Genomic DNA, 115343 nt, shown 5'->3' with positions numbered 1-115343 from the left:
CCAAGGCCGCCTGAACGCACGGCGCGCAGTCACGCTGCCGACCAGTCCCCGAAACCGAGCTGGTGGTAATCCCTGCCATAGGCCGCGCGCCCTGCCGCCTCGACCTGCGCATCATAGATATCGCCCAGCGCGACCGGATGGTCCTGCGCTCTGGCGTGAAACGGCGGCAGGTCGCGCCCCAGATAGCGCCCCAGACGCGGCAGATCCTCGGCCAGATGCTCGATGCGAAGCAGGTGATGCAAGGGACACTGGCTGGTAATGCCTTCGATCAGACGGGCTTGACTGGCCCAGACCGGACGTGTCGGCAGGGCCGTCTGGCCGTTGAGATTGGCCTGCACGAATTGCAGGAAGCCCAGAAAAGCGCTGCGATGAGACTCGCGATCCATGGCGCGCAGACCTTCGGTATCGCCCGGCAGGGCAATACCATGCACGCGCTCGATGAAGCCGCGCACATGCTCGCGCCTGCCAAGCACCACTTGCCCCACAAAGATCTCATGCGCGCGCGCAAGCGGGTGGCGCAGAACCGTGAAACTCAGACGCTGCGGGTTGCTGCGCTGCCAGTCGCGCCAGCTCTGGGCGCTGAAATCCGACAGCAGATCGCGCGGCCCTGCCCCGTCGATACGCGCCATCCAACTCAGCACCGCGCGTTCGGAGCAGCCCGGCAGCGGCGCATAGACCAGCGGCAGGCTGCGGCAGGCATGATAGGCCCAGATAAGCGCAGGCTGGCGCGGCTCGAAACTGGGACTGCGCGACAGGTGGAACCGGTCCAGCCGCGCCAGCCCCAGCGGGATGGCTTCGGGATTGACCAGCTTCTCTTCCAGCGGTTCCGGATTCTGGCGCTTCAGCTTCTTCGGCAAGGCCTCGATCCGCTCGGTGAGTCCCAGCCATTGCGCGAGCCCATTGAGTACATCGAGCGACTGGATATCCTCGTAATCGACATAGAAGGCCGTCTGCCCGCTGGTCTGCAGGGCGGATTGCACCTTCAACTGAAACTCCTGCAGCTCACGGACATGGGTTTCGAACTCGATCGGATCGAACACGACCTTTTCGACCTTGCGGTTCTTCACATCGCCCAGCCGCCATTGCTGCGTCGCCCGCGCGATCTGGAGCGAGACATAGCTGTCCAGCGGATTGCGCGTCAGCACGATCTTGGCGCAGGCGGGATCGTTCAGAATCGGGTCAATCACGCGCTGGTCGTGGTCATGGAAATACCGGAAGCCCGCCAGCCCCGGCTGCGTGCCAAAAGCCGCAAGCAGCGCCAGCGGATCGGCGTCGCGTGCCGCGCGGTCAAACCCATAGAGGGTTTCCGTCCTGGGATAGCCCAGGAAGACCGGGTTGAACGCCTCGCCCATGCAGGACAGGCCCGGAAATTCGTTCAGGCAGGCTTCGAGCAGGTTCGAGCCCGTGCGCATCTCGGCCAGAACGACGAAATAGCGGAAACGGGGGGGCTGGGACATCTGGGAATCCTGTAAAATCAGAACTGACACTCTTTGAGAACCTGCGCGGGCAGGCCCTGATTGCGCAGCCTTGCAAGGAAGGGTTCAAAACCATCGGCGGCGCGCAAGGGCGGCACACCATGCGCCGCCAGCGCCGCCTCGCCCGCAATCTCGCGGACGATCTCTGACAGGCGCGCGCTCGGATCTTGCATGAATTCCGCCAGCGACCAGATCCGCACCCGTGCCAGCGTATGGCGCGAGTTCAGGTTTTCAACCCAGTCCTGTTCCTGACGGTGCAACAGCCCGGCGCGGGCGATCTTCTCGGCATCAGACCCCGGCGCATCCTGCAAACCCAGAAGCCAGGCCCCGCGAATGACAGAGATCTGCGCATTGGTGTCGGTCGCCATGAACCAGCTTAGCGTGCCGTCCATCACATCCCCCGGCCCATGCAGGAAACACTGCCGTTCCGGCCGCGTAGCCCAGAGCAGATTGGTCAGGAACATGCGCGGGTTATAGTCGCGAATCGCGGCGGAATTGCTGATCGCGCCATGCCAGACCCGCGCGCCACCGTGGAAATGGACAGCATCGGGCGCGAAAAGATGGCCATGCACCCGCGCGCCCGTCACCTGCCCCAGCCAGTAGTCGAAATTCTGAAACACATGCTCGAAGCCGGTAAACACGGAATAGGGTGCTGCAGATTTCGTCGTGGCGCTGTCCGCATGGGGAAAGCGGCTTTGCATATAGAGCCCGGCCCGCCCCTCGACGCGCTGTTTTTCGGCCAGTTCGAAATAGCGGTCGATCTTGGCAGGTTCGGGCGTCACCGGGTCAAGCCCCTTGGCCTGATCACTCAGGAAGAAACTGTAAAGCCGCTCGGCCTCTGGCCAGATCTTGCGGGCGAGGAAACAGTCCGACCGGCGCAGCAGTTGCAGATGGTCGTCATAGAACAGGTTGGGCCGCCCGTGCCGGTCGAATTTGACCAACGTCAGCGAGCGGCTCTCGATCTCGCGCGCATGCAGCCGTGCAAGCGTCTGGAAATAGGATTCGTCCGGGATCCAGTTCTGCCGGAAATAACGCTCATAGCGGGTGCGGTTCGGATCGGTCAGGATCGCGTCCAGCGTTGCCCGCGTCAGGCACCACCATTGTGAGCCCATATGCGGGCGCAGGGGCGCAGGAATCCGGCGGCGCAGCTCCAGCTTGCGCTGCAGATCGACGCAGCGGTCAAACAGCCAGCGCTGCCTGCGCCAGTTGAACGGAAAATAGAGCGTGAACCGTTCTTCCGACAGCCCGCCGGTGATCCAGTCGGCATGGGTGATCGAGACGGATTCGATGAAATCGGTCTCGGGGTGCGCATCGAGATGCGCCAGCAAGGCGGCGGCAGGGCGCAATGGCAGACAAGAGCCAGAACTGAGCAGCACATGCCCGACCGACGGAAAATCCTTCAAAAGCAGCGCGCTGGCCTCTTGCGAGGCCAGAACCAGCCGCCATGAGCCCCAGTCGCAGCGATGCCGCGGGCTGAAGCGCAAGAGCGGATGCGCGCCCAGATCGCTCTTGAGCGCCTGCAGATCGGCCTCTGACACAGAGCGGTCGACATGCAGCACGACCGGGCAATCCGCCTGCAGCCAGAAACGCGCCAGCTGTGCGGCCCGGCGCAGCGCCGTGTGGCACAGGATCACGACACCCAAGCGAGCGGTCTGCGCGCTCATGCCCAGTCTCCTTTCGACATCAGGCCAAGGATCTCCAACTGCCGCCAGTTGATATACTCGGTCGACCATTCACACCACAGATCCTGATTGCGCGCGAGCGTATCCTCATAAGCGCGGTATTCGCGGCTGCGCGCGTAATGCTGGCCGCGCTGCAATTCTTCCTGCGCCTTGGCGACAATGGTGTCGAGGAATTTTGCGTGCAAAAGCACGCCAGACGCCAGTTCCCCCCCGCCCTGATCATAGACCCGGTTCAACCCACGCGGCAGGATCATATGGGTGGAACTCTTGAAAGCGTATTTGCGGGTCCAGAGCACCAGCGGGATTTTGTTGAGCGCGGGCGCCTTGCCGGGGTCATGGGCCATGACGACGCGCTGGCGCACACCACCCTGAATCCAGAGATTGTGATACTCGGGATTCCGCCGGATGGTGTAATTTCCCGCATCGAACCAGCGCGCGATCTCGAACGGGTTCTGACCAGAGACATAGGGCTGCGCGGTCACAGGCCCTTTGGGATACATGTCCAGCAGCATGGCGCCGAAAGACCGCCGACCCTGACTTTCCAGCCAATCGGTCAGCGCCTGCAAGGGGCGTGTGTCGCAGAAGGGATAGACGAAGAACTCATCCACATCGACCACCAGCACCCAATGCCCGGCCCCATAGAGCCAGAGCAGATGGTTCAGCCAGTCCACCCCATAGCCCGCCGCCTTGTAACTGGCCGAGGTCGTCCAGAGCGAGACATCGCGCTGCTGCGCCAGATATTCCGCCGAACCATCGGTCGAGCCATTATCGACGATCAGGAACTGGCGCACGCCCTGCGCGCGGTAATAGTCGAGGAAATAGGGCAGCCGCACCAACTCGTTGCGCAGGGTGGTGAAAACCAGCGCATCGCGGGGCCGAATCAGATCGGTGCGGTTCTGGATCGTGCGCAGCGACGCGCTTTTGCGCAGGCATCGCAGCAGCTTTGCCTGTCGCTCTGCGCGTAAACGTAGCTGGCGTAACACACCCATAAAACTACCTGCCCATGGCGCGCTTCCCAGACCGGGGCGCACCCTTCTTGCCCGCGGCAATCCTGCCGACGGAACATTTGGGATCAGCTTTGCCCAAGGCTGTGCAGGATTGCAACAATCTTCGCTGGATCAGGTTATTGTCGCGTTATCAGAACAGCTTGGCGTTGCCTTTCGGACTCAGGCACCAGCAATTTCAGACCCAGCCCCCGCGCGAGATCAGCCCGAGCGCTTCAAGCTGCTGCCAGCCTTCAAACCGGGTCGATGTCTCGCACCACAGATCGGGCGCGCGCGCGACGTGATCGTAATAGGCATCAAACACCTGCGCATTGCCGAAATGCTCGCCACGCGCTTTCTCGATGCGGGCTTTCTCGACCACAGTCGCCAGGAATTTCGTGTGCAACAGCGCGCCGGAGATCTGCTCGCCGCCATCCGTAGCAAAGACACGGTTCAGCGCGCGCGGCAGGATCGAATGGGTCGAATTGACCCAAGTGTTGTGAAAGGACCATTTGATCAGCGGCAATTTCGTCAGCGTCGGCGCGCGGTTGGGACTAGAGGCGAAGAAATGCCGCGCGCGTGGCCCGCCCTGTATCAGCAGGCAATCCAGAAGCGGTTTATGCGTGATCGTGTAATTGCCCGCATCGAACCAGTTCAGCACTTTGGTCGGGTCGGTGCCGGGCTGGCAGGGGGCGGCATCGAGCGGGCCTTTGGGGTAAAGCTCCAGCATCATCGCGGGCAGGACGGGCTGGTGCTGCTGGTCCAGCCAGTCGGTCAGGGCCGGAAGCGGCCGGGTTTCCCAATGCGGATAGACCAGCAACTCATCCGCATCGGCCACCACGCACCAGGCCCCATGCGCATGGCGCAGCATCAGGAAATTGATCCAGTCCATGCCGAAACGTGACGCGCGGTAACTGGCCTTGGTGCCGTAAACGGTGGTATCGGGCTCGGCCATCAGCCGCGCGCGCGTGCCATCGGTGCTGTCATTGTCGATGAAGATAAAATGCTGCACGCCAAGGCGGCGGTAATGCTGCAGGAACCAGTCGACGCGCTCGATCTCGTTGCGGATGGTGCAGAAGAGCAGGATATCCGCCCTGCCCCTTCGCCCGGCTTTGAGCAGATGCAGCTCGCGCGCTTTCGCAATCGCGCGCGCACGCAGCCGCCGCCGTTTCCACTGCATGCGGAAGTCGAACCATCGCTCTTGCCCTGCGGGCAGCGGAGAGAACATGCGCACCCCGTTCTGGCCTGTCGCGTGCCCCGAGCAAACCGCAGACGCGGGAAAACCACAAGGGCGCATGCGAAAAGGGGCGCCCCTCTACGCGCGCCCCGGTTTCTTTTCTGGTGGTGCTTATTCGGCCGCTTGCCGCTGCGCCATCATGTCGAACAGGAAACGCTCCAGTTCCGGGCCAAGCTCTGCACGGGCCAGACCAAAGGCAACCGTGGCCTGCAGAAAACCCGCTTTCGACCCGCAATCATAGCGCTGCCCCTCGAACCGGTAGCCATAGACGTTGCGTTTTTCGGCAATCTCGCGGGCAATCGCATCGGTCAACTGGATTTCACCACCTACACCGGGTTTGACCTCGCCCAGATGGCGCATCACATCCGGCGACAGGATATAGCGGCCAATCGCGGCCAGATTCGAGGGCTGCGTGCCCGGCGCGGGCTTTTCGACCATGCCCTGCATCGGCAATACACGCCCGATCGAGGGGGGCACATCCATGATCCCGTAGCTGGAGGCCATGCTCGGCGCGACTTCCATCGCCGCGATCATGTTACCACCGGTTTCGGCATAGGCGTCGACCATCTGCGCAAGGCAGGGCTTGTCGGCGGCGATCACATCATCCGGCAGCAGAACGGCGAAAGGCTCGTTACCGATCAGATGGCGGGCACACCAGACGGCATGGCCCAGACCCAATGCCTGATTCTGGCGCACATAGGCAATCGCGCCGCTGTCCATATTGGTCGCCTGCACCAGATCCAGCAGGTCGGTCTTTCCCTTGGCCTTCAGCGTGGCTTCCAGATCGGGGGCGCGGTCGAAATAGTCTTCCAGCGCGCCCTTGCCGCGCGAGGTCACGAAAATGAACTCGGTGATGCCCGCAGCGCGCGCTTCGTCAATCGCGTATTGAATCAGCGGCCGGTCGACCAGCGTCATGATTTCTTTCGGCACCGACTTGGTAGCAGGCAGAAAACGAGTACCCATTCCTGCGACGGGAAATACGGCCTTGGTAACTTTGCGTTGCATCTTCAACTCCAGTGACTGATTGTCTGTTCATATCGATCACCGGTTAAAAACACCTGAAATGTGGCGGGTTTGGGGTCGCGAACCCCTATGATATCGGCAATTTCAAGGTCTTTTGCAGAATGCAACACGCATAGGTAGAAAAAACCGAGATCGCGCTCAGTTCAGCGCGATTTCGGGATGGCGGGCAATGAAGAACGGGTTTTCATAGCCGGGCTTGCCATAGCGCAAGGGCGCATGCGTGTCGAAATCCAGCACCTCACCGCCTGCGGCCTGCAACACGGCATGACCCGCCGCCGTGTCCCATTCCATGGTCCGGCCCAGACGCGGGTAGAAATCGGCCTCGCCCGCCGCCAGCAGGCAGAATTTGAGCGATGACCCGGCACTGCGCATATCCGCGACCGGGTAGCGCGCGATATAGTCATCCGTCGCCTGATCGCGATGCGATTTCGAGGCCACGACGACCAGCCCCGCCGGATCGGGCGCACGCATGCGCAGCACCTGACAGGTGCCGGGCGTGTCATCGGCGAAAGGCCCGCATTCCTCAACAGCCTGACCCGCGGCATTGGTGTAGAACATGCGCCCCTTGGCCGGGGCATAGACCACGCCCTGCACCGGCACGCCATTCTCGACCAGCGCGATATTGACGGTGAAATCTCCGCGCCGCTGCACGAATTCCTTGGTTCCGTCCAGCGGATCGACGATGAAAAACCGCTCGGCGCGCAGATCATGCGTCTCGGCCTGTTCTTCCGTGACCAGCGCCACATCGGGAAAACCCGCGCGCAGACCGGCGCTGATCAGCCGGTCGGCGGCTTCATCCGCCTCGGTCAGCGGGCTTTCGTCGCCTTTCAGCCGCACATTGAAGTCGGGGCGCTCATAAACCTCTAGGATCGCGCGTCCCGCCTGCAGGGCAAGGCGGCGCAGAACGGTTTCAACCTGGCGAGCGTCAAGCAATGTCATTGCAAATTCCTGTCACGTCATGTCATGGCCGGATCGCGTCACGGCAAGGGCTTCATTGAACCTTCACGCCATTCAGCCTATTCTTCTTCGGCACGGGACTTAGCGCAGGGCCCCGCAGGTCACAAGGTGAAAGGCTGGAGATGCTCACTCCTACCAGAGGCGGATCGGGCCTGTATATGGTCCTGCAGACACTGGAGCTGATCTACCATCAGGCGGTGCGCCATATCCGCAAGACCCATGGCAATGCCATCATTGGGCTGATGCTGAATATCGCCCAGACCATGATGCTGGTGGCGGTGTTCATGCTGATCTTCGTCTTTGCGGGCATGCGCTCTGCCGCCATCCGGGGCGATACGCTGATCTATCTGATGAGCGGCGTGTTCCTGTTCATGGCGCATGTCAAGGTGATCGGAGTGGTCGCAGGGGCCGAAGGGCCGACCTCGCATATGATGAAACACCGGCCGATGAATGCCATCGTGGCCATCGGCGGGGCGGCGCTGGGTGAACTATATATCCAGATCCTGTCGGTTCTGGTGATCCTGTTTCTCTATCACGCGATCTGGACCCCGGTCGAGATTTACAATCCGGTGGCGGCGATGGGCATGCTGCTCGCGGTCTGGTTCGCGGGGCTGGCCATCGGCGTTGTGCTCTATGCGCTAAAGCCCTGGATGCCCGGACTGAGCAAATTGCTGACCACACTGATCACGCGGATGAACATGGTCGCGTCAGGCAAGTTCTTCCTGGCCAATATGCTGCCCGAATCCTATCTGCATTACTTCATGTGGAACCCACTGTTCCACAGCATCGATCAGGCGCGTGGATTTGCCTTCATCAATTACAACCCGATGCATACATCGGCGATGTATCCGGTGTATTTCGGCATGGCCTGTCTGGTGCTCGGCATGCTGGGCGAGTTCTTCACCCGCAAGCGCGCCTCGCTGAGCTGGTCGTCAAAACACTGACCGTTCAGACTGTCGCCAGATCCTGCAGCACGGCCAGCGCCGCCTGACGCGGGTCTGGGGCGGCCCAGATCGGGCGACCGACGACGATGTGATCGGCGCCCGCGCGCAGCGCATCAGCAGGCGTCGCGATGCGTTTCTGATCGCCTGCCGCAGCCCCGGCCGGACGCACGCCCGGCGTGACGATCAGCTTGCCCGCCGCCTCGGGCAGCGCACGGATGGCGGCGGCTTCCTGCGGGCTGGCGATCACCCCGTCCGCCCCTGCCGCAAGCGCGCGCGCCGCGCGTTCCAGCGTGACCTCGGCCAGATCACCGGGACGGATCATCGCCTCGTCCAGATCCCCCCGGTCAAGCGAGGTCAGGACCGTCACCGCCAGAATTTTCAGGCCCGAGGCCCCGGCCCCCTCGCGCGCGGCCCGCACCACATGCGGATCGCCCTGCACGGTCAGAAAATCCAGATCATATTGCGCAATCCCGCGCACCGCAGCTTCGACGGTCGCACTGATGTCAAAGAATTTCATGTCCAGAAAGATACGCTTGCCATGTTCCTGTTTCAGTTCATTGGCCAGCGCCAGCCCGCCCCCGGTCAGCATGCCAAGGCCGATCTTGTAGAAGGATACAGCGTCGCCCAGCTTCGCGGCAAGTTCCAGCCCTGCCAGCGCATTGGGCACATCCAGCGCAACAATCAGGCGGTCATCGGCTTTGGTCATGGCAGGCGCTCCTTATTGGCAAACGGCCTGCCTTTATGCCCGTCGCGCAGAGGGCGCAAGCCCTCAGTTGAAGAACTCGCGGAACAGATTGCTGACCATCATGGTCAGGAAATCCTGATCGACATAGCCCGTGGGCACCAGATCGAAGCGCGTCTGGGCCTGCCGGATGGCGATGCGGGTCTGATCGTCAAACACGCCGTCAATCGGGCCGGGATCAAGCCCCAGCCGTTCCAGCCTGCGTTCGATCAGCAGCCTTGTGGGCTGGGGCAGGCCCAGCGCGGCCTCTGCGGCACGCGCCCGCGCAACTGCCGGAGTTTCGGGCGCAGGCGCAGGATCGGGATCAGCTTCGGCGACCGGGGGCTCCGGCGCGGGGCGGCGCTGGTCGATCCGGGCGCGGGCATTCTCGACAAACTCGCCCTCTGGCCAATCCTGCAGGTAGGACTCATAGCCTGCCACAGTGTCGAGCGCGCGTGCACGCCGCCATGCGGCCAGATCCCGGTTGCGCTGCTCGGTCTGCTGGGCGCGCGCGATATCGTCGAGCCGCTCGCGTGCCAGCCCGGCAAATATCCCCTGCGGGTAGCGCTCCAGATAGCTGCGCAGCCCCGGTTCATCCCCCGCAGCCCCGGTCAGCGCCCAGAATTCACGATCCGCGCGTTCCTCGACCTCGCGGCGGGCGCGCTCTTCGGCCTCGATCTCGGCCGCGCGGTCAGCGGCCTGTGCCCCCAACCTGAAAATCTGGTCGCGGTCGAGATAACCGGTTTCCGCAAGCGTGTTCCGCGCCTGCCAGCCGGAAATCGCCCCGCGCGTGCCCGGACCGAAGATCCCGTCAATGCCGCGCGTGTCGAAGCCCAGCACGGTCAGGTCGCGCTGGATCGCGCGGCGTTCATCACGGGTCAGGAACAGCGCCGCCTCGATCCGGTCGGGCGCGTTGCGGATACGGTCCAGTTCACTGCGCGCGGCCTGCGCATTCTGCCCATTGGGAAAGGCGTCAAGATAGGCCCGGTAGCCCGCTTCGGTGTCGGTCTCCTGCGCCAGCACCCAGGCGCGCGCATCCGCCCGCGCGCCGGGGGTGAACCCGTCGGGCAGGAAAGGCGAGGTCTCGGGCAAGGCCCCCTCGCCCGTCAGCGCGCGGTTGGCGCGGGCGATGCTGGCCAGCGTGGTGCCGGGGCGCAGGCTGGCGCGCAGCCCCTGCACGACCTGCGCCGCTGGCCCGCGCAGCGCGGCGACCCCCTCGGGCAGATCGAGGTTTTCGGGCAATTCCGCCTGCAATCCGGGGCCAAGGTCAGGATCTGCGGCAGCAGGCGCAAGCCAGAGCACAGCGCTTTCGCTGGCAAGTGCCGCGATCTCGGCGACCAGTTCCAGCCGCAGCCCCTGCCCGTCCGCCAGCGCCAGTCCCGCATTGCTGCTGTCGCTGCCCATCAGCCAGACGCCGCTCTCGGAGCTTGCGAAATGCCCCGAAAGCACGATCACCACACGCTCGGATTCCTCGCGCCGGATCTGCTCGAAACTACCGGCAAGCTGGGCGCGCATTTCCTCGGCGCTCAGCCCTTCACCGGCAAGCACCAGAAAGCCCATCTCCTCCAATGCGGAAACGGTCTGCATGATCTGACTGGACTCAGCAGCCTCGGGCAGTGCGTCATAGGCCTGATTGCCAAGGACCAGCGCAACCCCGCCCGCCTGCACCGGCAGTCCAAAACAGGCCATGACCAAGCCCGCAAACACTTTCCGCATTCCCCGTCCCTCCGCCATCCCGCGCGATCGGAGGTCAGTCGTAGCGGCGCAGATCCTCGATCACCAGCCCGTCATTAGGCAGTGACCCCGGCGGCACAAGTTCGACCTGACCTCTGAGTTTCAGAGTAGACAGGACAGTTTCTTCATACAATGCCGGATTCGCCGCGCGCGTCTCGATGCGGACAGTCATCACGTCCTTTTCACCGGACCGGGTGGCAATAACACGCGCACGGTGGATTTCGTCATGCCGCGCCACCAATGCCGCGACCTGTTCAGGGCGCACGAACATGCCCTTGATCTTTGTGGTCTGATCGGCGCGGCCCATCCAGCCCCGGATACGCATATTGGTGCGCCCGCAAGGGCTTACGCCGGGCAGGACCGCGCTCAGGTCCCCCGTGGCAAAGCGGATCAGCGGATAATCCGGGTTCAGGCTGGTCACGACCACCTCGCCGACCTCGCCCTCGGGCACCGGATCTCCGGTGCCTGGGCGGACGATCTCGACGATCACGCCTTCATCAACGACCATGCCCTCCAGCGCATCGGTCTCATAGGCGACATTGCCCAGATCCGCCGTGGCATAGCATTGACGGCAGGTGATCCCGCGCTCGGCATAAAAGGCGCGCAGGCTGGGGAAGAGCGCGCCGCCGCCCATAACCGCCTTGGTGATAGCAAGTGCTACCCCCAGCTCTTCAGCTTTCTCAAGGATGATCTTCAGGAAATCGGGCGTGCCTGCATAGGCCGTGCAGCCGATATCGCGGGCGGCTGTCACCTGCAACTCGGTCTGCCCGGTGCCAGCGGGCAGGACTGTCGCGCCCACAGCGCGCGCGGCATTTTCGAACATCATGCCTGCGGGCACCAGATGATAGGAAAAGCAGTTCTGCACGATATCACCCCGCCCGATGCCCGAGGCATGCAGGAAGCGCCCCAGCCGCCACCAGTCCGGGCTGGCGCGCCCCGGCTCGTAGATCGGTCCTGGGGACTGGAATACATGCTCGAAATCGGCCAGCGCGGTCGCGTTCAGCCCGCCGAAGGGGGGCTGCGCGCCCTGTGCGGTCACAAGCGCGGATTTGCGCAGCACGGGCAGCGCGGCGAGAGCCTCGCGCGAGGTGATCTGATCCGGCGTCACAGCGCCCAGATGCGCGGCCAGCCCCGGCGCATTCAGCGCCGCTGAAATGGCGCGCGGCAGGGCCTGCGCCAGATCAGCCTCGCGCGCGTCCGAACTGCGTGTCTCTAGCGAGTCGAAAGGCGTCATATTGCGGCCCTCTGATCTGCGGGGGGTATGTCCATCGGCCATGTCAGGCCAGCCAGCGTTTGCGGCGGCGGTAAGAGCGCACTTCGCGGAAGCTCTTGCGGCCCTTATCGGACATGCCGAGATAGAATTCCTTCACATCCGGATTCTCGCGCAGACCATCGGCGCTGCCCTCCATCACGATGCGCCCGTTCTCCATGATGAACCCGGTATGCGCATAGCGCAGCGCGACATTGGTATTCTGTTCCGCCAGCAAGAAGGTCACGCCCTGTTCGCTGTTGAGCCGCGACACGATCTCGAAAATCTGCTCGACAAGCTGCGGCGCCAGCCCCATCGAGGGCTCATCGAGCAGGATCATGCGCGGCTTCGACATCAGCGCGCGCCCGATGGCGGTCATCTGCTGCTCGCCGCCCGAAGTGTAGCCGGCCTGAGATTTGCGGCGCTCCTTCAGGCGCGGGAAATATTCATAAACCATGTCCAGATCCGCAGTCACAGCACCGCGCCCGTCCGCGCGGGTATAGGCACCGGTCAGCAGGTTTTCCTCGACGGTCAGATGTTCGAAGCAGTGGCGCCCTTCCATGACCTGTACCACCCCGGCCTTGACCAGATCGGCCGGATCCAGCCCCACCATGTTGCGCCCTTCATAGAGGATCGTGCCCTTGGTGACTTCGCCGCGCTCGGAATGGATCAGGTTCGAGATTGCCTTGAGCGTCGTGGATTTACCCGCCCCGTTTCCGCCCAGAAGCGCCGTGATCCCGCCCTTGGGCACGCTCAGGCTGACGCCTTTCAGCGCCAGAATGACGTGATTGTAGAGCACTTCGATATTGTTCACTTCCAGAAGCGTGGTCTGGCTGGGGCTGGCATCAAGCATGGCTTTGGGCCTTCTCAAGGTCGGGTTTGGGTGGCCCGGCACGCAAGCGCCCCGGACCACCGGTCAGCATCAGTTCAGGCAGGAAGGCTCGATATTGTTCTCTGCCGCAAAGGCCGCACTGTCCTCCATGACCATTTCCATGATCATGTCGCGATCCGACTCGATCCAGTCAGTGATCAGGTTCCACTCACCCGCATTGGCATCCCATTGCTGGATCATGGCCGCGCCAGAGCCGCCGTGGTTCTGGCACGAGACCGAGAAGGCCGGGCCGAAATTCGGCAGTCCCAGTTCGGCCATCAGCTCTTCGGTGATTTCCAGATTGGCCATCCCGTCGCGCATCATCGCAGGCGTGATCGCCGCGACGCCGTGGATTTCCTGCGCTTTCTTCGCCGCCTCAACCGCCAGCATGGCGGCATACATGCCACGCGAGTACAGCACAGTGCCGACTTCCTCGCCGGTCCCGGCATATTTGCCCGGCTCGATGACATAGCGCTGCATATCCTCGTAGATCGGATAATTCGTGCCGGTTCCGTGCATGGCGAGGGCCTTGTATCCATGCGCGCCCTGCCCGACGGGCCGGACATCCTGCTGCGAGCCGGACCACCAGACACCGATGAAATTCTCCATCGGGAAGCGGATATTCGCAGCTTCCTGAATCGCGGTCGGGTTCATCACGCCCCAGCCCCACATCAGCACATAATCAGGGCGTTCGCGCCGGATCTGGAGCCACTGGCTGCCTTGCTCCTGACCGGGGCTGTCGACGCCAATGCTGAGGAACTGGTAGCCGTGACGCTCCGCCAGACGCTCCAGCGTCGGGATCGGTTCACGTCCGTAAGCCGAGTTGTGATACAGAAGCGCGATCTTCTTGCCTTCGAGCGAGCCGTCATTCTCGCCCAGCAGATAGTTGATGATCACGCTCGCCCCGTCCCAATAGGTGCCGGGATAGTTGAAGGTCCAGTTGAAGACCTCGCCATTCACCGCCGAGGTGCGCCCGTAGCCCATCGTATGCATGGGAATGCCGTCTTCCATGGTGCGCGGGATCAGCTGATAGGTGATGCCGGTGGACAGGGGCTGGATCACCAGCGGGTTGTCCCCACGGATCGACTGGTAGCATTCCACGCCGCGCTCGGTGTTATAGGCGGTCTCGCATTCGGTCTGCCGGATCGGCACACCGCCGATGCCGCCGTCACGCTCGTTGATCAGGGTCAGATAGTCGGAATACCCATCCGCAAAGGGGATACCGCCAGCGGCGAAAGGCCCGGTCCGGTAGCTGAGCGAGGGGAAGTGCAGCGTCTCGGCCAGAGTGGGGCCCGCCGCCAGCATGGTTGCCGTGAAAGCGACGGCAAGTTTGGTCATCTTCATTTGGTTTCTCCTCCCAGTGATGACAAGTTCCTGCATGGCCCCTCAATAGGGGAAGGGCCACAGTCTCAGTTTTTCCTTGATGGTGCGCCACAAGGCGGCGATCCCATGCGGCTCGACGATCAGGAAGACGAGGATCAGCGCCCCGATGATCATGATTTCCAGATGCGCTGCCAGATCGGTCGGCCAGCCCAGTGTATTGACCAGCAGCAGTTTCAGCATCACCGGCCCCACGATGAGAAAGGCCGCGCCTGCAAAAGCCCCGAAGATCGAGCCCAACCCCCCGATGATCACCATGAAGAGGACAAGGAAGGATTTGTCGATGCCGAAAGCCTCGCCTGCTTCTGCCGCGCCCAGATAGACGGTGAAGAGCAGCGCGCCGGAAATCCCGATCAGGAAGCTTGACACTGCAAAGGCCGTCAGCTTCGCCATCAGCGGATTCACCCCGATGATTTCCGCCGCGATATCCATATCGCGAATGGCCATCCATTGCCGCCCGAGCGTGCCGCGCGTCAGGTTGCGCGCCAGCCAGGCCGAGGCCACGAGGAAACACAGGCAGATCATGTACATCGACACGGCAGAGGCGCGTGGGCCCGTGACCGGAAAGCCGAACACTTCACGCGTGGGGGCCGAGATCATGCCCGTGGGCGAATAATTGTAGAACCAGGCCTGCCGGGTGAAGAGCCAGATCAGGAAGAACTGCGCGGCCAGCGTCGCCACCGCCAGATAGAAGCCCTTGATCCGCAGACTGGGCAGGCCAAAGAGCACGCCCACGCCTGCGGTGATGACCCCCGCGGCAATGATCACGAAGATGATGTTCAACTCGGGGAAGGCGGTCATCAGCTTGTAGCTGCCATAGGCGCCGACCGCCATGAAGGCGCCGGTCCCGAGGCTGAGCTGCCCGCAATAGCCGATCAGGATATTCAGCCCGAGTGCCGCAATAGTATAGATCAGGAAAGGCACCACGATGGAATTGGCCCAATAGTCATTGATCACCAGCGGGATGCCCAGAAAGGCAATGGCGAGGATCGCGTAATAGCCGAACCGGTCGAACTTGATCGGAAAGGTCTGGCTGTCGGCGACATAGCTTGTCTTGAAATCGCCTGCTTCACGATACAGCATGAATCACACCCTCTCGATGATACGTTCGCCGAACAGCCCTTGCGGTCGGAACAGCAGGAAAACGAGCGCGAGCATATAGGCGAACCAGTTCTCCGTGGCCCCGCCGATGATCGGCTGCATGTAGAAATCGAACAGTTTCTCGCCCACACCGATGATCAGCCCGCCGACAATCGCACCGGGGATCGAGGTGAAGCCGCCAAGGATCAGCACTGGCAGGGCTTTCAGTGCGATCAGCGAGAGCGAGAATTGCACCCCCGATTTCGACCCCCACATGATGCCCGCGACCAGCGCCACAATCCCCGCAATCGACCAGGTGAGCACCCAGATGAAGCGCAGCGAGATGCCCACGGACAGTGCGGCCTGATGGTCATCGGCCACAGCGCGCAGCGCGCGGCCCTGCTTCGTGTATTGCGAGAAGATCGTCAGAGAAGCCACGAGAATTGCAGCAATTCCTGCCGCCCAGAGTTCCAGCCGGTCGATGTAAAATCCATAACCGAACCAGCCAAAGGTCAGATCATCCACAGCGCCCGACATGCCCTTGGGCAGACCGACATCCAGCGCCTTGACCTCGGCCCCCCACATGATGTCGCCGACACCTTCGAGCAGATAGGCCAGACCGATGGTCGCCATGAACAGGATGATCGGTTCCTGATTGACCAGATGTTTCAGGATGAACCGCTCGACCAGTATGGCAAGCCCAATCATCACCAGCACCGTGGCCGGGATGGCCAGCAGCGTGGGCATGTTCCAGCCGAAATGGTGGATACGTGTGCCGAAAATCGCATTGATCAGATGCGCGAAGGGCACCTGCCCCGATTGCAGCCCCACAAGCGTCAGCGCAGCAAAGAGCGCCATCACCCCTTGCGCGAAATTGAAGATGCCGCTGGCCTTGAAGATCAGCACGAAGCCCAATGCCACAAGCGCATACATCACGCCCGCGGTCAGGCCATTCAGCGTGGCCTCCATCGCGAAAAGCAGGTTATCCGGCATGGCGCGCGCCCCCTTTGAATGTCAGATCAGTCATGCGAGACCCCCAGATAAGCGCGGATCACATCTTCATTGCCCCGCACCTCGTCAGGGGTGCCGTCGCCGATCTTCTTGCCGTAATCCATGACCACCACGCGGTCGGACAGGTCCATGACCACGCCCATATCGTGCTCGATCAGCACAGTGGTCGTGCCAAATTCGTCATTCACATCCAGAATGAAGCGGCACATGTCCTCTTTTTCTTCGACATTCATGCCCGCCATCGGCTCGTCCAGCAGCAGGATCGAGGGTTCGGCCGCCAGCGCACGCGCCAGTTCCACGCGTTTTTTCAACCCGTAAGGCAGCCGCGCGACGGGCGTCTTGCGGATATGCTGGATTTCCAGAAAGTCGATGATCTTCTCGACCTGTTCGCGGTTCTCGTCTTCCTCGCGGCTCGCCCGGCCCCACCAAAGCGCCTGTTGCAGCATATTGGCCTTCATGTGATGCATGCGGCCCGTCATGATATTGTCGAGCACCGACATGCCTTCAAACAGCGCGATATTCTGAAAGGTGCGCGCAATCCCTTGCCGCGCGACCTGATAGGGCTTCATCTTCGGACGCTTGTAGCCCTTGTAGATCACCTCGCCCTCTTGCGGGTGATAGAAGCCCGAGATCACGTTCAGCATCGACGATTTGCCCGCGCCATTCGGCCCGATGATCGCGCGGATCTCGCCCCAGCGGATATCGAAGCTGATATCCTTGATCGCGACCACACCGCCGAAACGCAGGGTGATGTTGCGCATCTCCATGGCCACACCGCCGATCTTGCGACCGTCCGCCGTGATGTAGCCCTCGTCTGACTGTGTATCGAGCATGTCCCCTCCCTTCCCGCTCATTCCGCCGCCATCCGGGCAGCGGGTTGGCCGAAGACCCTGGCATCGCGCAATTCCAGCGTCGCTTTCAGCTTGCCCTTGCGCCCGTCCTCATAGGTGACTTCGGTCTCGGTATAGATGCTGTCCTTGCCCGCATAGAGCGCGTCGATCAGATCGGCGAATTTCTCCTCGACGATCCGGCGACGCACCTTGCGGGTGCGGGTCATCTCGCCGTCATCGGCGTCCAGCTCCTTATGCAGCACCAGAAAACGGTGGATCTGGCAGCCCGAGAGCATCTTGTCCTGCGCCACGCTTTGATTGACCTGCTCGACATGCTCTTGGATCGTATCCAGCACGCGCTTGAGGCCCGCCAGTTCCTGATAGCTGGAATAGGCGATATTGTTGCGCTCGGCCCATGAGCCCACCGCCGTCAGGTCGATATTGATGAAGGCCACGCAGCGGTCGCGATCATTGCCAAAGACCACGGCTTCCAGAATATTGGGGAAGAATTTCAGCTTGTTCTCGACATATTTCGGCGCGAATAGGCTGCCATCGGCCATCTTGCCCACATCCTTGGCGCGGTCGATGATGCGCAGATGGCCGGACCCTTCCTCGAAAAATCCGGCATCGCCCGTCGCGACCCAGCCTTCGGCATCTTTGGTGGACGCCGTGCTTTCGGGGTTCTTGTAATAGCTCTCGAAAGTGCCGGGCGAGCGGTAGAACACTTCGCCACTCTCGGCGATGCGCACTTCAACCCCCGGCGAGGGCACGCCCACAGTATCCGAGCGTACCTCGCCATCGGGTTGCTGGGTGATGAACACGCTTGCTTCGGTCTGGCCGTAAAGCTGTTTCAGGTTAATCCCCAGCGAGCGGTAGAAATCGAAAATCTCGGGGCCAATCGCTTCGCCCGCCGTATAGGCCACGCGGATGCGGCGCAGGCCGAGCGTGTCTTTCAACGGGCCATAGACCAGCAGATTGCCAAGCGCATATTTCAGCTTCGCGCCGGGCCCGACAGGCTTGCCGTCCAGCAGCTTTGGACCAACTTCGCGCGCGAAGCTCATGAAATGGTTGAAGATCCTGCGCTTGAGGGGGGATGCGTCCTCCATCCGGATCATGACCGTGGTCAGCATGTTCTCGAACACGCGCGGCGGGGCGAAATAGTAGGTCGGCCCGATTTCGCGCAGGTCGGTCAGCATGGTCTGCGCCGATTCCGGGCAGTTCACGCAAAAGCCGGTCCAATAGGCCTGCCCGATCGCAAAGATGAAGTCCCCCACCCAAGCCATTGGCAGATATGCCAGAATCTCGTCACCGGCGCGCAGATTGTCGAACTCGGAAGAATTCTTCGAGGTCACGATGATATTGCGGTTCGACAGCACCACGCCCTTGGGCTTGCCGGTCGTCCCCGAAGTGTAGAGCATGACGCAGGTATGATCGAGCGTGAGCGCGGCGATGCGCTGGTCCAGGTCCGCCCCCAGCCGGGTTTCTGCCGCGCGCCCCTCGCGCATCACATCCTGCAGCCAGTTCATGTGGCTGTGGTCGTATTTGCGCATACCGCGCTTGTCGAGATAGGCGATTTCCTCAATGCAGGTGACTTTTTCCTGCACTTCCAGCACCTTGTCGACCTGTTCCTGATCGCCGCAGATGACAAACCGGGCGCCGCAATGGTCCAGAACATAGGCCATCTCTTCGGCCACAGCGTCCTGATAGAGCGGCACCGGAATCGCCCCCACCGATTGCGCCGCGACCATGGCCCAGTAGAGCGCGGGCCGGTTGCGTCCGATGATGGCGACGTAATCGCCCTCGCGCATCCCCAGAACCAGAAACCCCAGCGCCATGGCGCGCACCTCGGCCTGCGTCTCGGCCCAGGTCCAGGCCTGCCAGATGCCGAATTCCTTTTCGCGATAGGCCGCCTGCATGCCATAGCGTTTCGCATTGCGCGCAAGCAGCGCCGGTATGGAACACAAGTCTCCCAGCGTCTCCGTGGTGCTCACGGGGCTCCTCCTCTTGGTGTATGGGGCAGATACGCCTCCTCGCGTCCTGCCCGTCTCCCTGCGCCTATCTGCGGGCGCGATTCTTGCCCTAGTTTTACCCAATCCTTACAAATTGTAACGGCGCGTTCTCAGAGCTTTTCCTGCGCCCCGGTCCCCGCTAGCATCTGGGCACAAGGGAGAGAGTAATGGCAGTGCAGGAAGAAACCCGCATCAAGCTGATGGGCGCGGGGCTCAACATGATCCAGCAGGCGCTGTCGATCTTCGACAGCGATTTGCGGCTCTCGGTCAGCAACCGTCGTTATCAGACCATGTTCGACCTGCCCGATGCTCTCGCCCAACCCGGTGCGGCCTTCGAGGACACGATCCGCTATCTGGTGACACGCGGCGAATATGGCGCGGTCGAGGATATCGAGGATGCTGTACGCATCCGCGTCGAGGCCGCGCGCGCTTTCGTGCCGCATTACATGGAACGCGAACGCGCCAATGGCCGCTGGATCAGCGTCGAAGGCGCGCCCCTGCCGCAGGGTGGCTGGGTCACGGTCTATACCGACATCACCGAAGTGAAACTGCAGGAACGGCTGTTGCAGGCCCATTCCGAGGAACTGACCAGCGAGGTTCTGGCCCATGCCGAGCGGCTCGCCCAGACCAACCGGGCGCTGGCCGCCTCCAATGCCGCGCTGGAACAGGCCAAGCGCGAATTGACCGAGATGGAGGCCCGCACCCGCCTGACCACCGAGATGATGCCCGCCCATATCGCGCATCTGGACCGCGAATTGCGCTACACATTCTCGAACCGGCGGCTGTCATCGGTCTTTCCGGGCCTGCCGCAGAATATCGTGGGGCTGAGCGCGCGCGAGGCGCTCGGGGCCGTCTTCGACCAGATCAACCCTTGGCTGGAGCGTGTTCTGGAGGGCGAGAATCTGGTGCAGGAATTCACCCATGAAGAGAGCGGCCGCCGCATCCGGCTGGCGCTGACACCTGACCGGTTGGGGACTGGTCCGATCAACGGCATCTACGTCATGTCGATGGATGTCACCGAGGAAGCACAGGCCCGCGCCGCGCTTGCGCAGACGCGCAAGCGGGAGCTGGCGGCGCAGCTGTCCTCGGGACTGGCGCATGATTTCGGCAATCTGCTGACCATCATTCTGGGGCTGCAGGGCCAGTTGGCCCGCCGCACGGATCTGCCCGAACAGATCCTGCAGGCGGTTCAGTCCACGATTGCCGCAGCCCGGCGCGGCGGCGTGTTACTGGAACGCATCGCCACCATGTCCGGCGCGCGCGAGATGCGCCTGCAGCCGACCGATCTTGCAGCCCTGCTGGGGGATCTGCAGCTCATGGCAGGCCCCGCCCTGCCGCCGGATATCGCTGTGCATGTCAGCATCGACGATCTGCCGTCGCTGATGCTGGATCAGGGCGTGCTGCAGGACAGCCTGCTGAACCTGATCCTGAACGCCCGCGACGCGCTGGCAGGGCGCGGCGGCGAGATTTCTGTCAGCGCCCGCAAGCTGGGGGATACATGGCTGGAACTGACTGTGACCGATACCGGCACCGGGTTCAGCGAGGCCGCGCTCAACCGTGCCATGGACCCGTTTTTCACGACCAAGGGTAGCGCAGGCACCGGGCTGGGGCTGGCGATGGTCTATGACCAGATCACGCTTTCCGGCGGAACCGTCCGGCTGGGCAATCGCGCGCAGGGCGGCGCAGAAGTGACGCTGCGCCTGCCCTATAAGCCTGCCGCCCCCCGCAGCGAAAGCGCGGGCGGTATGGTGCTGCTGGTCGAGGACACCGATGCGATCCGCGAATCCGTCCGCCAGATGCTGCGCGATCTGGGCCATTCGGTGATCGAGGCCGCAAGCCATGACGAGGCGCTTTCGCTTCTCGACCTGCCCGGCCTTGATCTGGTGCTGTCGGATATCAATCTGGGCAATGGCGCCTCGGGGCTTGATCTGTTGCGGGCCTGCCGCGCGCGTGGCATGACACGGCTGCATCTGATGACCGCCCTGCCCGCCACGGATTCGCTGCATGCCGATGCCCGCGCCGAATTCCCGGTCCTGCCGAAGCCCTTTACCCTGAACGATCTGCGCATCGCGCTGGAGACCATGCCATGAGCCAGCCCCATATCGCCATTCTGGACGATGAGCCGGAAATCCGTCAGGTGCTCTCGACCGCGCTGCAGGAGGCGGGGTTTCAGACCTCAAGCTTCGGGCGCGCGACCGAGTTCGAGGCAGCTTTGCGCCGCATGACACCGGATGTCTGTCTGGTCGATCTGGGCCTGCCGGATCGCGACGGGCTGGCGCTGGTGCATCGCCTGGCACTGGAATCGGGGGCGACGATCATCATCATTTCGGGGCGCGCGCAGGTGCAGGACCGGGTAACAGGGCTGGAACTGGGGGCGGATGACTATATCATCAAGCCCTTCGATCCGGCCGAGGTCGTGGCGCGGATCCGCGCGCGCCTGCGCAAACCTGCGCCCCAGCCCGAAGCGCGCACCAGCCGCGCGCGGTTCAACGGCTGGGTGGCGGAATTCGACCGCTACGCGCTGATCCCAGACGAGGGCCCGGAAATCCCCTTCAGCCATGCCGAGGGCGAAGTGCTGCGGCTGTTTCTGGAAAGCCCCAAGCGACTGATCTCGCGCACGCAGATGCTCGATGCGCTGGGGGGTGCTGCGGGCGAGAGTTTTGACCGCGCGATGGATGTACGGATCTCGCGGCTGCGCACCAAACTGGGGGAAGACCCGCGCAATCCACGCCTGATCAAGACCATCTACGGCGCGGGCTATATCTTTCTGGGCGATGTGAGCTGGGGCTGAAACAGTTTACAGTCCTGCAGGCTTGCGCCAATATGGCGCGATTGAGCCGGTTCAAGGGGCAATGATGCGCAAGTTTCTGGTGATCCTCGACGACAGCCGCGAATGTCTGAATGCGATGCGTTTCGCCGCCTTGCGGGCCGCGCGCACGGGCGAACAGGTACAGATCCTGTCCATCGTCTCGCCCGAGGAATTTCAGGGCTGGGCCGGGGTCGCGGATCTGATGCGGGCCGAAGCACGCGAGCGGATCGAGGCGCATTTCGAGGTCTTCGCCAAATGGATGCGCGACCGGCAAGGCATCAACCCCGAACTGGTGATCCGCGAAGGCGAGCCCGTGGATGAAATCCTCGCCCAGATCGCGGAAGACCCGGAAATCGGAATTCTGGTGCTGGGGGCCGGGACCGAGGGCAATTCGCCGGGACCGCTGGTCACGCAGCTTGCGCGCAGTTCGGGCAGCCTGCCGATCCCGATCACCATCGTGCCCGGAGAATTGTCGCGTGACCGTCTGGAAGAGATTTCCAGAGGCTGAAACCGGCGCACAAGCAATGCGCCTGCTCGCGCCTGAGACGATGACTCAGATCTGCGGCTCGCAGGGGTTCATCCGGCCTGTGGGGCAAGGAAACCTCCTTGTTTTCAATATGCCCCCATCGCTTGATCGCACACAGCCCCGGGCTCAACGGTCGCCGTCAGAATCGCTATCCGTCTGATCCAGAACCTCGTCGCGCACCATCTCGGTCCGGGCCTCGGCATCGCGCGGGTCGCGGGGTTCCTCGGGCTCCGGCGCGGGCGTTTCTCCGCGCAGGGCCTCGGGATTGCGCAGCCAGATATCGCGCTGCGCAAAGGGAATCTCGATGCCTTCTTCCTTGAACCGCTCGACGATCTGATGGCGCAATTCGGTGCGCACGGCCATGGCAAAACCCACATCACTCAGCACCATCCGCAACTCGAAATTCAGCGAGTCCGCGCCGAAATCCATAAAATGGACCTGCGGCGCCGGATCAATCAACGCCAGTGGCTCATTCTCGCCGATCTCCTTGAGAATGCGCGCCACCTTGCGCGTATCCGCCCCATAGGCCACACCAACCGGGATCGAGATCCGCCCCAGCGAGTTGTAGCGCGTCCAGTTCGTTACCGTTCCCTGAATCAGATCGGCATTGGGCACGATGACATCGGTACGATCAAAGGTCTCGATCACGGTCGAGCGCACCGAAATCGAGCGCACGGTCCCCATTGTGCCGCCCACCTCGATCCAGTCCCCTTCGGCCACGGGGCGTTCAATCAGCAGGATCACACCAGAGATGAAGTTCGACACGATATTCTGCAGGCCAAAGCCGATACCCACCGAAAGCGCACCCGCGACGATCGCCAGCCCCGACAGATCGATCCCGGCAGTCGAAATCGCCACCAGCGCCGCAATGAAGATACCGACATAGCCGGTACCCGAAATGATGGCTTTCTGTCCGCCCTTGTCGATCTTGGTCTTGGGCAGGACCGAGCTTTCAAGCGCGCCTTGCAGGATGCGTGTGACCAGAAACCCGATCGAGAATACAATGACGAAGCTCAGGATATTTGTCGGCGAGATCCGCGTGTCCCCGATGCGGAACCCTTCACGCAACACTTGCAGGAATTCCAACAACTCGGTGGGGCGCATCCCCCAGATCAGCGCGAAAACCGGCAGCGACAGGATCACCAGAACAAAGTTGAACAGTGACGGGATCAGCGCCGAATCCGGGTCTTCCTCGGATTTGGTGACAACGCAGTAAATGTCATCGTCAAGCTGCATCAGGAAGAGCAGTACAACAATCAACCCAAGCGAGGTGACCGTGGAATAGAGCAACGCCTCTGCCGCCTGCACATAGCCGATCGCAGCAAAGACCGGAGCTCCTACACCGACGATCATCAGCACCTTGCCAAGTACCGCGATCATCCGGTCCAGGAAGCGGGGCACGCGCGTCTCATCTTCCCGGATCGCCTGATTGTGCTGACCCAGCAACATGCCGAGCCGGAAGAGCACCAATCCGATGAAGACAAGTACCGGGAAGGCCAGCACGGCATTGGCCGCATCGGAATTGGTGTCGACGGGAAAGAGTTCGTCGAACAGGCTGGCAACGGCCAAGGCCAGCCCGATCATATTGGCCCAGAAACGCCCTTCCCGGCGGCGGTTCGCGGGCAGATGCAAGGGCGCCGACGCGCCGTCCTCAACCGGGAACATCTGCCGCCCCGCCCAGCGCGCGGTGAAATAGGCCATTCCTGCAACAACCATCCCGGTTGTGACAGGCTCACTGGTGGTTCCCAGAAGCGAACTCAGCTCCAGCGCGAAGCTGATGGCAATGACCGCCGTCACAGGAACAAGGATCTGAGTCAAGGACAGCAGACGCGCCAGAATGCGTTTGCCGCGACGCGTCTTGCCATCACTCAGCCAGCGCGCGACAATCTGCTCGATCCAGAACCGTCCCCGCAACAACACGAAGCCTGAGACCAGCAACAGAAGCAGCGACACGGGCAGGTTCGAGCGCAATTCGCGCATGCGGGCCGGGTCATCGACCACCCCGAGCACCTGCGTTCCGAGAACGAAACTGGTCCCCCAGACCGCATCCACTGCTGCAACCCAGTTGACCGGATTGACCGGCGAGGGCCAGAGCGTCAGCAGCGCTTCGGCGTCGCGCTCGCGCAGGGTCGTGTCGATCTGGCGGATCAGCCCGTCCGCGCGGCGAAACGCCTCTTGCGCCGCGATCCCCGGCGCCTGCAGCGCGGTCAGTTGTTCTGCCAACTCAGCCCGGCGTTCGGCGATTTCCGGCGCCTCGGTCGCGCCCTCTTCGGGGGCGGGCCCCAGCGCGGCGATCTGGTCGCGCAGGCTGGCGATACGGGTCTGATTGGCATCCTGCGCTGCCAGAAACCGGGTCCGGTACGCGACGAGTTGGGCCCGCAGTTCTGCAAGCTGCTCGCTGGTGACCGGCCGCCCGTCGAGTTGGCTCTCCGCCTGCTGCGCAAAACTGCGCCACGCCTCATAGTCGGGCGCTGTGGGCTGTGCCGGTGCGGAAGCGGACCCATTGGGCGCAGTAGGGTCTTGCGCTTGCACGGGTGTTGCAAGGCCCGAAAGCGCACAGATCAGTGCCAGCGCAAGGATGCGGATCAGAGGCATTGCGGTCCCTTATGCATCCTCGAAAACGGGTGGCAGGGACCGGGCGGAGCGTGCCAGCCATTCCGGCACGGGCAAGCCCTTGCCGCGCAGGAACTCGGGGTTGAACAGTTTCGACTGGTAGCGCGTGCCATAGTCGCACAGCACCGTCACGATGGTATGCCCCGGCCCCATCTCGCGCGCCATGCGGATCGCGCCGGCCACATTCACCCCGGACGACCCCCCAAGGCACAACCCCTCCTCGGCCAGCAAATCAAAGACAATCGGCAGCGCTTCTTCGTCGGGAATCTGCGCGCAGAAATCCGGCTGCATGCCTTCGAGATTGGCCGTGATCCGCCCCTGCCCGATGCCTTCGGTGATGGATGTGCCCTCGGATACCATCTCGCCGGTCGTGTAGAAGCTGTAAAGCGCCGCGCCCATGGGATCGGCCAGCCCGATCTTCACGCCCTTGGGCTGAAGCGCCTGAGCAACCCCCGCGAGCGTGCCGCCAGAGCCCACAGCACAGATGAAGCCATCGACCTTGCCACCGGTCTGTTCCCAGATCTCGGGGCCGGTGGTTTCCAGATGCGCCTGCCGGTTGGCCACATTGTCGAACTGATTGGCCCAGATTGCCCCTTTGGGTTCCGTCTTGGCAAGCGCGGCCGCAAGACGCCCGGAATAGCGCACATAATTGTTCGGGTTACGATAGGGCGCGGCAGGCACTTCGACCAGTTCTGCGCCAGCGAGGCGCAGCATGTCCTTCTTTTCCTGACTCTGGGTTTCGGGAATGACGATGACAGTGCGAAATCCCATCGAGGCCCCCACCAGCGCCAGACCGATCCCGGTATTGCCTGCAGTCCCTTCGACAATCGTGCCGCCGGGCTTGAGCTCGCCGCGCGCCACAGCGTCACGGATGATATAGAGCGCGGCGCGATCCTTGACCGACTGGCCGGGATTGAGGAACTCGGCCTTGCCGAGGATCTCGCAACCCGTGGCGGCGCTGGCCTTGTTCAGGCGGATCAGCGGGGTGTTCCCTATCGCAGCGGACAGGTTTGCATGAAGGGTCATGTCAGACTCCAATGACAATGTTGCGCACCGTCCATGAAGCGGCGCGCGATCACAAGCGCCCCTGACGCAGCTGTGACCGGGGCAAGAAAACCAGGCGTCAGAGCGAGCCGTAGCGCTTGGCAGTGCGCGCAAACAGCCATAGCCCGAAAGCCACGGCAGCCTGACCCGCACCGAAGAACAGCGGACTTATCTGCCCGAGTTCGGTCAGGCCCTGCGCAAAGGCAAGCGCGCCCCAGACCAGCGTCACAAGTGCCACCAGAAGTGTCAGGGCCAGCAACAGCACCGACGCGCGATCGCCCAGCAACAAGAGTAGCGCGCCAAGCAGCCCCGTCCAGATGGTCAGGGTCAGCGCCAGTCCCGCCCATTGCGGCATGGCATCGAACAGACCGCCCAACCCCATGGGAACAGGCAAGGGCAGATAGCCCGCCAGCGCATCATAGCGCCCATGAACATATTCCAGCGCGTGAAAGCCAAACCAGAAAAGCCCGACTACTCCGAAAAGCGTGGTAAGAATACTGCGGCCCCGAACTGCTGGCATGTAATACTCCTTCTTTGCGGCCAGATTGCCCTGACTGGCGCAGACTGTCCAGCCCTCGCGCTTGAACATGGAGCGGCGCCACAAAGGAAAAAGCGCCCCGCCAGAGGCAGAGCGCTTCGGGTAAACTGTCAGGAAAAATCAGGCTGCGAAAAGCAGGCGGGCCTCATGGGCCTTGAGCGTCATGCGCGCCGCCGTGTATGCGGACTGACCGGCTTTCCCGGCGAGTTCGGGAAAGAGCGCCAGAATCTCGTCGCGTTGCTCGGCACCCAGCCCGTCAAGCGAATGGTCGGCGGGCTGGAAGCTCTCGCTCCACATCCCGTCACCAAGCACGATCTGGTGCGATTCGAACATGACATGCACATAGCTGACCGGACGGCTGTCGCGCTCGATGCCCGGCTGCCCGACCAGATGCCCGGCCGGAACAAGCACTTCCTTTTCGCCGAACAGCATTTCGGCCTGTGCGCCGCAGATCAGAACGCGGTGCGCGGGCGAGACGCGGGTATCCACCTCGGGGGTGTTCAGCCCCAGCGATCCCGCACGCAGCAACACTGCCGCGAATTCCGGCTGCGCGGCCAGTTCTGCCGCGTCAATGCTGCGCTGGCCCGTCCAGACAAGCGGCATGTAACCATGATCGCGCGTCAGCACCAGATCACCGACCGCAAGCGTTTCGACAGCTTTGCGCCCCTCTGCCGTGTCGATCAACGTACCCGCGACGAAACAGGGGATTTCAACATCGTCATCATTGCTCAGCTTGCTGTCGTCACTGCCCGGCGTCAGGTTGACAACCCCTTCATCGACCGGGGGCGACGAGACTTCGATACTCACGATCGCGCCCGGCAGCCACGGGTCATCGATGTTGAACGTGTCGGAGGGAGACAGGAAACTGAGTGTGCCGCCATCCGGTCCCTCAAGCGTCAGCGCGACAGTCTGGCCTTGCTGGGTGAAGGTTTCGCCGGTTTCCGGGTCAATCTTGGTATAGGTGCCCCAGAATTCGTGCACCCCGACCAGTGAATAGGTCACACCGTCGATTTCGACTGTCGATCCGACCGGGATGAGATTGCCGAATGTGCCCTCGGGGGTGTCGAACACCAATCCGTCGCGCACATCCTTGAGTTCGGACAGATCCGGGTGGTCGTCATAGGTAAAGGTCGTCCCCATCTCGGTTTCCGTCGTAATGCCGGTACCGCGGGTCAGGATGAGATCATTAACTGTAACCAAAGGCATCGCTGTTCACCTTCCACCAAGTACGAGGGTGGCGCCTGCTGCACCCTTCCCAAAACCATATGTTTCACATTCTGCGCAAAGCAGAATTGCCCTTCACAGCACAACATATCTTAACGTACCGGGTTTTGCCTGTAGTTTGCGGCAAAAACATGGCGTGCCGAAACAAAACTGCTAAAAACACAGCATCATTGTTCTCAAAACAGAAACAACGAGGCGGGCCAATCCGGTTTGTCGGCAAATCCGTTCAAGCCCGTCACAGGCGCCTCTCCTATGGCGCGTCCGCGCGCACGCAAAGAACAACCTGCGCGCGAAGCCTGGAAGCTCTTTTTGTTAACTATGATTCCGGCGGCGAATCAGGTCTCAGGGAAGGGCCTTGCGATACAGGTGCCAGCTGGCATGCCCGAGCAGAGGCAGTACAAGAAACAGCCCGAGAAACAGCGGCAGCATCCCGGCGAAAAGCAGCACCGCGATCAGCCCGGCCCAGACCGCCATGACCGCGAAATTGGTCGTCACGACCTTGAAGGAGGTGATCATCGCGGTGATGAAATCGACCTCGCGATCCAGGAGCAGCGGAAGCGAAACGACCGTCAGCGCGAACAGCGTCGCCGCCATCACCCCGCCGATCGTACCGCCGACAAGCAGCATCATCAGCCCCGGCCCTGACAGCAGCATCTCTGCCGTCGAACTCGTGATCGGGCGCAGGCCGAAGAACAGCGCAAATATCGTATGCGCCACAAAGACCCAGAACATGAAAGCCAGCATGATCACCATCGCCATGGACGGAACCTGCCGGTCCTTCTGCGCCAGAACGCAGCCAGCGACAGCAGTCCAGTTCAGCGGTTCATTCTGCTCCAGTCGGCGGCTGACCTCATAGAGGCCGGTCGCCGCAAAGGGCGCGAGCAGTGGAAACCCGACGGCGATGGGAATGAACCACCAGCTTTGCCCCGAGGCGAGAAACACCGCATATAGCACAAGCCCGCCCAGAACATAGACCAGCGAGAAGGCGATGCCGAAGATCGGCGCGCGCAGAAAGTCGCGCAGGCCCGCATGCAAGACCGTGGCAAGATCGGCATGGCTCAGTTTCTGAGGTGCCGGAACAGGCGATGGCGGCAGGTGCGCCGCGCTGGACATGTGGTCAGACATAAGATTTCCTCCGGTTCCCTGAGCGAAGGATAGAACTGCGCCGGAAAGCCGCGCAAGGAAATTCGCGCCGGAACGCGTGGTCCTTGGCGTGAAATCTCGGCTGCTCAGTCAGCAATCGCGCGCCGGTAGAGATGCCAGGTTGCATGCCCGAGAACCGGCAGGGCAATGAACAGGCCCAGAAAGGCCGGGGCCATCGCCACGATCATGATGGCCGCGATCAGTGCCGCCCAGCGCAGCATGACCTGCGGATTACTGCGCACTGTCTCGATACTGGCGATCAGGGCGGTGGCAAAATCCACCTCGCGGTCCAGCAGCATCGGCAGGCTGATCACCGTGATCGAGAAAAGCGCGAGCGCCACGACCGCGCCCACCATCGTTCCAACCAGCAGCATCAGGATTCCGCTGCCCGTGACCAGCAGACCAAGGCTTTCGAATCCGATCCCGCTCTGCGCCATGAAGATCGCGAAAATGCCGCGCGCGAGGATGATCCAGAAGCCGAAGATGATCAGCACGCAAACGGCCATCAGCGCAAGCTGGCCATCGCCCCGCCCTTTCAGCGCGCCCAGCACCGGCCGCCAGAGCAACGGCTCGCCCGCTTCGCGACGACGGCTGACCTCATAAAGACCGATGGCCGCAAACGGCGCCAGCAGGGGAAACCCGGCCGCGATGGGAACGAACCAGACCGGCTGACCCGCCGCCCCCAGACCGAACCAGAGCGCCAGCCCACCCAGCACATAGACCAATGCGAAGAAAAGGCCGAAAGCGGGCGCGGCCCTGAAATCGGCGAAGCCCGCCGCAAGCGCCGCGCGCAGATCGGCTATCTCAAGATTGCGCGGGCTGGCCCGATGAGAGGCCGATGACTGAAGCGTGGTGCCGGACATGCGCTGGACTCCTCTTCTGACCTGAAATGCCAGAAGTCTAAGCCTGCGACATACTGCCGCGCAAGAAAATCCGCGCCGCCGGTCAGGGGATTGCGGTCACATCCGGGTTAGCCGCGCTCAATCGCCCGCCGTCGCCTCGGCCCGCGATTTTCCGGCAACATCCCGCGCCAGTGTCGCCGCCATCAGCCCGTCCAGCGCCCCGTCCAGCACGCCCTGGGTATCCGATGTCTCGAACCCAGTGCGCAGGTCTTTCACCATCTGATAGGGATGCAGCACATAAGAGCGGATCTGATTGCCCCAGCCTGCATCGCCCTTGGCGTCATGCGCGGCCTCGATGGCTTCGGTGCGCTTGCGCAATTCCATCTCATAGAGCCGCGATTTCAGCGCATTCATCGCGATCTCGCGGTTCTGATGCTGCGATTTCTGGCTCGATGTGGTCACGATACCCGTCGGAATATGCGTGATCCGCACCGCCGAATCCGTGGTGTTGACATGCTGCCCGCCCGCGCCCGAAGAGCGATAGGTGTCGATGCGGATATCCGAGGGGTTGATCTCGATCTCGATATTGTCATCCACCACCGGATAGACCCAGACCGAACTGAACGAAGTATGCCTGCGCGCAGAACTGTCATAGGGCGAGATCCGCACCAGCCGGTGCACGCCGGATTCCGATTTCAGCCAGCCATAGGCATTATGGCCGCTGATCTTGTAGGCGACCGAACGGATGCCCGCTTCCTCGCCCGCGCTCTCGCTCATCATCTCGACCGTGTAGCCGCGCTTCTCGGCCCATCGGACATACATCCGCGCCAGCATCGACGCCCAATCGCAGCTTTCCGTCCCGCCTGCGCCGGCATTGATCTCAAGGAACGTGTCATTGCTGTCAGCTTCGCCGTTCAGCAGCGCCTCAAGCTCTTTCTCGGCGGCGACCCTGGCCAGCTTGGCCAGTTCGGATTCGGCTTCCGCCACGATCTCGGTATCGCCCTCGGCTTCGCCCAGTTCGATCAGCCCGACCTGATCCTCCATCTCGCGCGAGAGCGAGCGGTAGGTTTCCAGCGCATCGGCCAACAAGCGGCGGTCCCGCATCAGCGCCTGCGCGCGCGCGGGGTCATTCCAGAGCGCCGGATCTTCCGACATCGCGTCAAATTCTTCCAGCCGGTGCGGGGCCGTTTCAATGTCCATCCGCTGGCCCAGCAGGGTCAGGGATTTGCGGATCGCATCAATATGGCCTTGCGTCTCAGAGCGCATTCCGTCTCACCATTCGCTGATCAGTCTGTTCAAGCGCGTGCATAGCGCGGCGCGCCCGAAGGGGCAAGCGCGGCTCAGTAGAGCCCGCCTGTCGAGATTGTGCCAAGGCTTGCGGGCGCGCGCTGCTGCACCTGACCGCGTCCGGCATCGGGGTTCTGCAACGCCTCGTAGCTCTCGCCCGGTGTGAACATCGGCAGATCAGAACCCAGCGAGAAGCCCCCGTCAATCACAGCCGCCAGACCGAAGATCGGCTCGACGCCTTCGCGGAAGAATTCCATCACCACATTCGCCCCGGTTGCATCATCGGGCAGACGCGCGCCGGTATTGCGGTCGATCTTCATGAAATAGCCGCCTTCGGGCACGCGGAACCGCCCGCCACCATATTTCTTGACTGCTTCCAGCATGAACTCATTGAAGACCGGGCCGCAGATCGTGCCACCCCCGGCGCCACGCCCCAGTGGGCGCGGCTGGTCATAGCCGATATAGCACCCGGCGACGATATTCGAGGTATAGCCCACGAACCAGACATCGCGCGCTTCGTTGGTGGTGCCGGTCTTGCCCGCCGTCGGGACCGGCAGGTTCACGGTGCGCGCGGCGGTTCCGCGTTCGACCACGCCCTGCATCATCGAGGTCAGCTGATAGGCCGTGACCGCATCCATCACCCGCGCGCGTCTGTGCGTGATCCAGGGGGTGCGGCCCGAAGGCAAGGCCCGCTCGTCGCAATCGACACAGTTGCGCTGGTCATGACGGTAGATCGTCTTGCCCCAGCGATCCTGCACACGGTCCACCAGCGTGGGTTCCACACGCTCGCCGCCATTGGCGAACATGGCATAGGCCGCCACCATGCGAAACAGCGTGGTCTCCTGCGACCCGAGCGAGGCGGCCAGGAATTGCTGTGCCCGGTCATAGACGCCAAAACGTTCGGCATAGCCCCCGACGACATCCATGCCGATTTCCTGCGCAAGGCGAATAGTCATCAGGTTGCGCGACAACTCGATCCCGCGCCGCACCGGGGTCGGCCCGTAGAACTGGTTCGACGCATTGGTGGGGCGCCAGATCCCCTGCGGTGTGTTCACCTCGATGGGCGCATCATTGACGATGGTGGCAGGCGTGAAGCCGCTGTCAAGCGCTGCCGCATAGACGAAGGGCTTATAGGCAGACCCCGGCTGACGCTGCGCCTGTGTCGCCCGGTTGAAAACCGAATGCTGGTAGGAAAAACCGCCCTGCATGGCGATCACCCGGCCGGTATTGACGTCCATCGCCATGAAGCCGCCCTGCACATTCGGCACCTGCCGCAGCGACCAGCGGATATGGCTACCATCGCTGTCCGAGGTAACGCGGCGCACATAGACCACATCGCCCACATTCAGATTGTCCGACAGCGACCCCCGCGCCCAGTTGATATCGGCCCGTTCGACCACATGGGGCGCGTGGTAATCAGTGGCAACAGCCTCGATCCCCAGCCGGGCGCTGTCGGCACTGACCTCCAACACGACCGCCGGATACCAGCGATTGCCCAGCGTGATGTCGCGCGCGAGTTCCAGATCGGCCAGCGCAGTGCGCCATGCCCCCTCGTCCCCGAGTTGCTCGGGCTCGATGGTGTGGCCCGTGGTCCGCAACCGCCCAAGCCCGCGATCATACTCCTCCAGCGCGCGTTGCAGCGCATGGGCGGCATGGATCTGCATCTCGGGGTCGATGGTCGCGCGGATCGACAGCCCGCCCGCGAAGAATTCTTCCTCGCCGAACGTCCCTGACAACTGGCGGCGCACTTCATCGGTGAAATAATCCCGCGACGGCATCGAGGCGCGCGGATTGGGGAAATCGCCCGACTGGACCGTCAACAACGGCTTGTCGCGGGCGGCATCATGCTCAGTGCTGGTGATGAACCCGTTGCGCAGCATCTCACCCAGAACATAGTTGCGCCGCGCCGTCACGCGGTCGCGGTTGCGCACCGGGTGATAGCTCGACGGGGCTTGCGGCAGGGCTGCCAGAAAGGCGGCCTCATGCAGATCCAGCTCGTCCAGGGTCTTGTTGAAATAGGTCTGGGCGGCGGCGGTCACACCATAGGAATTCTGCCCCAGAAAGATCTCGTTGAGATAGAGTTCCAGAATCTGGTCCTTCGTCAGGGTGCCCTCGACCCGGCTGGCAAGGATCAGTTCCTTGATCTTGCGTTCCCCCGTCCGGTCCCCGGAGAGCAGAAAGTTCTTCATCACCTGCTGGGTGATGGTCGAGGCGCCGCGCAGGTTCTCGCCACGCGATGCGACAGCCTCATAGGCGACCACAGCCATGGCGCGCGCGTCAAAACCGGTATGGACATAGAAATTCCGGTCCTCGGCGGCGATGAAAGCGTTCTTCACCGGCTCGGGGATATCCTCAATCGGCGTGAAGAGGCGCCGCTCGGTTGCGAATTCGTCGATCAACCGCCCTTCGCCCGAATAGATGCGGCTGATCGTGGGCGGGGCGTAGCTGGCAAGCTGCTCGTGATTGGGCAGATCCTGACTGTAGAACCAGAACACGCCCCCGACCGCGACTGCAACGAAAACAGCCGCGGTTATGACGAAACTGAAAATTCCGCCAAAGAAAGATAGAATCGCTCTGAGCACGCGCGCCTCTTTATGTATTTTGCGCTCTATACGATAAGCGCTTTGGCCCGTCAGGTCAAAACACGGGCCGGTCAACAGAAAATTGACCCTGACTCAGAAACGACACCGGAACCGGCCCGCCACTCAGTGCCGCCTGAGCGCCTGTTGCGCAAGGTCTTCGCGATGCCAGATTTCCAGCCCGTCGGCGATGGATTCGGCCATGCGCTGGCGCCATGTACTATCCTGAAGATTGGCCAGATCGCGCGGGCTGGACATGAACCCGAGTTCAATCAGCGCCGAAGGCATATCCACTGCCCTGAGCACCGTGAAGGCGCCCGACTGGACCGGACGGCGGTGCAGCCGTATATCGGCCGCGCCCATGCCCGCCACCAGCGCATCCGCGAGCGCACGCGCGCGCGGCGCCGTATCCTGCCAGGCGACCGACATCAGCACGCGGGCGATTTCATCGGTGTTGCGGCTCAGATCGACCCCGGCCAGCAGATCGGCGCGGTCATGGCGTTCGGCCAGATAGGCCGCGGAATCGTCGCTCGCCTCATCCCCCAGCAGATAGACCACCGTCCCCGTGGCAATGCCCTCGGGCAGCGCATCGGCATGCAGCGACAGTAACAGATCCGCCCCGGCTGCGCGTGCCGCGCGGATCCGCCCGTCCAGCGACACGAAATCATCGGCATTGCGCGTCATGCCGACCTCGAACACGCCCCGGCGCAGCAACACCTCGCGCAGTTCGCGCGCGAAATCCAGCACCAGATCCGCCTCGCGCACGCCGCCGCGCTCGGCACCGGGGTCAATCCCGCCATGACCGGGATCCAGCATCACCAGAGGCTTTCTCTCGGCATTCCCCGTCGGCGGGAGCGCAGGCGCATCGGGATGCAGCAATGCAGGGCTTGTGCGCGACGCGAACTCGGCCTCGCTCTGCGCGAGCCGTTCGAACTCTTCCAGCGCGACGCGCTGCAGGTCGAGATGAATCACGGCGCGACCCGTCTCTTCGCTCACCCGTTGTTCCGAACGGCGCAGCGCGAAAGGCGCGGTCAGATCGACAACCATACGCGCCCAGCCATCCGGCAGATGCCCCATGCGCACTGCCCCGACCGGCCCCTGTCGCGCGCGGTCAGCCCCGAGCCCGGCGGCGCCCCAGTCCAGCGTATTGGCATCGACCACCAGTCGCGGCGGATTGGCCAGCATCCGCACCCGGAAGGGCACGGGCTGGCTCAGTGCCAGCCGAAGCGTGATCGCGTCGCGACTGGCCGTCAGCGCGCTGCCCTCTTCCAGCACACGCGCCTGAACCCCAAGGCCCGATTGCGCGAGACCCGGCCCGGACCAGACCATGGCGAGCATGGCTGCCAGCATGACAAGCCTCCGAAACACTCCGATCCGATGCTGTGCCACGCGCTGCCCCGCCATTATTCCGGCTCTTGCCCTTTCATGCCGTGATACATGCTCACCCTGCCCCGGAAAACCGCTTTCCCGCGGACACACCCCTGAAATAGCGCTCACATTTCCGAAAGCGCCCCCTTGCCGCGCTGCCAAGGGTTGATTCCACGCCGCGCGCAGGATTTAAGAGCAGCAGGATTTTGACACAGGATACGACGCGCGCGCCGGATGGCCTTCGCGCCCCAGAAAGACAGGAACGCACAGATGGCAGGAGCTTCAGAGACCACGACCAAAAGCGGATCGCTTCAACTCACCGATTCCGGTCTGATCGGAACCTGTTTCGCGGCTGCAGCGCTGGGTCTTCTGGTGCTCACCTCGCCGGGCAGCAGCGGCAATGCGACCTCAACCCCGGTGGTGGAAGAGGAAACAGAGAGCGGTGCCGCGCTCGTTGAAGAACCGGCAGCGGTCGCGGAAGCAGATGCCGAATTCGGGGCGCGCGTGCGCAGCTATCTGTTGCAGAACCCGGAAGTGATCTTCGAGGCCGTGGCGGCCTATGAACAGCGAAATGCCGCCGCGCAGGCGGATATGGACCGCGCCATCCTCGAAGCCAATGCCGAAGCGCTGTTCAATGACGGCCATTCCTGGGTCGGCGGCAATCCCGAGGGTGATATCACGCTGGTCGAATTCCTCGATTATCGCTGCGGGTTTTGCAAACGCGCGCATGATGAAGTCGCGACCCTGCTAGAAACCGATGGCAATATTCGCCTGATCATCAAGGAATTCCCGATTCTGGGGCCGGATTCGGAACTCGCGTCGCGCTTCGCCGTGGCGACGCTGCGCCTTGCCGGGGACGAGACCTATGAGGCCGTCCATGACGCGCTGATGCGCCATGACGGCCCGATCACGCCGGAGTATCTGGACGAGCTTGCGAGCTCGTTCGATCTGGATTTCGAGGCCATTGTGGCCGAGATGGACAGCGAGCCCGTGAGCACTGTGCTGGCCGAAAACCGTGCACTGGCACAGCGGTTGCAGATCAGCGGCACGCCCACTTTCGTGATGGAAACTGAAATGATCCGCGGCTTCGTGGATGCGGATGTGCTGATCGAAACGGCTCAGGCCCTGCGCGACTGAGCCAGTATCCGGGCAAGTCGCGCCCTGCCCTCGCCCGGCACGCAAGCCCGGCGAAGGCAGGGGCATAACGCCCCGGTCCCTACCCCCTGTCCCAATCCCGCAGCCGCGCGACATAGCGCGCCAGCGTGTCAATCTCCAGATTGACCCGATCCCCCAGAGCGACATCGCCCCATGTCGTCACGGTCTTGGTATGCGGGATCAGGTTCACCCCGAATTCCGCGCCTTCGACCTCGTTTACGGTGAGCGAGGTGCCGTTCAGCGCAACCGACCCTTTCGGCGCGATGAATCCCGCCAGATGCTCGGGCGCGCGGAAGCGCAGGCGCGTGCTCTCGCCTTCATCGCGCAAGCCCACCACTTCGGCCACCCCATCGACATGGCCGGACACGATATGCCCGCCCAACTCATCGCCCAGCTTGAGCGCGCGTTCCAGATTGACGCGTCGGCCCACCGCCCAGTCGCCCAGATTGGTCTTGGCCACGGTTTCGCCCGACACTTGCACCTCGTACCAGTCCGGCCCAAGTGCGACCACGGTCAGGCAGACCCCATCCGAGGCTATCGACGCCCCCAGATCAATTCCGGCGGTCTCATACCCCGTTCCGATCCGCACCCGCAGATCGCCCTTCGGCTCCAACGCGCGGACGATGCCGATATCCGTGATGATGCCTGTGAACATGAAACCCCTCGCACTGCGCCTGTTGCCGTCACGACAGGGCTACCTTGCAGCGCGCGCCTTGGCAAGCGCGCCACATTGATGCCGAAATCATGTGTAATCGTCCTGACATTCACGAATTATTGTGAATCTATCCCATGATCCGGGCCGAGGCCCTGTCTGACAGAACCAGTAAAAAGGCGCGAGCGATGCGCGTAGAGAGTGACAACAGACGTTTTCTGTTCCTGCAAGGGCCGCATGGGTGGTTCTTCAACCGCCTTGCCAAGGGGCTGCGCGCCGCCGGGGCCGAAGTCTGGCGTGTGGGTTTCAATCAGGGCGATGCGGTCTTCTGGCGCGACAAGTCGCGCTATATCCCTTTCACCGAAACGCTCGATGACTGGCCCGCACGGTTTCGCGACATCGTCGCCCGCCATCAGATCACCGATATCGCGCTTTACGGCGATGTGCGCCCGATCCATGCCCGCGCCATCGAGGTCGCGCGCGACCTTGGCCTGACGATCCATGTTTTCGAGGAAGGCTATCTGCGCCCCTATTGGGTAACCTATGAACGTGAGGGCGCCAACGGCAATTCGAAACTGATGGAACTCGGCCTGCCGGAAATGCGCCGCGCGCTGGAGAAATGCGATCTGGAACTGCCGGATCCGCCCGCGCATTGGGGCGATATGCGCCAGCATATCTTTTACGGCGCGCTCTACCATTTCTGCGTCATGGCACTGAACTGGCGCTATCGCAATTTCCGTCCGCATCGCGACCTCAGCGTGGCGCAGGAGTTCAAGCTCTACCTCAAGCGGCTCTGGCTGATGCCCTTGCATTCTCTGGAACGCCGCATCGCGACATGGCGCGTGCGCAACGGCGGCTTCCCCTATCATCTGGTGCTCCTGCAACTCGAACATGACTCGAGCTTCCGCGCCCATAGCCCGTTTCAGTCGCAGACCCAGTTCCTGATGCAGGTCTTTGACGGCTTCGCCAAGGGCGCGCCGCGTCACCATCATCTGGTGATCAAGGCGCATCCGCTGGAAGATGGCCGCACGCCCCTGCGCAGCACCATCCGCGCCCTGACCAAGGGCCATGACCTCGAAGGCCGGGTCCATTTCCTGCGCGGCGGAAAACTCGCGCGGCTTCTCAACCATGCGCGCTCGGCCGTCACCGTCAATTCCACCGCCGCGCAACAGGTGCTCTGGCGCGGCATGCCGCTGCGCATCTTTGGCCGTGCGGTCTATGACAAGCCCGAATTTGTCTCGACCCAGCCCATCGAGACATTTTTCGCCAAACCCACCCGCCCCGATGCGCGCGCCTACCGCGATTATCGCCATTTCCTGCTGGAAACCTCGCAGATTCCGGGCGGCTACTATTCTTTGGGGGGGCGCAGGCAGTTGATGCGACATGTGGTGGATCTGATGCTCGCCCCGCAGGATCCCTATACAGCCCTGATCAGTGGCGACGCGGCACCAAGGCAACAGTTGCGCATGGTGCGCTAGGCGCTAAGCCATTTCCACGCTTGGCGTTTTCGCCCGAAACCTGTATGGTCAGACAAAAATCAGAGGCACGCCCTTTCAAAGGAGCCCGAGCAGTGACCGCGAAAACCATGACGATGGGCCGCCGCATGGCCCTCTTTGCCGCTGTTGCGGCGATTGCATCCTGTGCTGTGTCCCGCGATGGCCCGACCAAGCGCGAAATCTATGAGGGCTCGGTGATGCGCTCGGGCGATGCGCATGTCGTGCTGGTGACAAAACGTGTCAGCCATGCCGCGAACCGCCCTGAATCGCTGGGCTTCAGCCACGCGCTGCGCTCTGGCGCGCTGATGGGCGGCGACACGATCCGGCCGGGCGATGTGATCAGCCTGAATGTCTATGAAAACGTGCCCGAAGGTCTCTTGGCCCCGGAAACGGCCAATAACGCCATTGTGGAAGAATTGCAGGTCGATGATGCGGGCTTCATCTTCGTGCCCTATGCAGGCCGTATCCGCGCGGCAGGCCATACGCCCGACGCGCTGCGCCGCATCCTGACAAGTGCGCTGGACGAACAGACGCCCGACCCGCAGGTTGTCGTCGCCCGCGCGCAGGGGGATGGTGCCACGGTCTCTGTCACCGGTGGCGTGACCGCGCAGGGCGTCTATCCGGTGGGGCGCGCCACCAACCGGCTGAGTTCAATGATCGCCACGGCAGGCGGCATTTCCATCCCGCTGGAAACCGCACAGGTGCTGGTCACGCGCGGCAACCGGCAGGACAGCGCCTGGCTGCAGGATATCTTCTCCAACCCCTCGCTGGATATCGCCATGCGCCCCGGCGACCGGATTCTGGTGCGCCAGGACCAGCGCGCCTTTTCCGTTCTGGGCGCGACCGGCACATCGAACCGTGTCACCTTCGACTCCCGCCAGATTTCCGCCATTGACGCCCTTGCCATGGTTGGCGGGCTGGATCCGCTGCGCGCCGATCCGACCGGGGTGTTCGTCTTCCGCGACGAAGTGCCCGAGGTCGCGACCGAGATCCTCGGGATCGGCAAATTCGTGACCGATGTGCGTTTTGTCTATGTGCTGGATCTGACCGCACCCACCGGCATGTTCAACGCCCGCGATTTCAAGATCCGCGACGGCGACACGATCTTCGTGACCGAAGCCGCCTCGGTGCTCTGGGCGCGTCAGATCTCGGCGCTGACCGGTTCGCTGACTGCGGCAGGCGCAGCGCGGCGCGTGGCGCGCGGCGGCACCGACTGACCTGACCATGCCCACCGCTGGCGAAGGATCCGTCCATGCCTTCACCGGCGGTTTTCTCGGTCCTTCGGCAACCGCCAGGCGCATCCGGCGCATCATGGCGCTGGCGGGGTTGCCGGTCAGCACAGGCTGGCCGGGGCGCGATGGCACTGTCGCGGTCTGGGGCCAGGCCGCCCATGCCGCGCGCGGCGAATGGGTAGCGCAGCGCTCAGGCGCAAGGCTCATCCGGCTGGAAGATGCCTTTCTGCGGTCGCTCTTTCCGGGCCGGGGCGGGGAGCCGCCCCTCGGCCTGCTGATCGACCAGACCGGCATTCACTTCAACCCCGCGCGCCCCTCGGATCTGGAAACCCTGCTCGCCACGCATCCCTTCGACGATCACGCGCTGATGGAACGCGCGCGCCTTGGCATGGCGCGGCTCAGACAGGGGCAGTTCAGCAAATACGCCGCCCATGACCCTGATCTCCCCCCACCCGCGCCCGGCTATGTGCTGGTCGTGGATCAGGTCCGGGGCGATGCCTCGATCACCCATGGCGGGCTGAACGGGCCGCTATCCGAGCATCTGTTTCAGGACATGCTGGTTCAGGCGCAACTGGACTTCCCCGGCGCGCGGATCGTTCTCCGCACCCATCCCGAGACCATGGGCGGGTTTCGCGCGGGCCATTTCACCGAAGCGGATGTCACCGGCGCGCATATCACGCTTTGCAGCGATCCGGTCTCACCCTGGGAATTGCTGGAAGGGGCCATCGCGGTCTATACAGTCTCCTCGCAGCTTGGGTTCGAGGCGATCCTCGCAGGCCATCGCCCGCGGGTCTGGGGCCTGCCATTCTATGCCGGCTGGGGGTTGAGCGATGACCAGACGCTCCACCCCCGCCGCCGCCGCAAACTGACCCGCGCGCAGCTTTTCGCGGGCGCGATGCTGCTCTATCCACGATGGTATGACCCGTGCCGCGACCGGCTCTGTTCTTTCGAGGACGCGCTCGATCACCTGGAGGCCCTGCGCCGCGCCTGGCGCGAGGATCGCCACGGCTACTGCGCGCTGGACATGCGGCTGTGGAAACGCGCCCATCTGCAAGGCTTCTTCGGGCACTGGAAGCGGGTGCGTTTCGCCACCGCACCCGACCCCGGGCGGCCCAATCTGATCTGGGGGGCGGCGCCCGCGCCAGTCGCGCCGCGCGTGATCCGCGTCGAGGATGGCTTCCTGCGCTCGCGCGGGCTCGGGGCGGAACTGACCCCGCCGCTGTCGCTGATCACCGATGATCTGGGGATCTATTTCGATCCCGCGAAGCCGTCGCGGCTGGAATCCCTGATCGCCGCGCCTCTTCCCCCCGGTGGCGCAGAGCGGGCGGAAGCACTGCGCGCGGCCATCCTCGAACAGCGCCTGAGCAAGTACAACCTGCGCGGCAGCTTGCCCGATCTGCCGCAGGGCCACCGCATCCTTGTGCCCGGCCAGGTCGAGGATGATGCCTCGATCCGCTTGGGCACCACGCGGATCCGCACCAATCTGGACCTGCTGCGAGAAACCCGCGCGCAGAACCCCGATACGGTGATCCTCTACAAGCCCCATCCCGATATCGAGGCCGGTCTGCGCCCCGGCGCCATCGCGGAGACCGAGGCGCTGCGTTATGCCGACAGGGTGCTCTCGCGCGCCGATCCGGTGCTGCTGCTCGACCATGTGCAAGAGGTCTGGACCATGACCTCAACGCTGGGGTTTGAAGCGCTGCTGCGCGGCTTGCCTGTGACCACGCTGGGCGCGCCTTTCTATGCGGGCTGGGGCCTGACCCGTGATCTGGGCGAGATCCCCGACCGCCGCCGCGCGCGCCCTGATCTCGACGCCTTCATCCACGCCACGCTGATCGCCTATCCGCGCTATCTCGATCCGGTGAGCCGCCTGCCCTGCCCGCCCGAAGTCGCGCTTGAGCGCCTTGCCTCAGGCCAAAGCCCCAGACCGCCGCATCTGCGTGCGCTTGCCAAGCTGCAAGGGCTGCTCGCCGCCTACCCGCAACTCTGGCGCCGCTGATATCATTTTCTTGCCCGAAATACTCGCGGGGGCGGCTGGCCGCAGGCCAGACGGGGGCGGCAGCCCCCTTCTTCACATAAACTTGGCCGCAGGCCTCCGCCGGATCACGGCTCAGTCGCCCAACAACCGGCTGACCACGATGGTGACTTCCGGCTTCTTGCCAAGCTCTTCCATCACCACCTGCCGCACCACGCGGCGCATCCCGTCATTCAGCTTGTCATCATCGGCCAGAATCTTGTGACCCGCCCGCGCAAGGAATTCCTCCAGCTCGGCCTCGATGATCTCATTGAGCGCCTCGCCGCCCCGGCCCTCGGGTTTCAGCCCCGCAATCTCGGCCCAGGGCGCGCCAAGCGCCTCATTCTCTTCATCCAGGATCAGGGTCACAAAAACATGCCCGCCGATCGCCATACGGATCCGGTCGCGGATCACCCCGTCCATCGCGCCCACCAGCCGCGAGCCATCCAGATAGATGCGCCCGGTTTCGACCTCATCGACCAGCACCGGCACATCGCCCGTCAGATCGCAGATCGAGCCATTCGGCACCACCAGCGCCCGCCGCCCGTTGGCCAGCGCCAGTTTCGCATGTTCGCGTAGCATCCGGTGTTCGCCATGCATCGGGATCACCACAGCCGGATCAATCAGGCGCTGCATCTCTTCCAGATCGGGCCGGTTGGCATGGCCCGAGACGTGATAGAGCCGCTGGCTGTTATCCAGCACATCGACCCCCATCTGCGACAGACCATTCACGATCCGCCCCACATCGCGCTCATTGCCGGGAATGGTCATCGAGGAGAAGAGGAACGTGTCCCCTTCCTTCATGCTCATCCCCATGTAATTGCCGCGCGCCAGTTGCGCCGAAGCCGCGCGCCGCTCGCCCTGCGAGCCGGTCACGATCAGAAGCAGGTTTTCACGCGGGATATCCTTGGCGGCTTCCGGGCTGACCGTGGGCGGCATATCCTTCAGGATCCCCGCTTCGGTCGCGACCTGCACCATGCGCAGCATGGCGCGGCCCATCAGGCAGACCGAGCGCCCGGCCTCCTGCGCGGCCACGGCCAGCGTTTTCAGCCGGGCAACATTGGACGCGAAGGTCGTGGCCACCACCATCCCCTTGGCGTTGCGCATCAGCTCGGTGATCGGTGCGGTCAATGTGGCCTCGGACCGGCCTTCATGGGTGTTCATGACATTGGTGCTGTCGCAGATCATCGCCTTGACGCCGGTGCGCCCGATGGCTTCCAGCATGGCCGGATCATGCGGCTCGCCCACACCCGGCGTCAGGTCCGACTTGAAATCGCCCGTATGCACGATCCGCCCTGCCGGTGTGTCGATGATCAGCCCGGAGGCTTCGGGCAGCGAATGCGCAACCGGGAAGAACTGCACCCGGAACGGGCCCAGATCCAGCGCCTCGGGCACTTTGCCGACCGTCTTCACGATCTGCGGATCATGCCCCGCATCCTGCATCTTCAGCCGTGCAATCCGGGCGGTGAAATCGCGCGCATAGACCGGCGCGCGCAGCCGGTCCCAGAGCTGACCCACCGCACCCACATGATCCTCATGCGCATGGGTGATGATGATCGCTTCCAGCCGGTCGCGGCGTTCTTCCAGCCAGACGGTGTCGGGCAGGATCAGATCCACCCCCGGCGAGCCGTCCATATCCGAGAATGTCACGCCCAGATCGACAAGGATCAGCCGCTCGCGCCCCTTGGGGCCGTAGCCGAAGATATAGGCATTCATGCCCACTTCGCCTGCCCCCCCCAGCGGAAGATAGATCAGCCTGTCCTTGCTCATGCCTGCTCCTTGGTGCCGTGCGTCTTGTTATAGTCGTGGATCACGCGAAGGCCATGCAATGTCAGATCATCCTCGACCCTGTCAAACAGGTTCTCTGCCTGCGCAAACAATGGCGCCAGCCCGCCTGAGCCGATCACCGTCATGGCGCGGCCATATTCCGCCCTGATCCGTGCGGTAATTCCCTCGACCAGCCCGATATAGCCCCAGAAGACACCCGACTGGATACAGGCGACCGTGTTCGTCCCGATCACCTTCTCGGGCTGGGTGATATCGACATGCGGCAGGGCCGCGGCCCCCTGATGCAGCGCCTGCAGCGACAGATTCACCCCCGGCGCGATCACGCCGCCGATATAGGCCCCGTCCTCGGCCACCACGTCGAAATTCGTGGCCGTGCCGAAATCGACGATGATGACATTGCCGCCATGGCGGTCAAAGGCCCCCACCGCATTGGCCAGCCGGTCCGGGCCGGGGCGCACACCTGCATCCACCCGCGGCGCCACCGGCAACAGACATTCGGGCTTGCCCACCACGAGCGGGCGGCAATTGAAATACCGGTCGCACAGCACCCGCAGATTGAACACCACGCGCGGCACGGTCGAGGAGATCACCACATCGGTGATATCGGCATAAATCCCGGTCAGGTTCATCAGACTGTTCAGCCAGACGAAATACTGATCCGCCGTGCGCGTCACATCGGTCGAGGTGCGCCATGTCGCGATGAACTGCGTCCCGTCCCAGACGGAAAACACAGTATTCGTGTTGCCGCAGTCAATGGTCAGAAGCATGGGGCCTGCCTTTCACGCGAAATAGACATCTGCCGCCGGGATCGCACGCAGCCCGCGCGCGTCGCGCAACAGCAGCGCGCCACTGGCGTCGATACCCTCAAAAGTGCCGGTATGGCTCTCGGTCACAGTGCGCGCCGCGATCACCTGCCCAAGTCGCGCGGCCCGGTCAAGCCAGGCCCGGCGGATCGGCGCGAAACCATAGGTCACGAACTGATCTTCCCAGCGCGCATAGGCAGGCGCAAGCAGATCAAGGAACTCTTCGGGCGTGATGCTGGTGCCGGTCTCGCCCATCAGACTGACCGGCGGCACCGCGCCGGGCTCAGGCTCCGGGCTCATGCGCAGATTGACCCCGATCCCGATCACAAGATGCCCGACCTGCGCCCCATGGCCCACGCTTTCAAGCAGGATGCCCGCAAGCTTACCGCCATTCAGCAGCACATCATTGGGCCATTTCAGCGCGAAAGCCTCAGCGCGGCCTGTGACAGTGATCAGGGCGTCATGCAGCGCAAGCGCGGCGACAAAGGATCGCAGCGCGACCTGATCGGGCGCGCCACCTGGGCGCGTGACATAGCTCGCCGCGAAATTCCCTTCCGGGTCGCGCCAATCGCGCCCGCGCCGCCCCCGCCCCTGCGTCTGGCGCAGAGCGAGGATCCAGGTCGGGCCGCTCAGGCCGGGCGCAATCCGCGCCGCTTCGGCATTGGTGCTGTCAATCTCGGGCAGGATCACCCGCCCGACACCTGCGGGCCAGTTACTTGACAAGGGCACTTGCTGCCAGTCCGGCGATACCTTCGATACCGAACAGGTTCACCACCCCCAGCACCATGATCGCCGCAGAGGCGACCAGCAGCGTCGATTGCACCGGCGCGCGCACCTGATCCAGCGGGTCGGTATCGGCACCGAAATACATGTAATAGACGATGCGCAGATAGTAGAAGGCGCTGATTACCGAGGCGATCACCCCTGCAACCGCAAGCCATGCCATCCCGGCCTCGACTGCAGCCCAGAGCACATAGAACTTGCCGAAGAAGCCCACCAGCGGCGGCACACCGGCAAGCGAGAACATCAGGATCAGAAGCGCCAGCGCACGCAATGGCTCGGCTTTGGAATACTGGTGCAGACTGTCGATATCGACCACGGCCTTGCCGTCGCGCTCCATCATCAGGATGAAGGCAAAGACACCGATATTCATGGTGACATAGATCGCCATATAGACCAGCATCCCCTGCACGCCCTGCGCCGTGCCTGCCGCCAGCCCCACCAGCGCAAACCCCATATGCGTGATCGAGGAATAGGCCATCAGGCGCTTGATATTGCGCTGGCCGATCGCCGCGATCCCGCCCAGGAACATCGACGCGACCGCCAGAAGCGCGATGATCTGCGACCAGTCGCCCGGCACCGTGCCAAAGGCTTCATGCACCACGCGCGCGATCAGCGCCATGGCCGCAACCTTGGGCGCCGTGGCGAAGAAGGCCGTGACCGGGGTCGGCGCGCCCTCATAGACATCCGGCGTCCACATATGGAAGGGCACGGCCGAGACCTTGAAGGCGAGACCCGCCAGCATGAAGGCCAGCCCCATCATCAGCCCCACCGACATGCCCTCTTCCGAGATGGTCGAGACGATGCCCGCAAAGAGCGTCGTTCCGGCATAGCCATAGGTCAGCGACGCGCCATAAAGCAGCAGGCCCGAGGCCAGCGCACCAAGGATGAAATATTTCAGGCCCGCTTCGGTGGACCGCGCCGAGTCGCGGTTCATGGTGGCGACGACATAGAGCGCCAGCGACTGCAGTTCGAGACCCATATAGAGCGCGATCAGATCACCGCTCGACACCATCAGCATCATGCCGACGACCGAGAGCGCGATCAGGATCGGATACTCGAATTTCAAGAGCCCCCGCGCGGCCATATAGCCCTGCCCCATGACCAGCACCACGGCGGCAGAGATCAGAATGACCAGTTTCGAGAAATGCGCGAAAGCATCGGCCAGATACATGCCGTTGAAGGCGGTCTGCTCCTCCAGCCCTCTGGACCCCACGACCAGCGCGAGCAGCACCATCAGCGCCGCCGTGGCCCAGAGGATCGGCTCGGCCAGCTTGTCCTTGCCGCCATAGACCCCCACCATGAGCGCGGCCATGGCAAAGAGCGCCAGGACAATCTCGGGCAGGGCCGTGTAAAGATCAGCTCCGATCATCGCGGGACCTTTCAGTTCTGTGCCAGTTGGGATGCGGCCTCATGGGCCTGCAACGCCAGCTCATGCCCCTGCACCAATGCGGTGACCGAGGGGCCAATGATATCAGTAACGAGCGCAGGATAGACACCAAGCAGCAGCGTCATCACCGCAAGCGGCGCGATCAGAAGCTTCTCGCGGCGGTCCATATCCTTGATCGACTTGAGCGCTTCCTTGATGAGTTCCCCCATCACCACGCGGCGGAAGAGCCAGAGCGCATAGCCCGCCGACAGAATCACCCCGGTCGCAGCGAAGAAGGCCACCCAGGTATTGACCTGAAATACGCCAAGGAAGGTCAGGAACTCGCCCACGAAGCCCGAGGTGCCGGGCAGGCCGACATTGGCCATGGTAAAGAGCAGGAACACCGCCGCATAGACCGGCATCCGGTTGATCAAGCCGCCATAGGCCGCGATCTCGCGGGTATGCATCCGGTCGTAGATGACACCGACCGCCAGAAAGAGCGCGCCCGAGATGAAACCATGGCTGATCATCTGGAAGATCGCCCCGTCCAGACCCTGCTGGTTGGCCGCGAAAATCCCCATCGTCACGAACCCCATATGCGCGACCGAGGAATAGGCGATCAGCTTCTTCATATCCTCCTGCATGAGGGCGACGAGGCTGGTATAGACAATGGCGATAGCCGAGAGCCACAGCACCAGCGGCGCGAAGATGTCGGATGCCACCGGGAACATCGGCAGCGAGAAGCGCAGGAAGCCATAGCCCCCCATCTTCAAGAGCACCGCTGCCAGAATGACCGAGCCCGCCGTGGGGGCCTGAACATGGGCGTCGGGCAGCCAGGTATGGACCGGCCACATCGGCATTTTCACCGCGAAAGACGCGAAGAAGGCCAGCCACAACAGCGTCTGCATGCCGCCCACGACCTGCCAGCCCATCAGGCTGAAGGTGCCCGCGTCGAACTGATGCGTCAGCAGGGTCGGAATATCGGTCGTGCCCGCATCGACATACATCGCGATCATGGCGACCAGCATCAGCACCGAACCGAGGAAGGTGTAGAGGAAGAACTTGAACGCCGCGTAAATCCGGTCCTTGCCGCCCCAGATCCCGATGATAAGGAACATCGGAATCAGACCCGCCTCGAAGAACAGGTAAAACAGCACCAGATCCAGCGCCGTGAACACCCCGATCATCAGGGTTTCCAAGAGCAGGAAGGCGATCATGTAATCCTTGACGCGATGCGTCACGTTCCAGCAGGCGCCGATCGTGATCGGCATCAGCGCGGTCGTCAGCATCACGAACAGGATCGAGATGCCATCCACCCCCATCTTGTAGGTGAAGCCCATGATCCAGTCATGTTCCTCGACGAACTGAAAGCCGGTATCCTGCGGGTCGAACCCGACAAGCAGGATCAGCGAGGCCGCGAAAGTGGCCAGTGTCGCCACCAGCGCCACCCATTTCGCATTCATCTGCGAGGCTTCATCCTCGCCGCGCAGGAAGATCGCAAGGATCGCTGCGGCAATGGCCGGGGTGAAGGTAATGATCGACAGAAGGTTCAGCATCAGTGCGACCCTCCGGCAAGCGTGACATAGGTGACGATCACGACAATCCCCAGAACCATTGCGAAAGCGTAGTGATAGACAAAGCCCGACTGGACGCGGCCCGCGAGCCTGGTGAAGAAGGGAATGATCCCCATGGCCAAGCCGTTGATGCCGCCGTCAATCGTGGCACCGTCGCCTTTCTTCCACAGGAAATACCCGATCGCCTTGGCCGGACGCACGAAGAGGAACTCGTAGATCTCGTCGAAATACCATTTGTTCAGCAGGAACTGATAGGCACCGGGGAAGGTCTCGGCCAGACGCCGGGGCAGCGACGTGTCGCGGATATAGAAGAGCCATGACACGCCCAGCCCGACCAGCATGGCAAAGAAGGGCGAGACCTTGACCCATGCGGGCACATAATGCGCCTCAGAGATCAGATTGTTGCCTTCGCCCATGAAGATCGCCGCGCCGAAATAGTCGCGTACCTGACCGGTGGAGCCGAAGAACGGCCCATAGAACAGCATCCCCGCCAGCACCGACCCCACGGCCAGCACTGCCAGCGGGACCAGCATGGTCATCGGGCTTTCATGCGCATGCTCATGCGTGTGCTTGTCTCCGCGCGGCGTGCCCCAGAAGGTCAGGAACATCAACCGCCAGCTATAGAAGCTGGTCAGACCCGCCGCAAAGACAAGGATCGCGAAAGCATAGGTCGTGCCCGAGGCAAAGACCGATTCAATGATCGCATCCTTGGAGACAAACCCTGCAAAGCCGATCATCGTCAGCGGAATACCCACACCGGTAATCGCCAGCGTGCCGATCAGCATCGCCCAGAAGGTCATCGGCAGCTTGTCCTTCAGCCCGCCATAATTGCGCATGTCCTGTTCATGATGCATGCCATGAATGACCGAGCCCGCGCCAAGAAACAGCATCGCCTTGAAGAAGGCATGCGTCAGCAGGTGGAACATGGCGACGGAATAGACACCGACGCCTGCGGCAACGAACATGAAGCCAAGCTGCGAACAGGTCGAATAGGCGATCACGCGCTTGATATCGTTCTGCACCAGACCCACAGTCGCGGCAAACAGCGCGGTCATCGCCCCGATGAAGACCACGAATGCCAGCACCTCGGGCGTGTATTCCATCAGGGGCGACATGCGTGCGACCAGGAACACCCCCGCCGTGACCATGGTGGCCGCGTGGATCAGGGCCGAAACCGGCGTCGGGCCTTCCATCGCATCCGGCAACCATGTGTGCAGGAAAAGCTGCGCCGATTTGCCCATCGCGCCCACAAACAGCAAAAACGCAATCAGGTTCGCGGCATTCCAGTCGGTCCAGAGGAAGCTGACAGTCGTCTCGGCCAGCATGGGAGCAGCGGCAAAGAGATCATCATACTGGATCGAGTCGACCAGGAAATAGATCGCCATCAGCGCAAGGATCAGCCCCATATCGCCGACACGGTTGACGATAAACGCCTTCATCGCCGCAGCGCCCGCCGATTGCTTGCGGAAATAGAAGCCGATCAGCAGGTAAGAGGCCAGACCCACGCCCTCCCAGCCGAAGAAAAGCTGCACGAGGTTATCGGCCGTCACCAGCATCAGCATGGCGAAGGTAAACAGCGACAGATAGGCAAAGAAACGCGGGCGATAGCTTTCATTCTCATGGAAGTTATCGTCATGCGCCATATAGCCGAAGCTGTAGAGATGCACGAGCGCCGAGACGGTCGTGATCACGATCAGCATGACAGCGGTCAGCCGGTCGAGCCGGATCGCCCAATCGCCGACCAGCGTGCCGCTGTCGATCCAGCGCAGCAGCGTGATCTGGCTCACACTGCCGTCATGCGTCAGAAAGATCACCCAGGACAGAAAGGCCGACAGGAACAGCAGCGCGGTCGCCACGATCTGCGCGGGCTTCTCGCCAATCACGCGCCAGAACAGCCCTGCGATGATCGCGCCCAGCAGAGGGGCCAGAAGAACGGTGACTGCCATCATCTCAGCCTTTCATCACATTGACATCTTCAACGTCAATCGTGCCCCGATTGCGGAAGAAGCAGACAAGGATCGCCAGACCGATCGCGGCCTCGGCGGCGGCCACGGTCAGCACGAACATGGTGAAGACCTGCCCCACCAGATCGTTCAGGAAGCTGGAAAAGGCCACCAGATTGATATTGACCGACAAGAGCATCAGTTCGATGGACATCAGGATCACGATGATATTCTTGCGGTTCAGGAAAATCCCGAAAATCCCGATGACGAACAGGGCTGCCGCCACTGTCAGGTAATGTTCAAGTCCAACCATGCCGGTTCCCTCGTTTCGGTATGTGTCAGGGCTTATGCTGCCCGTTTGCTCCGTCTGGCAGCGGGCCTCAGCCCAGCCCCTGCCCCGGCTTGATATCTTTCAGCTCCAGTGTCTTGGCCGGGTCGCGATGCATCTGCGCCACGACATTCTGGCGCTTCACGTCCTTGCGGTGGCGCAGCGTCAGCACGATGGCCCCGATCATCGCCACCAGCAGAATCAGGCCCGCGACCTGAAACAGCAGAAAATACTGGTCGTAAAGGATCAGCCCCAGCGCTTTGGTGTTGTGAATCTCCGCGGCATCGGGCGTCGGCGCCTGCCGCAGCGCCTGCGCGTTCTGCGATTCCTGCCAGGAGCCGAAAAGCAGCGCCATCTGCATCAAGAGGACGATCCCCACGATACTGGCCAGCGGGAAATAGCGCGCGACCTCCCCCTTCAGCGCCGCGAAATCCACATCCAGCATCATCACCACGAACAAGAACAGCACCGCGACCGCGCCGACATAGACGATGAGCAGCAGCATCGCCATAAACTCGGCGCCCAGAAGCACGAACATGCCTGCGGCAGAAATGAAACTCAGGATCAGCCAGAGGACCGAATGCACCGGGTTACGGGCAATCGTGACCAGAAAGCCCGCGCCCAGAAGCGTCACCGCGAAAGCGTAGAATGTGATATCGGCGATCCCCATGTCCCTCGGGTTCCTTTTGTCAGTGGCGGGCGCTTACGGCCCTTGGTCGTCTCAGTTCAGCGATAGGGCGCGTCGATTTCGAGATTGCGCGCAATCTGCGCTTCCCAACGCTCGCCATTGGCCAGCAGACGATTCTTGTCGTAGAAAAGCTCCTCGCGCGTTTCGGTCGCGAATTCGAAATTCGGCCCTTCGACAATCGCATCCACCGGGCAGGCTTCCTGACAGAAACCGCAATAGATGCATTTGGTCATGTCGATGTCATAGCGCGTGGTCCGGCGGCTGCCATCCTCGCGCGGTTCGGCGTCAATCGTGATGGCCTGCGCCGGGCAGATCGCTTCGCAGAGCTTGCAGGCAATGCAGCGTTCCTCGCCATTGGGATAACGGCGCAGCGCATGCTCGCCGCGAAAGCGCGGCGACAGCGGCCCTTTCTCATGCGGATAATTCACCGTGGGCTTGGGCGCCACGAAATATTTCATCCCCAGCCCGAAGCCTTTGATGAAATCGACCATCAGCGTGTATTTGACGGCACGTCCCCAATCAAATCCCATCTCAGCCTCCAATCGCCCAGCGGGCCCAGAAACCACCCGCGACTTCGAATTTTGCAAGGAATGCGATCAGCACGACCCAGCCCAGGCTTACCGGCAGGAAGACTTTCCAACCAATGCGCATCAATTGGTCATAGCGGTAGCGCGGGACAATGGCCTTCACCATGGCGAAGAGGAAGAAGAAGAAGGCCATCTTCAGGAACATCCAGTGGAACCCGTCGGGTAGCCCCGGAATGGGCGAGAGCCAGCCCCCGAAGAACAAGAGCGACATCAGCGCGCACATCAGGAAGATCGCGATATATTCGCCCGCCATGAACAGCAGATAGGGCGTCGAGCCATATTCGACCATGAACCCTGCCACGAGTTCGGATTCCGCTTCCGGCAGATCGAAAGGCGGGCGGTTGGTCTCGGCCAGCGCCGAAACGAAGAACAGAAGCACCATCGGCAGATGCGGCAGCCAGTACCAGCCCAGAAGGCCCCAGCCGGTATCCTGCGCATGCACGATCGCGCCAAAATTCATGCTGCCGGTCGAAATGATCACACCGATGATGATCAGCCCCAGGCTGACCTCATAGCTGATCATCTGCGCGGCAGAGCGCAAGCTGCCAAGGAAGGCGTATTTCGAGTTCGACGCCCAGCCGCCCATGATCACGCCGTAAACCTCTAGGCTGGCAATGGCGAAGACGAACAGGATCGCGACATTGATATCCGCGAGCACCCAGCCATCATTGAACGGGATCACCGCCCAGGCCAGCACCGCCAGAACGAAGCTCAGAAGGGGTGCCAGAAAATAGACCGGACGGTCCACCCCCGCCGGGATCACCACTTCCTTGACAACGAATTTCAGCGCATCGGCGAAGGTCTGCAGCAGGCCCCAGGGCCCCACCACATTGGGGCCGCGCCGCATCTGCACGGCGGCCCAGATCTTGCGGTCGGCATAGACCAGAAAGATCAGGCTGATCATCACGAAGCCGATCACCAGAAGCGATTGCGCGGCAATCAGCGTGGCGATGCCCAATCCGGTTTGCAGAAACTCGTTCATTCGTCCCTCAATTCCTCACACCGTGGGGATGCCTTGTTCCCGGCAATCATCCACGATCACTTCGGCGTCCATGTTGCGCAACCCTTGCGGCAGGTCGGGCGAAATGACGAAACCGCCATCCGCAGACCAGACATCGCCCGAGCGCGAGACGTTGGTGCGCACATGCTGCGCGAAACTGTAGCCGCGGATTAGCGCATATTGCGCTGCAGCACAACGCGCATAGGCCACGACATCGGCCCTGTCACGCGCGCCACGCATCCGCACCAGAAAGGCGACAGTGGTGTCGTCGATCAGCAATGTATCGACGCCCAGATACTCGGCCCCGTCCGGCGGTGACAGCACCGCGCGCGCCGCATCGTCCCTCGCACAAGCCATCAACCCGCTGCAAAGCGCAGCGAGCAGGGCAGTTGCGAGAAGGGCGTGCAGCATATCCGGTTTACTCCGCCGCCAGGGGGGCTGCCTGACGCTCTTTCGCCATGCGCGAAAGTTCCGCCATCAGGCTCGACGCCCGCGCAATCGGGTTGGTCAGGTAGAAATCGCCTATCGCATTGCGGAAATCGGCCTTGCCCAGCGGCGCTTGCGCCAGCGGTTGCCAGGCGTTTTCCGCCACCACATCAATATCGGCCAGATGCGGCACGGCCGCTGTCAGATGCTGGCGCAGCGCAGGCAGCGTGTCGAAGGGCAGTGTTGCGCCCAGTTCCGCCGAAAGCGCACGCAGGATCGCCCAGTTTTCCTTGGCCTCGCCCGGCGCAAAGCCCGCGCGGAAGGCAAGCTGGGGGCGGCCCTCGGTATTGACGAACAGCCCCGGTTCCTCGGTATAGGCCGCCCCCGGCAGGATGATGTCAGCCCGATGCGCGCCGCGGTCGCCATGGCTGCCCTGATAGATCACGAAAGCGCCCGCTGCGATATCGATCTCATCCGCGCCAAGGTTATAGATCACCTCGGCGCCCTCGACCGCCGCCTTGAGCCCGCCCTCGGTCGTGCAGCCTGCATCCATCGCACCGACGCGGGCCGCTGCCGTATGCAGGACCAGCAGTTTCGCGCCGGATTTCTCGACAATCGCCTGCACCATGGCCAGCACGGCGGCACCATCCGCCTCGCGCAAGGCACCCTGCCCCACAATCACGACGCAATTCTTGTCGGCAAGTTCGGACATATCCAGACCCGCCACATGCTCCAGCGCCGCGCGGTCGGTGCCCATATGCTCGTATTCATAGGTCAGATCCGCCGCTTCGCCCAGCAGCACCACATCGGCGCCACCCATCCAGGCCTTGCGGATGCGCGCATTCAGCACCGGCGCTTCCAGACGCGGGTTGGTGCCGATCAGCAGAACCTTATCCGCCGTGTCGATATCCTCGATCAGGGCAGTGCCCACATAGCCCGACCGATTGCCCGCTGGCAGATGCGCGCCATCGGTGCGGCATTCAACTGTGCCGCCCTGCCCTTCAACCAGCAGCCTCAATGCATAGGCCGCCTCGGTCGAGACCAGATCGCCCACCAGACCCGCGACTTTCTTACCCTTCATCGCAGCCGCCGCCGCCGACAGCGCCTCACCCCAGTTTGCAGGGCGCAGCTTCCCATTCTCGCGGATATAGGGCGTGTCGAGGCGCTGGCGGCGCAACCCGTCCCAGACATAGCGCGACTTGTCCGACAGCCATTCCTCGTTCACGCCGTCATGGTTGCGCGGCAGGATGCGCATGACCTCGCGCCCCTTGGTATCGACCCGGATATTCGACCCCAGCGCATCCATCACATCAATGGTTTCGGTCTTGGTCAGCTCCCAGGGCCGCGCGGTGAAGCTATAGGGTTTCGACACCAGCGCCCCCACCGGGCACAGATCGACGATATTGCCGACCATCTCGGAGTCGATCAGCGCACCCAGATAGGTGGTGATCTCGGCATCCTCGCCCCGACCGGTCTGGCCCATGACGCTGACCCCCGCCACCTCGGTCGTGAACCGCACGCAGCGCGTGCAGGAAATGCAGCGCGTCATATGGGTTTCCACAAGCGGCCCGAGCTGCAGATCCTCGGACGCGCGCTTCGGCTCGCGATAGCGCGAGAAATCGACGCCGTAAGCCATCGCCTGATCCTGCAGGTCGCATTCGCCGCCCTGATCGCAGATCGGGCAATCCAGCGGGTGGTTGATGAGCAGGAACTCCATCACCCCCTCGCGCGCCTTCTTGACCATGGGCGAGTTGGTCCGGACCACAGGCGGCTCGCCATTCGGGCCGGGGCGCAGGTCGCGCACCTGCATCGCGCAAGAGGCCGCAGGCTTGGGCGGGCCGCCCACCACCTCGACCAGACACATCCGGCAATTCCCGGCAATCGACAGCCGCTCATGGTAGCAGAAACGCGGGATCTCGATCCCGGCTTCCTCTGCCGCCTGAATGAGCGTCATCTCTGCCGGAACCTCAAGCTCCTTGCCGTCGATGATGACCTTGCGCAACTGGGACATGCGTTATCTCTCCCGCAACTGGCGACCAAGGGCTGTGCCCCCGGCGATCTCGGCGCGTGCATAGGCACAGACCGCCGCTTCATTCTTCGGGTCCACCCCGGCGCGGCGCAGATGGGATTCGACGATCCCGCGCATCCGCGCCTGTTCGGCCTTGTCCTCGACAAAACCCTCGATCTGCGCCCGGCTATAGCCCAGCCGCCGCGCCTGATTATAAAGACCCAGGAAATAATTGACCCGTGTGATCCGCCCCGGAGGCGAGACCGCAGGGCAGGTATCGGTGACATGCTTGATCAGCGCCGCCGTGAACAGCCCGTTATAGATGGCAGGCGTGTTGCGCAGGGTCTCATTGACTTCGGCCTGCGTGGTGGCAGCGGCAGCGCCCGCATTGACAAGGGCGGCAAGGGCAAAAGCGAGGATCGGGGTTTTCATAGGCTTACTCCGCGGCAACGGCACAGGACCGTTGTTTCCAAAGTTGCGCCTCGGCCAGCCAGTCCCAGCCAAAGGCATGTTCACTGGCCCCATGTGTTTTCATGTGCTCAAGCCGCGCAAGGCCCTCGTCCAGTGTCGGACGATGCCCCGCTGCGACCCACCACATGACGAAATGCTGTGCGCCAAGTACCTGAAACCACTCTGCCCGGCGCGCGTAGAATTGCCGGTGCACCGTGTTCCAGACAAAGGCTTCCAGCGACGCCACATCGGTCCAGACCGTCAGGTTGGACACGAGTTGCGGATCACCTGCAATGCAAGTTTCAGTGTTCCCCCGGCCCGGTTCGCCCGAGCCTTCCATCATCCACACGAATCCGGGGCTTCGCTTGCCGATCCCGTTCACACGGTCCAGCGCTGCCATGAATTCAGCCACGCGCGGATCATCGGTTGGCGCGACCAGCCGCCCGATATTCAGTTGCGCAAGGTGGCGTTGCTCACTCATTGCTTATTCCGCCGCCACTTTCGACACGCGCCCGGCTTTCTGGGCCTTGATGCGGTCCTCGATCTCGCCGCGGAAATTCCGGATCAGACCCTGCACCGGCCAGGCCGCCGCATCGCCAAGCGCGCAGATCGTGTGGCCCTCGACCTGCTTGGTCACGTCCCAGAGCATGTCGATTTCTTCCAGTTCCGCCTCGCCGCGCACCAGACGGTCCATGACGCGCATCATCCAGCCCGTGCCTTCGCGACAGGGCGTGCACTGGCCGCAGCTTTCATGCTTGTAGAATTTCGACAGCCGCCAGATGGCTTTGACGATATCGGTGGATTTATCCATCACGATCACCGCCGCCGTGCCAAGGCCAGAGCCCAGCTCGCCGCGCAGATAGTCGAAATCCATGATCGCATCGCGCATCTTCTCGCCGCGCACACAGGGCACCGAACTGCCGCCGGGGATCACTGCCAGCAGATTGTCCCAGCCGCCCCGGATGCCACCGCAATGCTTCTCGATCAACTCCTCGAAACTGATCGACATGGCCTCTTCGACGACGCAGGGGTGGTTCACATGGCCCGAGACCGCAAACAGCTTGGTGCCCGCATTATTCGGACGTCCGAAACCCGCGAACCACGCGCCCCCGCGCCGCAGGATCGTCGGCACAACAGCAATCGACTCGACATTGTTCACGGTGGTCGGACAGCCATAAAGCCCCGCCCCCGCCGGGAAAGGCGGCTTCATGCGCGGCATGCCCTTGCGGCCCTCAAGGCTCTCCAGCAGCGCGGTTTCCTCGCCGCAGATATAGGCGCCCGCGCCGTGATGCAGATAGAGGTCGAAATCCCAGCCCGAGCCGCAGGCATTCTTGCCCACCAGCCCGGCTTCATAGGCCTCGTCAATCGCGTTTTGCAGCGCTTCCTTCTCGCGGATATATTCGCCGCGAATGTAGATATAGCAGGCATGGGCATTCATCGCGAAGCTGGCGATCAGGCAGCCCTCGATCAGCGTGTGCGGATCATGGCGCATGATCTCGCGGTCCTTGCAGGTGCCCGGCTCGGATTCGTCGGCATTCACCACCAGATAGGCCGGACGCCCGTCGCTTTCCTTGGGCATGAAGGACCATTTCAGGCCCGTGGGAAAGCCCGCACCGCCGCGCCCGCGCAGACCCGATTGCTTCATCTCGTCGATGATCCAGTCACGCCCCTTCGCAAGGATGTTCTTCGTCCCGTCCCAATGCCCGCGCGCAATCGCGCCCTTCAGCGAACGGTCATGCATCCCGTAGAGATTGGTGAAGATGCGATCCTGATCCTTAAGCATATGCCTGCCCTCTCCTTGCCCCTAGCGCCGGTTCTGCCGCGCGCGCCAGACGCGAAATGTCACGATCAGCGCAAAGGCAAAAGCCGCCAGCGCTGCGAAATCTATCAGGAATGCGTAGCGCGGATCCCAGCCATATTCGCGCCCGATCCAGCCAAGGACGACCCAGCCCACAATCGCGCCACACATAACCACCGCAGCAAGCCGGGCTTGCTGTGCGAGGGCCATGTCCTTGGGCGAGGGCTTGGTCATTCACAGGCGTCCTGTCCTATTGCCGTTTGGAAAACTCGGTCTCGCCACCATCGGCAAGAACTCTGGCCTGCGCCACCCAGTCATCGCGGCTGACACGGCCCTTGAAACCCTCAAGATTCTCGTCAACCCAGGCGACTTCTTCCGCACCCCAACCGGCAATCTGCCAGAAATGGAACACGCCCATGCTGTTCAGCAGTGCCTCAAGCTTCGGACCCACGCCCTTGAGCTTCTTCAGATCATCCGCCTGCCCGCGCGCTTCGCCCAGCATTTCGGGCTTGATGCCGGTATCCTCTGCTCCTTTGGCCACTGCTTCGGGCTTGGCGGTCGGTGTTTCCTGCGCTTCCTGCTTGGACACCCCGGTCCGGTCAACCGGCACTCTCGCCGCGGGCTTCGGCTCATGATCCTTGACCTCGGCCGAGGGCACCCCCTTGGGTACCGGCACGCCCTGCCAGGGCGCGATCAGCGGCACTTCGGTGCCGTCAATGCGCTTGAGCGTATCGCCGATCCGGGTGGCCAGCGCGACCGAGCCGTTCTGCGCCTCGCCGGTATAGTCTTTCAGCGTGGTTGGCCCGCCCAGCGGTTCCGAGGCAAAACGGCCATTCTGCGGCCCCGGCACCGGCACCTTGCCCGCCGCCATCTCGTCAAGAAGCTTGGCAAAACTCTCGGCGGTCAGATCCTCGTAATAATCCTTGCCGATCTGGGCCATGGGCGCATTGGCACAGGCGCCCAGGCATTCGACCTCTTCCCAGGTGAACTTGCCATCCGCCGACAATGTATGCGGCTTGGGCGAGATCTTCTCTTTACAGACCCCGATCAGATCCTCTGCCCCGCAGATCAAGCAGCTTGTCGTGCCGCAAATCTGGATATTTGCCACAGACCCAACAGGTTGCAGCTGGAACATGAAGTAGAATGTCGCCACTTCCAGCGCCCGGATATAGGCCATGCCCAGCATTTCCGCGACATGCTCGATCGCCGCGCGGGTCAGCCAGCCTTCCTGCTCCTGCGCGCGCCACAACAGCGGGATGATGGCCGAAGCCTGACGCCCTTCGGGGTATTTGGTGATCTGAGCTTCTGCCCAGGCCAGATTGGCGGGGGTGAAGGCGAAGGAACCGGGTTGGTCGGGGTGCAGACGGCGTAGCATTAGCGGTCAATCTCTCCGAACACCACATCAAGCGTGGCGATGATGGCGGCCACATCGGCCAGTTGATGCCCTTTGGCGAGGTGATCCATGGCCTGCAGATGCGGGTATCCCGGCGCACGCAGCTTGGCGCGGTAAGGTCTGTTGGTCCCGTCGGCCACCAGATAGACGCCGAACTCGCCCTTGGGCGCCTCGACAGCGGCATAGACCTCGCCCTCGGGCACATGGAAGCCTTCGGTATAGAGCTTGAAGTGATGGATCAGCGCTTCCATCGAGGTTTTCATCTCGCCGCGCGGCGGCGGCGTGATCTTGCCGCGCGCGAGGATATCGCCCTGCCCCTCAGGAGCGCGAAGTTTTTCAATGGCTTGCAGGATGATCTTCGTGCTTTCCCGCATCTCGGCCATGCGCACCAGATAGCGGTCATAGCAATCGCCATTCTTGCCGATGGGCACTTTGAATTCGAACTCGTCATAGCATTCATAGGGCTGCGCGCGGCGCAAATCCCAGGCCATACCAGAGGCGCGGACCATCGGCCCCGAGAAGCCCCAGTCAAGCGCCTCCTGCTCGCTGACCACACCGATATCCACGGTGCGCTGTTTGAAAATGCGGTTCTCGGTCAGCAGCCCGTCGATATCATCCAGCACATTGGGGAAATGCTGCGCCCAGGCTTCGATATCGTCCAGAAGCGCGGGCGGCAGATCCTGATGCACCCCGCCGGGGCGGAAATAGGCCGCGTGCAGACGCGCCCCGCAGGCGCGCTCGTAGAAAATCATCAGCTTTTCGCGCTCTTCAAACCCCCAGAGCGGCGGGGTCAGCGCGCCCACATCCATCGCGCCGGTGGTCACGTTCAAGAGATGGTTCAGCACACGGCCGATTTCCGAATACAAAACCCGGATCAGCGAGGCCCGACGCGGCACCTCGACACGGGTCAGCTTTTCGATGGCCAGACACCAGGCATGTTCCTGATTCATCGGCGCCACATAGTCCAGCCGGTCGAAATAGGGCAGGTTCTGCAGATAGGTGCGGCTTTCCATCAGCTTTTCGGTGCCGCGATGCAGCAGGCCGATATGCGGGTCGCAGCGCTCGACGATTTCGCCGTCCAACTCCAGAACCAGCCGCAAAACCCCATGTGCCGCAGGGTGTTGCGGGCCGAAGTTAATGTTGAAATTGCGGATCTTCTGCTCCGCCGTCTGCGCGTCCGCTCTGATAGCGCCGTCCATCATTTCGCGGCCTCCGTTTTCTCGTCACCCGGCAGGATATATTCGGCCCCTTCCCAGGGCGACATGAAATCGAACTGGCGATATTCCTGCACCAGGTTGACCGGCTCATAGACCACCCGCTTCAGCGCCTCGTCATAGCGCACTTCGGTATAGCCGGTGGTCGGGAAATCCTTGCGCAGCGGATGGCCCCTGAAACCGTAATCCGTCAAGATGCGGCGCAGGTCGGGATGGCCCGAAAACAGGATGCCGAACATGTCGAAGACTTCGCGCTCGAACCAGTTGGCCGAAGGATGCACCTGCGTGATCGAAGGGATGATCTCATCCTCGCCCACCGCCAGTTTCACCCGGATACGCTGGTTCAGATACATCGACAGGAAGTGATAGACCACTTCGAACCGCTTGCGCCGTCCCGGATAATCAACCCCGGTGATATCCACCAGCGTCGAGAAACGCATGCTTTCATCAATCTGCAGATGGCGGATCAGCTTCACCAGATGCGTGGGGGTCGTGGTCACGGTCAATTCGCCAAAAGCCAGTTTGTGACTGACCACCGCATCGCCCATGCGCATTTCCAGCAGCGCCGCGATTTCGTTCATAGCCTCGGACATGACGCGCCCCCTCTTACCGGACCAATGTGCCAGTGCGGCGAATCTTGCGCTGCAACTGCAGGATGCCATAGAGCAGCGCCTCGGCGGTTGGCGGGCAGCCCGGCACATATATATCCACCGGCACGATCCGGTCGCAGCCACGCACGACGGAATAGCTGTAATGGTAATAGCCGCCGCCATTGGCGCAGCTGCCCATCGAGATCACATAGCGCGGCTCGGGCATCTGGTCATAGACCTTGCGCAGCGCGGGCGCCATCTTGTTGGTCAGCGTGCCCGCGACGATCATCAGATCCGACTGGCGCGGCGTCGCGCGCGGGGCGGTGCCGAAGCGTTCGACATCATAGCGCGGCATGGCGACATGGATCATCTCGACCGCGCAGCAGGCCAGACCAAAGGTCATCCAGTGCAGCGAACCATTGCGCGCCCAGTTGATGATATCTTCGGTCGAGGTTAGCAGGAAACCCTTGTCCTGCAATTCCCGGTTCAGCGCCTGCGTCGCGACTTCGCGATCCGCGCCTGCGGTATTCGCTCCGGTCATCACTCCCATTCCAGCGCCCCCTTCTTCCATTCATAGGCAAAGCCCACAGTCAGCACGGCCAGAAACATCATCATCGACCAGAAAGCGGTCATCGACATTTCCGAGAAGGCCACGCCCCACGGGAACAGGAAGGCGATCTCCAGATCGAAAATGATGAAGAGGATCGCCACGAGGTAGAATCGCACATCGAATTTCATCCGGGCGTCATCGAAGGCGTTGAAACCGCATTCATAGATCGAGTTCTTTTCCGGGTCTGGGCTGCGCACGGCGATGATGATAGCCGAGAGCATCAGCACAAGGCCCAGTACAACAGCGATTCCAAGGAAAATGATGATCGGCAGGTAGGATGCGAGTAGGGTGTCCACCTTTGGCTCCTTTATCGCGCGGGGTCCGGCCAGGCCAAAAGGGGCGAGTGCCAAGGACATCCGCAACTTGGCTGACCTTCCTCTACTCTTGTCACAAGGCCGGGTCAACTGAGGCGGCGCGGGTTCCGGTCGAAAAAGCTGGAACTGTATGCGGTTGCATACTCTATGGCCGGGCTCACGCGCTCCAGCCCGGTTTGCGGCGGGCGAAAAACGCCTCGACCCCTTCGCGCGCCTCCGCGCCCTCCCAGCAGGCCACCAGCTCCGCGATGGAATGGCCGACCTCCTCGGGGCCGATGCCCGCGCCCAGGTGCAGCGCCAACGCCTTGGCCCGCGCCACAGCGCCGGGGGCGCAGGACAGATAGGGCGTGACTTCCGCTTCGATTGCCGCGTCCAGCGCCTCCGCCGGGACCGCGCGCGCCAACAGCCCCAGCGTCACGGCCTCGGCCGCATCAAACCGTCGGCCCGACATGAAGACCCGCCGCGCCATGGCCTCGCCCATCCGCGCCAGCACATAGGGACCGATGGTCGCCGGGATCAGCCCCAGCCGCGTCTCGGTCAGCGCGAATTGCGCCGTGCCGACCCCGATGGCCACATCACAGACCGCCATCATCCCCAGACCGCCACCGAAAGCCTGCCCCTGCACCCGCCCGATCAGCGGTTTCGGCATCCGGTTCAGCGCCCCCAGCATCGCGGCCAGCTTGCCTGCCTCGCGCGCGCGGGTCTCGGCATCCGCCTCGATCTGCACCTTCATCCAGCCCAGATCGCCCCCCGCGCAGAAACTCGCGCCCGCCCCGGTCAGAACCACCACCCGCACGCCATCATCCGCGCCAAGCCGTGCGGCGGCCCCGGTCAGTTCCGCGATCATCTGCGCATCCAGCACATTATGTTTCTCGGGGCGGTTCAGTGTCAGTGTCGCAACCCCGCGCGCATCCGTCTCAAGCCTCAGTGTCTGATACATCCTGCCCTCCCTGTCGCATCGCGCGCGCCATCGCACTGGCCTCGGCCAACACCTTGCGGTCCAGACCCGTCTCCCAGCCCATACCGGTCAGCCATTCATGCACCGCCTCGGTCGCCACATTGCCCGAAGCGCCCGGCGCATAGGGACAGCCCCCCAGGCCCCCGACCGCTGCATCGAACACCCGCAATCCATGCTCCAGCGACACCTCGATATTCGCCAGCGCCCGCCCGCCGGTGTCGTGATAATGCCCGGCCAGCCGCTCGGGCGGCACCTCCTCCAGCACCGCGCGGAGCATGGCGGCGATGCTGTCCGGCCTGCCCCGCCCGATCGTGTCGCCAAGGCTGACCTCATAGCAGCCCATCTCGCAGAGCCGGGCCGCAAGCCGTGCCACGGCGGCAGGCGGCGTCGGCCCGTCAAAGGGGCAATCGGTGACGCAGGAAACATAGCCGCGCACCGGCAGCCCTGCGGCGCGCGCGGCCTCCAGCACCGGGCCAAAGCGCGCAAGGCTTTCCTCGACCGAGCAATTCAGATTGGCCCGGCTGAACCCTTCCGAGGCCGAGGCGAAAACCGCGACCTCATCCGCGCGCGCCGCCACAGCGTCCTGCAACCCGCGCAGATTGGGCGCGAGCGCGGCATAGCGCACCCCCGGCGCGCGGGCAATCGCCGCCAGCACCGCGCCCGAAGTCGCCATCTGCGGCACCCATTTCGGGCTGACAAAACTCGCGACCTCGATGCGGCGGAACCCCGCCCGGCTCAGGCAATCGATCAGCGCCACTTTCTCGCTTGCCGGGATCAGCCGCGCCTCATTCTGCAACCCGTCGCGGGGTCCGACCTCGAAAATCTCGACCGCGCGCATCGCTCACTCCTCCGGCGGCGGGTAGAATTCCCGCAGATAGATCTCTGGCGGCCCGTCCTGCGCAAGCGCGCGCTGAAACGCCGGGCGTCTCTCGCAAGCCGCCAGATACAGTGCCGCCGCTTCAGGCAGGGTCACGAAACGCTGCGCCAGCCAGACCGCATAGCCCTGCGCAATATCGGCCATGGTAAACGCGCCCGCCGCCCAACCCGGCCCGACGGCACGGAGCGCATTCTCCAGCCGCTTCGCCTCCAGCCGCATCACCGTGGGAGAGCGCATCGCAGCCTCGCGCAGCACGATATAATGCTGCGTCAGATTGGCCAGATGCGCGCCCAATGTCTCGGCATAATGCAGCCCCTGCAGGAATGCGGCCCGTCCTGCGGCCCCTTCCGCCACCCGCAGATGCGGCGCGCGCGTCTCGGAAAGCCAGATCAGGATCGCGCCGCTTTCACTCAGCACTGTCGCGCCATCCTGCAGCGCTGGCACCCGCCCGGCAGGCGAGCGCGCCAGATGCTCGGGCGCGCGCAGCGAGCGGTCGAAAAACGAACAGCGGATCAGCTCATATTCCGTGCCGATCTCTTCCAGCGCCCAGAGCACCCGGAACGAGCGCGACTGCGCCACATGCCAGAGCCGGATCACCGCCCTGCTCCATTTTCTTGCCAAAAATACTCAATACCCCGCCCGCGCCAGGGCGCCACGCCCGCGCTCATGCCGCGTCCTCCAGCCGCACCAGCGCCGCGCCCGCCTCGACCTGCGCACCCGGCCCCGCCAGCACTTCAGCCACCCGGCCCGCCCGCGCCGCGACCAGCGTATGCTCCATCTTCATCGCTTCCAGAATCGCCAGCCGCGCCCCTTCCTCAACCGCATCGCCGGGGGCCACGAAAATCGCCTTCACCAGCCCCGGCATCGGCGCCAGAACCACATCCGCCCCGATCCCCGGCTCTGATGCGCGCGCGAGAGGATCGACCAGCGCCACCACGCGCGGCACAGCGCCGAAGAGGCAGACCTTGCCGCCTGCGCAAACCCCGCGCATCAGCCCCGGCGCGCCGCTGACGCGCAGCCCCCCGGCCATGGCCTCGACCGCAAGTTCCTGCCCCGCCACCGTAACCCGCGCACGGCGCGGCCCGGTCACGGCAAGCCGGATCTCCGTATCCGCAAAGGGGACCTGCTGCCAGATCGGCCCGGCATTGCTGAACCCCGCCAGCGGTGCCACGATCTCCGCAAGCCCGACCGCCAATGCCGCAGCCGCGGCCCATTCCCAGGGCGCGGGCTCCGGCTCGGCCACCAGCGCCTCCAGATCGCGCGCGATGACACCCGTATCCACATCGCCCGCACGAAACCCCTGATGACGGGCCAGCGCGCCCAGAAAGGCCAGATTGGTCACCGATCCGGCCACTTCCGTACCGCCCAGAGCCGCCTCCAACCGCCTGAGCGCGATGGCGCGCGTCGGCCCATGGGTGATGATCTTGGCGATCATCGGATCATACCAGGGGCTGATCACATCGCCCGCACGCACGCCGGTATCGGCCCGCGCGGTCGCGGGGAAATGCAGATGCTCCAGCCGCCCGGTTGCAGGCAGGAAGCCCGCAGGCACATCTTCGGCATAGAGCCGCGCCTCAAATGCATGGCCCTGTATCGACAGGGCGTCCTGTGCGCAGGGCAGCCCCTCGCCTGCCGCGACGCGCAACTGCCATTCGACCAGATCGACGCCGGTAATCGCCTCGGTCACCGGGTGCTCGACCTGCAGGCGGGTGTTCATTTCCATGAACCAGAACCCGTCGGGCCGGAGCCCATGGCTGCCATCGACGATGAATTCGACCGTGCCTGCGCCCTTGTAGCCGATGGCTTTCGCCGCGCGGACTGCCGCCTGCCCCATGGCCGTGCGCATCTCCTCAGTCATGCCCGGCGCAGGCGCTTCCTCGATCACCTTCTGATGTCGGCGCTGCAGCGAACAATCGCGCTCGAAAAGATGCACCGCCTCCACCCCATCACCAAAGACCTGCAGCTCGATATGGCGCGGCTTGGTGATGTATTTCTCGATCAGGACAGCCTCATTGCCAAAGGCCGTGGCGGCCTCGCCCTTGGCACTGGCCAGCGCGTCCATGAAATCCGAGGGGCGCTCCACAAGCCGCATCCCCTTGCCCCCGCCCCCGGCCACCGCCTTGATCAGCACCGGATAGCCGATGGCGTCAGCCGCCCCGGCCAGATGCTCGGCATCCTGATTGCTGCCGTGATAGCCCGGCACCACCGGCACGCCTGCCTCCTGCATCAGGGCTTTCGCCGCGTCCTTCAGCCCCATCGCGCGGATGGCCTTGGCCGAGGGGCCGATAAACACGAGCCCCGCAGCCTCGACCGCGTCGACGAAATCGGGATTCTCCGACAGGAACCCATAGCCCGGATGGATCGCCTGCGCGCCCCTGTCCTGAGCGGCCCGGATGATCACATCCCCGCGCAGATAACTTTCGCGCGGCGCAGGGCCTCCGATCATGACCGCCTCATCCGCCATGGCGACATGCATTGCGTGGCTATCCGCTTCCGAATGGACCGCGACCGTGCGCAGGCCCATGGCGCGCGCGGTGCGGATGATCCGGCAGGCGATCTCACCGCGATTGGCAATCAGGATCTTGTCGAACATGGCTTCGCACTCTCTTCGCCAGAAGGGGGGCGCTGCCCCCCATCGCCTCGCGGCGATCCCCCCCGGAGTATTTCCGGCAAGATGAAACTGAAATCGTTTTTCATCTTGCGAAAAATCCTCCGCTGTTTCACATCCGGAACACACCGAAGCGTGTTTCCCCCACCGGCGCGCAATGCGCGGCACTCAGCGACAGGCCCAGCACCTGCCGCGACTGGCGCGGATCGATCACTCCATCATCCCAGAGCCGCGCCGAGGCATAAAGCGGGTGCGACTGGCGCTCGAACATCTCGATCGTCGGGCGCTTGAAGGCATCCTCTTCCTCGGCGCTCCAGCCCTGCCCGGCCCGTTCCATCGCGTCGCGTTTGACAGTCGCCAGCACCCCTGCCGCCTGCGCGCCGCCCATGACCGAGATCCGGCTGTTGGGCCAGGTCCAGAGAAAACGCGGTGCATAGGCCCGCCCTGCCATGCCGTAATTGCCCGCGCCGAAACTGCCGCCCACAAGCATCGTGATCTTCGGCACCGCGGTGGTGGCGACGGCGGTCACCATCTTGGCGCCGTGCCGCGCGATGCCTTCATTCTCGTATTTCCGGCCCACCATGAAGCCGGTGATATTCTGCAAGAACAGCAGCGGGATGCGGCGCTGCGAACAGAGTTCGATGAAATGCGCGCCCTTCACCGCGGCTTCCGAGAACAGAACGCCATTATTCGCGACAATTCCCACAGGCCAGCCCATGACCTGCGCGAAACCCGTGACCAGTGTCTCGCCGAAGCGCGGCTTGAACTCGTCAAAGCGCGAGCCATCGACCAGCCGCGCGATCACCTCGCGAATGTCATAGGGCATGCGCAGATCGGCGGGCACGACACCGAGGATTTCCTCGGGATCATAGGCCGGATCCTCGATGGCGTTCTGTAGGGTGTGGGCTTTGCCCGCACCACTGGCGAGGCTCTCAACGGCGCGCCGCGCAAGGGCCAGCGCATGGGCGTCATCCTCGGCCAGATAATCCGCCACGCCCGACAGGCGTGTATGCACATCGCCGCCGCCCAGATCCTCGGCGCTCACGACCTCGCCGGTCGCGGCCTTCACCAGTGGCGGCCCGGCGAGAAAGATCGTGCCCTGATCCCGCACTATGATCGTCACATCCGACATGGCGGGCACATAGGCCCCGCCTGCCGTGCACGATCCCATCACCACCGCGATCTGGGCAATGCCTTTGGCCGACATCTGCGCCTGATTGTAGAAAATCCGCCCGAAATGGTCGCGGTCGGGAAAGACCTCATCCTGATTGGGCAGGTTCGCGCCGCCCGAATCCACCAGATAGATACAGGGCAGATGGTTTTCCTCGGCAATCTCCTGCGCGCGCAGATGCTTCTTGACGGTCATCGGGTAATAGGTGCCGCCCTTCACGGTCGCGTCATTGCAGACAACCATGCAAAGCCGCCCCGAGACCAGCCCGATCCCGGCAATCACCCCCGCACAGGGCGCCGCGCTGTCATAGAGCCCGTGTGCCGCCGTGCTGCCGACTTCCAAAAAGGGCGAGCCGGGATCGAGCAGGTTGGCCACCCGGTCGCGCGGCAGCAACTTGCCGCGCGCGACATGGCGGGCACGCGCCTTCTCGCCGCCGCCCGCGCGGGCCAGCGCCTGCGCTTCCGTGATTTCGGCCAGCGCCGAAAGATGCGCGTCCCGATTGGCGCGGAACTGGTCGGATCCGGTGAGGATGGAAGATGTGAGTTTCATGGACGGATCACCCCATCGCCCCCATCAACTCCCGCCCGACCAGCATGCGGCGGATCTCCGAGGTGCCCGCACCGATCTCCATCAGCTTCGCATCGCGGAACAGACGGCTGACGGCGCTGTCATTCATGAACCCCGCGCCCCCCATCGCCTGAACCGCCTGATGCGCCTGTTTCATCGCCTCCTCCGACGCATAAAGCACGCAGGCCGCGGCATCCGCGCGCGTGACCTCGCCCCGGTCGCAGGCTTTCGCAACCTCATAGACATAGGCACGGGCCGAGTTCATCGCCGTGTACATATCCGCGATCTTGCCCTGCATCAGCTGGAACGACCCAATCGGCTGACCGAATTGATGGCGGTCGCGCAAATAGGGCATCACCTCGTCGAGACAGGCGGCCATGATGCCCGTGCCGATGCCCGAGAGCACCACGCGCTCGTAATCCAGCCCCGACATCAGCACGCGCACCCCGCGCCCTTCCTCGCCCAGCACATTCTCGAAGGGCACTTCGACATCCTCAAACACCAGTTCGGCGGTGTTCGAGCCACGCATGCCCAGCTTGTCGAAATGAGGGCTTGTCGAGAACCCGGTCATGGATTTCTCGATCAGGAATGCCGTGATCCCCTTGGAGCCCGCCGCCGGGTCGGTCTTGGCATAGACCACCAGCACATCGGCATCCGGTCCGTTGGTGATCCAGTATTTCGTGCCATTCAGCACGAAACGGTCGTTCCTTTTCTCGGCGCGCAGCTTCATGCCCACGACATCCGAGCCCGCGCCCGCCTCCGACATGGCCAGCGCGCCGACATGCTCGCCCGAGATCAGTTTCGGCAGGTAGCGCGCGCGCTGGCCATCCGTGCCGTTCAGCTTGATCTGGTTCACGCAAAGATTGCTATGCGCGCCGTAAGAGAGCGAGACCGAGGCCGAGGCGCGCGCGATTTCCTCGACCGCGATCACATGCGCGAGATAGCCCATGCCTGCGCCGCCGAAGTCTTCCGGCACGGTGATGCCCAGAAGCCCCAACTCGCCCATTTCGCGCCACAGCTCATGCGGGAAATGGTTGGTCCGGTCCACCTCTGCCGCCATGGGTTTGACGCGCTCCTGCGCCCATCGATGCACCATCTCGCGCAGCGCATTCACATCCTCGCCCAGATCAAACCGCATGGATGCTGTGAACATGGGGCGCAACCCTCCCAAAAACTGAACGCTTGTTCATTTAATACGCGACAGGTTCCGGTCGCGTCAAATGATTCCCGTTCAGTTTAGCGCAAACAGGAAGGATTGCACCTGCCCGAAACCTGACGCATGGTGCGGCGCAAAACCCGGATCAGGAGACAGAACAATGGCGCGCAAGATCATTATCGACACGGACCCCGGACAGGATGACGCTGTGGCGATCCTGCTCGCGCTGGCCTCGCCGGAACTCGATCTGCTCGGGATCACCTGTGTGGCGGGCAATGTGCCGCTGGAGATGACCGCAAAGAATGCGCGGATCATCTGCGAACTGGCGAACCGGCCCGAAACACGGGTCTTTGCGGGCTGCGATGCGCCGATGTCGCGCAAGCTGGTCACGGCAGAGCATGTGCATGGCAAGACCGGGCTGGACGGGATCACCCTGCCCGATCCGGTCATGGAGTTGCAGGACCAGCATGCGGTCGATTTCCTGATCGAGACGCTGCGCGCGGAACCCGAAGGCACGGTCACGCTGGTGCCGATCGGGCCCTTGACCAATATCGCGACGGCCATGGAGCGGGCCCCCGATATCATCCCGCGGATTCAGGAAATCGTGCTGATGGGGGGCGGCTGTTTCGAGGGCGGCAACATCACCCCGGCGGCGGAGTTCAACATCTATGTCGATCCCGAAGCCGCGAAACTGGTCTTTGGTGCGGGCGTGCCGCTGGTGGTCATGCCGCTCGATGTGACGCATAAGGCGCTGACCTCGCGCGCGCGGGTCGAGGCGTTCCGAAATGCGGGCCGCGTCGGCCCGGCGGTCGCAAGCTGGACCGATTTCTTCGAGCGTTTCGACAAGGAGAAATACGGATCCGAAGGCGCGCCGCTGCATGACCCCTGCACGATTGCCTATCTGCTGCAGCCCGAGCTGTTCACCGGCCGCCATATCAATGTCGAGATCGAGACCGGCTCGGACCTGACGCTTGGCATGACCGTCGCCGACTGGTGGCGCGTCTCTGGCCGCGCGCCCAATGCGACCTTCATGGGCGGGATTGACGATGACGGGTTTTTCACCCTGCTGACCGAGCGGCTGGCGCGGCTGTAACCCGGCGGGGCTATTCGAACTCGTCCTCGACCTCGACCCCCCAGAGATGGCGCTTCTCGGCCCAGCCGCGCGCGCCATCCACCTCCAGTCGGCACCAGTCGCGCTGGCATTCGCGCAGCCGCGCGATCACACCGCGTTCCAGCAGGGCGGTCTGCGCGCTGTTAAGGTCAGGCCGCTGGAAAAGCTGGGTCATGTCGGTCTGCACCAGCACCGTGCGCAGCCCCGACAGCAGCGCGTAATGCATCCAGCCGCCCTGGCCCTCGACATCCTCGACCCGGCGCCAATGTTCGAATTCGGCGGTCACGCGCAGGGGAATGTCGCGCCTCGTATACACCCAGTCGATGCGATGGGTGGTATCCGGGCCGCGCCGCGCATTGGCCTCATTGGCTTTCAGAGACACATAGCGCGGGATGGGCAGATTGGTCACGGGACCACGGTCGAGATCCTGCGCAAAGGCCGGACCAGCGCCGAGAAGAGCCAGCAAGGCCAGCTTCCAGAATATCTGTCGTCTCATATGCCTGCCTGTCCCGTTCTGCCGGGAATCTTTGGTTTTCTTGCACTTGCCTCGTCCCCGCGCCAGATCGACGCTTGTGGATCGTCGCGAGTGCTGGCACTTTGCCTCAAAGGCCCAGACTTGCAAAGAGGTGAGACACGGATCATGCCCAATAAACGCCTGAGTGTTGTCGTCACGCGACGCCTGCCCGATGTGGTCGAAACCCGGATGACCGAGCTTTTCGATGTCACCCTGCGCGACAGTGATACACCGATGAGCCGCGAGGAACTTGTCGATGCGATGCGCCGCAGCGATATTCTGGTGCCGACGATCACCGATGATATTGACGCGAGCCTGCTGACACAGGCCGGGGACCGGCTGAAGCTGATCGCGAATTTCGGCGCGGGCGTCGATCATATCGATGTGCATACTGCGCGCCAGCGCGGCATTCTTGTCTCGAACACCCCTGGCGTGCTGACCGAGGACACCGCCGATATGGCGCTGGCGCTGATGCTCGCTGTCACACGCAAGATCCCGCAGGGGCTGGCCGAGATGCAGGCCGATCAATGGCGCGGATGGTCGCCGATGGCGCATCTGGGCACCCGGATCGGCGGCAAGCGGCTTGGCATTCTGGGCATGGGGCGGATCGGGCAGGCCGTGGCGCGGCGCGCGCGGGCTTTCGGGATGCAGGTGCATTACCACAATCGCCGCCGCCTGCGCCCCGAGGTGGAAGAGGCGCTGGAGGCGACCTATTGGGAAAGCCTTGACCAGATGATCGCACGGATGGACGTGATTTCGGTCAATTGCCCGCATACGCCTTCGACCTTTCATCTGCTGAATGCGCGGCGGCTGAAACTGCTGAAACCCTCGGCGGTGATCGTGAACACCTCGCGCGGGGAAGTGATCGACGAGAATGCGCTTACACGCGGGTTGCGCGCGGGCGAGATCGCGGGCGCGGGGCTGGATGTGTTCGAGCGCGGGCATTCGGTCAATCCACGGCTGCGGGAATTGCCCAATGTCGTGCTTCTGCCGCATATGGGTTCGGCCACGCTGGAAGGCCGGATCGAGATGGGCGAGAAGGTGATCGTGAATATCAAGACCTTCGCGGATGGCCACCGCCCGCCCGATCAGGTCTTGCCCTCGATGCTGTGACAGCACGGCGCGCGGATGAGACGCGCGCCTGTTCCTTTTGCCGCCGATATCGGCCAGCGGAACTGCCGGTCAACCGGTCCCCGACAGGTCCGAGGCAGCATCGGACAAGTCGAGCCAAAGCCGCGCCAGCGCCGCCTCGGGCGTCTCGACCCCGCCATTCTCGACCCCGGCCCGCCAGAGCGCGGCACCGGCAGCATAGGCACCGGGCATCAACCCGCCGGTCTCGCACTGGCTGACGGCGCGGATGCGGCAGCCACGCGCCACGGCATCCGCCAGCACCGTCTCCAGCGCCGGATCGGACATGATCGTGCCCGCCCCGAAGACGCGCAGCACGGCGCCATCCAGTTCTGCAAGCGCGGCTGCAACAGCCGCAGCGGGCAGGCCCGGCGACAGGGTGAGGATGGCCAGCCGAAGCGGCGCGAAGCGACGCAGGCGAAAGCGCTCAGGCAGGGGGGCTTGCGGGACCGAACGAAACGCATCCGCGCCCTGTGAATCGTGCTTGATCAGGCCCGCCGCAGGCAGCAACCGCCCGGCGAAAGCCAGCCAGACGCCGGGTGCGGCGCTGTGCACGGCCTGCAGGGCGAGTGCCAGATTGCCCTCGGCATCCCCGCCGGTATTCAGCGGCTGCATTGATCCACAGAGCACGACCGGGCAGCGCAACCCGGCCAGCGCCTGCGCCAGAGCCGCGCCGGTAAAGGCCATTGTATCGGTGCCATGGGTGATGATCACCCCGGCACCCTGAAAGGCGGCGATCCGGTCGATCAGCCGGTTCCAATAGGCGGGGCCCATCTCGGCGCTGTCCACCAGCGGGTCGAAAACCTCGACCGAAAGCGTCGCTTCCGTTCCTGCAAGCTGTTGCAGTGCCTGCTCCAGCAGACCGTCCGCGGGGGTCAGCCCGTCGGGCCCCGCCACCATGCCGATGGTGCCCCCAGTGTGAAGGATCAGAATCCTGCTCATGTTTTCCTTCCGCCAGCGATCAGAGCGTCCGCATCCCGACCACCGGTTCTGCAATGCTCCTGATGCGTCTTGCCAGTTTCAAACTGGCCGATCAATGGCAGTTCTGCGCGAAGGCACAACGGGGCGGCGCGTCGGTCCGGGCCGGAAATGGAGGGGCGCAGATTTGCACATCAATGCGAAGATCCCGCCGCCGCTTCGCCAGCCTCATTACGGGCTATGGTAAAGACCGGCTCCATCCGGGCCAGAATATCATCAGCAAGATGGCATTTGATCTGATGCCCGCCCGCCAGATTGCGCATCGGCGGCACTTCGGTCTCGCACAGGTTCCCCGGCACCTCGGATTTCCAGCGGCACCGGGTCTGGAACGGGCAGCCCGGCGGCGGGTTCATGGCCGAGGGAATATCTCCTTCCAGCACGATCCGCTTCTTGACCACCGAGGTATCCGCGACCGGGACCGCCGACAACAGCGCTTCGGTATAGGGATGATAGGGCGGCGCGAAGACCTGATCGGTCGTGCCAAGCTCGACCACATGCCCCAGATACATGACCATCACCCGATCCGACAGGTAGCGTACAATCGACAGATCATGGCTGATGAAGAGAAGCGTCGTACCATTCTTGCGCTGGATATCCATCAAGAGTTCGGTCACCGCCGCCTGCACCGAGACATCAAGCGCCGAGACCGGCTCGTCGGCCACCACCACCTTGGCATCCCCGGCAAAGGCCCGCGCAATGCCCACGCGCTGCTTCTGACCACCGGATAACTGGCGCGGCATGCGGGTGGCGAAGGCACGCGGCAGTTTGACCAGATCCAGCAGTTCCAGCATCCGCTGCTCGCGCTCTGACGTGGTTTTGCCGACCTTGAAGATTTCGAGCGCGCGGACGATCTGCGCGCCCACCGTCATCGAGGGGTTGAGCGTGTCGAACGGGTTCTGGAACACCATCTGCAGGGTGGAAACGGTATCGGTGTTGCGGTGCTGGATCGGGGTGGATTGCACATTCTCGTCAAAGAGCATGATCTTGCCCGAGGTCGCTGTCTCCAGCCCCATCAACACCTTGGCGAAAGTCGATTTACCGCAACCGGATTCGCCGACGATGGCCAGCGTCTCGCCCTCGCGCGCATCGAAACTGAGCGTTTCATTGGCCTTGACCACCTTGGGATCGCCGCCCGAAAACAGGCTGGAGGCCGCGACCTCGTAATATTTGCGCAGATCGTCCATTTTCAGGACCACCTCGCCGATGGGCGTTGCGGCCCTTTCCCTGTCGGAACTCCAGGCCGCGTCCCAGTCGATCTGATCCACGCGCAGGCAGCGGCTGCCGTGACGGTCATCGCCCGCGATCCCCAGCATGGGGATCTCCTGCGCATCGCACAGACCTTGCTGGAAATAATCGCAGCGCGGGCCGAAATTGCAGCCTTTCGGGCGCTCATGCGGCAGCGGGAAATTGCCCGGGATCGCGCGCAGGGGGCGCGAGCCCTTGTCGGCGCTGGGCAAGGGAATGGCGCGGAACAGCGCCTGCGTATAGGGATGGCGCATGCGGTTGAACACATCGCGGATGGCACCGGTCTCGACCGCCTCGCCGGAATACATGACGCAAAGCCGGTTGCAGGTCTCCATCACCAGCCCGAGATTATGGCTGATAAACAGCATCGAAGTGCCATATTTGCGGCCCAGATCCTTGACCAGATCGACGATCCCCGCCTCGACCGTCACATCGAGCGCGGTGGTCGGCTCGTCAAGGATCAGAAGCGCAGGGTTGGCCATCAGCGCCATGGCGATGACGATGCGCTGCTGCTGGCCGCCCGAAAGCTGGTGCGGATAGGCATCAAGGATGCGGTCGGGATCGGGCAGCCGCACATCGGCGACAAGCTGGCGCGCGCGGGCGCGGGCCTCGGTCGCCTGCATCTTCTGATGGATCATCGGCACTTCCATCAGTTGCCGCCCGATCTTCATCGCCGGGTTCAGGCTGGCCATGGGTTCCTGATAGATCATGGCGATTTCCGAGCCGCGGATTTTCGCGAGTTCCGCCGCGCTCATCGTATTCAGATCGCGTCCCTTGAACCTGATGGTGCCACCGGTGATGCGTCCATTCACGCCCAGATCCTGCATCACCCCCAAGGCAACCGTGGATTTGCCGCAGCCGGATTCGCCTACGAGCCCCATCGCCTCGCCCGGCATGACCGTGCAGGAGAAATCCATCACGGCGGGGATTTCGCCGCCGCGCGTGAAGAAAGAGATCGAGAGCTTGTCGATCTCCAAGATGGGTTTGGATTTGTCCCAATCGGTCATCTGGTGCGCTCCTTGATTGAGGGCAGAAGCGGGGGTTTCACACCCCCGCACCCCCGTGGAGTATTTCTGGCAAGAAAATGAACATCAGTCTTTCAAACTCTCTTCGCGCAGCCCGTCGGCCAGCAGGTTGAGGCCCAGAACCAGCGACATCAGGGCCAATGCGGGCGCAAGGGCGGCGTGCGGGTAGACCGTCAGCAAGCGGCGGCCCTGATTGATGGTGGACCCCCAGTCGGGGCTCTCGGGCGCGACACCGAGGCCGAAAAAGCCGAGCGTGCCCAGAAGGATGGTCGTATAGCCGATGCGCAGGCAGAAATCGACGATCAGCGGCCCGCGCGCATTGGGCAGGATTTCCCAGAGCATGATATACCACGGCCCCTCGCCCCGCGTCTGGGCGGCGGACACATAATCGCGGGTGCGGATATCCATGGTGATGCCGCGCACGATGCGGAACACCGTCGGCGCATTGACGAAGACCACGGCGACAAAGACATTCAGAAGGTTCGGCGACATGCCCCAGATGCCGAAAGGATCGGCATTGAAGGCCAGCCCCGAATAGGCCCAGAGCCCGATCACCAGCACCGCGCCGACATAGAGATTGCGCTTCAGCGGTTGGGTGAAGAAACGCGCATTCAGGAGCACGGTGAAAAACAGCACCGGCATCAGAAAAAGGATCCCCGCCATGACGCGCGGGATGGCTGTGTTCTGGATTTCCGGCGCGACCAGCAGGAAGAACAAGAGGATCACCGGGAAGGCCAGCACCAGATTGGCCACAAAAGTCAGGCCCGTATCCAGCCTGCCGCCGATATAGCCTGCGGGCAGGCCAAGGGAGATGCCGATCATGAAGGAAATCATTGCCGCGAAAGGCGCGATGCGCAGCACTTCGCGCGCGCCGATGATCATGCGCGAGAACACATCGCGCGCCAGCGCGTCGCCGCCCAGAAGGAACACCTCATACCCGCCTGCGGGATCGCGCAAGGGAGTGCCGGGGGTCGCGTTGCGCATGCCGCTGAACTGCGCCAGCGGGTCATGGGTGATGATCATATTGGCAAAGAGCGCCGCGAAGACCCAGAACATGACCAGCGCGAAGCCGATCATACCGACGGCGGAATCAAACAGCTTGCCATAAAGGCCAAGGCGGCGCTTGAAACCGATCGAGAGCGCAAAGAGCACCAGCAGCGCCAGCCAGACCGGCAGAAGCTGCACCAACAGGCGGCCAAGAATATCGAGCCAGCTTAACGGGTCCATCATGCCCTCTCCCCTCAGGTCACGCGGATGCGCGGGTTGAGCCAGACATAGCCGATATCCGAAATGAGCTGTGTCACCAGCACCACCAGAACCGCGACGACCGAGGCCGCCAGCAGCAATTCGATATCGTTATTGGCGGCGGCCTCGAACAGGGTCCAGCCAAAGCCGGGATAGCTGAACAGCACCTCGACGATGACAACCCCGTTCAAAAGCCAGGGGATTTGCAGCATGATCACCGTGAAGGGCGCGATCAGGGCGTTCCTGAGTGCGTGGCGCAGCACGATACTCGGGAAACTCACGCCCTTGAGCCGCGCGGTGCGGATATATTGCTGGGTCATCACCTCGGTCATCGAGGCGCGGGTGATGCGTGCGACATAGCCCATGCCGTAAAGCGCGACCGTCATCACCGGCAGCGCGAAGTTCCAGAAGGTGATCCCCTCCAACGCCGAGCGGGCATTGCCCTGAAACAGCACCGGCCCCTCGATCCAGCCCCAGCTGACCAGCAGCGGCGACAGCCCCACGGTGGAGGAGGCGAGAAGTGCGATGAACACCACGCCCGAGACATATTCCGGCGTCGCAGTCGAGGCGATGGCGAAGGTCGAGAGCGTACGGTCGGTGCGCGAGCCCTCGCGCATGCCCGCCAGCACGCCCACGATGAGCGCCATCGGCACCATGACGATCAGCACCCAGAGCATGAGCATGCCGGTCGCCCCGAGCCTTGCGCCGATCACCTCGGCGACCGGGGCGCGGAACCGGGTGGAATTGCCCCAATGGCCCTGCACCAGCCCGCAGCGTTCGGGCGCGGCACCGGGGATGGTGGTGCCGGTCAGCAGATAGCAGCGCCCGGTCATGCTGCCGTCATCAAGCTGCCGCGTCCAGCCGCGCGCCACACCCAGCCATTCCCCATAACGCACCAGCATCGGCTGGTTATAGCCATTGCGGTCGAGCCAGCTTGCGACCTCGGCATCCGAGATGCGCGAGCCGGCCTGCGTCTTGGCAAGGGTTTCCAGCTTGGCGGGAATGTTGGTCAGATAGAATACGACAAATGTCAGGCACAGGGCCGTGACCAGCATCACACCGACGCGACGGGCGAGGAAGAACAGCATCCTGTCTCCTGTCTGCCAGGGCGCCTATGGGCGCGTTGGCACTGGACGCAAGGAAATAGCGCCACGGCAGTCAACGCGCCGCCGTGGCAGATCAGGCTCAGGCCAGCCCGTAATGCTGGTAGCGCACTTCAAATGTCGGGTGCATTTCCGCGTTCAGAATATTGGGACGCGCGTTGCGATAGAGCGAGCGCCAATAGGGCTGGATCAGCACGCCCTCGTCGAGCAAGATCTGCTGAAGCTGCGCCATGATTTCGCGCCGCTCGTCCGCGTCGGCAATCCCATTGGCCTCGGCCAGAAGGGTGTCAAACTCGGCATTGGCGAAACCGGTCTCATTCCAGGCCTCGCCCGAGCGATAGGCCAGATTGAGCACCTGCACCCCCAGCGGGCGCATGTTCCATTCGGTCGCGGAGAAGGGATAGTTCAGCCAGTCATTCCAGAAGGTCGCGCCCGGCAGGATGGTGCGCCGGATATTGATGCCCGCAGCCCGGATCTGGGCGGCCACGCTGTCGCAGGTCGCCGCCTGCCAGTCATCGTCAATCGAGATCAGCTCGAATTCATGACCTGCGAGCCCCTCGGCCTCGATCATGGACCTTGCCTGAGCCGGGTCGAAGACGGGGCCGGGAATTTCGGCATATTCGGGATGGATCGGGCAGACATGGTGGTTCTCGGCCAGCGTCCCGCGATCATTATAGCCAAGCTCCAGCACGATCTCGTTATTGACCGCCATCTGCAAGGCGCGGCGCACATTGACATTGTCATAGGGTGCCTGCGTCTGATTGAACCGCACGGCAATGGTTGCAGAGGTGATCGCTTCGGACTGGGGCATGCCGATCATCTCGAACAGATCGACGAAATCGCCAGTGGTCTGATAGGTCATGTCGATCTCGCCACCTTCGGCGGCAGCCATCCATGCGGCAGGATCCGTGCCCAGGTCGATAAATTCGATCCGGTCCAGCCAGGCCCCGTTGCCCTCGTTCCACCATGTATGATCGGGGTTGCGCTCGATCACCGCGCCGATGCCGGTATTGTGGCTGACCGGGCGATAGGGGCCCGTCCCGATCGGATTGGCAACCGGATCATCCCCGGTAAAGGAGGGGTGCACGACAGCCGCAGGATAATCCGCCGTGTTGACGATGATCGCGATATCGGGGCTGGACAGGTGCAGCCGGATGGTCAGGTCATCGACGATCTCGACCGCGCCCTCGCGCAGTTTGCCGTCTTCCGACAGCGCGCTCATGCGACCGGCCATCGAATTGCCCTCGACCGAGGCATCGCACCAGCGCTCGAAATTATGCGCGATATGCTCGGCGGTCAGATCGTCGCCATTGTTCCATTTCACACCGGGGCGGATGTTCAGCGTGAACTCGGTCGCATCTTCATTCGCTTCCCAGCTTTCCAGCAGCACCGGCTGGATCGAGCCGTCGCGCTCGTAGCTGACCAGATATTCCAGCCAGCCGCGGCAGACATTCGACAATTCCGACCAGTCCCATGTGCGCGGGTCGCGCTGGGCCTTGATGTCCATCTGCATCCGCAAGCTGCCCCCCATCTGCGGGGTCTGCGCGCGCGCCTGCGGTGCGGCGAGGCCCAGCAGACCATAAGCGGCGGGCGCAGTGACGCCCAGCGCCGTGGCGCGGGTCATGAACTCGCGGCGGCTGAGCCTGCCCTCGCGACACTCGCGCGCATAAAGCTTCGCCGCGCGGTGCAATTCGGTCGCCTTGCGTTTGGAATGAGTCATGAATATCTCCCTGTCTTGCTGCTGGATCTGATCGCCAGCTTCCATTCTAGAGTTATGGCATTCTGTGCAGAACATGCCCGGCTTGCGGCGTCGAGCGGTCTGAAAACGACATAATGTCGCTTTTTTGCCATCCCGTCCTGCATGATTGGGGGTCAGTCGCGCGGGGCACCTCCTTCGAAACTATTGCCGTGGACGTAATCGCAGGGGGCTTCCTGCATCTGCAGATGTAGGTCGTTTTCATCGTAATTGTGCGCCCGCGCCAGGGTTTCGTCAAAAGAAATCCCCAGACCGGGCAGATCCGGGGGCGTGACGAACCCCTCCACGACGCGCAGGGAATGCCCGATCAGCGGCAGATGGAACGCGCCGCCGGTCTGGATACATTCGATCATCAGCAGATTGGGGATCGAGGCCGCCAGATGGATATTGGCCGCCCATTCCACCGGACCTGCATAGAGATGCGGGGCAATCTGCGCGCTGAACACCTCGGCCATGGCGGCGATTTTCCTGACCTCCCATATCCCCCCTGCCCGCCCGAGCGCGGGCTGCAGGATGCTGGCCGCGCCCGCGCGCAAGACCGCGCCGAACTCGGCCTTGGTGCAGAGCCGCTCGCCCGTGGCAACGGGGATGCGCAGGGCGCGCGCCACTTCGGCCATGCCGGGAATGTCATCGGGGGGGATGGGTTCCTCGAACCAGAGCGGCTGATGGCGCTCGACCGCCGCGCCCAGCCGGATCGCGCCTGCGGGGGTGAATTGCCCATGCGTGCCCAGCAGGATATCGGCGCGGGTGCCGATCGCCGCCCGCACCGCCCCGAGAATGCGCTCGGTGACATCAATGTCGCGCATGCCCGGCTGATGCCCGCCGCGCAGCGTATAGGGGCCTGCCGGGTCCAGCTTGATCGCCGTGAACCCCTGATCCACCGCCGCAAGTGCGCTTTCCGCCTGCATCTCGGGGCTGGTCCAGAAGGCGGCTTTCTCGTGATGGGCCAGCGGATAGAGATAGGTATAGGCGCGCAGCTTCTCGTTCATGCGCCCGCCCAGAAGCGCCCAGACCGGGCGCGCGCGGGCCTTGCCCAGAATGTCCCAGCAGGCGATTTCCAGCCCCGAAAACGCCCCCATCACCGTCGGATCGGGGCGCTGGGTAAAGCCCGAGGAATAGGCGCGGCGGAACATCAGTTCCACATTCTCGGGATTCTCGCCGCGCATATGGCGCGCGAACACATCCGCGATGACGGCGCGCATCGCCTGCGCGCCCACGGCGGCGGCATAAACCTCGCCATAGCCGGTCAACCCGCATTCGGTGGTGAGCCGGGTGATGATCCAGTACCGCCCGCCCCAGCCCGGTGGCGGGGTGCCGATCACGAATATCTCCAGCCCCTCAAGTTTCATGGCGCGCCCTGCCCGAAGCTGTCGAACACGATCACATTGCGCCGCGTGCCGCCTTTGGCGGTGTCGGCAATCGCCTCGTTGATCCGCGCGAGCGGGTAGCGGTTCGAGATCAGCTCATCCAGCCTGAGCCGCCCTTGCCGGTAGAGATCGATCAGGCGCGGAATGTCCCGGCGCAGCACAGTACCGCCCATCTTCGACCCGATGAGCCGCTGTTCCTGATAGGCCACCATCATCGGGTTCAGGCGCATGTAATCTTCATTGCCCGTCATCCCTGCCATGATGATCGTTCCGCCCGGCGCGGTCAGGCCCAGCGCCTGCTCATAGGCCATGACCGCGCCTACGGTGACAAAGACATATTCCGCACCGCGCCCTCCGGTCAGAGCCAAGACCTGAGCGCGCGCATCCGGGGCCGTGGCCAGCACGCCATCCGTGGCCCCGAATTCCCGCGCCGCGTGCAGTTTCTCGGGGGCCACGTCCAGCGCGATGATCCGCCGTGCGCCTGCGATGCGCGCGCCCTGAATGGTGTTGAGCCCGACCCCGCCGGTTCCGATCACAACCGCGCTGGCCCCCGCAGGCATGGCGGCGGTGTTGAACACCGCGCCCACGCCCGTGATCACCCCGCAGGCCAGAAGGGCGGCCACATCGAGCGGTATATCCTCGGGCAGCGGCGCAAGCTGGCTGGAATCGACAACGACCTTTTCGGCAAAACCGGCGGTGTTCATGCCCTGCGTGACCGGCGTTCCATCGGGCAGGGACAGGGGCGAGGCTGCGGTGCCAGCGGTTTCGCAGAGCATCGGGCGCCCGTCCGAACAGCAGGCGCAGGTGCCGCAGGCGCGGATCAGCGTGACCAGCACGCGCTGCCCGATCCGATACGCGCTGCCCCCCTCGCCCAGAGCGCTGACAAAACCCGCCGCCTCATGCCCATAGACCGCCGGAAGCGCGCCGCCCCATGCCCCTTCGATGAAATGCAGGTCGGAATGGCAGATCGCGCAGGCGGCGAGCGTGACCTCGACCTCGCCCCTGCGGGGTGGGGCAAGCATGAGCTCGGTGATTTCAAGCGGGGCGTTGAAACGGGTGCAGAGCGCGGCTTTCATGGTGCGACCTTTAAGGGGGGGGGGGACGGGCCTCTCGGCCCGTTGCCTCCGGCGGGAGTATTTTTCAGCAAGAAAATGTCAGCTTCGCATGCGCGTGCCTGCCGGGTCAAAGGGTGGATCAAGCGCGATACGGGCAGGACGGAGCTGACCCATGATTTCGACTTTGAACAGGTCCGTGTCGGGACGATGTGCCAGCGCGGCGGGGATATAGCCCTGCGCCAGTGACAGGCCGACATGATGGCCATAGCCGCCCGAGGTAACCCAGCCGATCACACGCCAGTCGCCCTCCTGCGAGGGATGCGGTCTGCTCAGCGCGCGCCCTGCCGCGTCGAAACGCGCGGGGCCGTAGCTGTGCGGTGGCGTGATCGTGCCGTAGTCCTGCGAGACCCGCGCCCAGATCGGTTCATCGGCGATGGCATCGGCACTGCCCGCATCAATGATCAGCGAGACGCGGCGCAGACGGGGGCCGGTCTCGCGTTCTTGCAGCGCGGCGTCGCGGCCGATGAAGCCGGGCTTGTCATAGGCGACAAAGCGCTCCATCGCGGCTTCCATCGGGCCATAGATGGGCCTGAGTTCGGCAAACCATGTCGGGAAGTTCTTCTCGAAGCGCATCGACAGGAGCGCGCGCATGCCGAAATCGCGAATGCCAAGGGCGGCGCCTGCCGCCTTGATGGCAGCATAGACGCGGCGCTGATATTCCGGCGCCATCCAGATCTCATAGCCCAGATCGCCGGTATAGGTGATGCGGTTCACCATCGAGGGCGCGCCCGCCACATCCATTTCGCGATAGTCCATGAAGCGGAAACCCGCGTTGGACACATCCTCATCCGTCAGCGCCGCCAAGACCGCGCGCGCATTCGGGCCTGCGATGGACAGGCCCATCAGCCCCATGCCCAGCGCCCGGATGTCAAGGCTGCCATCCTTGGGCGCATGCCGCTCAAACCAGCGCAGGTGGTATTTCGTGGCCGCCAGCGAGCCCCAGATCAGGAACCGGTCCGGTGCCGCGCGGGCGATGGTGAAATCGCCGATCAGCTTGCCTGCATGGTTGAGCATGGGCGAGAGCACGATGCGGCCCAGCTTCGGCAGGCGGTTGGTCATCAGCCGGTCAAGAAACGCCTCTGCCCCCGGCCCCGTGACCGCGTATTTGGCGAAATTGGCGATCTCGGTCACGCCCACTCCCTCGCGCACCGCGCGCACCTCGGCGCCGACATGGGCGAAGTCATTGGAGCGATGGAAGGACAGCACGTCCTGCGCCGCATCCGCCTTGGGCGCGAACCACAAGGGCGTCTCCAGCCCCCAGCTATCGCCCATCACCGCGTGATTGTCGCGCGTCATCACATCGTAAAGCGGCGTCGTCAGATGCGGGCGGGCGGCGGGGAGTTCCTCATTCGGGAAGCGGATCGAGAAGCGGCGCGAATAATTCTCGCGCACTTTCGCATTGGTGTAGCGCAGGCTGGCCCAGTCGCCATAGCGCGCCACATCCATGCCGAAGACATCATGGCCGGGATCGCCCGTCGTCATCCAGTTGGCCAGCACCAGCCCGACCCCGCCGCCCTGAGAGAACCCCGCCATCACCGCGCAGGCCGACCAGTAATTGGTCAGCCCCTGCACCGGCCCGACCAGCGGGTTGCCATCGGGGGCAAAGGTGAAGGGGCCGTTGATGATCTGCTTGATGCCTGCGCGCTCATAGGGCGGGAAATGACGGAAACCGACCTCCAGCGAGGGCGCAAGCCGGTCGATATCGGGTTGCAGGAGTTCATGCCCGAAATCCCAGGGCGTGGTCACTGGCGACCAGGGCTTGCAGGCTTTCTCATAGGTGCCGAGCAGGATGCCCTGCCCTTCCTGCCGCGTGTAGATCTCGCCCTTGAAGTCGATCACATGGATCAACTCGCGCCCCATCGTCTGGTTGAACTCGATCACCTCGGGCATGGGTTCGGTCAAGAGATACATATGTTCCATCGCCAGAACCGGCAGTTCCAGCCCGACCATGCGCCCCAACTCGCGCGCCCAGAGTCCGCCCGCATTGACCACATGCTCGCAACCATAACTGCCGTTTTGCGTGATCACATTCCATGTGCCATCCGGGTCTTGCGTCAGTTCCGTGACCGGATTGCGCAATTCGATCTGCGCGCCCAGCATTTTAGCCGCCTTGGCATAGGCATGGGTGGTGCCCGAAGGGTCCAGATGCCCCTCGACCGGATCCCAGAGCGCGCCCACGAAATGGCGCTCATCCATCAGCGGGAACATGGCCTTGGCCTCGGAGGGGGTGATGATCTCGGTCTCCATGCCCAGGTAGCGACCACGCGCATGGGCCATGCGCAGCCAGTCCAGCCGCTCGGGGCTGTCGGCCATCTGCACGCCCCCCACCAGATGCAGCCCGCAGGACTGGCCGGTCATCTTCTCCAACTCATCATAGAGCGAGATCGTATAGGCCTGCAGCCGCGCCACATTGGGATCGCCATTGAGCGTGTGAAACCCGCCCGCCGCATGCCATGTGGACCCGGAGGTGAGTTCCGAGCGTTCGATCAGCAGCACATCGCGCCATCCCGCCTTGGCCAGATGATAGAGCACCGAACAGCCGACGACACCCCCGCCGATGACAATGGCACGATAGGTCCGGGTCATGGGATTTCCTCGCATTCGGTCTCGGGCAGCGCCACGGCCCCGGTCGCGACCAGCGCAGCCGACAGGCGCTGGCGCAAATCACGCGAGGTCCCGCGCGCCGTGATATAGGGAAGGCCCATGCGCAAGGCGGTCCAGCCGGTGGCGATCAGGTCGCGCGCCATTGGCTCATGCGCGCGCGCCAGCGCCCATGTGCGGCAGTCGATTGCGGCGAAATCGGCCTTGCCCGCTGCGACCGCGCGGATCGAGGCGCGATGGCTGCCCGTGAGGAGCGCATGCGCGGCTAGATCGCGCAGCCCTGCATCCACGGCGAGCGCCAGACAGCCCGAGAGCGACAGCGGGCTGTTGATCGCTGCGCGCAAGCTGCCCAGCCCCTGCGGCAGGCAGGCCCCCTCATGGCTGGGCGGCGGCAGGGGTGTGCCGCTGCGCATGACGATGACCGAGCGGTAACAGACCCCCTGCCCGCCCGCCACATCGCTGTAATCGGCTTGCGCCAGAACATGCACATGGTCTTGCAGGCCCGCGCGCATCGGCCCCCAGCAGGTCTGACCCAGCACCAGCCCCGGATAGCGCCACAGCGCCTGCAGCGCGCGCTCCGAGGCGGGCCGCGTCAGCCTTGCGGGCAATTCGGGCACGCGCAGGCGCAGGGCGGCGAGCAAGGCATCGGTCTGCGGCCGCAGTTCCGGCCAGTCATACATGGGCAGCGTTGCGAGCCTGCTCATGCGGCGCGCCCGTCAAGCGGCAGTTGCGCGGCGGCGGGTGGTGGCATGCCCTCGGGCTGCAGCGCGATCACCTGATGCAGGACCGGATGGACCACCGGTTCTTTCGGGCGCAGCGCATGGGCACGGAACAATTGCCAGTAGCTGCGATAGACATAGCCGTGATTGAGCGCCCGCCAGTACTCGCGGCGCGTGTGATAGAGGCGCGGGAGCGCATACCAGGGTGCTGCCGGGATCTGATGATGCACGATATGCAGATTGTTGTTCAGAAACAGCCAGGACAGGGGCGAGCGTTCGACAATGATCGTCCGGCCCTCGGGCGCGTCATGCCAGCGATGTTCGGCATAGGTGCGGATCGCGATCAGCGAGAGCGATGGCCAGACCACCGCGACACAATAGAGCCAGAGCGGGATCCCGAAGGCCCAGAGCAGGGCGAGCACGGGGGCAAGACCAAGAAGATGCAGCCCCCAGCCCCGCCGCACGCCCGGCGCATTGGTGTGACACAGCCGCGCCTCCTGCGCCAGAAACCCGGTCGCGCCGAGAACCGGCCCCAGCAGGATACGGCCGATCATGGTGTTGTTCACGACCAGAATCCCCTGCAGCCAGCGCGGCATCCGGGCATGCGCCCAGGCCGCCTTGTAATAGCTTTCGGGATCTTCGATCGGATCGGTCAGGCGCGCATCATGATGATGCGCCAGATGCGTGGCCCGGTAGCGGCGATAGGGATAGATCAGGGATAGTGGCACAGTGACCAGCGCCTCGTTCACCAGCCGGTTGCGGGTCGGATGTCCATGCAGGTTTTCATGCACAAGCGAGGAATGCAGCGCCGACATCAGTGCCATCAGCGCGAGGGCCAGCACGGGCGAGTTCGGCCAGAGCACGGCGCCAGCCAGCCCCCAAAGCCCGTAACAGGCGAAAATCAGGCCAAGCGTCGGCCATTCGATGCGGTGCAAGCTGCTCTCCCATGTCCCATATCCTCTTAGCCTGTCCGCAAAGCCCGCGCGCGGCAATGCGAGTGTTCTCGTCACTCTTCAAGACGATTGTCGCCTATGAAAAAATATGCTTACTAAACACATCATATGTCTCGGGGTGTCTACATGCGCAAACGTGAATCCTCGGCCCTGTTCCGCACGCGCCTGCTGCAATTGCTGAGCCAATCCGGCCTCACGCAAGCGCGCTTTGCGAGCGCCATCGGCATTGACCGCTCTGCCCTGTCGCAGCTTCTGACCGGCCCCGATCCGCGCCTGCCGCGCGCGGAAACGCTGCTCTCCATTGCCGGGCAGTTTCAGGTTTCGGTCGACTGGCTGCTGGGCCTGTCGGAAGACAGCGGCATGGTCACCCAAAGCCTGGATGCGGTCGAGACCGAAGCGGCGCTGGATGAGGAAAGCCGCACCGCGATGGAACGCTGGCATGAGGAAGCCACGGGTCAGAAGATCCGCTATGTGCCTGCGCTCTTGCCCGATCTGATGCGCACCCCCGAGATCATCGCCTTTCAGGCGCAAAGTTCAGAACAGGAGAAGCGCCGCCTTCAGGCCCAGACCCAGCGCCGGTTGCGCCTGTCTCAGGCCCCGGAAGCCGATATCGAAATGTGCATGCCCCTGCAAAGCTTCGAGATTTTCGCAGCGGGCTGTGGCGTCTGGCAGGGGCTGGCGGCCCCCGCCCGCCAGCGCCAGATCGACCATATCGCGCAGACGGTCGATGCGCTTTATCCCGCCTTCCGCATGTATCTGTTCGACGGGCGCAAGCGCTTCGCGCCGCCGATGACGCTGTTCGGCTATACCCGCGCGGCGGTCTATGCGGGCGAGGTCTATCTGCTGATCCGCTCCAAGCGTCTGATCCGTGAACTGGCGCAGGGTTTTGACGGGCATATCCGCGCGGCGGAAGTGCATGCGCATGAGGCGGCAGACTGGGTGCGGGGGTTAAGGGCGGTGTGAGGGGGCGGACACCCCTGCGCCATCCGCACGCGTTTACCTGAACGTTTGAGCGTATTCCTCAAGCTGCGTCGCGACGGTTCCCCAGCCGTCGTAGAAGCCCATGTCTGCATGGCGCTGGCACGACGCGGCCGAACGGTGCCGGGCTGTCGCCGTATAGGTCGTGCCACCTTTTCCGTCATCTGCAAATTCGATGATCGCGGTCATGAACGGATCGGCGGCGGGCTTCCAGCCTTCGCTATAACTGTCCGTGAAAACCAGGCGCTCGCCCTCAACGATTTCGAGAAAGACGCCCTCATTCGCGATCAGATTGCCGTCGACATTCATGGTGATGTTGAATTTGCCGCCGACCCGAAGATCGATCTCACATGCCTCGATCCCATGCGGTCTGGGCACAAAGAAATTCTTTATGTGCTCGGGTGTGGTCCAGCATTCCCAGAGTATCTGTCTGGGCGCATTGATCGACCGCGTGAAGGTCAGATCGGTTTCGGGGTCGAGTTTCATTTGCTTCTCTCCTCCATGAGGTTCTTGATGTAATCGTCAAAGCGGTCGAGACGCCCTTCCCAGATCGTGCTTTGTTCGCTCAGCCAGTTCTGCGCTGGCGCGAAAGCACTTGGGGACAAGGCGCATACCCGCGTCCGGCCTTGCTTTTTCGATGCGATGAGCCCGGCGGCTTCGAGCTTTTTCAGATGTTCCATGAATGATGGCAGCGCCATGTCATGGGTGGCCGCCAGTTCGCTCACCGTCGCCGCGCCGCGTGCAAGGCGTTCGAGAATCCTGCGTCGCGTCGGATCACCGAGCGCGGAGAAGCACTGATCAAGGCCGGAATCATACTTAGACATATCCCTAAGTAACAACAGAGGCGCGGCGGGTCAATAAAGGTTAGGATATTTCCTAACCTTTATTGACCCGCCGGAAAACAGTCACTTGCCGCGCGCCCCGGAATATCCGCCAGAGGCTCCTCTCCCCCACTGCGACGCGTTCCCCCAACACCCCATCCCTGCCGACAACACTCCGCTTGTCGCCTGCCCCCTGCCCTCGCTAGCGTCAGGAAGGACCGACAGCCACGGAGACCCGCATGGACCCGCACCCCGCAGAACGCCGCCGCAGGTCCGGTGGACATGGCGGCAATGCGCGGCGCCGGGATGGCTTCCGGCTCGATCAGATGCCCTGGCAAGTGCCCCTCAATCCTGACCGCCCGACCGAGCCCTTGCCCGCTGAGGGCGTCGAGGCGATCCATCAGGGCGCGTTGCAAATCCTGTCCGAAATCGGCGTCGAGTTCCTCCATGACGAGGCGCTCGCGCTGTTGCGGCAGGCTGGCTGCATTGTCGAGGGGCAGAATGTCCGCATGGATAGCGATTTCGTCATGGAAATGCTCGCCCGCGCGCCCGGCGCCTTCACCATTACGCCGCGCAACCCCGCGCGCGCGGTGCCCATCGGCGCGCGGCATCTGGCTTTCGTCAATGTCTCTTCGCCGCCCTCAAGCTGGGACATGCTGCGCGGCAAACGCACCGGCGATTTCGCCACTTTCCGCGAATTCCTGATGCTGACGCAGAGCTTCAACTGCATCCATGTCGCGGGCGGCTACCCGGTCGAGCCCGTCGATATTCACCCCTCGATCCGGCATCTGGACTGTATCGCGGAAAAGCTGATCCTGACCGACAAGGTGGTGCATGCCTATAGTCTCGGGCGCGAAAGGGTTGAGGATGCGATGGAAATGGTGCGGCTGGCTGCGGGGCTGAGCCATGCCGAATTCGACGCCGCCCCGCATATGTATACGAATATCAATTCCGTCTCGCCACTGCGCCATGATTTTCCGATGATTGACGGGGCGTTGCGGCTGGCGCGGCGGGGGCAGCCGGTGGTGGTGACGCCGTTCACGCTGGCAGGCGCCATGGCCCCGGTCACACTCGCGGGCGCGGTGGCACAATCCATTGCCGAAGCCCTCTGCGCCATCGCGCTGATCCAATATGCCGCGCCCGGTGCGCCTGTGGCGATCGGCACATTTACCTCGAATGTCGATATGCGCTCGGGGGCGCCTGCCTTCGGCACGCCCGAATATATGCGCGCGACGCAGATGACCGGGCAGCTTGCACGACGCTACGGGCTGCCCTTGCGCTCTTCCGGGGTCTGCACCGCGAATATCCCCGATGCGCAGGCGATGTGGGAGACCTGCAACAGCCTCTGGGCCGCCGTGCAATCGGGGTCGAACCTAGTCTATCACGCGGCCGGATGGCTGGAGGGCGGGCTGATCGCCTCGCCCGAGAAATTCGTCATGGATTGCGAAATGCTGCAGATGATCCAGCGCTATTGCGCGCCGGTCCTGACCGAAACCACCCCAGAGGCGCTGGCGCTGGACGCGATCCGCGAGGTGGGTGCGGGCGGGCATTTCTTCGGGGTCCAGCACACGCGGGAGCGCTACGAGACTGCTTTCTATGCGCCCTTCGTGTCGGATTGGCGCAATTACGAGGCATGGGAGCGCGATGGCGCCACTGACACCATCGCCCGCGCGCATGGCATCTATCGCAATATCGTCGAGGGCTTCACGCCGCCGCCGATGGCCGATGACCGGCGCGCGGCGCTGCTGGATTTCGTCGCACGGCGCAAGGCCGAGGGCGGGGCGCCGACGGATTTCTGAACCCCGGCAGCGCTCAGGCGACCCGCACTGCCGCCTCGGCGCGGCAGAGCATCCCGAAGAGGTCGCGCGGGTCGTCGGGATCGGCGATCATGTCCAGTTCCTGAAAGAAGCCGGTGCCCTGCAGGCACTGGTGAACATGGCGCAGGGCGCTGAAATCCTCGATGGCAAAGCCCACACTGTCAAACAGCGTGACCTGCCCCGCATCGCGCCGCCCCAAGGCCGCGCCGCTGATCACCTGCCAGAGCTCGGTCACAGGGTGGTCCGGGTCAAGCTGCTGGATCTCGCCCTCGATCCGGGTCTGGGGCGGGTATTCGACAAAGATACCCGCGCGCAGCAGGATATCACGGTGCAATTCGGTCTTGCCGGGGCAATCCCCGCCCACCGCGTTGATATGCACCCCGCCGCCAACCATATTGTCGGTCAGGATCGTCGCATATTGCTTGTCGGCGGTGCAGGTGGTGATGATCTGCGCGCCCAGAATCGCCTCTTCCGCCGTTGTGCAAGCGATGACACGCAGCCCGCGCCCGGCCAGATTGGCGCTGCATTTGCGGGTTGCGGCAGGGTCGATGTCATAGAGCCGGACCTCTTCGATCCCGCAGAGGGCCTTCATCGCCAGCGCCTGAAATTCGGCCTGCGCGCCATTGCCGATCATCGCCATGACACGTGCATCGCGCGGGGCGAGCCATTTCGCGGCCAAGGCGCTGGTCGCGGCGGTGCGCAGCGCGGTCAGGATCGTCATCTCCGATATCAGCACCGGATAGCCGGTTGCCACATCTGCGAGCACGCCAAAGGCAGTGACGGTCTGCAACCCCTGCCGGGTGTTGGACGGGTGCCCGTTGACATATTTGAACCCGTAGTGCTGCCCGTCCGAGGTGGGCATCAACTCGATCACGCCGATATCGGAATGGCTGGCCACACGCGGCGTCTTGTCGAATTCCGGCCAGCGGCGGAAATCGGCCTCGATGGCATGGGCGAGGTCCACCATCATCTGCTCGACACCGATATGCAGCACAAGGCGCATCATGTGCTCGACACTGACAAAGGGCACAAGCGCTTGGCGCGAGGGAGAGGACATGGCGGGGCTCCTTCAGGTGAAACTGCGCGTGGGACGGTCAAAGACCTTGCGGCCCATCAGACTGCCCAGCAGATCGACCATCAGCCGCGCGGTGCGGCCGCGCTCATCCAGCGCCGGGTTCAGTTCGACCAGATCAAGCGACGTCATCAAGCCAGTCTCATGGATCATCTCGCAGACCAGATGCGCCTCGCGGAAAGTGGCGCCACCGGGAACCGTGGTGCCCACCGCAGGCGCGATGGCGGGATCGAGGAAATCCACATCCAGACTGACATGCAACATGCCGTTTTCCGCGGCAACGCGCTGCAGAAACGCCCGCAGCGGCGCGGCAATCCCCTGTTCATCCAGCACCCGCATGTCATTGACGGCGATATCATATTCGGCCAGCGCGCGCTGTTCGGCAGGATCGACGCTGCGAATCCCGAAGAGGCAGATCCGCTCTGCCGGGATCGGCGCGGGAAAAGGCGGGAAAGGCGCAAACCCCGCGCGCCCTGCCGCATAGGCAAGCGGCGTGCCATGCAGATTGCCCGATATGCTGCTGATCGGGGTGTGGAAATCGCTATGCGCATCCAGCCAGAGCAGGAACAGGGGCCGCCCGATCCGCGCAGCATGGGCCGCCGCGCCCGCGACCGATCCGAGCGCCAGCGCGTGATCCCCGCCCAGCACGATGGGCAGGCGACCAAGGTCCAGTTCCGCCGTGACCGCATCGCGGATCAGCGCCGTCCAGGCCAGCGTTTCGGGCAATTGGTCCAGTGCCGGGTTGGGCGGCGCGCAGGCGGGCAATGTGTCGGGCAAGGCCAGATCGCCGCGATCCAGCGCCGGATGGCCCAGCGCCGCCAATATCTCATGCAGCCCCGCGACACGATAGGCCGCCGGACCCATCAGGCAGCCGGGCTGGCGCTGGCCGCTATCGACCGGGGCACCGATCACTGTGGGCGGGTTCATCACTTGCTCCTGTTTTCCTTCATCTGTCGCGCAAAACGCGACAGATTCAACTGGACATACTGCAACTATGGTGGCGAAGATGACCATATCGGCAAGACAAGGTACCACTATGGACAATATGGATCAGCGCCTGATCGCCGAATTGCGGCGTGACGGGCGGGCCTCGGTCATGACGCTGGCAGAACGGACCGGCGCCAGCCGCGCGACCGTCCGGGCGCGGCTGGCGCGGCTGCAACAGGCGGGCGAGATTCTGGGCTTCACGGTCATCACCCGCAGCGATGTGGCCGAGGCCCCGGTGCGCGGCTTGATGCTGATCGGGATTGAGGGGCGCGGCGCGGAACGGATCATGGCGCGGCTCTCGGGCATGGTTCAGGTCACAGCGGTGCATTCGACCAATGGCCGCTGGGATCTGATCGTCGAACTGGCGGCCCGGTCGCTGGGGGAGCTGGATCAGGTGCTCAGCCAGATCCGAACGTTCGACGGGATCACATCCTCTGAAACGAACCTGCTTCTGTCCACGCGCCGGGCGAAATCGCGGTGATCCACCCCGGCCGGGTCAAGGCAGGCACGCGACGCGCCACGCGCAGGATATGCCAGGATTACGGGGCTTTACCCCCAGCGTGTTGAGCGCTAGCGTCGCGGCCGGGGGAGACGTCCATTCTTGTCATGCGCGCGGGCAGGCGATCTGCGCGCCGGAAGCGACCGCCCCGCACCACAGGACCACGCCCGCCATAAAGACAAGGACATTGCGCATGGGACGACTGAAGGGAAAGACCTGTCTGGTAACTGCCGCCGGGCAAGGCATTGGCCGCGCGAGCGCTCTGGCCATGGCCGCCGAAGGGGCGCGGGTGATCGGCACGGATATCAACGCCGATGCGCTGGCCGATCTGGCGCGCGACGGGATCGAAACCCGCCTGCTGGATGTGACCGATCCCGTCCAGATCGCCGCAGTGGTTGCGGATCTGCCCGCGCCCGATGTGCTGTTCAACTGCGCGGGCTTTGTGGCGCATGGCTCGATCCTTGATTGTGACGAGGAGAGCTGGAATTTCTCGCTCAATCTGAACATGACCGCGATGTACCGGATGATCCGCGCCTTTCTGCCCGGCATGATTTCCGCAGGGCGCGGCTCGATCATCAACATGTCCTCTGCGGCCTCAAGCGTGATCGCGGCGCCGAACCGCTTTGTCTATGGCGCGACCAAGGCCGGCGTGATCGGCATGACCAAATCGGTCGCGGCGGATTTCATCACCCAAGGCATCCGCTGCAACGCCATCTGCCCCGGCACGGTCGAAAGCCCCTCGCTGGAAGGGCGCATCCGCGCGCAGGGCGATTATGACGCCGCGCGCGCGGCCTTCATCGCGCGCCAGCCCATCGGGCGGATCGGCAAGGCCGAGGAAATCGCCGCTCTCGTGGTCTATCTTGCCTCGGATGAAAGTGCCTATACGACCGGGGCCATCCATGTCATCGATGGGGGCTGGTCGAATGTCTGAAGGAAAGGAACGCGCATGAAACTGTTACGCCATGGTCCGCGCGGGGCTGAAAAACCGGGGATGCTGGATGGAGATGGCACGATCCGCGATCTGTCGGGCATCGTCCCTGATATCGGCGGCAAGGTGCTTTCCGATGCGGGCCTTGCGCAGTTGCGCGCGCTCGACCCTGCGCGTCTGCCACAGGTGGATCCGGCGGCACGGCTGGGGGCCTGTGTCGCGGGCACCGGCAAATTCATCTGCATCGGGCTGAACTATTCCGATCACGCCGCCGAAACCGGGGCTGCGGTTCCGGCAGAGCCGATCATCTTCATGAAGGCCACCAGCGCGATCTGCGGGCCGAATGATCCGATCCTTTTGCCGCGTGGTTCCGTCAAGACGGATTGGGAGGTGGAACTGGCTGTGATCATCGGCACCCGCGCCAAATATGTCACGCCTGAACAGGCGATGACCCATGTCGCGGGCTTTGCCGTCACCAATGATATCTCCGAACGCGCCTTCCAGATCGAGCGCTCAGGCCAATGGACCAAGGGCAAGAGCTGCGACAATTTCGGACCGCTTGGCCCCTGGCTGGTCACCCGCGAGGAAGTTGCGGATCCGCAGGATCTAGAGATGTGGCTGAGTGTGAATGACGAGAGCATGCAGAAGGGCTCGACCCGGACCATGGTCTTCGGCGTCGCGCATCTGGTGAGCTATCTGAGCCAGTTCATGAGCCTGATGCCGGGCGACGTTATCTCGACCGGCACCCCGCCCGGTGTGGGGCTGGGCATGAAACCCCCGCGCTATCTGGCGCCGGGGGATGTGGTGGAACTGGGCATTGCCGGGCTGGGTCAGCAGCGTCAGGACGTGATCGCCGACCCGGAATGAGCGCTGCGCCGCGCCAGCGGGTGTGGCACAGGAAAGACCGCGCCGCATATCTGCGGCGCGGTTTTGTCTGGCCAGCAGACTGCCGGGATTACGGGTCGGATAAGGTCAGATCGGCAGGCAGGCGCGCGGCGATGATCCGGCGCGCATTGGCAAGATCGTTGCCTTCTGCGCGCTGCTGCGCGGCCTCCGGGTCATGACCATGGGTCAGCCAGCGGCGGATGCAGCGCTGCCGCACGGTCTCGACCGGCGTATCCAGCCAGATCGCGAGATCCCACAGGCCCGCCAGTTCCGACCAGGGCTGTTCGTCGAAGAGCAGGTAATTCCCCTCGATGATGACCATATCGCAATCCGGCGCGATCACGCCCGCCCCGGCAATCGACAGATCGCGCGCGCGGTCAAAGAGCGGATAGACCACCTCTGCCTCGGTTTTCAGCCGATGGATCAGGGCGATGAAACCGGCAGCGTCGAATGTCTCGGGCGCACCCTTGCGCGCGCGAAGCCCGCGCGCGTCAAGCAGGGCATTGTCGAGATGGAACCCGTCCATCGGCACCACTTCGACTGTGATCCCGTCTTGTTGCAGCAGATCGCGCAGCGCCGCAGAGATCACCGATTTGCCGCTTGCAGGCGGTCCCGCCACAGCGATCAGCTTGCGCGTCTGGCCAGCAAATCCACGCAGCCGGGCCAGCAGCGCCTGACCGGTTTCCGAGCCCGCGTCGAATACCGATCCCGAGGCCACAGCGCTCATGCCGCCTGCCCTGCCAGATAGCGCGCCAGCGTCGCCTCGACCCCCTCCGCGAGAAGCGCGCGATGCCAGTCCCCGAACGCCTGCGCGAAACGCGGGGCATCTTTCAGATCACCATAGATATGCACCCGCTCCAGCCACGCCTCGGGCCGCGTCAGGGCGGCCTGCGCGGCGCGCCTGAGTTCCGGCCAGAGCGGGTCATTCGCCGCGATCTCGCTGCCATCCTCGCGCCGCCCGTCGCAGTGCAGCGCCCAGAGCGCCGAGACCAGCGCCAGCCCCGCGACCGGGGTGCCCTTGCGCAATCCGTCGCGGATTGCGGGCAGGATGAAGCCCGCATGGCGGCTGGATCCGTCAAAGGCGACCCGGCGTGTGGTGTCCAGGATCTCGGGATTGGCAAAACGCGTCTCGATCAGGTCGATATACTCAGCAACGCTCATTTCCGGCACAGGCGCGACATGGGGGGCGATCTCGGTCAGGCAGACCCTGCGAAACAGGGCACGGATACCCGCATGAGCCATGGTCGCGGCGATCGTGTCAATCCCCAGCAATTCAGCCGCCCCGCAGATCACCTGATGGCCGCCATTGAGGATGCGGATCTTCATCGCCTCATAGGCATGGACATCCGAGGTGAAAACCGCCCCCGCGCGATCCCAGTCCGGGCGGCCCGCGCAGAAATCATCCTCGATCACCCATTGGCGGAACCGCTCATGCGTGACCGGGGCGGCGTCATCCAGCCCCAGACCCCGCGCGAGGTCGATCTCGCGCGCGCCGGTGGCGGGCACGATGCAATCCACCATACTGTCTGGAAAACGGCATTCCGCGTCGATCCAGTCAGCCAGCCCCGGATCAGAGAGCCGCGCCAGCCCCACGATGGTCTGGCGCAGGATCCCGCCATTGGCCTGCAGATTGTCGCAGCAAAGCCCCGTGAACGGCCCCGCGCCCTGCGCGCGCCGCAACCGCAGGGCGGCGACCATGGCCCCGAACGCCGTGCGCGGGGTGTCCGGGTTGGCGGCATCGAAGCGGATATCGGGGTGATCCAGATCCAGCGCGCCGGTTTGCGGATGGCGGTAATAGCCACCCTCGGTCACGGTCAGCGAGACGATGCGGATATCAGGCCGCGCCATGCGCGCGATCAGGGCGCGGTTCTCCGCCTCGACCGGCAGGAAATCCACCATCGCGCCGGTCACTTCCGCCGATCTGCCCGCCGGGTCCAGCGTGATCAGCGTGGTCAGGCAATCCTGCCCCAGCAGCTTGGCGCGCATGGCGCTGTCGCCTGCCCGGACACCGGCGCCGATGATGGCCCAGTCCAGCGCCCGCCCCTCTTGCATCAGCCGGTGCGTATACCAGGCCTGATGCGCGCGGTGGAAATTGCCCAGCCCGATATGCACGATCCCCGGCGACAGATCTGCGCGGGCATAGCGTGGTCCGACCACCCCGGAGGGAAGCTCGGCCAGCCGGGCCAGTCGAAGCGGGATCAGCTCATCCATTGGCCGCCATCCACATTATAGGTCTGGGCGACGATATAATCGGCCTCGGCGCTGGCAAGGAACACTGCCATGCCGGTCAGGTCGCTGGCCACCCCCATGCGCCCGAACGGGACCGACGCACCGACCTCGCGCTTTTTCTGGCCGGGGGCCTTGTTCTCGTATTTCGCGAAGAACGCGTCCACACCGTCCCAATGCTCGCCATCGACCACGCCGGGCGCGATGGCGTTGACATTGATGCGGTGCTGGATCAGGTTCAGCCCCGCCGATTGGGTCAGGCTGATGATCGCGGCCTTGCTCGCGCAATAGACCGCCACCAGCGCCTCGCCCCGGCGCCCGGCCTGGCTGGCCATATTGATGATCTTGCCGCCCTGCCCGCGCTCGATCATATGGCGCGCCACGGCCTGCATGGTAAAGAGCGTGCCCGCCACATTGATCTCGAAACAGCGGGCGTACTCCTCGCGCGTGATCTCGGCAATCGGGGCGGCGGTGAAGATCGCGGCATTGTTGATCAGAATGTCGATCTGGCCGAAATGCGCCACGCTCGCCGCGACAGCATTGTCAATACTGTCCTGCCGGGTCACATCCATTTCGACCGCGAAGGCGGCAGGGCCGAGCCTTGCGGCTTCTGTCCGCGCCCGCGCGACATCGATATCGGCCAGCGCCACCTGCGCGCCTTCGCGCAGATAGGCTTCGGCAAAGGCCAGACCGATCCCGCGCGCAGCACCCGTGATCAGGGCGGTTTTCCCTTGCAGCCGTGTCATGCGATCCGCAGCCCCTGTGCGTCAAAGCGGTGGATCATCTCGTCGCGCGGGGTCAGGAAGATGCGGTCGCCATGGCGGAAACTCACCTCGCCATCGGCGCGCACGGTCACAGTGTCGCCCAGGCCTGTGTCCTGAACATGGAAGAACGTGTCCGACCCCAGATGTTCCGAAACCCCGACAGTGCCCGACCACGCCCCCCCTTCGGCGCTGATGTGGATATGTTCGGGGCGGATGCCGATTGTGGTCGCGTTGTGCTTTGCGGCCTCTGCCCCCTCGATCAGGTTCATTTTCGGCGAGCCGATGAAGCCTGCGACAAACAGGTTGCGCGGGTTTTTATATAGTTCCAGCGGACTGCCGACCTGCTCGATAAAACCTGCGCGCAGCACCACGATCTTGTCGGCCATGGTCATTGCCTCGACCTGATCATGGGTCACATAGATCATGGTGGTTTTCAGCCGGTTATGCAGTTCGCTGATTTCCAGCCGCATGCCGACGCGCAGGGCTGCATCCAGATTCGACAGCGGCTCGTCAAAGAGAAACGCTGCCGGTTCGCGCACGATGGCGCGGCCGATGGCAACACGCTGACGCTGACCACCCGATAACTGGCCGGGGCGACGGTCCAGATAATCGGTCAGGTTCAGCACGGATGCGGCCTGCTCGACCCTGCGATCCTGCTCAGCCCTGTCGAGACCGGCCATGCGCAGCGGAAAGGCGATATTCTTGCGCACCGACATATGCGGATAGAGCGCGTAGGACTGAAACACCATGGCAAGGCCGCGTTTGGCGGGCGGGATCGAGGCGGATTCCTTGCCATCGATCCGGATTTCGCCCGAGGACACATCCTCCAACCCCGCAATGAGGCGCAGAAGTGTGGATTTGCCGCAGCCCGAGGGGCCGACGAAGACCGTGAACTCGCCATCCTCGATGGTCAGATCCAGCGGCGGGATGACCGTGACTTCGCCGAAGCTTTTGGTCACCTGTTGCAGAACGATTTGTCCCATTTTCAGTGCTCCTTACTTCACGGCGCCAAAGGTCAGACCGCGCACAAGTTGTTTCTGGCTGAACCAGCCAAGGATCAGGATCGGCGCAATCGCCATGGTCGAGGCCGCCGATAGCTTCGCGTAGAACAGGCCCTCGGGGCTGGAATAGCTGGCGATGAAGGCCGTCAGCGGGGCTGCACGGGCCGCGGTCAGGTTCAGCGTCCAGAACGCCTCATTCCAGGCCAGAATGATGTTCAAGAGCACGGTCGAGGCGATGCCGGGGATCGCCATGGGCGTCAGCACATAGAGGATTTCCTCTTTCAGCCCGGCCCCGTCCATCCGCGCGGCCTCCAGGATCTCGCCGGGGATTTCCTTGAAATAGGTGTAGAGCATCCAGACCATGATCGGCAGGTTGATCAGCATCAGCACGAGGGTCAGCCCGATCCGCGTGTCCAGAAGCCCGAACCGGATGAAGATCAGATAGATCGGATAGAGCACGCCCACGGCGGGCAGCATCTTGGTCGAGAGCATCCAGAGCAGGATATCCTTGGTGCGGTTCGACGGCACAAAGGCCATCGACCAGGCCGCCGGAATTGCGATGATCATGCCAAGGATCGTCGAGCCGCCCGCGATGATGATCGAGTTCCACAGGAAGCGGCTGTAATTCGAGCGCTCCTGCACCACGCGGTAATTCTCCAGCGTCCAGTCGAAGAAGAACCACACCGGCGGGTCGGCAATGGCCTGCGCCTCGGTCTTGAAGCTGGTGAGGATCGTCCAGAGGATCGGAAAGAAGATCAGCAGGCCGATGGTCCAGGCGATGAAGGTATTGAGTGACTTGCGTTGTGTCGTGACAGAGCGTGCCATGGTCCCCTCCCTAGCGGTCCAGATTCTTGCCGACGATGCGCATCAGAAAGAGCGCAAAGATATTGGCGAGAATGACCGCATAAATCCCCCCGGCAGAGCCAAGGCCCACATTCTGGCTTTCCAGCACGCGCTGGAAGATCAGATAGGTCAGCGTCCTTGTTCCGAACGAGCCTTGGGTCGTGACGAAAATCTCGGCGAAGATCGCCAGCAAGAAAATCGTCTGGATCAGGATGACGATGGTGATGGCGCGCGCGAGATGCGGCAGGATGATATGCCAGAAACGCGAGAGCATGGGCGCGCCGTCCATCTCGGCGGCCTCTAGCTGTTCGCTGTCCAGCGACTGGATCGCCGTCAGCAGGATCAGCGTTGCGAAAGGCAGCCATTGCCAGGACACGATCAGGATGATCGACAGCATCGAGGCATCCGACAGCCAGATGATCGGATCAGCCCCGACAGATCGCCACAGATGCGACAACAGCCCGTTATTGGGGTCCATGAACATGTTCTTCCACACCAGCCCCGAAACGGTCGGCATGACGAAGAAAGGTGCGATGACAAGGATCCGCACCATCCCCTGCCCCCACATCGGCTGATCCAGCAGGATCGCCAGCAGAATGCCAAGGGTGACAGTGATCAAGAGCACGCCACCGACAATGATGACCGTCGCCTGAACCGAGGGCCAGAAGGCGCTGGAGGTGACGAAACGGACATAGTTCTCGAAACCGACCCAGCCCTGAAACCCGCCGCGCAGGGGCAGATAGCGCTGGAAAGAGAAGATCAGCGTGAGGGTGAGGGGCACCAGCATCCAGCCCAGAAGCAGGATGACCGCAGGCGCCAGCATCAACCGCGCGGCAGAGCGCGAAGCCTTGGTGGACATGGCACTGGCCTTTCATCGGGGCAAGCCGGGCTTGCCGATGTGGAGGGGGATGGAAAGGGGCGCGAGGAGGTCGCCCCTCTCCGGGGGCGGCAGGGGCTCAGTAGCCTGCCGCTTCCATTTCATCCGTCACCAGCGCCTGTGCACGGGCAAGCGCCTGTTCCGGGGTTTGCTGGCCTGCAACCATGGCAGAGAATTCCTGCCCGACCTGCGTCCCGATGCCAGCCCATTCGGGGATGGCTACGAACTGGATCCCGACATAGGGCACCGGATCAACTGTCGGGTTGTTCGGATCAGCCGCATTGATCGAGCGCAGCGTCATATCGGCAAAGGGCACTTCGGCATATTCCGGGTTCTCGTATAGCGAAGAGCGGCTGCCCGGCGGTACATTCGCCCAGCCTTCGCGCTCGGCCACCAGCTCCAGATAGTCTTTTGACGTAGCCCAGTTGATGAACTCCATCGCGGCCTCTTCCTGCTGGGTGCCAGCCGGAATGGCCAGGGCCCAGGCCCAGAGCCAGTTGGCGCGTTTGTCGAGGCCGTCCTTGTTCGGAGCAAGCGCGAAACCAACACTGTCGGCCACGGTCGAATCGCTGGGGTTGGTCACGAAGCTTGCGGCCACGGTTGCGTCGATCCACATGCCGCAACGGCCCTGCTGGAACAGCGTCAGGTTTTCATTGAACCCGTTATTCGCCGCCCCCGGAGGGCCGTAATTCTGCAGCAGGTCATTGTAGAAAGTGACCGCTTCCAGCCATTCCGGGCTGTCAAGCTGGGCTTCCCAGTCCTCATTGAACCAGCGTGCGCCGAAAGAATTGGCGACCGTGGTGATGAAGGCCATATTCTCGCCCCAACCGGCACGACCACGAATGCAGATCCCGTTGATATTGTTGTCGCGATCCGTCATCGCCGCGGCGGCTTCAGCGATATCGTCCCAGGTGGGTTCCTCGGGCATTTCCAGCCCGGCGGCTTCCATCAGGTCGGTGCGGTACATCACCATCGAGCTTTCGCCATAGAAGGGTGCGGCATAGAGCGTGCCCTCATGCGACAGACCCGCGCGCATGGCGGGCAGGATGTCGTCAATGTCATAGTCTTCCGGCAGATCATCCAGCGAGACGAGCCAGCCGCGCTCGGCCCAGATCGGCGCCTCATACATGCCGATGGTCATCACATCGAACTGCCCGCCGCTGGTTGCAATATCCTGCGTGACGCGCTGGCGCAGGATGTTTTCTTCCAGGATCACCCATTCCAGATTGATGCCGGTCGCTTCGGTGAAGGCACCGCTCAGCGCCTGCATGCGGATCATGTCGCCATTGTTGACAGTCGCGATCGTCAATGTCTGGGCGTAAGCGCCCGAAGCCGCGATCAGCGCAAGCGCTGTCGACGCCACAAGTGACTTTCCGAGTCTCATCTGATTCCTCCCTGAACTCTGTGAGTATCAAGGACACTAGATGAAATGTTCCCGCGCGGTCAAGATAAATTTTACTCGCGCAAAATTTAGGCCGATTTCCGCAGGATAAGCTTGGTCGGATAGAGAAATTCCTCGCGCGCCTCGGGCATCGTCCCCTCCTCCAGCATGTGAAACAGCACTTCGACAGCCTTGTTGGAGACGGAATCGTAGTCATGCGCGACTGTGGTCAGTGGCGGGCAGGTAAAGCGCGAGACAGGGTGATCATCATGCGACATCACCCGCATGGCATGCTCGGCGCCATAGCCCACCGAGAGACCGGCCTCGAAACAGGCGGTCAGAAAGCCCACGGCAAGCCGGTCATTGCTGCACAGGATCGTATTGGTCGGAAGCGCCTTCTCGCGGATCGCCTTCAGCCCGCCCTCATAGCCGATGCGCTCGAAATCCCACCCCTCGCCCTCGATCTTGACGACATGGGGTTCCAGCCCAAGGCGTTTCATATTCGCGATATAGGCCAGACGGCGCTTGTTGGCATTGGGATTTGCCGGATAGCGCATCTCGAAAAACACCGGCGCCGTGCCGGTCCGGACCAGATAATCAACACTTTGTGTCACGAAATCCGTGTTGTCAGAGCCGACAAAGACCTTGCCCACGCCCTCGATATTACTGTCGAACAGCACCGTCGGCACATCGGCGCAGAAGCGCTCGACCGCCGCCCGGTCCGAAACGCGCCCCAAAGGAGCCATCAGAACCCCTGCGGGCTTGAGCACGCGCAGACTGTCGAGAATTGCATTTTCAAGACGCTGTTCGCCATGGGCCGAAAACAGAATCGGCCAGAACCCTGCATCAATGCAGCGCCGTTCGATCTTGCGGGCGATCTCGGCGAAGAACGGATCGGCCAGATAGGGCACCACCACGCCGACGATCTTGGTCAGCTTGCGGTTCTGGTTCATCGCAAAGATATTGGGCCGGAAATCATAGCGCTCCAGCGCCGTTTCAATCCGTTGGCGGGTCGAGGCGCGCACGCTTTCGGGATCCTGAAAATACTTGGAGACTGTCGGACGCGAAATTCCGCTGACAGCAGCGAATTCCTCCATGTTGCGAATTTTCTGCTCACTCACCTGATGCTGCCCTTCACTTCTCATCCGCACGGAACTTGCGCTTTTGTGACTGTAATATTTTCGCGCGCAAAGTTTCAACCAGCTTGTGAAAAATTCGCACTGCGCGCTGGGATGGGCCAGGTCACGCCTGCAAGGCTCAGATGTCTTTGTCCGCCTCATGCGCTTCGGTCAACTGGCGCACCGCATGTTCTGCAGCGTCATCAAAAGGCTTGAGCACCACGCTTGCCCCCTGCCGCAGCAATTCCTCGGCCTCGACCGCTTTCTGCACCGACAGAAATACGCGGCCACGGTAATTCGCCGAACTCAGCCCATGCAGCAGCGCAAGCTGCGGGTCGGCCTCGGTCAGTGCGCCCCGGTCGCGCGGCACCGCAGAGATGACCGCCTGCACTCTGCCAAGATCAAGATGCGCCACGAATTCGGGATCGGTGGCATCGCCGTAAATCGCATCCATGCCCATGCGCCGCCAATTGGCCAGCGCTTCCGGGTCGAAATCAATCCCAAGCACAGTATGGCCTTTTTCCTGCAGCCGCGCCCCGATGCGGCAACCATAGCGGCCCAGTCCAAAGACGATGAATTCATACCCGCGCGCCGCTGTCGCGCCTTCGGTGTCATCGGCCTCGCGATGGGCATAGCGCCGCTCGAACAGCCCCAGATAGGGCTCGCAAATCTCGAAAAGCCTGTGTGACCAGGTGATCATATAGACCGAGAGCGCAATCGTCACCAGACCGACCAGCGTGACCAGCCCCATGGCCTCACCGCCCACATGGCCGATGGTGATGCCCATCGCCATGAAGATCAGCGAGAATTCCGAGATCTGCGCAACAGTCAGCCCGGCCAGAAAACCGGTGCGCTTGCGGTAGCCCATGAAGCCCATGATCGCCAGAACGATCAGCGGATTGCCGATCAGCACGAAAAGCGACAGAATGATCGCCGGTCCGATCTGGTCGCCCAGCGTCGAAAGCTGCAGCGCCGCGCCCAGATTGATGAAGAAAAACAGCAGCAGGAAATCGCGCAGACTGGCCAGCCGTGAACTGATCGCCTCGCGATACTCGGTCGAGGCCAGCGACACCCCGGCCAGCAGCCCGCCAAGTTCCTTGCCGAAACCAAGCGCATCGCCAAGAGCGGCCAGACTCGCGGCCCAGCCCACGGCGAAAATGACCATCAGTTCCGGCGAGCGCGCGATCTGACCCAGCAAGGGATCGGCCAGATAGCGGATGAACAGGATCACCGCGCCGACCATCACGGCGCCACCCAGAAAAACCTGCGCGACCTCCCACAGCCCGCCGCTTTCCTCGCCAAGCCCCACGCCGATGGCCGAGAGCGTGACCATAGCCAGCACCACGAAAATATCCTGCACGATCAGGAAGCCCAGCGCGATCTTGCCATGCAGCGCCCCGATTTCCTGCTTGTCCGACAAGAGCTTGACGATGATGATCGTGGAAGAGAAGGTCAGCGCGATCGAGATATAAAGCGACGTGACCGCATCCAGCCCCAGCGCAAGGCAGATCAGAAAGCCAAAGAACGCGGTGAAAGTGACCTGCCCCAGACCGGTCGCGACCGCGACCTTGCCAAGATTGCGCACCAGACTGATATCCAGTTTCAGGCCGACCAGAAACAGCAACACCGCGATCGAAATCTGGCTGAGCGTCTCGATGAAATCCACCGATGAGACCAACCCCAGCACATCCGGCCCGGCAAGCACCCCCACGGCAATGAAGGCCACGACCAGCGGCTGACGCAGCAGCAGCCCTACAAAGCCCACGCCCGCCGCGAGCAGCACCAGAAGCGCGATCTCATAAAAGACAGAGGCGAAACTGGCGTCCACGCATCACTCCTTCAGCCACCGGGCTTTGGTCCGTGATAAGCCCTCCCGCCGCATCTGGCCAGAGCCATACGCTCAGGGCGGCGTCAGCAGGGCCGCGATTTCCTCGCGCGTGCCGAAGCCCAGATCGACCGCGGCATCCACGACGCTTTGCCCGGTATTGAGCGCGGTCTTGGCCACCTTGGCGGCCTTGGTATAGCCGATATGCGGCACCAGCATCGTCGCCAGAACCAGACTGTTTTCCAGCATCCCTTCGCATTGCGCGACATTCGCCTCGATCCCCGCGACGCAACGCTCGGCCAGCGTGTCCATCGCCTGCATCATGATGCGCATCGATTGCAGCACATTCAGCACGATGATCGGCTCCATCGCATTCAGTTGCAACTGCCCCGCCTCGGCGGCCATGGTCACGGTCAGATCATTGCCAATGACCTGAAAAGCCACCTGATTGACCACTTCGGGAATGACCGGATTGACCTTGCCCGGCATGATCGAGGATCCCGCCTGCACCGGCGGCAGCCGGATTTCGTTGAAGCCCGAGCGCGGCCCCGAGGAGAGAAGCCGCAGGTCATTGCAGATCTTGGACAGCTTCACGGCGATGCGTTTCAACGTGCCCGAAAAGGTCACATAGGCCCCGGTATCGGAAGAGGCTTCGATCAGATTCGCCGCCAACCGCACCGGCAGCCCCGAAACCACAGACAATTCCGCCACGGCGCGTTCAGGATAGCCCTCGGGCGTGTTGACGCGGGTGCCGATGGCGGTGCCGCCCAGATTGACCTCCAGCAAAAGCAGCGACAGGCGACCGATGATCTCGATATCTTCGTCAATCGTGGCGGCAAAACCCGCGAATTCCTGCCCCAGCGTCATCGGCACGGCATCCTGGAGTTGCGTGCGCCCGATCTTGTGCACCCCGGCAAAGGCGTCAGCCCGTTCCGAAAAGGCTGCGGACAGGCTGCGCTGCGCCTGCTGAAACGCCGCGCATTGGCTGACAATCGCGAGGCGCATCGCGGTCGGGTAGACATCATTGGTCGATTGCGAGCGGTTCACATCGTCATTCGGGTGCAGATGACCATAGTCCCCCGGCGCATGGCCCATGCGGGCAAGTCCGAGATTGGCGATAACCTCATTCGCGTTCATATTGGTCGAGGTGCCGGCACCGCCCTGAATCATGTCGACGCGGAAATGCTCGTGATGCGCCCCGGCAATGATCTCGTCACAGACCGCAGAGATGGTCACGGCTTTCGCGGGCTCCAATGCGCCAAGGCCCTGATTGGCCAGCGCCGCCGCCTTCTTGACCCAGGCAAGCGCGCGGATGAATTCGGGAAAATGCGCCAGGGGGATGCCCGATATCGGAAAATTCTCGATGGCGCGCTGGGTATGGATGCCCCAGAGACAGTCCTTCGGAAGCGCAATACTGCCCAGGCTGTCTTCCTCAATGCGCAGATCGGATGGCATGATATCTCCTGACAATTACGGGTCAAAGCCCCTGCCCCATGAACGGGATGCCCGAGTGCGGCGCCTCCGTGCCTGCTCGTCCCCGCTTTCCGTGTTCCATGCTTGCATGTCCAGATCAAGATGCTGAATTTCTCCGGGACCGAAAACCGGTCGGCATCATGGGCTGCCAGTGCGCCCCCATGCGATGAGCCCTCTGTCCTGCGCGTTGTGCCGCGCGGCCATCGGGCTTTCGGCGCGCTTGCTTCCACGGAATTGCGCGACGCAAGAAACGCCCCATGAGTCGCCGAGTAACACTTTGATTTTGTGCGTATAGCTTGTTAAGGGGGCAAATTCAGTGACTATTCCGCAGAAAATGGCCCGGTATCACAACGACCCGAGAAACCAGTTACGCGCATGATTTGAGGCAGGACGGGTTCACCACGCCTGATATGGTCTGCCCCTGTTTCCGTCATGCTTGACCCGTCTCTGCCCTTCGTCAGCGCAGGACAAACCGCATCCTGCGCCAAGCCGATCCGAAACAGAGTGTGTCTCAGCGCGTCATTTATCAGATGATGGCCTATGCTCCTCTCCAGAAGTCCCCCAAGCTGACACTGCTCTATCCCTATCATGCAGGACTCGGCGGCAAGGAGGGCGCTCAGGCATAGTTCCGGATCACGGGGCACAATACACTGATCGACGCCGCAAGCCTCAACGTAGCCAATGGAAGGGATATTGTCACACACTTGAGGGTAACGCTGCTTTCGGGTTGCATCCAGGCGCCCGTCGCCGCGCAATAATAAGGCTGTGAATCGGGCTCCGAAAAGATCCACTGCCTTAACCCGGAACCGCCGCGGGTTTACCGGAGAGTTTCTGGTTCAAGGATCAAGCTGCTTTTTCGACAACGTTCAAGCTTGTGCCCTATGCCTCCTCTGCCTCCGTTTAGCGTTGCGCAACAGATGGCTGCTGTAAAGGCACAACTCGTTATACCAGTGCATCCGTTTGAGGGCTCATGCCTGGAGTAGTCTGCTCTCCGGCAAATCCGGAGCGGATCATGTTGGCAAAGGGGTTGCATGCGCAGATGTAAATGTGCAACCGTTGATCAAATGCGACATTCATAAGTCGCAAATGTCAGGGATGGATTTTATGCCAAGATCAGATTTCTGGTCCGGGGTGGCCGTAGCTGGGTTCGGGCTACTGGCTCTGCTTTGGATGGTTCCGAATTACGCAGGAAGCAACCCTTTCGCGCGCATGCCGCCGGGGCTGGTGCCAAGCATCGGGGCATGGCTTATGGTTATCTGTGGTGGCATTGTTGCCGCGAAGGGGCTGTTCCAGATGCTGCGCGATGGGCTGATGCCCTTCAGCGCTGACCTGCACTGGGGCGCCGTGGCCTGGGCCGCATGGCCCTTTGCCTATGTCGCGGTCGCGATCTGGTTCATGTCCTTCATCAAGATCACGTGGTTCGGACCGGTGCTGATCGGCGGCATGCTGATCCTGCTGGGCGAGCGGCGCTGGTGGATGATCCTGGGCTGTTCGGTCGCGCCGGTGGCGGTGCTCTATGTCCTGTCGGTCTATCTGATGCGCGTCGGGGTGGTCTGATGGATTTTTCTGCTGTAAGTGCCGCCGCCTCCGAGGCGCTGACCCTTGCCTCTTTCATCGGCATCGGGGGCGGCGTGCTTCTGGGCTATATCGTGGGGGTCATCCCGGGCCTGTCGCGCTCGGTCGCGATTGCGATTGCCATCCCGATGACCTTCTACATGTCGCCCTTCATCGCGATTTCCTTCCTGATCGGCCTGTCCAAGGGAACAGCGGCGGGCAGTGCGGTCTCGGCCATCCTGCTCAATGCACCGGGCGAAGCCTCTTCCGCCGCTACCGCGCTCGACGGCTATCCGATGGCCAAACAGGGCAAGCCCAAGACCGCCTTGCAGATCGGGCTGATTGCCTCGGTCATGGGCGATATTCTGGCCACGATCATCCTGATTTTCGTGGCGATCCCCTTCGCCCGCGTGGCGCTTCTCTTCGGCCCCTATGAGATGGCCGCGATTCTGGCCTTTGCGCTGGTTTTCATCGCCGGGCTCTCGGGCGGCAGCATTTTCAAGGGGCTGGCGGCGGGGGGCCTGGGCATCTTCCTCGGCACGATCGGGCTCGACAACCAGACCGGCCTGCCGCGTCTGACCTTCGGCTATACCGAGCTGATGGATGGCATGCCCCTGATCGCGGTGGCCATCGGCACGCTGGCGCTCTCCGAGATGTTCGTGCAATCCGAGAAACTGCGCTATGACCGCGAGAATATGTCGGTCGCGATGAAGAAGGACAGCAGCGACCGCATCACCTGGCCCATCTTCAGACGCATCCTGCCGACGATCCTGCGCGGCACGGGCGTGGGCACCTTTGTCGGCGCGCTGCCGGGGCTGGGGCCATCGGTCGGGTCGTTCATGTCCTATGGCATGGCGCAAAAAGCCGCGAAAAACCCCGAAGCCTTCGGCAAGGGCGAACCCAAGGGCATCGCCGCCTCGGAATCGGCCGATAACGCGGTCATCCCGGCCGCGCTGATCCCGCTCTTCGGGCTGGGGATTCCGGGCAATGTCTCGGCGGCCCTGCTGATCGGGGCCTTTGCCATTCACGGCATCACCGTCGGCCCGCTCTTGCTGCGCGACAACCCGGAACTGCTGTATTCGATCTTCGCAGGCATGATCCTGGCCTCGGTCATCATGCTGGCGCTGGGCTGGTTCGGGCTGATGTTCTTTGCCCAGATCACCCGCGTGCCACCGCATGTCGTGATCCCCATCGTGATCTTCTTCTGTCTCGCGGGGATGATGCTGCAAGGCTATGGCACATTCGGCCTGATCATCCTGATGGCGTTTGCGGCTCTGGGCTATCTGATGAAGAAATATGACTACAGTTTCGTCACCTTTCTGGTGGCCTTCATCATCACGCCGATGCTGGAACTGAACCTGCGCCAGTCGATCATCCTGTCGCGCGGCAACTGGGAGGTGCTTCTGGGCCGCCCGATCGCGATGATCTTCATCGCCTGCACTGTGGTGGCGCTGGTGGCGCTGATCATCCGCACGTTCCGCAAGGAACAACCGCTGGCCAACGCGCCGGCTGACTAGCCACGCAACCAAGGGGAATTCTTATGAAAAGACGCAGCATTCTGACGGCAGGCGCGGCGCTCTGTGCGCTGCTGGCCGCATCGGCGGCACTGGCCGAGGGCTGGAAGCCGGAGCGCCCGATGACAATGGTGATCGGCTTTGCTGCGGGCGGATCGACCGATATTCAGGGCCGGGTTCTGGCGCGCACGCTGGAAGAGCATTTCGGCCAGCCGGTCAATGTGGTCAACCAGCCCGGCGGCGGCGGTGCGGTGGCGCTGACCCGCTTTCTGAACGCGGCACCCGATGGCCATACCTTCATGTTCGGGGTGCAGCTTGGGCTGACCTTCTCGCCCGTGGTGACCGAAACCGAATATGATATCGACGATTTCCGCTATGCGGGCACGCTGGTCGGCGGCCAGTTCGGTCTGGTGGCTGCGGGGGACGCGCCTTTTCAGAGCTTCGACGAGCTTATCGCCCATGGCCAGGAAAACCCGATGACCTATGCCCAGCAACTGCCGATGGATCAGGCCATCATGCAGCAGATTGCGGCGATGGAAGGCATTGATCTGGCCATCGTGCCCACGGGCGGCGGTGGCGGTATGGCCCCGCTGCTGCTGGGCGGCGAGGTGGATTTCGCCTTTTCGGGCGGGACGCATGCGCAATACACCCCCACGGGGGAAATGAATGTGCTGGCCTTTCTGACGCGCGAGCGCTCGCCCTTCTACCCGGATGTGCCCACGCTCGCTGAACTGGGCTATCCCTATGCGATGGATGACTTCCGGTCATTCTTTCTGCCGGGGGGCACCCCGGACGAGATCGTGCAGGCCTTTGAAGAGGCCGCCCGCTTCGCGGTCGGGCATGAACCCTTCGTCGAGGTCACGGTCGACAACACGCTGCACCCCATCGTCTTCATGGATGCCGCGGAAACCGAAGCCACCATTCGCGAAATTCGCGCGGCGAATGAAGCATTGATGGCAAACTGAAGACGCACCAACAGGAGAGAGAGAGCAATGAAAAAGACCCTAGCAGCCATTCTTGGCGCCACCATCCTGTCGGCCCCGATGGCGATGGCCGATGACTGGCCCAGCCGCCCGCTGACCATGGTCATCGGTTTCAACCCCGGCGGCTCGACCGATATTCAGGGCCGCGTTCTGGCCAATGTCATGGAAGAATTCCTCGGCCAGCCGGTCAACGTGGTCAACCAACCCGGTGGCGGCTCGGCCGTAGCCTTCACCCGGCTGAAGAATACCGAGCCGGATGGCTATACTTTCCTCTTCGGCGGCACCACAGCACTCACCTTCACGCCGATCATCACGCCGGTCGAATACGAGATCGACGATTTCGAATATCTGGCAGCGGTCGCACTGGGCCAGAATGCGATTGTAACCTCGGCCGAGCAGCCCTTCAGCACCTTTGATGAAATCATCGCGCATGGTAAGGAAAACCCGATGACCTATGCCCAGCAAACTCCGCTGGACGAAGCCATCATCCGCGCCATTGCCGAAGAAGAAGAGCTTGACCTGGCGATCGTCCCCACTGGCGGCGGCGGTGGCATGGCGCCGCTGGTTCTGGGCCGCGAGGTCGATTTCGCCTATTCCGGCGGGACACATGCGCAGTATACGCCCACGGGTGAAATGCTGGTCGCGGCTTTCATGTCGGCCGAGCGTAGCCCCTTCTATCCGGATGTGCCCACGCTGATGGAACTGGGCTATGACTATTCGATCGAGGATTACCGCACCATCATCGTGCCCACTGGTGTGCCCGAAGAGGTGAAAGAGCGCCTGATCGCTGCGGCGGAATTCGCCAGCACCCATCAGTCTTTCATCGACATCACCGAAGGCAACACATTCTTCCCCGTGGTCATGATCGGCCAGGAAGAGATGGAAGCCAATGTGCGGCGCATCCGTACCGCAACCGAAGAAGTCATGGCTGACTGATCCACTTTTGCGCCGACCACCGACAGCGACCCGCTGTCGGTGGCTCTCGTTCAAAAAAGTGGCCTGAAGGGCCGCTATTTGACGCAATCTTGTATATGATCGCGTCTGGGCACCGGGGTTGGGGGAGAGCGACTCCCAAAACGTTGACATGGCACTGACATGTCGTGATATCGACCGTCCGGCATCACCGGGCTAGCGTAAGCGTTCTGCTGCGTGACAATCGGGATCCGCGCTTCGTAGCACCGCGCGAGCGCCAGCATCGCAGCAGCGACCAAGCTGGCACTCGATCCGCGCCAATGTCCCTCACGCAGCGTCATGGCTGGCCCGGCCTTTTCGGCACTGGCGCTCCTGCTTCGCTACCGGAATCCGCCGCGCTCCCCGCATATGCCTCGGCGAAGCCGGCAAGCGACAGGTGCGGTCGGCAGTTCACCTCGCATATGCCGCTGTCGATCTCGAGAATATCGTCGGAGGAAAAGATGCCGCCATCATCATCGCGGAAGAGGATTTCGAAACGCAGCACTGCCGACGGATCGTCACTGAGAAAGATGTCCCGATAGCTGTGCAGCGCGACGGTGCTGGCGGCCAGCATGGCGGCGACAAGATCGGCGCCGAAGGTGAAGCGGTAGAGGTTCCCTCCGACATAGCGCGGCGGCCAGTGGAACCGGTCCGAAGCAGGCGGCGGGTACTCCGGCGCGTCGGCGCGCCAATCCTTTTCCCCCAGCCGCACGATCACGGCTTCCGGCATTAGCGCGCGCGCCTCGCCCTGCCATCCATGCGGCTCATAGGCGATGTCGACTAACAGTGCGGCGGCGTCACGCGGTCCGGCGGCTGGAAGGGTGACGATGACATAGATGCCGTCATTCCAGTTCATGGCCGCGCTGCCGGGAGGATAGCCATCGCTCGACCACCGCATCGCCACGCCCGGCACCGCATAGCCATCCGCCGCCTCGCCGAACCACGGCGCCTCACGGACCCACGGGCAAACCTCGGACGCATAGGTTGCATCGGCGCAACTCCACTCGGCGCTGGCCGGGGCGGGCAGCGCGAGAACTGCAAGCAGGACGACGAAGGCCCTTCTCATAGCCCTGCCAATGGATGCGGGGCGACAAGGCACCCCGCGCGCCTGAACACGCCGCGCGGCATCGGATCGCGGTCGGCGGCCTCATCCTCGGTCAGCGCCGCGGCGTCGTACCAGAGCGCGCGGCCGAGTTCGGGCAGCATGATGTAGGGTGGCGCATCCTCGCCGCTCATGGGAGGCTCGAAGGCAATGTTGAGTTCGGCGTCGAGCGAAAGAAAGCGCAGCGCGTTCAGGATGTCGGGGTCGGTGGCGCCATCGGGGTTGGCGCCGAAGGGCGGGCCGAGCAGGTCGCGCGGGCCTCCCTCCGCAAATGGATCGGTTACAGGAAAGACCGATATGCCGGAATAGCCCTGCGAGACGGAGAAGATGAACCAGTAGTCGCGCTGCGGCGTGGTCAGCTTGAGGTAAAGATCGGAGGCGATGCTGGCCATGTTGCGCGCCGACACAAAGCCGATGCGCCAGTTCTCCTCCGTATCGGGGGCGGTCATCTCATAGACGGCCCGCTCGGCCTCGCAACTCGCCGGGCCGATAACCGGCGCCTGGGCCAGCGCTGGCAGGGGAAGAAGGCAGAGTGCGGCGGCAACCGAAATCCTATTCACTGGTCGAACTCCGCGCGATCCGGCAATGACGTGGAAAATCTGAGCACCGCGCCAGTGAAGCCGACCCGCGCCGCATAGGGGCTGCCTTCGGGAATGAAGGTTGAATAGGTGTCGAGCGTTCGCGGCAGGCCCGGCGGCGGCCCCCAGACGGTGGAAACAAGCTCGGCCGGATCGACGGCGTAGAATGGATCGCTGCCATCCGTGGTGTAGGCAATGGGCTGGCCAAGCAGCCGTGTCAGGGGTTCGGGGTCGATAGGCTCGGTGGCCGCGAAATCGTAGAGATGGCAGCCCACGGTATCGAGATATTCCGTCAGCAGGTAGCTGACCGCCAGCAGATGGGACCGCCCGCCGGTCTCGCGGGTGAACCAGGCGCTGTCCGTTCCCTCTATGAAGTCCGGATCCTCCGCGATCTCCTCAGCCAGCAGGTCGGCAGCATGGGTGATGAAGCGGTCGTAATCCGCGTTTTCACCGGTGATGACGGGTTGCCAGCCGAGATTTTCAGCCAGAACCACCGTGCCCGTGTAGCTCAGCCGCTCGGGGATGCAGACCTCGCCGAAGATGGCGACGAATCCCTCGCCGCCCGGCGTCTTGGCTTGGGCGGACCCACAGAGGAATGCCGCGAACAAAAGGGCGACAGGCAGCGCTGTTAAGGAGCGGAAGGAACGATCAAGCATTGTCGAGTTCCCTCAGGCAATGGTGAAGGTTCCCCATTTCACGGGATGCGCTGGGCAGCGCAGAAATCCGGATGTCGACCCCATTGCCCGTTAGTGAAAAATCACCAGACATACGGAAATGCTCCAGGAGCCGCAAGCCGCCCTCCCGGTCGGCAAGCGTAAGCACGGCGACATCCGAGGATGTATCGGTGCCCAGAGATACCGTGAATGACCCGCCGGAAGGCAATGTGCCAGTGTATTCGTGAACGCCTGTCCGGCTGACAAATTCGTCGGCGCGGACCGCGAACCGGGTTCTTTCCTTCTCGAACACAAACGCAACGAGCGGGAGAGCTTCGCCCGAGCTAATGTCACATATTGGGCTGGCTTGCTCGCTCGCAGGCGTGAGTGGAAAGTCTCGCGCATACCACTCCTGCGCCATGGCTGGTGCGGTCAAGGCCGCTGCAAATGCGGTTATGGCCACGAGGCTTAATCCAGGAAAACGCATCGTCATCCTCCAAACGGCGACATCATGTCGGCAAGCTATTGACCGCCGGAAGAGCGTTCACCCCCCTGTTCAGAGGGGAGGAGGTGGACGCGCGCCTATTCCCAATCATGCCCGTAGAGACGAAGGCAGCGGGCGATCTCGGCCTCCGGCGTCTCGCCCTCATCCTCCAGCGAAAAAAGGACGGCCTGCCAGTCGGCGCGGGCATTGCGCCGGTCGATGGGCAGGTTGTCTGCTGCGAGGATCGCCCCGCTCATATCGACGACATTGCCGCTTCCGAGCAGGAACAGGGCGAAATTGACCGTGTAACCGATGCCCTTTTCAAGCAGCGGAAGCTGTTCGCTCTCCGGTGCGGCCTCGATCGCGCGCTCAAGCACGGCACTGCAGAGGACTGTGTCGTTATACAGATCGTAGGCGCCCCTGCCGGTCGTCTTGAAATAGGGTGAGAAGTCCTGCGCGAGCGCTACCGGCGTGCTCATTGCGACAGCGATCAGCGGGATGCAGGCGATGCGGTTGGGACTGCTTCGTGTCATTGTCTTTCGCTTTCGGCATTAGCCAGAGTCATAGTGATCAGTTGGTGGGCGGTTTCATCTTCCTCGCGCGCCAACGCATCGCGCAGGCTCGGCAGGGCGGTGGTGCGGTCGTGCCCGGCCAGCGCCATGGCGATATGGGCGCGCGTGCGCCATTCCGGACTGTGCAGACCGCTGGCGACGATCTCGATATAGCGACCCGGAACCCTCGCCAGGATCCTGTGGAGCGTTTCCCGCGCTCTTGCGATATCGTCCTGGCTGTCGCCATCCCATTCCGGCAGGGCGTCCCCCTCGCGCGAAAGTTCGTCGAGCCAAACGATGGCCGCCTCTATCTCGGCGACCCCGCATTTCTCCCCGATCGCGGCGAGGCGCTCCTCCGGGAGCTCGTCCCAAGGTCCAAGATCATGGCGAGCATCGCGCACCAGCTTGGTGAGCCCGGATATCCCGTTGAAGATCGATCCCGGCCATTCCTTTCCCAGATCCTCGACGATGGCATTGCCCTTTTTGACCCAAGCATGTTCCGCCGCGACATCGGTGAATCCGGACGCGAAGGGGTCGTCCTCATTGAAGGTCGCTTGAAACGAGGCATCCCAATCGGCAATGCGTTGCAGGAGTTCTGCGCTCAATCCCAGACTGGCGGGATCTACCATGTTTCCACACTCGTCGTCCCAGAGCGGTGCGCAGTGATATTCGGGTGCCAGCCTCAAACACTCCGGGTTCGGCGCATCCGCGGGCCGCGGCTCGGAGGAAGTGGACGGGGGCGCTATTGAAGTTGCTTTGCTTGCTGGACTGCTGCGTTGCCGGAAGAACCATGAAAGCGCGATTGCCGGTGCGGCGATGGCCGCCAGTTCGGCAAGGGCGGGCTCAAGCCAGATCCGCCACAGGCCGTACCGGTCGAGCCCGACGACGAAGCCAAGCGCCGCGATATAGTTGAAGAAGGCGCGCAAAGTGGCGCGCCGTCCGTGCCGCTCGGCATCGTCCTGCGGCGGGGAAGCCCGCGCCACCCAGAGGAGATATGCACCTTGCAGGACAGTATTGACGGCAAAGATCGGCAACGTCCAGCGTGACAGCGCCAGCAGCGAAAGTCCAGAGGCAAAGGTCAGCGCCGCCCCAGCCATCATCGCGCGCGTACGCAGGCGCTCGCTGCTGGCTTCGCCATCACCGAGCATGGTGAACAGTTCGTCGGCCATCGAATCCAGAACCAGCGCGCGCATGTGGACGATGCCGCCCACGACGTAAAACATGCCGATAGCGATGGCGATCAGGGTGATGATGCTGGCGAAACTCTCTGACATGACGTGAGCGTATGGATGCTCGGGAAATCCGGCTCCCCCCTGTTCAGGGGGGTGCGGCCCTTCGAGCCCACGTTCAAACTGCGGGCATGACAGATATTGGACAGGTCCAGGACAGCAACCCCAAGCCCTCCATCGGCCGCTTCCTCGGTATCGTCGCCGTGTTTGTAGCGCTCGGTCCACCCGTCGGAGCCTTGGCGGTTACGCTTCTCCTTGCCGTTTTGGGCCTCACTTCGGGGCTCGCTGCGGACGGTTGGCTGGATCAGGGCCGTTTCGCTGTAGGGGTGATGCTTCTCGGCCTCGTGTTCGGCCTGCCGATTTCCTACATGGTCGGCGCCGCCCCGGCAGCGCTGGTCGGACTTGCGATTGCTGCATGGGACGCGCGCACGGGACGCGTTTCCCTCTATGTCGCGCTCGGAACCGCCCTGCTGCTGGGCGTTCTAGCAGCTTCGCGCGCGTCCGGTCTCGTCTCGGCGCCGGAAGGTGAATGCGCCGCGCAGGTCGCGACCCTGCTGGCACACTTGGCCGCAGCCGGGCTTTGCTGGCTCCTCGCGCGGACGATCTTCCGCAGATCAGACAGATCGAATATTTCCAGACAAGGGGAAAGCAATGAGCAACAGTGAGTATCCGTCTTGATCA

The 115343-nt window shown here is 63.1% G+C and carries 104 protein-coding genes (1 of these 104 running past the window's edge); 21 read left to right on the top strand and 83 right to left on the bottom strand.

Annotated features, from left to right (window positions below):
• On the top strand, positions 1–14 hold the 3' end of the coding sequence (locus BG457_RS09805) for a PTS sugar transporter subunit IIA (protein ID WP_071796966.1). The gene continues 451 nt to the left of window position 1, outside the view; the window shows 14 of its 465 coding nt (coding positions 452–465); its start codon lies off the left edge, out of view; its stop codon occupies positions 12–14.
• 15 nt (positions 15–29) lie between these two features.
• Here BG457_RS09805 and BG457_RS09800 read toward each other — a convergent pair whose 3' ends face one another.
• The 6 genes from BG457_RS09800 to cysQ form a co-directional block, all read right to left on the bottom strand.
• Positions 30–1457: a hypothetical protein gene (locus tag BG457_RS09800; protein WP_071796965.1), complete on the bottom strand. Its 1428-nt coding sequence runs from the start codon at positions 1455–1457 to the stop codon at positions 30–32.
• 17 nt (positions 1458–1474) lie between these two features.
• The gene (locus BG457_RS09795) at positions 1475–3139 is read right to left on the bottom strand and encodes a DUF5927 domain-containing protein (protein WP_071796964.1); all 1665 of its coding nucleotides are present in this window, start codon (positions 3137–3139) and stop codon (positions 1475–1477) included.
• Positions 3136–4146, bottom strand: a complete 1011-nt coding sequence (locus tag BG457_RS09790) for a glycosyltransferase family 2 protein (RefSeq protein ID WP_071796963.1) — start codon at positions 4144–4146, stop codon at positions 3136–3138. The genes BG457_RS09795 and BG457_RS09790 overlap by 4 nt, the downstream gene beginning before the upstream one ends.
• Positions 4147–4339: 193 nt before the next feature.
• A complete protein-coding gene (locus BG457_RS09785; RefSeq protein ID WP_245770973.1) occupies positions 4340–5368 on the bottom strand; it encodes a glycosyltransferase family 2 protein in 1029 nt (342 codons plus the stop codon).
• Between the two features lie 120 nt (positions 5369–5488).
• Positions 5489–6382: a UTP--glucose-1-phosphate uridylyltransferase gene (locus tag BG457_RS09780; RefSeq protein ID WP_071796962.1), complete on the bottom strand. Its 894-nt coding sequence runs from the start codon at positions 6380–6382 to the stop codon at positions 5489–5491.
• 156 nt (positions 6383–6538) lie between these two features.
• Positions 6539–7339, bottom strand: coding sequence for a 3'(2'),5'-bisphosphate nucleotidase CysQ (gene cysQ, locus BG457_RS09775; protein ID WP_071796961.1), 801 nt, complete (start codon positions 7337–7339; stop codon positions 6539–6541).
• Positions 7340–7515: 176 nt separating this feature from the next.
• On the opposite strand from cysQ, the gene BG457_RS09770 reads away from it, so the two are divergent.
• Entirely contained in the window at positions 7516–8301 is a 786-nt protein-coding gene (locus BG457_RS09770) for an ABC transporter permease (protein ID WP_245770972.1), read from the top strand.
• A gap of 4 nt (positions 8302–8305) precedes the next feature.
• Here the strand turns inward: BG457_RS09770 and pyrF are convergent, their stop codons facing one another.
• The 9 genes from pyrF to BG457_RS09725 all read right to left on the bottom strand — a co-directional run bounded on the left by pyrF (position 8306) and on the right by BG457_RS09725 (position 19168).
• The gene (pyrF, locus tag BG457_RS09765) at positions 8306–9007 is read right to left on the bottom strand and encodes an orotidine-5'-phosphate decarboxylase (protein ID WP_071796959.1); all 702 of its coding nucleotides are present in this window, start codon (positions 9005–9007) and stop codon (positions 8306–8308) included.
• 63 nt (positions 9008–9070) lie between these two features.
• On the bottom strand, positions 9071–10738 hold the full coding sequence (locus tag BG457_RS09760) for a peptidoglycan-binding domain-containing protein (protein ID WP_071796958.1): 1668 nt from the start codon (positions 10736–10738) through the stop codon (positions 9071–9073).
• 34 nt (positions 10739–10772) lie between these two features.
• Entirely contained in the window at positions 10773–11990 is a 1218-nt protein-coding gene (locus tag BG457_RS09755; RefSeq protein WP_071797088.1) for a phenylacetate--CoA ligase family protein, read from the bottom strand.
• A gap of 43 nt (positions 11991–12033) precedes the next feature.
• Positions 12034–12858, bottom strand: a complete 825-nt coding sequence (locus BG457_RS09750; RefSeq protein ID WP_071796957.1) for an ABC transporter ATP-binding protein — start codon at positions 12856–12858, stop codon at positions 12034–12036.
• Between the two features lie 69 nt (positions 12859–12927).
• Positions 12928–14220 carry an ABC transporter substrate-binding protein gene (locus BG457_RS09745; protein WP_084657576.1) on the bottom strand — a complete coding sequence of 431 codons (1293 nt, stop codon included), beginning with the start codon at positions 14218–14220 and terminating at the stop codon, positions 12928–12930.
• 42 nt (positions 14221–14262) lie between these two features.
• Positions 14263–15339, bottom strand: coding sequence for a branched-chain amino acid ABC transporter permease (locus tag BG457_RS09740; protein WP_071796955.1), 1077 nt, complete (start codon positions 15337–15339; stop codon positions 14263–14265).
• 3 nt (positions 15340–15342) lie between these two features.
• Positions 15343–16329, bottom strand: a complete 987-nt coding sequence (locus tag BG457_RS09735; RefSeq protein ID WP_071796954.1) for a branched-chain amino acid ABC transporter permease — start codon at positions 16327–16329, stop codon at positions 15343–15345.
• Between the two features lie 26 nt (positions 16330–16355).
• Positions 16356–17180: an ABC transporter ATP-binding protein gene (locus tag BG457_RS09730; protein ID WP_071796953.1), complete on the bottom strand. Its 825-nt coding sequence runs from the start codon at positions 17178–17180 to the stop codon at positions 16356–16358.
• A 17-nt stretch (positions 17181–17197) separates the two neighbouring features.
• A complete protein-coding gene (locus BG457_RS09725) occupies positions 17198–19168 on the bottom strand; it encodes an AMP-binding protein (RefSeq protein WP_281249231.1) in 1971 nt (656 codons plus the stop codon).
• 185 nt (positions 19169–19353) lie between these two features.
• On the opposite strand from BG457_RS09725, the gene BG457_RS09720 reads away from it, so the two are divergent.
• From BG457_RS09720 to BG457_RS09710, 3 genes are all read left to right on the top strand, one after another.
• Positions 19354–21276, top strand: coding sequence for a PAS-domain containing protein (locus tag BG457_RS09720; protein ID WP_071796952.1), 1923 nt, complete (start codon positions 19354–19356; stop codon positions 21274–21276).
• A complete protein-coding gene (locus tag BG457_RS09715; protein WP_071796951.1) occupies positions 21273–21977 on the top strand; it encodes a response regulator transcription factor in 705 nt (234 codons plus the stop codon). The genes BG457_RS09720 and BG457_RS09715 overlap by 4 nt, the downstream gene beginning before the upstream one ends.
• A 64-nt stretch (positions 21978–22041) precedes the next feature.
• A complete protein-coding gene (locus BG457_RS09710; protein ID WP_071797086.1) occupies positions 22042–22503 on the top strand; it encodes a universal stress protein in 462 nt (153 codons plus the stop codon).
• Between the two features lie 144 nt (positions 22504–22647).
• Here the strand turns inward: BG457_RS09710 and BG457_RS09705 are convergent, their stop codons facing one another.
• The 9 genes from BG457_RS09705 to BG457_RS09665 form a co-directional block, all read right to left on the bottom strand.
• Positions 22648–25116: a DUF3772 domain-containing protein gene (locus BG457_RS09705; protein ID WP_071796950.1), complete on the bottom strand. Its 2469-nt coding sequence runs from the start codon at positions 25114–25116 to the stop codon at positions 22648–22650.
• A gap of 9 nt (positions 25117–25125) precedes the next feature.
• Positions 25126–26160 carry a cysteine synthase A gene (locus BG457_RS09700; protein ID WP_071796949.1) on the bottom strand — a complete coding sequence of 345 codons (1035 nt, stop codon included), beginning with the start codon at positions 26158–26160 and terminating at the stop codon, positions 25126–25128.
• Positions 26161–26257: 97 nt separating this feature from the next.
• Positions 26258–26767, bottom strand: a complete 510-nt coding sequence (locus tag BG457_RS09695) for a hypothetical protein (protein WP_071796948.1) — start codon at positions 26765–26767, stop codon at positions 26258–26260.
• Positions 26768–26836: 69 nt separating this feature from the next.
• On the bottom strand, positions 26837–27922 hold the full coding sequence (locus BG457_RS09690) for a Hint domain-containing protein (RefSeq protein ID WP_084657575.1): 1086 nt from the start codon (positions 27920–27922) through the stop codon (positions 26837–26839).
• A 360-nt stretch (positions 27923–28282) separates the two neighbouring features.
• A complete protein-coding gene (locus tag BG457_RS09685; RefSeq protein WP_245770971.1) occupies positions 28283–29065 on the bottom strand; it encodes a DUF2189 domain-containing protein in 783 nt (260 codons plus the stop codon).
• A gap of 104 nt (positions 29066–29169) precedes the next feature.
• Positions 29170–29946 (bottom strand): DUF2189 domain-containing protein, encoded by a 777-nt coding sequence (locus tag BG457_RS09680; protein WP_071796945.1) that lies wholly within the window; start codon positions 29944–29946, stop codon positions 29170–29172.
• A gap of 117 nt (positions 29947–30063) precedes the next feature.
• A complete protein-coding gene (gene prfB / locus BG457_RS09675) occupies positions 30064–31191 on the bottom strand; it encodes a peptide chain release factor 2 (protein ID WP_071796944.1) in 1128 nt (375 codons plus the stop codon).
• A gap of 74 nt (positions 31192–31265) precedes the next feature.
• On the bottom strand, positions 31266–33794 hold the full coding sequence (locus BG457_RS09670; protein ID WP_071796943.1) for a penicillin-binding protein 1A: 2529 nt from the start codon (positions 33792–33794) through the stop codon (positions 31266–31268).
• Between the two features lie 123 nt (positions 33795–33917).
• A complete protein-coding gene (locus BG457_RS09665) occupies positions 33918–35141 on the bottom strand; it encodes an N-acetylmuramoyl-L-alanine amidase (RefSeq protein WP_084657574.1) in 1224 nt (407 codons plus the stop codon).
• 288 nt (positions 35142–35429) lie between these two features.
• Here BG457_RS09665 and BG457_RS09660 point away from each other — a divergent pair, with 288 nt between their 5' ends.
• Complete coding sequence (locus tag BG457_RS09660) at positions 35430–36296, top strand: DsbA family protein (RefSeq protein WP_084657588.1); 867 nt, start codon at positions 35430–35432, stop codon at positions 36294–36296.
• A gap of 79 nt (positions 36297–36375) precedes the next feature.
• Here the strand turns inward: BG457_RS09660 and BG457_RS09655 are convergent, their stop codons facing one another.
• The gene (locus BG457_RS09655; protein WP_071796941.1) at positions 36376–36969 is read right to left on the bottom strand and encodes a riboflavin synthase; all 594 of its coding nucleotides are present in this window, start codon (positions 36967–36969) and stop codon (positions 36376–36378) included.
• Between the two features lie 185 nt (positions 36970–37154).
• Here BG457_RS09655 and BG457_RS09650 point away from each other — a divergent pair, with 185 nt between their 5' ends.
• From BG457_RS09650 to BG457_RS09640, 3 genes are all read left to right on the top strand, one after another.
• Entirely contained in the window at positions 37155–38444 is a 1290-nt protein-coding gene (locus tag BG457_RS09650) for a capsule biosynthesis protein (protein ID WP_071796940.1), read from the top strand.
• Positions 38445–38536: 92 nt separating this feature from the next.
• Entirely contained in the window at positions 38537–39679 is a 1143-nt protein-coding gene (locus BG457_RS09645; protein WP_245770970.1) for a polysaccharide biosynthesis/export family protein, read from the top strand.
• Positions 39680–39686: 7 nt separating this feature from the next.
• Entirely contained in the window at positions 39687–41693 is a 2007-nt protein-coding gene (locus BG457_RS09640) for a capsular polysaccharide biosynthesis protein (RefSeq protein ID WP_425434920.1), read from the top strand.
• A 111-nt stretch (positions 41694–41804) separates the two neighbouring features.
• Here BG457_RS09640 and BG457_RS09635 read toward each other — a convergent pair whose 3' ends face one another.
• The 27 genes from BG457_RS09635 to BG457_RS09505 all read right to left on the bottom strand — a co-directional run bounded on the left by BG457_RS09635 (position 41805) and on the right by BG457_RS09505 (position 68705).
• The gene (locus tag BG457_RS09635) at positions 41805–43478 is read right to left on the bottom strand and encodes a ribonuclease J (RefSeq protein WP_071796939.1); all 1674 of its coding nucleotides are present in this window, start codon (positions 43476–43478) and stop codon (positions 41805–41807) included.
• Positions 43475–44263: a type III pantothenate kinase gene (locus tag BG457_RS09630; protein ID WP_071796938.1), complete on the bottom strand. Its 789-nt coding sequence runs from the start codon at positions 44261–44263 to the stop codon at positions 43475–43477. Before BG457_RS09630 ends, BG457_RS09635 begins: the two co-directional genes overlap by 4 nt.
• Positions 44264–44275: 12 nt before the next feature.
• Entirely contained in the window at positions 44276–45028 is a 753-nt protein-coding gene (locus tag BG457_RS09625) for a biotin--[acetyl-CoA-carboxylase] ligase (protein ID WP_139257659.1), read from the bottom strand.
• Positions 45012–46451 (bottom strand): NADH-quinone oxidoreductase subunit NuoN, encoded by a 1440-nt coding sequence (nuoN, locus tag BG457_RS09620; protein WP_071796937.1) that lies wholly within the window; start codon positions 46449–46451, stop codon positions 45012–45014. The genes BG457_RS09625 and nuoN overlap by 17 nt, the downstream gene beginning before the upstream one ends.
• An 11-nt stretch (positions 46452–46462) precedes the next feature.
• Entirely contained in the window at positions 46463–48004 is a 1542-nt protein-coding gene (locus BG457_RS09615) for an NADH-quinone oxidoreductase subunit M (protein ID WP_071796936.1), read from the bottom strand.
• Complete coding sequence (gene nuoL, locus BG457_RS09610) at positions 48004–49968, bottom strand: NADH-quinone oxidoreductase subunit L (RefSeq protein ID WP_071797081.1); 1965 nt, start codon at positions 49966–49968, stop codon at positions 48004–48006. Before nuoL ends, BG457_RS09615 begins: the two co-directional genes overlap by 1 nt.
• A gap of 4 nt (positions 49969–49972) precedes the next feature.
• On the bottom strand, positions 49973–50278 hold the full coding sequence (gene nuoK / locus BG457_RS09605) for an NADH-quinone oxidoreductase subunit NuoK (RefSeq protein WP_071796935.1): 306 nt from the start codon (positions 50276–50278) through the stop codon (positions 49973–49975).
• Positions 50279–50345: 67 nt separating this feature from the next.
• Positions 50346–50963 (bottom strand): NADH-quinone oxidoreductase subunit J, encoded by a 618-nt coding sequence (locus BG457_RS09600; RefSeq protein WP_071796934.1) that lies wholly within the window; start codon positions 50961–50963, stop codon positions 50346–50348.
• Between the two features lie 56 nt (positions 50964–51019).
• A complete protein-coding gene (gene nuoI, locus BG457_RS09595; protein WP_071796933.1) occupies positions 51020–51511 on the bottom strand; it encodes an NADH-quinone oxidoreductase subunit NuoI in 492 nt (163 codons plus the stop codon).
• 1 nt (position 51512) lies between these two features.
• A complete protein-coding gene (gene nuoH / locus BG457_RS09590; protein ID WP_071796932.1) occupies positions 51513–52550 on the bottom strand; it encodes an NADH-quinone oxidoreductase subunit NuoH in 1038 nt (345 codons plus the stop codon).
• A 15-nt stretch (positions 52551–52565) separates the two neighbouring features.
• Positions 52566–52979 carry a hypothetical protein gene (locus BG457_RS09585; RefSeq protein ID WP_071796931.1) on the bottom strand — a complete coding sequence of 138 codons (414 nt, stop codon included), beginning with the start codon at positions 52977–52979 and terminating at the stop codon, positions 52566–52568.
• A 7-nt stretch (positions 52980–52986) separates the two neighbouring features.
• Positions 52987–55005 (bottom strand): NADH-quinone oxidoreductase subunit NuoG, encoded by a 2019-nt coding sequence (gene nuoG / locus BG457_RS09580; protein ID WP_071796930.1) that lies wholly within the window; start codon positions 55003–55005, stop codon positions 52987–52989.
• A gap of 3 nt (positions 55006–55008) precedes the next feature.
• Entirely contained in the window at positions 55009–55434 is a 426-nt protein-coding gene (locus BG457_RS09575; RefSeq protein WP_071796929.1) for a DUF5333 domain-containing protein, read from the bottom strand.
• Positions 55435–55438: 4 nt separating this feature from the next.
• Positions 55439–55933 carry a DUF3291 domain-containing protein gene (locus BG457_RS09570; RefSeq protein WP_071796928.1) on the bottom strand — a complete coding sequence of 165 codons (495 nt, stop codon included), beginning with the start codon at positions 55931–55933 and terminating at the stop codon, positions 55439–55441.
• Positions 55934–55936: 3 nt separating this feature from the next.
• Entirely contained in the window at positions 55937–57235 is a 1299-nt protein-coding gene (gene nuoF / locus BG457_RS09565; protein WP_071796927.1) for an NADH-quinone oxidoreductase subunit NuoF, read from the bottom strand.
• A gap of 21 nt (positions 57236–57256) precedes the next feature.
• Positions 57257–57484: a DUF5337 family protein gene (locus tag BG457_RS09560; protein WP_071796926.1), complete on the bottom strand. Its 228-nt coding sequence runs from the start codon at positions 57482–57484 to the stop codon at positions 57257–57259.
• Positions 57485–57500: 16 nt separating this feature from the next.
• Positions 57501–58625, bottom strand: a complete 1125-nt coding sequence (locus BG457_RS09555) for an NADH-quinone oxidoreductase subunit E (protein WP_071796925.1) — start codon at positions 58623–58625, stop codon at positions 57501–57503.
• Complete coding sequence (locus BG457_RS09550; RefSeq protein ID WP_071796924.1) at positions 58625–59842, bottom strand: NADH-quinone oxidoreductase subunit D; 1218 nt, start codon at positions 59840–59842, stop codon at positions 58625–58627. Before BG457_RS09550 ends, BG457_RS09555 begins: the two co-directional genes overlap by 1 nt.
• Positions 59842–60450, bottom strand: a complete 609-nt coding sequence (locus BG457_RS09545) for an NADH-quinone oxidoreductase subunit C (RefSeq protein WP_071796923.1) — start codon at positions 60448–60450, stop codon at positions 59842–59844. Before BG457_RS09545 ends, BG457_RS09550 begins: the two co-directional genes overlap by 1 nt.
• 13 nt (positions 60451–60463) lie before the next feature.
• Positions 60464–60997 (bottom strand): NuoB/complex I 20 kDa subunit family protein, encoded by a 534-nt coding sequence (locus tag BG457_RS09540; protein WP_175546776.1) that lies wholly within the window; start codon positions 60995–60997, stop codon positions 60464–60466.
• The gene (locus BG457_RS09535) at positions 60988–61353 is read right to left on the bottom strand and encodes an NADH-quinone oxidoreductase subunit A (RefSeq protein ID WP_071797080.1); all 366 of its coding nucleotides are present in this window, start codon (positions 61351–61353) and stop codon (positions 60988–60990) included. The genes BG457_RS09540 and BG457_RS09535 overlap by 10 nt, the downstream gene beginning before the upstream one ends.
• Before the next feature lie 175 nt (positions 61354–61528).
• Positions 61529–62311, bottom strand: a complete 783-nt coding sequence (locus tag BG457_RS09530; RefSeq protein ID WP_071796922.1) for a crotonase/enoyl-CoA hydratase family protein — start codon at positions 62309–62311, stop codon at positions 61529–61531.
• Entirely contained in the window at positions 62289–63167 is an 879-nt protein-coding gene (locus tag BG457_RS09525) for a hydroxymethylglutaryl-CoA lyase (RefSeq protein ID WP_071797078.1), read from the bottom strand. Before BG457_RS09525 ends, BG457_RS09530 begins: the two co-directional genes overlap by 23 nt.
• A 3-nt stretch (positions 63168–63170) precedes the next feature.
• A complete protein-coding gene (locus tag BG457_RS09520; protein WP_071796921.1) occupies positions 63171–63803 on the bottom strand; it encodes a glutathione S-transferase family protein in 633 nt (210 codons plus the stop codon).
• A 67-nt stretch (positions 63804–63870) separates the two neighbouring features.
• Positions 63871–65799 carry an acetyl-CoA carboxylase biotin carboxylase subunit gene (locus BG457_RS09515; protein ID WP_071796920.1) on the bottom strand — a complete coding sequence of 643 codons (1929 nt, stop codon included), beginning with the start codon at positions 65797–65799 and terminating at the stop codon, positions 63871–63873.
• 127 nt (positions 65800–65926) lie between these two features.
• Positions 65927–67534 (bottom strand): carboxyl transferase domain-containing protein, encoded by a 1608-nt coding sequence (locus BG457_RS09510; RefSeq protein ID WP_071796919.1) that lies wholly within the window; start codon positions 67532–67534, stop codon positions 65927–65929.
• A 7-nt stretch (positions 67535–67541) separates the two neighbouring features.
• Positions 67542–68705: an isovaleryl-CoA dehydrogenase gene (locus BG457_RS09505; protein ID WP_071796918.1), complete on the bottom strand. Its 1164-nt coding sequence runs from the start codon at positions 68703–68705 to the stop codon at positions 67542–67544.
• 163 nt (positions 68706–68868) lie between these two features.
• Between BG457_RS09505 and BG457_RS09500 the strand changes: the two genes are divergently transcribed.
• Positions 68869–69801 (top strand): nucleoside hydrolase, encoded by a 933-nt coding sequence (locus tag BG457_RS09500; protein ID WP_071796917.1) that lies wholly within the window; start codon positions 68869–68871, stop codon positions 69799–69801.
• 10 nt (positions 69802–69811) lie between these two features.
• Here BG457_RS09500 and BG457_RS09495 read toward each other — a convergent pair whose 3' ends face one another.
• On the bottom strand, positions 69812–70315 hold the full coding sequence (locus BG457_RS09495; RefSeq protein WP_071796916.1) for an SH3 domain-containing protein: 504 nt from the start codon (positions 70313–70315) through the stop codon (positions 69812–69814).
• A 144-nt stretch (positions 70316–70459) separates the two neighbouring features.
• Between BG457_RS09495 and BG457_RS09490 the strand changes: the two genes are divergently transcribed.
• Positions 70460–71446 carry a 2-hydroxyacid dehydrogenase gene (locus tag BG457_RS09490; protein WP_071796915.1) on the top strand — a complete coding sequence of 329 codons (987 nt, stop codon included), beginning with the start codon at positions 70460–70462 and terminating at the stop codon, positions 71444–71446.
• A gap of 69 nt (positions 71447–71515) precedes the next feature.
• Here the strand turns inward: BG457_RS09490 and BG457_RS09485 are convergent, their stop codons facing one another.
• The 10 genes from BG457_RS09485 to BG457_RS09440 all read right to left on the bottom strand — a co-directional run bounded on the left by BG457_RS09485 (position 71516) and on the right by BG457_RS09440 (position 85550).
• A complete protein-coding gene (locus tag BG457_RS09485) occupies positions 71516–72403 on the bottom strand; it encodes an asparaginase domain-containing protein (RefSeq protein ID WP_071796914.1) in 888 nt (295 codons plus the stop codon).
• Positions 72404–72573: 170 nt separating this feature from the next.
• Positions 72574–74691 carry a dipeptide ABC transporter ATP-binding protein gene (locus BG457_RS09480; RefSeq protein WP_071796913.1) on the bottom strand — a complete coding sequence of 706 codons (2118 nt, stop codon included), beginning with the start codon at positions 74689–74691 and terminating at the stop codon, positions 72574–72576.
• Positions 74692–74775: 84 nt separating this feature from the next.
• The gene (locus BG457_RS09475) at positions 74776–75936 is read right to left on the bottom strand and encodes an ABC transporter permease (RefSeq protein ID WP_071797077.1); all 1161 of its coding nucleotides are present in this window, start codon (positions 75934–75936) and stop codon (positions 74776–74778) included.
• Between the two features lie 14 nt (positions 75937–75950).
• Positions 75951–77042 (bottom strand): ABC transporter permease, encoded by a 1092-nt coding sequence (locus BG457_RS09470; RefSeq protein ID WP_071796912.1) that lies wholly within the window; start codon positions 77040–77042, stop codon positions 75951–75953.
• Between the two features lie 97 nt (positions 77043–77139).
• Positions 77140–78777: an ABC transporter substrate-binding protein gene (locus BG457_RS09465; protein ID WP_071797076.1), complete on the bottom strand. Its 1638-nt coding sequence runs from the start codon at positions 78775–78777 to the stop codon at positions 77140–77142.
• Between the two features lie 152 nt (positions 78778–78929).
• A complete protein-coding gene (locus BG457_RS09460) occupies positions 78930–80162 on the bottom strand; it encodes a mandelate racemase/muconate lactonizing enzyme family protein (RefSeq protein ID WP_071796911.1) in 1233 nt (410 codons plus the stop codon).
• Positions 80159–81256, bottom strand: coding sequence for a Zn-dependent alcohol dehydrogenase (locus BG457_RS09455; protein WP_071796910.1), 1098 nt, complete (start codon positions 81254–81256; stop codon positions 80159–80161). The genes BG457_RS09460 and BG457_RS09455 overlap by 4 nt, the downstream gene beginning before the upstream one ends.
• Positions 81257–81334: 78 nt before the next feature.
• Positions 81335–83881 (bottom strand): GcvT family protein, encoded by a 2547-nt coding sequence (locus BG457_RS09450; protein ID WP_071796909.1) that lies wholly within the window; start codon positions 83879–83881, stop codon positions 81335–81337.
• Entirely contained in the window at positions 83878–84600 is a 723-nt protein-coding gene (locus BG457_RS09445; protein ID WP_071796908.1) for a phosphate/phosphite/phosphonate ABC transporter substrate-binding protein, read from the bottom strand. Before BG457_RS09445 ends, BG457_RS09450 begins: the two co-directional genes overlap by 4 nt.
• Entirely contained in the window at positions 84597–85550 is a 954-nt protein-coding gene (locus tag BG457_RS09440) for a fatty acid desaturase (protein WP_139257655.1), read from the bottom strand. The genes BG457_RS09445 and BG457_RS09440 overlap by 4 nt, the downstream gene beginning before the upstream one ends.
• 144 nt (positions 85551–85694) lie before the next feature.
• On the opposite strand from BG457_RS09440, the gene BG457_RS09435 reads away from it, so the two are divergent.
• Positions 85695–86531: a helix-turn-helix domain-containing protein gene (locus BG457_RS09435; RefSeq protein ID WP_071796907.1), complete on the top strand. Its 837-nt coding sequence runs from the start codon at positions 85695–85697 to the stop codon at positions 86529–86531.
• A 33-nt stretch (positions 86532–86564) separates the two neighbouring features.
• On the opposite strand, the gene BG457_RS09430 is transcribed toward BG457_RS09435, so the two are convergent.
• Positions 86565–87032: an SRPBCC family protein gene (locus BG457_RS09430; protein ID WP_071796906.1), complete on the bottom strand. Its 468-nt coding sequence runs from the start codon at positions 87030–87032 to the stop codon at positions 86565–86567.
• On the bottom strand, positions 87029–87370 hold the full coding sequence (locus BG457_RS09425) for an ArsR/SmtB family transcription factor (protein ID WP_071796905.1): 342 nt from the start codon (positions 87368–87370) through the stop codon (positions 87029–87031). The genes BG457_RS09430 and BG457_RS09425 overlap by 4 nt, the downstream gene beginning before the upstream one ends.
• Positions 87371–87606: 236 nt before the next feature.
• On the opposite strand from BG457_RS09425, the gene BG457_RS09420 reads away from it, so the two are divergent.
• Entirely contained in the window at positions 87607–89166 is a 1560-nt protein-coding gene (locus BG457_RS09420) for a trimethylamine methyltransferase family protein (protein ID WP_071796904.1), read from the top strand.
• 13 nt (positions 89167–89179) lie between these two features.
• Here the strand turns inward: BG457_RS09420 and BG457_RS09415 are convergent, their stop codons facing one another.
• The gene (locus BG457_RS09415) at positions 89180–90241 is read right to left on the bottom strand and encodes an ornithine cyclodeaminase (RefSeq protein WP_071796903.1); all 1062 of its coding nucleotides are present in this window, start codon (positions 90239–90241) and stop codon (positions 89180–89182) included.
• A gap of 12 nt (positions 90242–90253) precedes the next feature.
• Positions 90254–91183, bottom strand: a complete 930-nt coding sequence (gene rocF, locus BG457_RS09410) for an arginase (RefSeq protein WP_071796902.1) — start codon at positions 91181–91183, stop codon at positions 90254–90256.
• Between the two features lie 109 nt (positions 91184–91292).
• On the opposite strand from rocF, the gene BG457_RS09405 reads away from it, so the two are divergent.
• The 3 genes from BG457_RS09405 (at position 91293) to BG457_RS09395 (ending at position 93537) form a co-directional block, all read left to right on the top strand.
• Positions 91293–91724 (top strand): Lrp/AsnC family transcriptional regulator, encoded by a 432-nt coding sequence (locus tag BG457_RS09405; RefSeq protein WP_071796901.1) that lies wholly within the window; start codon positions 91293–91295, stop codon positions 91722–91724.
• A 211-nt stretch (positions 91725–91935) separates the two neighbouring features.
• Positions 91936–92673, top strand: coding sequence for an SDR family oxidoreductase (locus BG457_RS09400; protein ID WP_071796900.1), 738 nt, complete (start codon positions 91936–91938; stop codon positions 92671–92673).
• Between the two features lie 15 nt (positions 92674–92688).
• Entirely contained in the window at positions 92689–93537 is an 849-nt protein-coding gene (locus tag BG457_RS09395; RefSeq protein ID WP_071796899.1) for a fumarylacetoacetate hydrolase family protein, read from the top strand.
• 88 nt (positions 93538–93625) lie between these two features.
• On the opposite strand, the gene BG457_RS09390 is transcribed toward BG457_RS09395, so the two are convergent.
• From BG457_RS09390 to BG457_RS09345, 10 genes are all read right to left on the bottom strand, one after another.
• Positions 93626–94282 carry a nucleoside triphosphate hydrolase gene (locus BG457_RS09390; protein WP_071796898.1) on the bottom strand — a complete coding sequence of 219 codons (657 nt, stop codon included), beginning with the start codon at positions 94280–94282 and terminating at the stop codon, positions 93626–93628.
• Positions 94279–95766 carry a mannitol dehydrogenase family protein gene (locus BG457_RS09385; protein ID WP_071796897.1) on the bottom strand — a complete coding sequence of 496 codons (1488 nt, stop codon included), beginning with the start codon at positions 95764–95766 and terminating at the stop codon, positions 94279–94281. Before BG457_RS09385 ends, BG457_RS09390 begins: the two co-directional genes overlap by 4 nt.
• Complete coding sequence (locus BG457_RS09380; RefSeq protein ID WP_071796896.1) at positions 95754–96527, bottom strand: L-iditol 2-dehydrogenase; 774 nt, start codon at positions 96525–96527, stop codon at positions 95754–95756. Before BG457_RS09380 ends, BG457_RS09385 begins: the two co-directional genes overlap by 13 nt.
• Positions 96524–97528: an ABC transporter ATP-binding protein gene (locus BG457_RS09375; RefSeq protein ID WP_071796895.1), complete on the bottom strand. Its 1005-nt coding sequence runs from the start codon at positions 97526–97528 to the stop codon at positions 96524–96526. The genes BG457_RS09380 and BG457_RS09375 overlap by 4 nt, the downstream gene beginning before the upstream one ends.
• A gap of 12 nt (positions 97529–97540) precedes the next feature.
• Entirely contained in the window at positions 97541–98371 is an 831-nt protein-coding gene (locus BG457_RS09370; RefSeq protein ID WP_071796894.1) for a carbohydrate ABC transporter permease, read from the bottom strand.
• A 10-nt stretch (positions 98372–98381) separates the two neighbouring features.
• A complete protein-coding gene (locus BG457_RS09365; RefSeq protein WP_071796893.1) occupies positions 98382–99248 on the bottom strand; it encodes a carbohydrate ABC transporter permease in 867 nt (288 codons plus the stop codon).
• 97 nt (positions 99249–99345) lie between these two features.
• Positions 99346–100650, bottom strand: coding sequence for an ABC transporter substrate-binding protein (locus tag BG457_RS09360; protein ID WP_071796892.1), 1305 nt, complete (start codon positions 100648–100650; stop codon positions 99346–99348).
• An 86-nt stretch (positions 100651–100736) separates the two neighbouring features.
• On the bottom strand, positions 100737–101768 hold the full coding sequence (locus tag BG457_RS09355) for a LacI family DNA-binding transcriptional regulator (protein WP_175546775.1): 1032 nt from the start codon (positions 101766–101768) through the stop codon (positions 100737–100739).
• Positions 101769–101904: 136 nt separating this feature from the next.
• The gene (locus BG457_RS09350) at positions 101905–103593 is read right to left on the bottom strand and encodes a cation:proton antiporter (protein WP_071796890.1); all 1689 of its coding nucleotides are present in this window, start codon (positions 103591–103593) and stop codon (positions 101905–101907) included.
• Positions 103594–103665: 72 nt separating this feature from the next.
• Positions 103666–105045: an aspartate ammonia-lyase gene (locus BG457_RS09345; protein ID WP_071796889.1), complete on the bottom strand. Its 1380-nt coding sequence runs from the start codon at positions 105043–105045 to the stop codon at positions 103666–103668.
• 1122 nt (positions 105046–106167) lie between these two features.
• Between BG457_RS09345 and BG457_RS09340 the strand changes: the two genes are divergently transcribed.
• Genes BG457_RS09340 through BG457_RS09325 form a run of 4 tightly spaced genes read left to right on the top strand, consistent with a single transcriptional unit; the run spans position 106168 to position 110050 of the window.
• On the top strand, positions 106168–106620 hold the full coding sequence (locus tag BG457_RS09340; protein WP_139257653.1) for a hypothetical protein: 453 nt from the start codon (positions 106168–106170) through the stop codon (positions 106618–106620).
• Positions 106620–108134 carry a tripartite tricarboxylate transporter permease gene (locus BG457_RS09335; RefSeq protein WP_217649512.1) on the top strand — a complete coding sequence of 505 codons (1515 nt, stop codon included), beginning with the start codon at positions 106620–106622 and terminating at the stop codon, positions 108132–108134. The genes BG457_RS09340 and BG457_RS09335 overlap by 1 nt, the downstream gene beginning before the upstream one ends.
• A gap of 23 nt (positions 108135–108157) precedes the next feature.
• Entirely contained in the window at positions 108158–109096 is a 939-nt protein-coding gene (locus BG457_RS09330) for a tripartite tricarboxylate transporter substrate binding protein (protein WP_071796887.1), read from the top strand.
• A 27-nt stretch (positions 109097–109123) separates the two neighbouring features.
• Complete coding sequence (locus BG457_RS09325; protein WP_071796886.1) at positions 109124–110050, top strand: Bug family tripartite tricarboxylate transporter substrate binding protein; 927 nt, start codon at positions 109124–109126, stop codon at positions 110048–110050.
• Between the two features lie 313 nt (positions 110051–110363).
• Here BG457_RS09325 and BG457_RS09320 read toward each other — a convergent pair whose 3' ends face one another.
• From BG457_RS09320 to BG457_RS09295, 6 genes are all read right to left on the bottom strand, one after another.
• Positions 110364–111131 (bottom strand): hypothetical protein, encoded by a 768-nt coding sequence (locus tag BG457_RS09320; RefSeq protein WP_071796885.1) that lies wholly within the window; start codon positions 111129–111131, stop codon positions 110364–110366.
• Positions 111128–111727, bottom strand: coding sequence for a hypothetical protein (locus tag BG457_RS09315; protein ID WP_071796884.1), 600 nt, complete (start codon positions 111725–111727; stop codon positions 111128–111130). Before BG457_RS09315 ends, BG457_RS09320 begins: the two co-directional genes overlap by 4 nt.
• Positions 111724–112401, bottom strand: coding sequence for a hypothetical protein (locus BG457_RS09310; RefSeq protein ID WP_071796883.1), 678 nt, complete (start codon positions 112399–112401; stop codon positions 111724–111726). The genes BG457_RS09315 and BG457_RS09310 overlap by 4 nt, the downstream gene beginning before the upstream one ends.
• Positions 112394–112885 carry a hypothetical protein gene (locus BG457_RS09305; protein ID WP_139257651.1) on the bottom strand — a complete coding sequence of 164 codons (492 nt, stop codon included), beginning with the start codon at positions 112883–112885 and terminating at the stop codon, positions 112394–112396. Before BG457_RS09305 ends, BG457_RS09310 begins: the two co-directional genes overlap by 8 nt.
• Before the next feature lie 95 nt (positions 112886–112980).
• A complete protein-coding gene (locus BG457_RS09300) occupies positions 112981–113415 on the bottom strand; it encodes a hypothetical protein (RefSeq protein WP_071796881.1) in 435 nt (144 codons plus the stop codon).
• A complete protein-coding gene (locus BG457_RS09295; protein WP_071796880.1) occupies positions 113412–114707 on the bottom strand; it encodes a hypothetical protein in 1296 nt (431 codons plus the stop codon). Before BG457_RS09295 ends, BG457_RS09300 begins: the two co-directional genes overlap by 4 nt.
• 86 nt (positions 114708–114793) lie before the next feature.
• Here BG457_RS09295 and BG457_RS09290 point away from each other — a divergent pair, with 86 nt between their 5' ends.
• Positions 114794–115327, top strand: a complete 534-nt coding sequence (locus BG457_RS09290) for a hypothetical protein (protein ID WP_139257649.1) — start codon at positions 114794–114796, stop codon at positions 115325–115327.
• Positions 115328–115343 lie beyond the last annotated feature (16 nt).

The sequence above is a fragment of the Natronohydrobacter thiooxidans genome, from assembly GCF_001884735.1.
In the GTDB taxonomy this organism is placed as follows: domain Bacteria; phylum Pseudomonadota; class Alphaproteobacteria; order Rhodobacterales; family Rhodobacteraceae; genus Roseinatronobacter; species Roseinatronobacter thiooxidans_A.
Note: the sequence above shows the minus strand (reverse complement) of the source record. Positions and strands in the feature narration are given on the sequence as shown.

Coding starts and splice junctions, on each gene's coding strand:
- BG457_RS09800 (WP_071796965.1), bottom strand. CDS start 1,457: ATGTCCCAGCCCCCCCGTTTCCGCTATTTCGTCGTTCTGGCCGAGATG.
- BG457_RS09795 (WP_071796964.1), bottom strand. CDS start 3,139: ATGAGCGCGCAGACCGCTCGCTTGGGTGTCGTGATCCTGTGCCACACG.
- BG457_RS09790 (WP_071796963.1), bottom strand. CDS start 4,146: ATGGGTGTGTTACGCCAGCTACGTTTACGCGCAGAGCGACAGGCAAAG.
- BG457_RS09785 (WP_245770973.1), bottom strand. CDS start 5,368: ATGTTCTCTCCGCTGCCCGCAGGGCAAGAGCGATGGTTCGACTTCCGC.
- BG457_RS09780 (WP_071796962.1), bottom strand. CDS start 6,382: ATGCAACGCAAAGTTACCAAGGCCGTATTTCCCGTCGCAGGAATGGGT.
- cysQ (WP_071796961.1), bottom strand. CDS start 7,339: ATGACATTGCTTGACGCTCGCCAGGTTGAAACCGTTCTGCGCCGCCTT.
- BG457_RS09770 (WP_245770972.1), top strand. CDS start 7,516: ATGGTCCTGCAGACACTGGAGCTGATCTACCATCAGGCGGTGCGCCAT.
- pyrF (WP_071796959.1), bottom strand. CDS start 9,007: ATGACCAAAGCCGATGACCGCCTGATTGTTGCGCTGGATGTGCCCAAT.
- BG457_RS09760 (WP_071796958.1), bottom strand. CDS start 10,738: ATGCGGAAAGTGTTTGCGGGCTTGGTCATGGCCTGTTTTGGACTGCCG.
- BG457_RS09755 (WP_071797088.1), bottom strand. CDS start 11,990: ATGACGCCTTTCGACTCGCTAGAGACACGCAGTTCGGACGCGCGCGAG.
- BG457_RS09750 (WP_071796957.1), bottom strand. CDS start 12,858: ATGCTTGATGCCAGCCCCAGCCAGACCACGCTTCTGGAAGTGAACAAT.
- BG457_RS09745 (WP_084657576.1), bottom strand. CDS start 14,220: ATGAAGATGACCAAACTTGCCGTCGCTTTCACGGCAACCATGCTGGCG.
- BG457_RS09740 (WP_071796955.1), bottom strand. CDS start 15,339: ATGCTGTATCGTGAAGCAGGCGATTTCAAGACAAGCTATGTCGCCGAC.
- BG457_RS09735 (WP_071796954.1), bottom strand. CDS start 16,329: ATGCCGGATAACCTGCTTTTCGCGATGGAGGCCACGCTGAATGGCCTG.
- BG457_RS09730 (WP_071796953.1), bottom strand. CDS start 17,180: ATGCTCGATACACAGTCAGACGAGGGCTACATCACGGCGGACGGTCGC.
- BG457_RS09720 (WP_071796952.1), top strand. CDS start 19,354: ATGGCAGTGCAGGAAGAAACCCGCATCAAGCTGATGGGCGCGGGGCTC.
- BG457_RS09715 (WP_071796951.1), top strand. CDS start 21,273: ATGAGCCAGCCCCATATCGCCATTCTGGACGATGAGCCGGAAATCCGT.
- BG457_RS09710 (WP_071797086.1), top strand. CDS start 22,042: ATGCGCAAGTTTCTGGTGATCCTCGACGACAGCCGCGAATGTCTGAAT.
- BG457_RS09705 (WP_071796950.1), bottom strand. CDS start 25,116: ATGCCTCTGATCCGCATCCTTGCGCTGGCACTGATCTGTGCGCTTTCG.
- BG457_RS09700 (WP_071796949.1), bottom strand. CDS start 26,160: ATGACCCTTCATGCAAACCTGTCCGCTGCGATAGGGAACACCCCGCTG.
- BG457_RS09695 (WP_071796948.1), bottom strand. CDS start 26,767: ATGTTCAAGCGCGAGGGCTGGACAGTCTGCGCCAGTCAGGGCAATCTG.
- BG457_RS09690 (WP_084657575.1), bottom strand. CDS start 27,922: ATGCCTTTGGTTACAGTTAATGATCTCATCCTGACCCGCGGTACCGGC.
- BG457_RS09685 (WP_245770971.1), bottom strand. CDS start 29,065: ATGTCTGACCACATGTCCAGCGCGGCGCACCTGCCGCCATCGCCTGTT.
- BG457_RS09680 (WP_071796945.1), bottom strand. CDS start 29,946: ATGTCCGGCACCACGCTTCAGTCATCGGCCTCTCATCGGGCCAGCCCG.
- prfB (WP_071796944.1), bottom strand. CDS start 31,191: ATGCGCTCTGAGACGCAAGGCCATATTGATGCGATCCGCAAATCCCTG.
- BG457_RS09665 (WP_084657574.1), bottom strand. CDS start 35,141: ATGCTGGCAGCCATGCTCGCCATGGTCTGGTCCGGGCCGGGTCTCGCG.
- BG457_RS09660 (WP_084657588.1), top strand. CDS start 35,430: ATGGCAGGAGCTTCAGAGACCACGACCAAAAGCGGATCGCTTCAACTC.
- BG457_RS09655 (WP_071796941.1), bottom strand. CDS start 36,969: ATGTTCACAGGCATCATCACGGATATCGGCATCGTCCGCGCGTTGGAG.
- BG457_RS09650 (WP_071796940.1), top strand. CDS start 37,155: ATGCGCGTAGAGAGTGACAACAGACGTTTTCTGTTCCTGCAAGGGCCG.
- BG457_RS09640 (WP_425434920.1), top strand. CDS start 39,687: ATGCCCACCGCTGGCGAAGGATCCGTCCATGCCTTCACCGGCGGTTTT.
- BG457_RS09635 (WP_071796939.1), bottom strand. CDS start 43,478: ATGAGCAAGGACAGGCTGATCTATCTTCCGCTGGGGGGGGCAGGCGAA.
- BG457_RS09630 (WP_071796938.1), bottom strand. CDS start 44,263: ATGCTTCTGACCATTGACTGCGGCAACACGAATACTGTGTTTTCCGTC.
- nuoN (WP_071796937.1), bottom strand. CDS start 46,451: ATGATCGGAGCTGATCTTTACACGGCCCTGCCCGAGATTGTCCTGGCG.
- BG457_RS09615 (WP_071796936.1), bottom strand. CDS start 48,004: ATGCTGAACCTTCTGTCGATCATTACCTTCACCCCGGCCATTGCCGCA.
- nuoL (WP_071797081.1), bottom strand. CDS start 49,968: ATGGCAGTCACCGTTCTTCTGGCCCCTCTGCTGGGCGCGATCATCGCA.
- nuoK (WP_071796935.1), bottom strand. CDS start 50,278: ATGGTTGGACTTGAACATTACCTGACAGTGGCGGCAGCCCTGTTCGTC.
- BG457_RS09600 (WP_071796934.1), bottom strand. CDS start 50,963: ATGGGGATCGCCGATATCACATTCTACGCTTTCGCGGTGACGCTTCTG.
- nuoI (WP_071796933.1), bottom strand. CDS start 51,511: ATGGGATTTGATTGGGGACGTGCCGTCAAATACACGCTGATGGTCGAT.
- nuoH (WP_071796932.1), bottom strand. CDS start 52,550: ATGAACGAGTTTCTGCAAACCGGATTGGGCATCGCCACGCTGATTGCC.
- BG457_RS09585 (WP_071796931.1), bottom strand. CDS start 52,979: ATGCTGCACGCCCTTCTCGCAACTGCCCTGCTCGCTGCGCTTTGCAGC.
- nuoG (WP_071796930.1), bottom strand. CDS start 55,005: ATGTCCCAGTTGCGCAAGGTCATCATCGACGGCAAGGAGCTTGAGGTT.
- BG457_RS09575 (WP_071796929.1), bottom strand. CDS start 55,434: ATGAAAACCCCGATCCTCGCTTTTGCCCTTGCCGCCCTTGTCAATGCG.
- BG457_RS09570 (WP_071796928.1), bottom strand. CDS start 55,933: ATGAGTGAGCAACGCCACCTTGCGCAACTGAATATCGGGCGGCTGGTC.
- nuoF (WP_071796927.1), bottom strand. CDS start 57,235: ATGCTTAAGGATCAGGATCGCATCTTCACCAATCTCTACGGGATGCAT.
- BG457_RS09560 (WP_071796926.1), bottom strand. CDS start 57,484: ATGACCAAGCCCTCGCCCAAGGACATGGCCCTCGCACAGCAAGCCCGG.
- BG457_RS09555 (WP_071796925.1), bottom strand. CDS start 58,625: ATGCTACGCCGTCTGCACCCCGACCAACCCGGTTCCTTCGCCTTCACC.
- BG457_RS09550 (WP_071796924.1), bottom strand. CDS start 59,842: ATGGACGGCGCTATCAGAGCGGACGCGCAGACGGCGGAGCAGAAGATC.
- BG457_RS09545 (WP_071796923.1), bottom strand. CDS start 60,450: ATGTCCGAGGCTATGAACGAAATCGCGGCGCTGCTGGAAATGCGCATG.
- BG457_RS09540 (WP_175546776.1), bottom strand. CDS start 60,997: ATGGGAGTGATGACCGGAGCGAATACCGCAGGCGCGGATCGCGAAGTC.
- BG457_RS09530 (WP_071796922.1), bottom strand. CDS start 62,311: ATGTATCAGACACTGAGGCTTGAGACGGATGCGCGCGGGGTTGCGACA.
- BG457_RS09525 (WP_071797078.1), bottom strand. CDS start 63,167: ATGCGCGCGGTCGAGATTTTCGAGGTCGGACCCCGCGACGGGTTGCAG.
- BG457_RS09515 (WP_071796920.1), bottom strand. CDS start 65,799: ATGTTCGACAAGATCCTGATTGCCAATCGCGGTGAGATCGCCTGCCGG.
- BG457_RS09510 (WP_071796919.1), bottom strand. CDS start 67,534: ATGAAACTCACATCTTCCATCCTCACCGGATCCGACCAGTTCCGCGCC.
- BG457_RS09505 (WP_071796918.1), bottom strand. CDS start 68,705: ATGTTCACAGCATCCATGCGGTTTGATCTGGGCGAGGATGTGAATGCG.
- BG457_RS09500 (WP_071796917.1), top strand. CDS start 68,869: ATGGCGCGCAAGATCATTATCGACACGGACCCCGGACAGGATGACGCT.
- BG457_RS09495 (WP_071796916.1), bottom strand. CDS start 70,315: ATGAGACGACAGATATTCTGGAAGCTGGCCTTGCTGGCTCTTCTCGGC.
- BG457_RS09490 (WP_071796915.1), top strand. CDS start 70,460: ATGCCCAATAAACGCCTGAGTGTTGTCGTCACGCGACGCCTGCCCGAT.
- BG457_RS09485 (WP_071796914.1), bottom strand. CDS start 72,403: ATGAGCAGGATTCTGATCCTTCACACTGGGGGCACCATCGGCATGGTG.
- BG457_RS09480 (WP_071796913.1), bottom strand. CDS start 74,691: ATGACCGATTGGGACAAATCCAAACCCATCTTGGAGATCGACAAGCTC.
- BG457_RS09475 (WP_071797077.1), bottom strand. CDS start 75,936: ATGGACCCGTTAAGCTGGCTCGATATTCTTGGCCGCCTGTTGGTGCAG.
- BG457_RS09470 (WP_071796912.1), bottom strand. CDS start 77,042: ATGCTGTTCTTCCTCGCCCGTCGCGTCGGTGTGATGCTGGTCACGGCC.
- BG457_RS09465 (WP_071797076.1), bottom strand. CDS start 78,777: ATGACTCATTCCAAACGCAAGGCGACCGAATTGCACCGCGCGGCGAAG.
- BG457_RS09460 (WP_071796911.1), bottom strand. CDS start 80,162: ATGAAACTTGAGGGGCTGGAGATATTCGTGATCGGCACCCCGCCACCG.
- BG457_RS09455 (WP_071796910.1), bottom strand. CDS start 81,256: ATGAAAGCCGCGCTCTGCACCCGTTTCAACGCCCCGCTTGAAATCACC.
- BG457_RS09450 (WP_071796909.1), bottom strand. CDS start 83,881: ATGACCCGGACCTATCGTGCCATTGTCATCGGCGGGGGTGTCGTCGGC.
- BG457_RS09445 (WP_071796908.1), bottom strand. CDS start 84,600: ATGAGCAGGCTCGCAACGCTGCCCATGTATGACTGGCCGGAACTGCGG.
- BG457_RS09435 (WP_071796907.1), top strand. CDS start 85,695: ATGCGCAAACGTGAATCCTCGGCCCTGTTCCGCACGCGCCTGCTGCAA.
- BG457_RS09430 (WP_071796906.1), bottom strand. CDS start 87,032: ATGAAACTCGACCCCGAAACCGATCTGACCTTCACGCGGTCGATCAAT.
- BG457_RS09425 (WP_071796905.1), bottom strand. CDS start 87,370: ATGTCTAAGTATGATTCCGGCCTTGATCAGTGCTTCTCCGCGCTCGGT.
- BG457_RS09420 (WP_071796904.1), top strand. CDS start 87,607: ATGGACCCGCACCCCGCAGAACGCCGCCGCAGGTCCGGTGGACATGGC.
- BG457_RS09415 (WP_071796903.1), bottom strand. CDS start 90,241: ATGTCCTCTCCCTCGCGCCAAGCGCTTGTGCCCTTTGTCAGTGTCGAG.
- rocF (WP_071796902.1), bottom strand. CDS start 91,183: ATGAACCCGCCCACAGTGATCGGTGCCCCGGTCGATAGCGGCCAGCGC.
- BG457_RS09405 (WP_071796901.1), top strand. CDS start 91,293: ATGGACAATATGGATCAGCGCCTGATCGCCGAATTGCGGCGTGACGGG.
- BG457_RS09400 (WP_071796900.1), top strand. CDS start 91,936: ATGGGACGACTGAAGGGAAAGACCTGTCTGGTAACTGCCGCCGGGCAA.
- BG457_RS09395 (WP_071796899.1), top strand. CDS start 92,689: ATGAAACTGTTACGCCATGGTCCGCGCGGGGCTGAAAAACCGGGGATG.
- BG457_RS09390 (WP_071796898.1), bottom strand. CDS start 94,282: ATGAGCGCTGTGGCCTCGGGATCGGTATTCGACGCGGGCTCGGAAACC.
- BG457_RS09385 (WP_071796897.1), bottom strand. CDS start 95,766: ATGGATGAGCTGATCCCGCTTCGACTGGCCCGGCTGGCCGAGCTTCCC.
- BG457_RS09380 (WP_071796896.1), bottom strand. CDS start 96,527: ATGACACGGCTGCAAGGGAAAACCGCCCTGATCACGGGTGCTGCGCGC.
- BG457_RS09375 (WP_071796895.1), bottom strand. CDS start 97,528: ATGGGACAAATCGTTCTGCAACAGGTGACCAAAAGCTTCGGCGAAGTC.
- BG457_RS09370 (WP_071796894.1), bottom strand. CDS start 98,371: ATGGCACGCTCTGTCACGACACAACGCAAGTCACTCAATACCTTCATC.
- BG457_RS09365 (WP_071796893.1), bottom strand. CDS start 99,248: ATGTCCACCAAGGCTTCGCGCTCTGCCGCGCGGTTGATGCTGGCGCCT.
- BG457_RS09360 (WP_071796892.1), bottom strand. CDS start 100,650: ATGAGACTCGGAAAGTCACTTGTGGCGTCGACAGCGCTTGCGCTGATC.
- BG457_RS09345 (WP_071796889.1), bottom strand. CDS start 105,045: ATGCCATCCGATCTGCGCATTGAGGAAGACAGCCTGGGCAGTATTGCG.
- BG457_RS09340 (WP_139257653.1), top strand. CDS start 106,168: ATGCCAAGATCAGATTTCTGGTCCGGGGTGGCCGTAGCTGGGTTCGGG.
- BG457_RS09335 (WP_217649512.1), top strand. CDS start 106,620: ATGGATTTTTCTGCTGTAAGTGCCGCCGCCTCCGAGGCGCTGACCCTT.
- BG457_RS09330 (WP_071796887.1), top strand. CDS start 108,158: ATGAAAAGACGCAGCATTCTGACGGCAGGCGCGGCGCTCTGTGCGCTG.
- BG457_RS09325 (WP_071796886.1), top strand. CDS start 109,124: ATGAAAAAGACCCTAGCAGCCATTCTTGGCGCCACCATCCTGTCGGCC.
- BG457_RS09320 (WP_071796885.1), bottom strand. CDS start 111,131: ATGAGAAGGGCCTTCGTCGTCCTGCTTGCAGTTCTCGCGCTGCCCGCC.
- BG457_RS09310 (WP_071796883.1), bottom strand. CDS start 112,401: ATGCTTGATCGTTCCTTCCGCTCCTTAACAGCGCTGCCTGTCGCCCTT.
- BG457_RS09305 (WP_139257651.1), bottom strand. CDS start 112,885: ATGCGTTTTCCTGGATTAAGCCTCGTGGCCATAACCGCATTTGCAGCG.
- BG457_RS09300 (WP_071796881.1), bottom strand. CDS start 113,415: ATGACACGAAGCAGTCCCAACCGCATCGCCTGCATCCCGCTGATCGCT.
- BG457_RS09295 (WP_071796880.1), bottom strand. CDS start 114,707: ATGTCAGAGAGTTTCGCCAGCATCATCACCCTGATCGCCATCGCTATC.
- BG457_RS09290 (WP_139257649.1), top strand. CDS start 114,794: ATGACAGATATTGGACAGGTCCAGGACAGCAACCCCAAGCCCTCCATC.